The sequence below is a fragment of the Streptomyces sp. NPDC059452 genome, from assembly GCF_042750035.1.
GTDB lineage: Bacteria > Actinomycetota > Actinomycetes > Streptomycetales > Streptomycetaceae > Streptomyces.
The window spans coordinates 1-112,004 of the sequence record NZ_JBHYVE010000008.1 but is presented as its reverse complement, the minus strand read 5'-3'; the positions used below and the strand labels follow the sequence as shown (position 1 = coordinate 112,004).

The following is a 112,004-nucleotide window of genomic DNA, read 5'->3' as shown; positions in this document are numbered from 1 at the left end:
CCCGTACCGGCGGATGATCAGCGGATGACGAATCCGTCGTAACCGCCGCGCGGGGTGTCCCAGATCTCAGTGACTCCGTCCACGCGCCCGGGTGTGTCGTCGGAGCGCAGCCAATCCAGCAGACGGTGGCAATTGTCACGCGAACCCTCGGCCACCACCTGCACCCGGCCGTCGTCGAGATTGAGTGCAAAGCCCACGAGTCCGCCGATCTCCAAAGCGTTTGCCCTGGTGAACCAGCGGAAGCCTACTTGCTGTACTCGGCCGCGTACCCAGACGACCAGACGTGCTTCTTCGTTCATGCCCGAACGCTAACGGGCCAATTGCTCCAAGAGCACGGCGGCCCCTTTGGCCCATGGCGTACAGTCCCGTCGCAATAGCCTCACTCGATCGGGTGAGTAGTGGGACGAAGATCGACCGGTATTCGGGTGACGTCGCTGCGACGTCCGGAGCATCAGGAAGGCACAGCGCATGGGACGCCACCGACGATCCGCCGCAGGCCCCGCCGCTGAGGAACCCGCGGCCGGAGCGGCCTCGCGCCACCGGGGAACGCGCCGGAAGAAGAAGTCCGCGGTGCCCGTGCGCACCGGACTCCTCGGCGCCTCGGCCGCGATGGCGGTCGGCGCGGTCGCGGTCGCCTCGGGACTACTCCCCGGCGGCGACACCTACACCACGGGCGGCAACACCGCCGCCGACCAGGTGCGCTCCGGCGGCGCCCCGAACCTGCTGACGCAGCAGGGCGGCTCCACCACCGCCCCGGCCGACCGCTCCTCCACCCCCGCCAGCCGGGGCAGCGAGCGCCCCGAGGCCCCGTCGAAGACGCCCTCGAAGACCCCGTCCAAGACACCGTCGAAGTCGCCCTCCACCAGCGCGTCGAAGACCCCGTCGAAGTCGGCCTCGCCCTCGGCGACCCCTTCCAAGAAGCCGGTCGCCACGCCGTCCAAGGCATCGAAGACGCCCACCACGGCCCCGGAGAAGAGCGCCGCCCCGCCGAGCAAGGCCCCGGCGCCGCCGACGACCTCCGCGGCCCCGCCGCCCGCCAAGAAGCCCGCCCCCTCGCCCTCCGACGCCTCGGCCCGCGCCGAAGTGCTGGCCCTGGTGAACCAGGAGCGCGCGAAGGTCGGCTGCTCCCCGCTGACCACCAGCGCCCCGCTGACCTCGCTCGCCCAGAACTTCAGCGAAGACATGGCGGCCCGCGGCTTCTTCGACCACACCGACCCGGACGGCGACACCCCCTGGGACCGTGCCGCCCAGGCCGGTGTGCAGGGGCTCGCCGCGGAGAACATCGCCCGCGGCCAGGCCGACGCCCAGGCCGTGATGACCGCCTGGATGAACAGCGACGGCCACCGCGCGAACATTCTCAACTGCGACTACAAGACGATCGGCATCGGTGTCCACGAGGGCTCCGGCGGCCCCTGGTGGACCCAGAACTTCGGCTTCTGACGCGTTACGAGGAGACGCGCGGCGGGCGCTGGCAGCGCGGGCAGAAGTAGCTGGAGCGGTTCATCCAGGCCCGGCGGCGCATCGGCGTCCCGCAGCGGCGGCACGGCTCGCCCTCCCTGCCGTACGCGTCGAGCGAGCGGTCGAAGTAGCCGGACTCGCCGTTCACGTTGACGTACAGGCTGTCGAAGCTGGTGCCGCCCTGGGCGAGGGCCGCGTTCATCACGTCCCGGGCGTGGCCGAGCAGCTCGGCCGACTTGGGGCGGGTCAGGGTCGCGGTCGGCCGGTCGTAGTGCAGCCTGGACCGCCAGAGCGCCTCGTCCGCGTAGATGTTGCCGACGCCGCTGATCAGCGACTGGTCCAGCAGCGCGCGCTTGACCGTCGTACGGCGCAGGCGCAGGGCCGTGTGGAACGCGGCGTCGTCGAAGAGCGGGTCGAGCGGGTCCCGGGCGATGTGCGCGATGGTGTCGGGCAGGCCGTCGGGGGTGGTGTCGTGGAGCGAGAGCCCGCCGAAGGTGCGCTGGTCGACGAAGCGCAGCTCGGTGCCGAGGGCGTCGTCGAACCGCATCCGGATCCGCAGGTGCTTCTCGTCGGGCGCGTCCGTGGGCTGCACCAGCAGTTGCCCGCTCATACCGAGGTGGCCGAGGAGGGACGAGGCGGCCTCGTCGATCGGCACCCAGAGGTACTTGCCGCGCCGCATCGCCGTACCGAACCGGACCCCGCGCAGCCGGGCCGCGAAGTCGGGGCCGCCCGCGAGGTGGCGGCGGACCGAGCGCGGGTGCAGGACCTCGACCTCGGTGACCGTACGGCCGCTGACCCAGCGCTCAAGACCCCGGCGTACGACTTCGACCTCGGGCAGCTCGGGCACGGTGCACCACTCCAGACAAGACGACGGTAGTACGGGAGCGGCGCGGGCCCCAAGGCCGGACGCCGGCTCCCCGGGACGTACGGGAAACCCCGCGCGGGCTCCCCGGGACAGGAAGAACCCCCCGGTGCGCATGGCACCGAGGGGTTCCCGTGCTGCTTCAGGCCGGAGCGGCGTCCGTGTCGGGCGACGGGTCGGCAGGGGTGTCGGCGGCCCCTCCGTCGGCAGCGGACTTCTCCGCGGCCTGCCGTGCCTCCGCGGCGGCGCTGATCTCGCGCCAGGCGGACTCCGCCGCCTGCTGCTCCGCTTCCTTCTTGCTACGGCCGGTGCCGGTGCCGTACGAGACACCACCGACGCGAGCAGCAGCAGTGAAGGTCTTCTCGTGGTCCGGGCCGGTCTCCGTGACGAGGTACTCGGGGACTCCGAGGCTCTCGCTCGCGGTGAGCTCCTGGAGACTGGTCTTCCAGTCCAGGCCGGCGCCGAGGTTGGAGGACCTGTCGATCAGCGGGTCGAAGAGCCGGTGGACCAGCTCCGAGGCCGCGCCGAGGCCCTGGTCGAGATAGACCGCGCCGATCACTGCTTCCAGTGTGTCGGCGAGGATGGAAGCCTTGTCCCGGCCACCTGTGCCCTCTTCACCGCGGCCGAGCCGGATGAAGGAGCCGAGTTCGAGGCCACGGCCCACTTCCGCAAGCGCACGCGAGTTGACCACCGCGGCCCGCAACTTGGCCAGCTGGCCTTCGGGCAGGTCGGGGTGGGTGCGGTACAGCGTGTCCGTGACCACCAGGCCGAGCACCGAATCCCCGAGGAATTCGAGCCGCTCGTTGGTGGGCAGACCGCCGTTCTCGTATGCGTACGAACGATGGGTCAGCGCACGCACCAGAAGGGCGGACTCAAGGTGATACCCGAGCCGCCCTTCCAGAAGCGTGTGGGACGAGGCTGTGTTGACGTTGTCTGCCTGCTTCTTGGCGCTGGACAACTCAGACATCGGGCCTCTCACCAGCCGCTCAGACCTCGAGGACCTGGCGCTTGTTGTAGGTGCCGCAGCTCGGGCACGCAATGTGCTGGAGCTTCGGCTCCTGGCAACGCTCGCACGAAACCAGGGTGGGGACCGCAGCCTTCCACTGCGACCGGCGGTGGCGCGTGTTGCTGCGCGACATCTTCCGCTTCGGAACAGCCACGGCTACTTCTCCTGCTTCTCGTCGACGCCCGGTTCGGCGCCGCCCATGTTGTCCTTCTCGCCGTCCTGAACGGTCTCGGCGAGTCCTTGCAGTGCCGCCCAACGAATGTCGACGGCGTCGTGGTGGTGGCCCGGGTTCTCGTCCAGCCTGATTCCGCATTCGGAACACAGACCGGCACAGGTCTCCTTGCACACCGGCTGCATGGGCAGTGCGAGCACTACCGCGTCACGCAGCACTGACTCGAGGTCGAACAAGCCGTCCTCAAGGAAGAACCTGTCCTCGTCGTCCTCGGCGTCGTCGGCCGGGTCCGCCGCACTGCTGCGGCCCCGGTCATCGGCGTCAGGGTACGAGAACATCTCCTGGAAATCCGCGTCGACCTCTACGGTCAGCGGCTCCAGACACCTTACGCACTCCCCCTCGGCGCTCGCACGGGCGGTACCTGTGACAAGCACCCCTTCCATGACCGATTCGAGTCGGAGGTCCAGCTCCAGGGGTGCGCCTTCCGGCACACCGATGACGCCGTCGATACCGAGAACCGGTGAACCGGGTGCGTCCACCGTGCGGGAGAGCCGCTTCATGGCACCAGGACGCCGACCCAGCTCGCGCGTATCGAACACGAGAGGGTTGCGGTGGTCAAGGCTGCCGTTCAGGGCTTTTCCTGCTTTCGAATCATGGGGGTCGTGCGGCAAAGGAAGGGGTCGTCTACGGTCCGGAGTCAAATCGTCCCGATTCGCAGACGAAACGGGCAGCCGAGATCGCGGACCTATGTGCGACCGAGGATTCAGGATACTGGACGGACCGCCCAGCACCCAATCGGCCCAGGGCCTCCCCCGGACCCCTGCGGTCAGCGGCCCTCTTCGTAGCGGCGCAGCTGCTCCAGGTCGATCATGCTGGTGTCGAAGAGACTGGTCTCGTCCAGCGCGCCCTGGTTCTGCTGGGCGGGTACCTGGGGCTGCTGCTGCCAGCCGTAGTCGGGCTGGGCCTGCGGCTGCGGCGGGTACTGGTTCGGGTCGTAGGCGGGCTGCTGGTAGGCCGCGTACGGGTCGGGCACCTGCTGGTAGCCGTACGGGTCCTGACCGGCCTGTGTGCCCTGCTGGTGCCCCTGCTGTTCCTGGTAGCCGTACGACGCCTGCGCGTACTCGGCCTGCCCGTACTCCGCCTGCGCGTAGCTCGGCTCGGCCTGCGGCGGCCGGCCCGGGTACTCCGGCGGCTGCTCCTGGTAGAGCGGCTGCTGGGGGGCCTGCTGCGGCTCCGGGGTGGCGAGCTCGGCGAGTCCGGCCAGGTAGTCGGCGTCGCTGGTGTGGCCCTGGGCGCCCGCCGCGTCCTGGGCGGCCATGTGGGCGCCCAGATCGTCGGTGGCGACCCGGCCGTGCAGCTTCTGCCGGCCGCGGCCGACCGCCTCCAGGGTCTTGGCGAGCACCGCCTCGAAGGCGCCGAACTTGGCGTCCACATAGGCGTCGGCCCGCTGCTTCAGCGTCTCCGGGTCGGCGCTGCGCTCGGGGGCCTCGGCGAAGTCGGGGTCCTGGTAGCCCTGGTCGTCCAGGCCCTGGCCCCGGCCGAGCAGCTTCTCGCGGCCCCGGTCCACGGAGCCGATGGTCTTGGTGAGGACGACCTCGAAGTTGGCGAGCTTGCTGTCGACGTAGTCGTCGGCCTCGGCCCGGACCTCCTCGGCCTCGCGGCGGGCCTCGGAGAGGATCCGGTCGGCCTCGCTCTGCGACCGGCGGGCGATCTCGGTGTCGGAGATCAGGGTCCCGCGCTGGGCATGGGCGGACTGGATGATCCGCTCGGCCTCCTGCCGGGCCTCCTCGACGAGCTGCTCCCGGCCGCCGATCAGCTCCTCGGCGTGGGCGAGCGAGCCGGGCAGGGCCTCGCGCACCTCTTCGAGCATGGCGAGCAGCTCGGCGCGGTTGACCACGCACGAGGCCGACATGGGCATGGAGCGGGCGTTCCCGACCGCTTCGACGATCTCGTCGAGCTTCTTCTGCACGTCCACCGTGTGCTCGCCACTCTCTGCTGCTCTGTTGGAGACGGACGGGACGACTGTAAGGCCAGTCGGCGGCCGCCCGACACCTGGTGACGGTCCGTCAGGGATTCAGCGCTTGCCCAGGCGCTCTATGAGCGCCTCGTGGACCGTGGGCGGCAGCAGGTGGGAGACGTCGCCGCCCCAGGTCGCGACCTCCTTGACCAGCGAGGACGACAGGAAGCTGTACGTCGGATTGGTCGGTACGAAGAGCGTCTCGACGCCCGAGAGGCCGTTGTTCATCTGGGCCATCTGGAGCTCGTAGTCGAAGTCGCTGACGGCCCGCAGGCCCTTCACGATCGCCGGGATCTCCCGCTGTTTGCAGAAGTCGACCAGCAGGCCGTGGAAGGACTCCACCTCGACGTTGCCGAAGTCGGCGGTGACCTCGCGGATCAGCTCGATCCGCTCGTCGACGGTGAACAGCCCCTTCTTGGACTGGTTGATCATCACCGCCACGTGCACCACGTCGTACAGCTTCGAGGCTCGTCCGATGATGTCGAGATGTCCGTTGGTGATGGGGTCGAAAGACCCCGGACAGACGGCGCGGCGCACTGTGATTCCCTCGCTCTCCGGTCCGGTCATCGTGCGTCTTCGCACGTAGCGGCGGCGCGACCGTACCAAAGCGTTCCCTCGCCGTAGCGACGGGCCCGCAGTGGCTCGAATCCGGCGGGCCAGCCGAATTCTCCGCCCCGGGTGCTGCGTTCCACCGTGACGAGCGCATCGGCTGTGAGCCACCCCTGGGCACGGAGTGTGAGCAGGATCTCGCGAAGATCGTCGTCCGTGACGGCGTACGGCGGGTCCAGGAAGACGACGTCGTACGGGTCCGAGGGCGCCGGTCCTGTCACGATCTGCTCGGCTTTGCCCGTACGGACTTCGGCGCCGGGCAGGCCGAGGGTGCGGACGTTGTCCCGGACGGTGCGCACCGCCTTCTGGTCCGCCTCGACGAGCAGGGCGTGGACCGCGCCCCGGGAGAGCGCTTCGAGGCCGACGGCGCCGGATCCGGCGTACAGGTCGGCGACACGGATGCCTTCGAGGGTGCCGAGCAGCGCCTCCCAGGTGGAGAACAGGCCCTCCCGCGCACGGTCGGAGGTGGGGCGGGTGCCGGTGCCGGGCGGTACGGCCAGGCGGCGTCCGCCGGCCGATCCGGCGATCACGCGGGTCATGGGTGTCGGGTCCTCGGGGTCGGGGGCGTGTGCGGGGGCTCGCGGCGGGCGCGTGCCGTCGTCACGTCGACGGGTACGGGCTGTGCGTCCACGATATGGCGTGCGGCCCGGACCAGCAGGACGGCCCCGGGGTCACCCCTTGTCCAGATACTCCTCCCGGTCCTTGTCGAGCAGCGCGGCCAGGACCGTGCGCAGCTCCGGCAGGTGCTCCAGCTCCGGGTCGGCGGCGACGACGGCGACGGCCTCCTCGCGGGCGGCGGCGATCACCTCCTCGTCGTCGATGACGGTGAGCATCCGCAGCGAGGAGCGCACCCCGGACTGGGCCTGGCCCAGCACATCGCCCTCGCGGCGCTGCTCCAGGTCGATCCGGGAGAGCTCGAAGCCGTCCAGGGTGGCGGCGACGGCGGAGAGGCGGGCGCGGGCGGGGCTCGCCTCGTGGGCCTCGCTGACCAGCAGGCAGAGCCCGGGGGCCGAGCCACGGCCGACGCGGCCGCGGAGCTGGTGGAGCTGGGAGACGCCGAACCGGTCGGCGTCCATGATCACCATGGCGGTGGCGTTGGGGACGTTGACCCCGACCTCGATGACGGTGGTGGCGACCAGGACGTGGACGTCCCCGGCGGCGAACCGGCGCATCACGTCGTCCTTCTCGTCGGGGTGCATCCGCCCGTGCAGCACCTCGACGCCCAGCCCGGCCAGCGCGCCCCTGCGGAGCTCGTCCGCGATCTCCAGCACGGCGAGCGGCGGGCGCTTCTCGGGGTCCTCCTCGGCCGCCTTCTTCTTGGTCTTGCCCTTCTTCCCCTCGGCCTCCTCCGCGTCGTCACCGATGCGGGGGCAGACCACATACGCCTGGTGGCCGTTCTCCACCTCCTCTCGGACACGCTCCCAGGCGCGGGCGAGGAAGTGCGGCTTGTCCTTGGCGGGGACGACATGGCTGGCGATCGGGGAGCGGCCCGCCGGGAGCTGGTCCAGGACGGAGGTCTCCAGGTCGCCGAAGACGGTCATCGCGACCGTACGGGGAATGGGGGTGGCGGTCATGACGAGGAGGTGGGGCGGCTGCTTGCCCTTGGAACGGAGGGCGTCGCGCTGTTCGACGCCGAAGCGGTGCTGTTCGTCGACCACGACCAGGCCCAGGTCGTGGAACTGCACCTTGTCCTCGATCAGGGCGTGGGTGCCGATGACGATCCCGGCCTCCCCGGTGACCAGGTCGAGCAGGGCCTGCCGACGGGCCGCCATCCCCATGGAGCCGGTGAGCAGGACGACCTTGGTCCCCCGGTCCGAGCCGCCCAACATGCCACCCTCGGCCAGCTCCCCCATCATCTCGGTGATGGACCGGTGGTGCTGCTGGGCCAGGACCTCGGTGGGGGCGAGCATCGCGGCCTGGCCGCCCGCGTCGACGACGGCGAGCATGGCGCGCAGGGCCACCATCGTCTTGCCCGACCCCACCTCGCCCTGGAGGAGGCGATGCATCGGGTGTTCGGTGGCCAGGTCGTCGAAGATCTCCTTGCTGACCTTCTCCTGGCCCTCGGTGAGGGTGAACGGCAGCTTGGCGTCGAAGGCGTCCAGCAGGCCGTCGGCCACGGGGCGGCGGGCGACGGCGGGGAGCTGGGTGTCGGCGTACCGTCGGCGGGCCAGGGCGACCTGGAGGACGAACGCCTCGTCCCACTTGAGACGGGCCTTGGCGTCCTCCACGTCGGCCTTGGTCTGCGGGCGGTGCACCTTCAGCAGGGCCTCGGGCAGCGGGGTAAAGCCGCGCCCCTCGCGCAGGGAGGCGGGCAGCGGGTCCACCGCGTCCCGTGCGCTGGGCAGGACGGCGTCCACGGCCTTGGCGATCCGCCAGGAGTCGAGCTGCTTGCAGGCGGGGTAGATCGGCAGCAGCCGTCCGGCGAAGGCGTCCACGGCCTCGGTCGCCTCGTCGGCGTCGGAGGCGTCGAGCAGCTGGTACGTGGGGTGGGCAAGCTGCATCTTGCGGTTGAAGACGGAGACCTTGCCCGCGAACATCGCCTGCCGGCCCGGCAGCAGCTCCTTGTGGGGCTTGTGGACGCCGTGGCCGAAGAAGACCAGCTGGAGGCGGCCGCTGCCGTCGGTCAGGGTGACCTCAAGGCGCTTGCCCCGGCCGTTGTTGAACGTCAGGACGCGGGCGTCGGCGACCTGGGCGACGACCGTGACGTGCTCGTCCAGCGGGAGGTCGGCCAGCGCGGTCAGCTTGCCGCGCTCCTCGTACCGCCGCGGGTAGTGGTGCAGCAGATCACCGACCGTGTGCAGGTCGAGGTGTTCGGCCATCACCTTCGCGGTGGCTCCGCCGAGCAGCTTCTTGAGAGGTTCATCGAACGAGGACACGCGATCCATTGCACACCACGGCACTGACAACCGTCCGCCGGGCGCGGCTGTGGCTCGGTCGTGGTGCGGTTACTCGACGCCGATCAGCAGCGGTGCGCGCTGGTGTCCGCCCCGGTAGACGACCGTGTCCACGGCGAGATGGCCCTCGCGTACGTGCTCCTCCAGCGCGTCGGCCAGCGCGTCCGGGACGTCCTCGCCGAGGACGAGGGTGACCAGTTCACCGCCGGCCGCGAGCATCCGGTCCAGCACCGTGCGGGCGGTGCCCTGGACGTCGGCGCCGATCACGGCCACGTCCCCGTCGATCAGGCCGAGGATGTCCCCGGCCTGGCAGATGCCCGCCATGGTCCAGGACTGGTGCTCGGCGACGGCCAGTTCGGCGTAGCGGGTGGCACCGGCGGCGGCGGTCATGGCGACCACGTCCTCGTCGAAGCCCCGGTCCGGCTCGTGCACGGCGAGGGCGGCGATGCCCTGGACTGCGGCCCGGGTGGGGACGAGGGCGACCCTGACCCCCTCGGTCCTGGCCTGTTCGGCGGCGGCGGCCGCCGTGTGGCGCAGGGCCGCGTCGTTGGGCAGCAGCACCACCTCGCGGGCGTGGGCCCGGCGGATGGCGTCGACCAGTTCGCCGCTGGCGGGCGGTTCGCCGGGGCGGGCGATCACGGTGGTGGCGCCGGCCTCGGTGCAGAGCCCGGCCAGTCCGTCGCCGGGGACCACGACGACGACGGCGCGCTGGGCCGGTTCGGCCTGGACACGGACGTCGTGACCGCTCTCGGTGGCGAAGTGGGTGATCCGGATGCGGTACGGGCGTCCGGCCTCGACGCCCGCCTCCACGGCGGCCCCGGCGTCGTCGACGTGTACGTGGACGTGCCAGAGGCCGTCGCCGCCGACCACGACCAGGGAGTCGCCGAGGGCGTCGAGCCGGGTGCGCAGCCGGGCCACCTGCTCGTCGCGGGCCTCCAGGAGGTAGATCACCTCGAAGGCGGGCCCGCCGGTCCCGTCCTCGGGGCAGTCGAGCGGGCCGTCACCCACGGGAACCCCGTCGGGCACCCCCTCACCCACGGGAACACCCCCCACCGGCAGCCCCACCACCGACCCCCCGTCCACAGGAGCCGCCGCCTTCCCGGAACCGGTGCGAGGCCCCCGTACCGGAGCCTGCCCGGTCACCGCCTCCACCAGCGCGCCCAGGACCGCCACCAGCCCCCGTCCCCCGGCGTCCACGACCCCGGCCCGGCCGAGGACGGCGAGCTGCTCCGGGGTCCTCGCCAGGGCGGCGCGCGCGCCCTCGTACGCGGCGCGCACCACGGCGCCCAGCTCCGGCTCCCCGCCCTGCGCGGCTTCGGCGGCCGAGGTGGCGACGGTGAGCACGGTGCCCTCCACCGGGTGGGCGACGGCCTGCCGGGCGGCCGATGCGGCCCGGGTCAGGGCGAGGCGCAGACGGGCCGCGTCACCGCCGTCGGCCAGCACCCCGGCCATCCCGCGCAGCAGCTGGGCCAGGATCGTGCCGGAGTTCCCGCGCGCACCGATGAGGGCGCCGTGCGCCATGGCGCGTACGGCGTCGGCGGTGGCGGGCGTCGTGGTGCCGGTCTCATGGGCGGCGAACACCGCTTCGACGGCGGCCGCGGCGGACTCGACGGTCAGATAGAGGTTGGTGCCGGTGTCCCCGTCGGCGATGGGGTAGACGTTGATCGCGTCGATCTCCGCGCGCTCCCGGCCCAGGGCCTCCAGGGCCAGTGAGCACCAGGTGCGCACCGCGACGGCGTCCAGATCGTCGGGGAACTGCGGCACCGATGGTCCTCCTTGAAGCGGCCGTGGCAACGGGCTGCACCGCAGGTTAGCCCGGTTGCGGGGGTTCCGGTCGGGACAGGGGGCGGGAGGGCGGTGGGCCAACCCGTGGTAGTTTCGTATCTCCGAAGCAGGCGTTGTATGCTGCTTCGGTTGCCCGATGAGAGTCGGGCCATTCCTCCGGTACCGCCACTTCATTCAATGATTCCGGCGCGCCGGAATTCACTGTAAGTGCATCTGAAGTCTTTGGAGTGACCCGTGGCTGCCAACTGCGACGTCTGCGGCAAGGGGCCGGGCTTCGGCAACAGCATTTCGCACTCGCACCGCCGTACGTCCCGTCGCTGGAATCCCAACATCCAGCGCGTGCGTGCCGTGGTCGGTCGAACGCCGAAGCGGCTCAACGTCTGCACCTCGTGCATCAAGGCCGGCAAGGTCGCGCGCTGACGTATCCGTCGTAGCGCAGCCTTCCGGTTGCCCGAAAAGCCGGTCCACCTCGGTGGACCGGCTTTTTGCTGTGCTCATCCGGTCTGTGCTCAGCCGTTCTGTGCACATCCGGCTGTGATCACTCGGCCGAGCGGGTCCGCCAGCCGTGGTCGACCGGGCCGATGCCGCCGCCGAGGGCGAATCCGGCCCGGATGGCGCCGGTGACGTACGCCTTCGCGCCCGCCACCGCCGTGGGAACGTCCTGACCGAGCGCGAGCCCAGAGGCGACGGCGGAGGCGAGGGTGCAGCCGGTGCCGTGGGTGTGCCGGTTGTCGTACCGGGGGGCGCGCAGCCAGTGCTCCGCGCTCCCGTCGGTGAGCAGGTCCACCGCCTCACCGGGCAGGTGGCCGCCCTTGATCAGCGCCCAGCGCGGCCCGAACGCCAGGATCTCCTCGGCGGCCCGGCGCATTCCGTCCTCGTCGGTGACCTGTACGCCCGTGAGCTGGGCCACTTCGTCGAGGTTCGGGGTGGCCACGGTGGCGACGGGCAGCAGCTTCGTCCGTACGGAGTCGAGCGCCTCGGCGGCGAGCAGCGCGTCCCCGTGCTTGGAGACCCCGACCGGGTCGACGACGACGGGGGCGTCCGTCCCGGCGAGGAGTTCGGCAACGGTCTCCACCAGCGCGGCCGAGGCGAGCATCCCGGTCTTCACCGCCTGGACGCCGATGTCGTCGACGACGCTGCGGTACTGGGCGCGTACGGCGTCCACCGGGAGCTCCCAGGCGCCCTGGACGCCGAGGGAGTTCTGCGCGGTGACGGCGGTGAGCACGCTCATGCCGTGCACACCGAGGGCGAGCATGGTCTTCAGGTCGGCCTGGATCCCCGCACCGCCGCCGGAGTCGGATCCGGCGACGGTGAGCACGCGGGGCGGTACAGCGGTACGTATGGGCATGCGCAGCAATCTAGTACGCGCACGCGCGAGCTACGGGTTCACGCGTGAGCCCTGTGCTCCCCCGCAACGCCCTAGTAGGTGTCCTCGATCGCCCCGAAGTGGTCCCAGCCGCCCTTGCTGGTCCAGGGCGCCCCGTCCACGGTGACCTGGGGCAGCGCGGAGGGGTTGAGGACCTCGCCGATCACCTTCCAGCGGGCGGGGAGCTTCGCGTCCGGCGGGAAGGTGGCCACGATCGCGTGGTCCTCTCCCCCGGTCAGCACCCACTGGAGCGGGTCGACGCCGACGGCCTGGCCGATGTCGGACATCTGCGAGGGGATGTCGATGAGGCCGGAGCGCAGGTCGATGCGGACCTTGCTGGCCTCGGCGATGTGCCCGAGGTCCGCGACGAGCCCGTCGCTGACGTCGGTCATGGCGGTGGCGCCGAGTCCGGCGGCGGCGGGGCCCGCGTGGTACGGCGGTTCGGGGCGGCGGTGGGCCTCGACGAAGGCACGGGGCGAGCGGAAGCCCCGGGAGAGCACGGCGTATCCGGCGGCGGACCAGCCGAGCCAGCCGGTGACGGCGACGACATCGCCGGGGCGCGCGCCGGAGCGGGTGACCGGCTCGTGGTTGCGCAGGTCGCCGAGGGCGGTGATGGCGACGGTGATGGTGTCGCCGCCGACCACATCGCCGCCGACCACGGCCGCGCCCGCCACCTGGCACTCGTCGCGCAGCCCGTCCATCAGCTCGGCGGCCCAGGTGACCGGGAGGTCGGCGGGGACGACGAGGCCGAGGAGCAGGGCGGTGGGCACGGCCCCCATGGCGGCGATGTCGGCGAGGTTCTGGGCCGCGGCCTTGCGGCCGACGTCGTACGCCGTCGACCAGTCGCGGCGGAAGTGCCGCCCTTCCAGCAGGATGTCCGTACTGGCCACGACCCTGCGGTCGGGAGCGGCCACGACCGCGGCGTCGTCGCCGGGCCCCAGCCGTACCGCCGGAGTGGTGGTGAGCCGGGACGTGAGCTCTCTGATGAGCCCGAACTCCCCCAACTCGCCCACGGTTCCCTTCACCGAGTCTCACCTCTCATTTATCGCCCCGGACACCCGTCCGGGCCCCCGGTCGCGAGCCGTCACTGCTGTCGGTACCGTCAGGAGAGCTGTCGGCACCGGCGCTACCGTCGAGGGACACGTCAACTTCCGCACTCCGCACGCCACGCTGTGGACGTCACACGGCCCGTAGGTCTCCCCGTCGCCCTCGGCAACGCGATAACGTGGCGTCCCTTTCCCCCACATGATCCTCGTGGCCGCCCTGGAGGTTCCGTGGTACAGGCGTACATCCTCATTCAGACCGAGGTGGGCAAGGCGTCGATCGTCGCCGAGACCATCTCCAGGATTCCGGGAGTCATCCAGGCAGAGGACGTCACCGGTCCGTACGACGTGATCGTGCGGGCCCAGGCCGATACCGTCGACGCACTGGGCCGCATGGTGGTCGCCAAAGTGCAGCAGGTGGACGGCATCACCCGCACCCTGACCTGTCCGGTCGTCCACCTCTGACCCCCGTCCGGCGCCGCGCGTGCGACGCGCGGCCCTCGACCACGGTCTCCGCCCCGGCACCGTGGTCCTCCGCACGCTGACGGGGCGATCGTACTGCGCCGGGGCCGCCCCCGGCCCCCGGGACGGACTGCCCCTGCCACGGGAGGCCGGGGCGACCGTCGCCGCCCCGGCCGGCCGGACGCGTCAGCGCAGTCCGGTGGAGCGGGTCAACGCGGCCTGGATCAGCCGGTCCACCAGCTCCGGGTAGCTCACGCCGCTCTCCTGCCACATGCGCGGGTACATGGAGATCGGGGTGAAGCCCGGCAGGGTGTTGATCTCGTTGATGACGAAGGTGCCGTCCTCGGTGAGGAAGAAGTCGGCGCGCACCAGGCCCTCGCAGGAGGTGGCGTCGAAGGCGGCGACGGCGAGCCGCTGGACCTCGGCGGTCTGCTCCTCGGTGAGCGGCGCGGGCACCAGACCGGCCGCCGAGTCGATGTACTTGGCCTCGAAGTCGTAGAACTCGTGCGCGGTGACCGGCGGGATCTCGGCGGGCACGCTGGCGCGCGGTCCGTCCTCGAACTCCAGCACCCCGCACTCGATCTCGCGTCCGCGCAGCAGCGACTCCACGAGGAACTTGGGGTCGTGGCGGCGGGCCTCCTCGATCGCCGCGTCGAGTCCTTCGAGGCCGTCGACCTTGGTGATGCCCATGGAGGAGCCGCCGCGGGCGGGCTTGATGAACAGCGGCCAGCCGTGCTCACCGGCGAAGTCCACGATCCGCTCGCGTACGGCGGAGGGGTCGTGGTCCCACTCGCGGGGGCGGACGACCTCGTACGGTCCGACCGGCAGCCCGAAGGAGAGGAAGACGCGCTTCATGTACTCCTTGTCCTGGCCGACGGCCGAGGCGAGGACGCCCGCGCCGACGTAGGGGACACCGGAGAGTTCCAGCAGCCCCTGGAGGGTGCCGTCCTCCCCGTACGGGCCGTGCAGCACGGGGAAGACGACGTCGACCTCGCCGAGCGCCTTGGGCACCGAGCCGGGTTCGCTGTAGAGGACCTCGCGGCTGCCCGGGTCCACCGAGAGGACCACGCTGCCCTCGGTGGACTCGGCGAGCTGGGCCACGTCGGGGACCTTGCGGTCGGTGATGGCCATGCGTTCGGGCTCGCCGGCGGTGAGCGCCCAGCGGCCGTCCGTCGTGATGCCGATCGGCAGGACGTCGTACTTCGTCCGGTCGATGGCCTTCATGACGGCGCCGGCCGTGACGACCGAGATGCCGTGTTCGGAGCTGCGGCCGCCGAACACGACGGCCACACGCGGCTTACGGCGCTGCTGCTCAGGGCTCTCGGCGCGCTCAGGGCTCTGGGGGGGGTTCTCGCTGCTCATATCGCGATGAGCGTACCTGCTGGTAGAGGAGGAGTCAGCGCCGCTCGGCCTTGGCGCTCCGCGACATCAGCTCCTTCACCGCGACGACCGGGGACTTGCCCTCGTGGACGATCGAGACGACCGTCTCCGTGATGGGCATGTCGACACCGTGGCGGCGGGCCAGGTCCAGGACCGACTGGCAGGACTTGACGCCCTCGGCGGTCTGCTTGGTGACGGCGATCGTCTCCTGGAGCGTCATGCCCCGGCCGAGGTTGGTGCCGAAGGTGTGGTTGCGCGAGAGCGGCGAGGAGCAGGTGGCCACCAGGTCGCCCAGGCCCGCGAGTCCGGAGAACGTCAGCGGGTCGGCGCCCATGGCCACGCCCAGGCGGGTGGTCTCGGCCAGGCCCCGGGTGATGAGGGAGCCCTTGGTGTTGTCGCCGAGGCCCATGCCGTCCGCGATGCCGACGGCGAGGCCGATGACGTTCTTCACGGCGCCGCCGAGCTCGCAGCCGACCACGTCGGTGTTGGTGTAGGGGCGGAAGTACGCGGTGTGGCAGGCGGCCTGGAGGCGCTGGGCGACGGACTCGTCGGCGCAGGCGACGACGGCGGCGGCGGGGCGGCGCTCGGCGATCTCCTTGGCGAGGTTGGGTCCCGAGACGACGGCGATGCGGTCGGCGGAGACCTTGGTGACGTCCGCGATGACCTCGCTCATCAGCTCGGCGGTGCCCAGCTCGACGCCCTTCATCAGGGAGACCAGGACGGTGTCCGGCTCCAGGTGCGGGGCCCAGTCGGCGAGGTTGGCGCGCAGCGTCTGGGACGGCACGACCAGGAAGGCGAACTCGGCGCCGCGCAGCGCCTCGGCGGCGTCGGTGGTGGCGCGGATGGTGCCGGGGAGCTCGATGCCCGGCAGGTAGTCCGGGTTGGTGTGCGTGGTGTTGACGGCCTCGGCGACCTCGGCGCGGCGGCCCCAGAGGGTGACCTCGCAGCCCGCGTCGGCGAGGATCACGGCGAACGCCGTACCCCATGAGCCGGTTCCGAAGACGGCTGCTTTTACGGGGTGCGTCACGTGGATCCCTTTCCCTGCGCCCTGCGCCGTTGTTCAGCACGGGCTTTGCGGTGATCGTAGAGCTCGGCGGGGGCCTTCTCCCCGCGCAGGTCCTCCAGCTCGCGGGTGATCGCGGCCATGATGACCTCGGTCGCCTGGCGCAGCACGTCGGGCGTCGGCTCGACACCGTAGAAACGGCTGAGGTCGACCGGCGGTCCGGCCTGCACCTGGAGGGTCTTGCGGGGGAACAGCCGGAACTTGTTCTCCTTGGCGTACGGCGGCATCGCGAGGTTGGCGCCCCACTGGGCGACCGGGATGACCGGCACCTTGGTCATCAGCGCGACCCGGGCGGCGCCGGTCTTGCCGGCCATCGGCCACATGTCGGGGTCGCGGGTGAGGGTGCCCTCGGGGTAGAAGGCGACGCACTCGCCGCGCTCGATGGCGTCGACGGCGGCCCGGAAGGCGTCCAGGGCGTTGGTCGTCTCGCGGTAGACGGGGATCTGGCCGGTGCCGCGCAGCATCATCCCGACGAAGGGCGTGCGGAAGAGTCCGGCCTTCGCCAGGAGCCGGGGCACGCGTCCGGTGTTGTACTGGAAGTGGCCGTAGGAGAGCGGGTCCAGATAGGAGTTGTGGTTGACGGCGGTGATGAATCCGCCGTCGGCCGGAATGTGTTCCATCCCCCGCCAGTCGCGCTTGAACAGAACCACCAATGGCGGCTTGGCGATAACCGCCGCCAGGCGGTACCAGAAGCCGATTCTGCGGCGGGACACTCGGACACCTTCCTCTAAGGACCTCGTCGGACATTGACCTGCTGTCGGCTACTGACGGTCAAGTCTCGCCCCAGGCCCCTCCTCTGTCGAGAACACCGTACGCCTCACCTTCGCCCCCGGCCCTCCGGGTTGTCGTACCGGCAGGCGAGAATAAGTCCTCATGCGTACGGAGGGGGAGATCGCCACGAACACCGATCCGGCGGGGCCCTGGTCCCTGGTCGTTCCGCTCAAACCGCTCGCACGGGCCAAGAGCCGCCTGGGGCGGGCGGCGGGCGAGCTCGCCCGGCCGCGCCTCGCGCTGGCCTTCGCCCAGGACACGGTGGCGGCGGCGCTCTCCTGTGCCCGGGTGCGGGATGTGGTGGTCGTCACGGACGACGCGGTGGCCGGGGCGGCCCTTTCGGCGCTCGGCGCGCGGATCGTGGCGGACGCGCCGGCGGCCGGGCTCAACGCCGCGCTGTCGTACGGCGCCCGCTCGGTGCGGGCTCTCGCGTCCGGCGCCCCGGTGGCCGCGCTGAACGCGGATCTGCCGGCGCTGCGCCCCACGGAATTGGCTCGGGTGCTCGATTTTGCTTCCGCTTTTCCCCGCGCATTTCTCCGGGACGCGGCGGGAATCGGAACGACATTTCTGTCCTGCGCCGGGGGTACGGAATTGCGCCCGGCTTTCGGCGGACGGTCCGCCGCCCGGCATCTGGCTTCGGGTGCGGTGGAAATACCGCTGCCCGGTACCGACTCGGTGCGCCGGGACGTGGATACGGGCGAGGACCTCACCGTGGCCCTGGCCCTCGGAGTGGGGCCGCACACGGAGCGGCTCGCTCTCACGCTGGCTCTGGCCCCGGACCGATAGGCTGCCGCCCATGCAGGCGACCTCGTACACCTACGACCCCGAGACCCGTACCGGCAGTGTGCTGCTGGACGACGGCACCCCGGTGGAGTTCGACGCCCCGGCCTTCGACGCGGGCGGCCTGCTGCTGCTGCGGCCGGGGCAGCGGGTGCGGATCGAGGGCGAGGGCACGGGTGCCGCCCTGCGGATCACGCTGGTGACGCTGCAGACGTTCTAGACCGTACGGGCGTACGAGGAGGGCGTACGGGGGTGAAGCTGCCCCGGACAGCCCGCGGGCCGGGCTCCCCCTGAGGGGAGCCCGGCCCGGCGCGTGTGAGGAACGAGCGGGTGCCCGGTCTCACTTCTTGCGTGCGGTGGCCTTCTTGGCCGTGGTGGTGCGCGCGGTGGTCTTCTTCGCGGGCGCCTTCTTCGCCGTGGCCTTCTTGGCGGGCGCGGTCTTCTTGGCCGTCGCGGTGGCCTTCTTCGCCGTCGCGGTCGCCTTCTTCGCGGCCGGGGTGGCCTTCTTCGCCGTGGCGGTCGCCTTCTTGGCGGTGGCCTTCTTGGCGGTGGCGGTGGCCTTCTTCGCCGGTGCCACGGCCTTCTTGGCGGTGGTCTTCTTCGCCGTGGCCTTCTTGGCGGCCGACTTCTTGGCGGCGGCGGCCTTCACCGTCGTACGGGCGGCGGAAGATCCGCCCGAGAGGCTGCCCTTGGGGGCCTTCTTCACGGCCACGTCGTTCTTGGGGAGCTTCTTGGAGCCGCTCACCAGGTCCTTGAACCCCTGACCCGCGCGGAAGCGGGGCACCGAGGTCTTCTTGACCCGGACGCGCTCACCCGTCTGCGGGTTGCGGGCGTACCGGGCGGGGCGGTCGACCTTCTCGAACGAGCCGAAGCCGGTGACCGAGACACGGTCCCCGGCGACAACGGCACGGACGATCGCGTCGAGTACCGCGTCGACAGCGTCCGCGGCCTGCTGACGGCCGCCGACCTTGTCGGCAATCGCTTCTACGAGCTGCGCCTTGTTCACGTCTTCCCCTTCGGAGACATTGCCAGAACGAAAGTGTTCAAGCTTTTTCGCACGTTAGGCAGATATATACCGCAAATCAAACACGAAACGGGCTAATCACCCTAGTGCCGCAACGAAGTCGACCGATGCGCAGTTCCACGTGTCAGTCACCTTCGGGGAATCGGCCCTCATCGAGGTCCTTCATCAACCGGTCCAGACGCCTTGCCGCGTCCGGGAGATCGTGCTTCGCCGCGGCCGTGACGACCAGCAGCTTCCGGGACAGCGCCATCCGTACGCCCTCCGGGACTTGCAGTGCACGCACCTTCGCGTGCGCTTCCTTCAATCGGTCGGCGACTTGGCCATAGAGCTTGAGTTGGCTGTCGCGTTCCATGCACCGATTGTGCCATCTGGGGCGAGTTGTCGCCCGAGGGGGGCTCAACAAGCGACTGCGCCCCCTGCCCGGAGGCAGGGGGCGCAGTCATGGAAAAGCGCTGCTCAGGCGTCAATTGTACGCGGTTTGTGGGTCGGCCTGGCCGCCTCGTAAGCCGCGATGTCCGCTTCGTTCTGAAGGGTGAGGCTGATGTCGTCGAGGCCGTTGAGCAGCCGCCACCGGGCGTTCTCGTCCAGCTCGAAGCCGGCCGTGATGCCCTCGGCGCGGACCTGGCGGGCCTCCAGGTCGACGGTGATCTCGGCGGTCGGGTCGGCCTCGCTCAGCTCCCACAGCGCGTCGACGACCTGCTGCTCCAGAACCACGGTGAGCAGGCCGTTCTTCAGTGAGTTGCCCCGGAAGATGTCGGCGAAGCGGGCGGAGATGACGGCCTTGAAGCCGTAGTTCTGGAGCGCCCAGACGGCGTGCTCGCGGGAGGAGCCCGTACCGAAGTCGGGACCGGCGACCAGGACCGTGGCGCCCTGCCGCTCGGGGCGGTTGAGGACGAAGTCCGGGTCCTTGCGCCAGGCTTCGAAGAGGCCGTCCTCGAACCCGTCTCGGGTGACCTTCTTCAGCCAGTGGGCGGGGATGATCTGGTCGGTGTCGACGTTGCTGCGGCGCAGCGGGACGGCCCGGCCGGTGTGTGCGGTGAAGGCTTCCATGGCTATCGGACTCCGGCGGGGGTACGGGTGTCGGACAGGTCGGCGGGCGAGGCCAGATGGCCCAGTACGGCGGTGGCGGCGGCGACCTGGGGGGAGACCAGGTGGGTCCGGCCGCCCTTGCCCTGCCGGCCTTCGAAGTTGCGGTTGGAGGTGGAGGCGGAGCGCTCGCCGGGGGCCAGCTGGTCGGGGTTCATGCCGAGGCACATCGAGCAACCCGCGTGCCGCCATTCGGCGCCGGCCCCGGTGAAGACCTTGTCCAGGCCCTCCGAGACGGCCTGGAGGGCGACCCGGACCGAGCCGGGGACGACCAGCATCCGCACGCCGTCGGCGACTTTGCGGCCGTCCAGGATGGCGGCGGCGTTGCGCAGGTCCTCGATGCGGCCGTTGGTGCACGAACCCACGAAGACGGTGTCCACGCTGATCTCGCGCAGCGGCTGCCCGGCGGTCAACCCCATGTACTCCAGGGCCTTTTCGGCGGCGTTGCGCTCCGAGGCGTCCTCGTACGAAGCGGGGTCGGGGACGTTCGCGGAGAGCGGCGCGCCCTGGCCCGGGTTGGTGCCCCAGGTGACGAACGGGGCCAGCTCGGTGGCGTCGATGACGACCTCGGCGTCGAACACCGCGTCGTCGTCGGAGCGCAGGGTCTTCCAGTAGGCGACGGCGGCGTCCCACTCCTCGCCCTTGGGGGCGGCGTCGCGGCCCTCCAGATAGGCGAAGGTGGTCTCGTCGGGGGCAATCATGCCCGCGCGGGCACCGGCCTCGATCGACATGTTGCAGATGGTCATCCGGGCCTCCATCGAGAGCTTCTCGATGGCGGAACCGCGGTATTCGAGGATGTAGCCCTGGCCGCCGCCGGTGCCGATCCGGGTGATGATGGCCAGGATCAGGTCCTTGGCGGTGACGTCCTCGGGCAGTTCGCCGTCGATCGTGATGGCCATGGTCTTCGGGCGGGCCAGCGGCAGCGTCTGGGTGGCCAGGACGTGCTCCACCTGGCTGGTGCCGATGCCGAACGCCAGCGCGCCGAACGCTCCGTGCGTGGAGGTGTGGGAGTCGCCGCAGACCACGGTGGTGCCGGGCTGGGTCAGGCCCAGCTGGGGGCCGACCACGTGGACGACGCCCTGCTCGACGTCCCCGAGCGGGTGCAGCCGGACCCCGAACTCGGCGCAGTTCTTGCGCAGGGTCTCCAGCTGGGCGCGGGAGACCGGGTCGGCGATCGGCTTGTCGATGTCGAGGGTCGGGGTGTTGTGGTCCTCGGTGGCGATGGTGAGGTCGAGGCGTCGCACCGGACGTCCGGCCTGGCGCAGACCGTCGAAGGCCTGCGGGCTGGTCACCTCGTGGAGCAGGTGCAGATCGATGAAGAGAAGGTCGGGCTCGCCCTCAGCGCGCCGGACGATGTGGTCGTCCCAGACCTTCTCCGCGAGTGTCCTACCCATCGCTTTCCCTCCGGCCGGCATCTTCGCCGGCCCAACTAGAGATTCGGTGCGCCGCCGTCCGGATCCCCGTGCGGGGCGGTGGCTGCGGGCCGTTGTGTGGCCGCCTCTACAGGTTCGCAACTTCCGCTGAAAATTGAACTTGCGTTTCACAGAGTGAGACGGGAGTATCGTCGTATGGACAACTCTAGCGGCGTCGGCGTTCTCGACAAGGCAGCTCTGGTATTGAGCGCCCTGGAGTCCGGTCCGGCCACCCTCGCCGGGCTGGTCGCGGCGACCGGGCTCGCACGGCCCACGGCCCATCGACTGGCCGTGGCACTGGAACACCACCGGATGGTGGCGAGGGACATGCAGGGCCGTTTCATCCTCGGCCCCCGGCTGTCGGAACTGGCAGCCGCGGCGGGCGAGGACCGCCTGCTGGCCACGGCCGGACCGGTGCTCACCCACCTGCGCGACATCACCGGCGAGAGCGCGCAGCTCTACCGCCGGCAGGGCGACATGCGCATCTGCGTGGCGGCGGCGGAACGGCTGTCCGGACTCCGGGACACGGTGCCGGTCGGCTCCACGCTCACCATGAAGGCGGGCTCCTCCGCCCAGATCCTGATGGCCTGGGAGGAGCCGGAGCGCCTGCACCGGGGCCTCCAGGGGGCCAGGTTCACGGCGACGGCGCTCTCCGGCGTACGGCGGCGGGGCTGGGCCCAGTCGATCGGCGAGCGGGAGCCGGGCGTCGCCTCGGTCTCGGCCCCGGTGCGCGGCCCCTCGAACCGGGTGGTCGCGGCGGTCTCGGTCTCCGGGCCGATCGAGCGGCTGACCCGCCACCCGGGCCGGATGCACGCTCAGGCGGTCATCGACTCGGCCGCCCGCCTGAGCGAGGCCCTGCGCCGCACGGGCTGACGCCCGCCCCGCCCCACTCCCCCTTGTTCCCCTTCTTGTTCCCCTTGTTCCGGAAGGCCGCCCCAGCGCCGTGGCGGCCCTTTTCTTTCCCTGCCAACAGGGCTGTGACGTAAGCAACTTGGCCTGGGGTGCCCTGACCGGGGCAAGCGAAAAGGCCCTCCACCGAAGTGAAGGGCCTTCCCGTACCGCTCTGTTGTACCCCCGACCGGATTCGAACCGGCGCTACTGCCGTGAGAGGGCAGCGTGCTAGGCCGCTACACAACGGGGGCGTGGTTACTGCTGACTTGCGCTGGGCTACCAGGACTCGAACCTAGAATGACGGTACCAGAAACCGTAGTGTTGCCAATTACACCATAGCCCATGGTGAGACAAGTACCCCCGACCGGATTCGAACCGGCGCTACTGCCGTGAGAGGGCAGCGTGCTAGGCCGCTACACAACGGGGGCCCTAGCGATCCTGCATCAAGAACGTGGGTGCGACCCAGGTGTTCTCGCGGGAAGGATCTGTACCCCCGACCGGATTCGAACCGGCGCTACTGCCGTGAGAGGGCAGCGTGCTAGGCCGCTACACAACGGGGGCTTGTCCTGCTGGATACTGCTGGTCTTGCTGTACTGCGCTGGGCTACCAGGACTCGAACCTAGAATGACGGTACCAGAAACCGTAGTGTTGCCAATTACACCATAGCCCACTGAAATGCAACCCCTGGTGGGGGCTTCACTTCTGTCTGCGCTTCCCGGCCGGATCTTCCGTCCCGCTCGGGCGGCGCAGAAAGAACATTACCCGAAGGTGTCCGGCGCTCCAAAACGGGTATCGCCCGTCAGCAGGCCGGGGAGCTGGTCGAGCCCGGTGATCGTCACGAGGTCCGGCCTCCCGCCCCTGCCCCGCCGGTCGAGCCAGATGCCGGTCAGTCCGGCGGCGACGGCCCCGCTCGCGTCGATGTCCGGCTCGTCCCCCACGTACGCCACCTCGTGCGGCTCCAGGGCGAGCGCCTCGCAGGCCGCGTGGAAGGCGCCGGGCTCCGGCTTGGAGATGCCCAGCTCCACGGCGCAGACCATCGCCTCGAAGCGGTCCCGCACGCCGAGGGCGGTCAGCTTGCGGTGCTGGTTGTGGCTGCTGGAGTTGGAGAGGATCGCGTGGCGGTAGCCGGAGGCCAGCCGGTCCAGGACCGGCAGCACGTCCGGGAAGAGCTGCCAGGCGGCCTCGTAGTGGGTCAGATGGCCGGCGAACCAGTCGTCGGCCTCGTCGTCGGTCAGGGGCCGCCCGAGGAACTCCCGCACCCGGTCCCGGCGCTGGCCGAGGAAGTCCGTCTCCCCGGCGGCGACGCGTGCCCAGTGCACGGCGGTGATGGCCTTCCAGGCGGCGAGGGCCTCGTCGACCGACACGTACGCCTCGGGCAGTCCCACGCCCTCCAGGTGGAGCCGCATACCGGTGTGGTCGGCGCCCGCGTAGTCGAAGATCGTGTCGTCGATGTCCCAGAGCACGGCGCGGATCGGCATGTACGTCACCGTAGTCGCCCGTGCGGGGCCGTGCCGGGCCGTTGGCGGGGAAAAAGCCGGGAGGGCCGCGGCCGGGTCGGCCGCGGCCCTCCTCGGGGCGTGCTCGGTCGCTTACGCGGTCAGCCTGGCCAGCGCCGCGTCAACGCGGGCCAGGCTCTTCTCGCGGCCCAGGATCTCCAGGGACTCGAAGAGCGGCAGGCCGATCGTGCGGCCGGTCACGGCGACCCGGACCGGGGCCTGGGCCTTGCCGAGCTTGAGGCCGTGGGCCTCGCCGGCGGTGAGGACGGCGTTCTTCAGGGACTCCGCGTCGCTCCAGTCCGCCGCCTCCAGGTTGGCGCGGGCCGTGGTCAGGAGGGCGGCCGGGTCGCCCTTCATCGCCTTGGCCCAGGACGCCTCGTCCTCCACCGGCTCGTCCAGGAAGAGGAAGTCGACGTTGTCGGTGATGTCGGAGAGCACCGTCACGCGGGTCTGGGCGTACGGGGCGATCCGCGTCCACTTCTCCGCGTCGAAGGCCTCCGGGGCCCAGGGCGCGAAGGGGGCCTTCAGCCAGGGGCCGCAGGCCTCGGCGAACGCCTTCTCGTCGAGCATGCGGATGTGCTCGGCGTTGATGTGCTCGGCCTTCTTGAGGTCGAAGCGGGCCGGGTTGGCGTTGACGTCCTTGATGTCGAACGCGGCGATCAGCTCGTCCACCGAGAAGATGTCGCGGTCCTCGGCGATCGACCAGCCGAGCAGCGACAGGTAGTTCAGCAGCCCCTCGGGGAGGAAGCCGCGCTCCCGGTAGAGGTTGAGGGAGGCCTGCGGGTCGCGCTTGGAGAGCTTCTTGTTGCCCTCGCCCATGACGTACGGGAGGTGGCCGAAGGCGGGGGTCTCCTTGGCGATGCCCAGCTCGATGAGCGCCCGGTACAGGGCGATCTGGCGCGGGGTGGAGGAGAGCAGGTCCTCGCCGCGCAGGACGTGGGTGATCTCCATCAGCGCGTCGTCGACCGGGTTGACCAGCGTGTAGAGCGGGGCCCCGTTGGCGCGGACGATGCCGTAGTCCGGGACGTTCTCCGGCTGGACGGTGATCTCGCCGCGGACCAGGTCGGTGAAGGTGATGGCCTCGTCGGGCATCCGGAAGCGGACGATGGAGGTGCGGCCCTCGGCCTCGTACGCGGCCTTCTGCTCGGCGGTGAGGTCGCGGCAGTGGCCGTCGTAGCCGGACGGCTTCCCGGCGGCGCGGGCGGCGTCGCGGCGGGTGTCCAGCTCCTCGGTGGTGCAGTAGCAGGCGTACGCGTACCCGGCGGCGAGCAGCTTCTCGGCGACGTCCTTGTAGAGGTCCATGCGCTGCGACTGGCGGTAGGGCGCGTGCGGGCCGCCGATCTCGGGGCCCTCGTCCCAGTCCAGGCCCAGCCAGCGCATGGAGTCGAGGAGCTGCTGGTAGGACTCCTCGGAGTCGCGCGCGGCGTCGGTGTCCTCGATCCGGAAGACCAGGGTGCCCTGGTGGTGCCGGGCGAAGGCCCAGTTGAACAGGGCCGTGCGGACCAGGCCCACATGGGGGTTGCCGGTCGGGGAGGGACAGAAACGGACGCGAGGGGGTACCCCCTGGTCGAGCGGAGCCGAGAGCTTGGGGGAGGGTGCGTTAGCCACGCTTGATCACCTTGTTGGTGAGAGTGCCGATGCCTTCGATGGTGACGGCGACCTCGTCGCCGACGTGCAGGGGTCCGACCCCTGCGGGGGTGCCTGTGAGGATCACATCGCCCGGGAGCAGCGTCATGGCCTCCGTGATGTGGACGATCAGCTCCTCGATGGAGCGGACCATGTCGCTCGTGCGGCCGAGCTGCCGCTGCTCACCGTTGACCGTCGCCTGGATGGTGAGGTCGTGCGGGTCCACGTCGGTCTCCACCCAGGGGCCCAGCGGGCAGGAGGTGTCGAAGCCCTTGGCGCGGGCCCACTGCTTCTCGCGCTGCTGCACATCGCGGGCGGTGACGTCGTTGGCGCAGGTGTAGCCGAGGACGACGTCCTTGACGCGCTCGCGCGGGACCTCGCGGCACATGCGGCCGATGACCACGGCCAGCTCGGCCTCGTGGTGCAGCTCGCTGGAGAAGGAGGGGTACTCGATCGCGTCGCCGGAGCCGATCACCGAGGTGGTGGGCTTGAAGAAGGTGATCGGTGCGTCGGGGACCTCGTGGCCGAGCTCGGCGGCGTGCTCCGCGTAGTTGCGGCCGATGGCCACGACCTTGTTGGGGAGCACGGGGGGCAGCAGCCTGACCTTGTTCAGCGGGACCTTGGTGCCCGAGAGCTCGAAGTCGGCGTACGGAATGCCCTTGATGATGTCGAGGACGAGGTCACCGGATTCCACGGTGCCCTGCCCCTCGACGGCGCCGAAGGCGACATTGCCGTCGATGGAGAACCTGGCGATGCGCACGGGATGCTGTCGCCCCTCACTTGCTGGCTGGCTGAAGACTGACGCTCCAGGCTAACGCGGTGAGGGGGGACGGCCTCGCCCATTACCGGGCAGTGGCGACGGGCGCTTCCATGAGGATGGTGCGGCGCGGGTTGGCCGTCACGGTGGGCAGGTCGGCGGCGTGCTCCGGCAGGAAGGGCGTCTGCAGCGCCTGGGCGTCCTTGAGGTGCGCCAGCGTGGTGCGCCGGGGGTTGGCAATGTTGCGGAACACAGTCGTCGTCTTCATCTGCCGTCAGGACCCTGTCGGTCGGGGCGCCACCTCGGCGGCGCCTGGTTGTCGGATTCGCCATCCCTGTAAAGCGTCAGGCTAAACATCCGATTCCCCGCCGATCGCCGGATGAGGCGACGATCATCGTGTGAGTTTCCTCACGAAGTAATGGACAATTAGCCCATTCCGGGCGGCCGATCACGGTGCAGGAAACGGACATTGCACCACTGAATCCACCATTCCGCTCCTGATCATCGCGACTGGGACACCCCCCACCCCTAAGCGACTCCTCCCCATTAGTCCGGTTTACCCACGATCACTCTCCACTGCTTGTTACTCATTCATCACAACGTGTCACCCAGGTCACAGCCCGGTACATGGGCCTTGTTGGAGATCCTGCACTGTGCTGGAATTCCACGCACCGCCGCGGGTTTCAGACCGGCGCACCGGTGGCGCAACGTAGCGCCGGGCTGCGGCGGGAGGGGGAAGTACGCCGGTCACTCAACGACCACCATGGGGCGCGTCCAGCGCCCCACGACGCCGACACCGTTCTGCCTGTCCACAGGTGGAACGCCTGGTCCAGAGGTTGCGACGCTAGTGCAGGGACGTTTCAAGAGGGATGGCAGCGCTCCGGCGGAACAGGAGCCGCGCGGCGGGACCGACCGCGGTTCCTCGCCCCAGCACGCCCAGAACCCCGGGCCGGCCGCTGCCGGCGACAACAGCGACCGTACGCAGGGCCAAGGCTCCGCGCCGAGCGGCGGAGCCGAGCCGGGCACGTCTCCCGCCTCCCGCGGCCCGGTCGACACGGGCTCGCGAATAGCGCTCCGTAACTGGCGCATCAGTACGCGACTGGTCTCGCTCCTCGCCCTCCCCGTGGTCGTGGCGACCAGCCTGGGCGGTCTGCGGATCAACGAGTCCATGACCGACATGCAGCAGCTGGAACACATGCAGCTGCTGACCCAGATGACCAAGCAGGCGACCTCGCTCGCCCAGGCGCTCCAGGTCGAGCGCGACCAGTCCGCCGGTCCGCTCTCCAACGGCTCCAAGGCGACCGACTACAAGGTCTCCCAGCCCCGCGAGAAGACCGACCGGGCCAAGGACGCGTTCCTGGACGCGACCAACGACATCGGCGACTTCGAGGGCGACGACGCGCTGGAGAGCATCCACGCGAGCGTCGCCCAGATCGCCTCGCAGCTCGGCGACATCCGGTCGATCCGCAAGTCGGCGTACGAGAAGGACGCACCGTCCCTCAACACGATCGACCAGTACAGCCAGCTGATCACCTCGCTGCTCAGCCTGTCCCAGGACATGGCCCAGGCGACCAGCAACCCGGACATGATCAAGCGGACCCGAGCCCTGGCGGCGTTCTCCTCCGCCAAGGAGTACGCCTCGATCCAGCGGGCCATCATCGCGGCCGCACTGCCCGGTGGTTCGGTCAAGGAACCGCACCTCAACGAGAACGACAAGCAGTTCGGCTCCAACGCGCTCGACAAGGAGACCCGGGCCATCAGCTCGTTCAAGTCGATCTACGGATCGACCGGGGAGAGCGCGGTGGACCTGATGGCTCCGCTGGACAACGGGAACAACCCCGAGATCAACGCGGCGAACATGTACGCCAAGCACATCCTCGACACCCCGAACGGGATCGACGGGGCCCGGGTGCGTTCGTACATGGACTGGTACGACCAGAGCTCCACCAAGATCGACGCGATGAAGACGATCGAGACCACCCTCCTGAGCGACATGGAGGCCAAGGCCCGCGAGCTGCGCGAGGCCTCGCAGCGCGACGCGGTCATCAACGGTGCGGTCATCTTCCTGGTGCTCGGTGTCTCGCTCGTCGGCGCCTTCGTGGTGGCCCGCTCGATGATCCGCTCGCTGCGCCGCCTCCAGGACACCGCCACCCGGGTCGCCCAGGACCGGCTGCCCGAGCTCGTCAAGCAGCTCTCCGAGACCGACCCGCAGGACGTCGACACCTCCGTCGAGTCGGTCGGTGTGCACTCCCGGGACGAGATCGGCCAGGTGGCCGCGGCCTTCGACGACGTGCACCGCGAGGCCGTCCGCCTCGCCGCCGAGCAGGCGCTCCTCCGAGGGAACGTCAACGCGATGTTCACCAACCTCTCGCGCCGTTCGCAGGGCCTCATCCAGCGTCAGCTCTCGCTCATCTCCGAGCTGGAGTCGCGCGAGGCCGACCCGGACCAGCTCTCCTCGCTCTTCAAGCTCGACCACCTCGCGACCCGTATGCGCCGTAACGGTGAGAACCTCCTCGTCCTCGCGGGTGAGGAGCCGGGCCGCCGGTGGACCCGCCCCGTCCCGCTGGTCGACGTGCTCCGTGCCGCCGCCTCCGAGGTGGAGCAGTACGAGCGCATCGAACTCTCCGCGGTGCCCGCCACCGAGGTCGCGGGCCGGGTCGTCAACGACCTCGTGCACCTCCTCGCCGAGCTGCTGGAGAACGCCACGTCGTTCTCCTCGCCGCAGACGAAGGTCAAGGTCACCGGTCACGCCCTGCCCGACGGCCGCGTGCTGGTCGAGATCCACGACACCGGTATCGGCCTCTCCCCCGAGGACCTCGCGGCGATCAACGAGCGGCTCGCGCAGCCGCCCACCGTGGACGTCTCGGTCTCCCGCCGCATGGGTCTGTTCGTGGTCGGCCGGCTGTCGCTGCGTCACGGCATCCGCATCCAGCTGCGCCCCTCCGACTCCGGCGGCACGACCGCACTGGTCATGCTCCCCGTCGATGTCGCCCACGGCGGCAAGCAGCCCCCGTCCAAGCAGGGCCCCGGCCAGCAGCCCGGCGGCGCCCCCGGCGGCCTCCTCGCCGGAAACGGCAACGGCGGCGCGGCGGGCGGCCAGCGTCCCGGCATCGGCGGCGGTCCGGGCGGCCCCGGCTCCAAGAGCCTCGGCTCCGGCCCCGGCGCCCAGCGCGGCCAGGTCGGTGCGGGCTCCGGTCCGCGCGCCGCCCTCCCCGCCCGGGACAACGCCCCGGGCCGCCCGCAGGGCCAGCAGAACGGCCCCCAGGGCAACGCCCCCCAGGGCCAGGGCCAGCCGGGCAACGGCAACCCGAGCCAGGGCTTCCCGGGCCAGGAGCCGCAGCGCCAGAGCGGCAGCCTCTCCGGAGCCTTCGGCAACGGCGCCCGGCTCGGCGCCCGCGGCGGCCAGGGCGAGGCCCCCGGCCGTACGGAGCCGGGTCAGCCCAACCTGTTCGGTCACGGCGCGCCGGCCTCCCCGGGGCAGAACGGCCGTACGGGCCAGTTCACGCCGCCGAACCAGCAGGGCCGCCCCCAGCAGGGTCAGCAGAACCAGCAGGCCCCCGGTGCGCCGCAGCCCCAGCAGGCCCGGCACCAGCAGAACGGCCCCGGCGACCAGGGCGGCTTCCAGCAGCCCGGCGGCCCCGGCCGTCAGCTGCCGCCGACCGGCGGCCCCCGGGCCGAGCTGCCCGGCGGCTCCCCGCAGCAGCGCCCGCAGGCCGCCAACTGGGGCGCCGACGCCCCGCGCGGCCACGAGGAGCACGAAGCGACCGGCCAGTTCGCCCGGCCCACCGGCCAGGACCCGGCCTTCAGCACCCCCGAGGGCCAGCAGAACCAGCGGCCGTCGGGCGACCACCAGGACCCCGGCGCGACCTCCCAGTTCGCCCGTCCGGACTTCTCGGCACCGCAGGCCCCCCAGGGCCCGTACCAGCAGCAGGGCCAGGACCCGGCGAGCACCGCCCAGTTCGCGCGGCCCGACTTCAGCGCCCCGTACCAGCAGAACCAGGGCCAGGGGCTCCCCGCGCCGCGTCAGCGCGGCGGGGAGGAGAACGGCATCGGTGACCGGCGTCCGCCGGTCCCCCCGGCGGGTGAGGCTCCGCGCCGCCCCGCGCTGCCCCAGCAGCCGGAGGCCCTGCCGCCGGCCGGTCCCGGGGACGGCCGTACGCCGCTGTACGACACCCTGGAGACCAACTGGTTCCACGGTCCGGGCCAGGGCGGTCAGGCGGCCGCCGAGCCGCAGGCACCGGCCGCTCCGGAGCCCACCGGCGTGCCCGTTCCGCCCATGCCCCAGCGTGGTGCGGCCGACACGGCGGTCACCAGCTCCTGGCGTGCCTCGCCCAACGACGAGCTCGTACGTCAGGCCGAGCGGGTCAAGAAGCCGGCCGCCGGCGGGGTCACCACTTCCGGGCTGCCCCGCCGTGTTCCCCGCGCCAATTTGGTTCCGGGGACCGCTCAGCAGCAGAATCACCAGTCCGGACCTCAGGTTTCGCGTGCGCCCGATGACGTACGCGGTCGTCTGACCAATCTCCGCCGGGGCATCCAGCAGGGACGGCAGGCCAACAACGGCCCGTCGACCGGCAGTATCCATCTCGGCCCCACTCACCAGCAGGAGCGTTAGTTGAGCCCCATGAGTCAGGCCGCGCAGAATCTGAACTGGCTGATCACCAACTTCGTGGACAACACCCCAGGGGTGTCCCACACGGTGGTGGTCTCCGCGGATGGCCTGCTGCTGGCGATGTCCGAAGGTTTCCCGCGCGACCGCGCCGACCAGCTGGCGGCCGTCGCCTCCGGTCTGACGTCGCTGACCGCGGGTGCCTCCCGGATCTTCGAGGGCGGCGCCGTCAGCCAGACCGTTGTGGAGATGGAGCGCGGGTTCCTCTTCCTGATGTCCATCTCCGACGGTTCGTCCCTCGCCGTCCTCGCCCACCCGGACGCCGACATCGGTCTGGTCGGGTACGAAATGGCCCTCCTGGTCGACCGTGCGGGCACCGTCCTCACGCCCGACCTCCGCGCCGAGCTCCAGGGCAGTCTGCTCCACTAGGCGGCCATGCAGCGGATTCGCGACACAATCCCCCCAGGTAACGCCCACAACCCTCACCCGTCCGGCCGCCAGAGACCCCCCACCGGCCCCTTCAGACGGCAAGCCGAGACCCTGCTGTCACGCCCGGAGGATTCATGACCCCGCCACCCGCCTCACCCGATCCGTACGGCGCACTGCACCACGCGTCGTACGACGAGGGAGGCGACCAGCCGCTGGTTCGTCCTTACGCCATGACCGGCGGCCGGACCCGGCCGCGCTACCAGCTCGCGATAGAGGCACTGGTCAGCACCACCGCGGACCCGGCGCATCTGGGGACGCTGCTCCCCGAGCACCAGCGGATCTGCCACCTGTGCCGCGAGGTCAAGTCGGTGGCCGAGGTCTCCGCGCTGCTGTCGATGCCGCTCGGCGTCGCCCGCATCCTCGTGGCGGACCTGGCGGAAGCCGGCATGGTGGCCATCCACCAGCCGGGCAATGGAGAGGCCGGCGGCGCGCCGGATGTGACACTGCTCGAAAGGGTGCTCAGTGGACTTCGCAAGCTCTAGCGGCGGTACGGGCCGCGCCACCACCTCGGCCAAGATCGTGGTGGCGGGCGGCTTCGGCGTGGGCAAGACCACGTTCGTCGGGGCCGTTTCGGAGATCAACCCGCTGCGCACCGAAGCCGTGATGACGTCCGCGTCCGCGGGCATCGACGATCTGACCCACACCGGGGACAAGACCACCACGACGGTGGCCATGGACTTCGGCCGCATCACGCTCGACCAGGACCTGATCCTGTACCTCTTCGGCACACCCGGCCAGGACCGCTTCTGGTTCATGTGGGACGACCTGGTCCGCGGCGCCATCGGCGCCGTCGTCCTCGTCGACACCCGCCGCCTCGCCGACTGCTTCCCCGCCGTCGACTACTTCGAAAACAGCGGCCTCCCCTTCGTCATCGCCCTCAACGGCTTCGACGGACACCAGCCCTACACCCCCGACGAGGTACGCGAAGCGCTCCAGATCGGGCCCGACGCACCCATCATCACGACGGACGCCCGGCATCGTGCGGATGCCAAGAGCGGTCTGATCACCCTGGTCGAGCACGCTCTGATGGCACGACTGAAGTAGTCCCGACCAGTAGCCGTAAGTCGTTTTCGTCATACGGAAGTTGCTGTAGTCACGCGGGGGCGGCCTGTGTCGTTTGACACGATCCGCCCCCGTGTTCATAACGTTTCGACAGAGAATTGCCCCCGCGCCACCACCCGATGCATCCACCTGGTGCCGCTGCGCTCACCTGAGCCCCGCCTTTTGACGGGGCTCGCTCTTTATGCCCGTTTTATCTGAGGCGTGGACCACTCGGAATGATCGATTCCGAGTGTTTGGAACCGGGCCCGTCCCCGTGCTGCAATTCGACGAACTCCCGAGTAGTACGGCCCTGAACGAATAATCCGGCACAACGTAGGTGCCGACGCCGAGAGGTTGTTGGTCGAGTGAGGCGAAGCAACGAGGGCTCCGCGGCGCAGCCCGAGCGGGGCAACTTCACCCCGCCGTCGCACGCTGCGGCATCGCCTGCACAGGCGCCCGAACCGGAGCCGGCCCCGGGCGGCAGTGCCAGCCGGTTCGCCCCGCGCAACTGGCGGGTGGCCACCCGGCTGAACGCGATCCTCCTGGTTCCCGTCCTGGTCGGTCTGGTCATGGGCGGCTTCCAGGTGAAGGGCTCCATCGACACCTGGAGCGAGGCCCAGGAGGCCGAGAAGATCGCGCGCGTCGTGCGCGCCGCGTCGGACTACGGGCAGGCGCTCCTCAACGAGCGTGACCTCACCGCCCAGCCGCTGCTCTCCGGCGACCGGGACGCCGACATCGTCGAGGAGTCCCGGGCCACCACGGACGAGGCGCGCGCCGCCTTCGACACCGCGGTGAAGGACATGCCCGCCAAGCCGGGCCTGGAGCGCCGTCTCAAGCTCTTCAAGAGCGAGGAGCCCACGCTCCCCGAGCTCCGCAAGGCCGCTTACTCGCAGGCGCTGGACCCGGTGAAGACCGAAGAGGGCTACACCCAGGTCCAGCACTCGCTGATGCAGTTCGCCAACGAGCTCGGCCTCGGCACCGGCAACGTGACCAGCTACGGCCGTACCGTCTACGCGATCGAGCTGTCCAAGGCTGCAGAATCGCTTCAGCGCTCGATCGGCATGCACCTGCTGGTGCGCCCGAGCAAGAAGCCCGAGGTCTACAGCGAGCAGGTCAAGGCTTTCGGCTCGTACAACTACCTGGAGCAGATCGCCCTCGCCGAGTTCAACGCCGGTGGCACCCAGGCCGATGTGGACCGCCTCAAGCAGGTCATGAGCGGCAAGGCCGCCGAGGGCACCCGGAAGCTCAAGGCCGCCCGGGAGCAGGCCGAGGCCGCGGGCCAGGACTTCGTGGCGCCGCCGAGCATCGACGGTTCGGTCTTCGACGGCATGGTCCAGGAGATCGGCCAGGGGCAGACCCCCGAGGAGCTGGCAAAGAAGGGCATCACCCCCGAGACCTGGATGGCCGCCGCCACCGCGAAGTTCGAGGGGTACGCGACCGTCGAGAAGGATCTCGTCGACAAGGCCGTGAACGAGGCCGCGAAGATCTCCTCCGACGCCAAGTCCGACGCCATCGTCAACGGCCTGATCGTCGTCATCGCGCTGCTGGCCGCGTTCGTCCTGGCCGGGCTCATGGCCCGCCAGATGAGCCGCTCGATGCGTCAGCTCCGTACCGCCGCCTTCGGCATCGCCGAGCAACGGCTGCCCTCCCTCGTCGACCAGCTCTCGCGCACCGACCCGGGCCGGGTCGACACCCGGGTGCAGCCGATCCCGATCACCACCCAGGACGAGATCGGCGAGGTCGCCCGCGCCTTCGACCAGGTGCACCGCGAGGCCGTCCGGCTCGCCGCCGAGCAGGCCCTGCTCCGGGGCAACGTCAACGCGATCTTCACCAACCTCTCGCGCCGCAACCAGTCGCTCATCGAGGGCCAGCTGACCCTCATCACCGACCTGGAGAACAACGAGGCCGACCCGGACCAGCTGGAGAGCCTGTTCAAGCTGGACCACCTGGCCACCCGTATGCGGCGCAACGGCGAGAACCTTCTCGTCCTCTCCGGCGAGGACCCCGGCCGCCGCTGGGACCAGCCGGTGCCGCTGGTCGACGTGCTGCGCGCCGCCTCCTCCGAGGTGGAGTCGTACGAGCGCATCGAGCTCTCCGGCGTCCCCGACGCCGAGATCCACGGCCGGGCCGTCACCGACCTCGTGCACCTGCTGGCCGAGCTGCTGGAGAACGCCACCACGTTCTCCTCGCCCCAGACCAAGGTGCGGGTCACCGCGACCCGGCTGCCCGACGGCCGCGTCATGGTCGAGATCCACGACAAGGGCATCGGCCTCACCGCCGAGGACTTCGCCGACATCAACCACAAGCTGGCCAACCCGCCGACCGTGGACGCCGCGGTCTCCCAGCGCATGGGCCTGTTCGTGGTCGGCCGGCTCGCCGACCGGCACGGCATCCGGGTCCAGCTGCGCCCCTCGGGCGAGCAGGCCGGGACCACCTCGCTGGTCATGCTCCCGGACCCCATCACCCACGGTGGCGGTGGCGAATCCCAGGACGGGCCCGACGACTTCACCGTCTCCTCGATCATCCCCGAGCAGCAGAACGCCTTCGAACCGGCGCCGCAGCACGGCCAGATGCGTACGGCGGCGGAGCTCGGCTTCGACGACTCGCGCTACGAGGTCCCGGCGGACCCGAGCCAGCTGGACCCGGTCAACCGTTCGCTGATGCGCGAGGAGCGCAGGGCGGCCCTGGAGGCCCAGACCGGCCCCGGCGGCGCCCCGGAGCAGCAGGGCTACGGCCAGGACCCGTACGCGCCGCAGGAGCCGTACACCGGGCAGGACCAGTACGCCGGGCAGCAGCAGGGTTACGCACCGGAGTCCTACGGCCAGGACCCGTACGGCCAGGACACCGGCCAGCAGGCCCAGGCCCCGTACGCCGGCTCCTACGAGCAGCAGCAGTACGGCACCGAGGACGGCTACCCCCAGCAGCAGAACGGGGCGGAACCGCAGGCTCAGGGGAACTACGCGGAAGCGGCATATGCCGCTCCGGAGAACCCCCAGGACGCGTACGCCACCGAGGGGTACGCTGCCCCGGCGGACCGGTCCCACCAGGACGACTGGCCTGTTCAGAGCGGTTCGCAGAACACTTTCGAGCCGGTTCCGCAGCCGGAGCCGGAATCCGTTCCGAGCGCTCCCGCCCCGGCGCAGGAGCGCGTAGGCTTCGACCGTCCGGGAGCCACCACCCCGAACGTCGGCCACGAGCTGACCGAGGCCGGTCTTCCGCGCCGCGGTGGTGCGCAGCACTGGCAGCCGGGCGGCGGCGAACGGCCCGCTCCGGTTCCGCAGCGCCTGCCGCAGCGGGAACCGCGGCAGGCCCCGCAGACGGACGGGGACGGCACCGACGACTGGCGCTCGACGAACGACGAGCGCTGGGAGCGGGCCGAAAAGCTCCGTGAGCCGAAGGCGGGCGGAATCACCCCCTCCGGTCTCCCCCGGCGCGTGCCCAAGGCCAACCTGGTCGAGGGCACGGCGGAGCAGACCCAGCAGGGCGGCCCACAGGTCTCCCGCGCCCCCGAGGACGTCCGCGGCAGGTTGAGCAACCTGCGGCGGGGAGTCCTGAGGGGACGCAGCGCGGGGTCGGACACCAGTACCACCTACAACCAGGAGCGTTAGTGTGAGCCCGATGAGCCAGGCGGCGCAGAATCTCAACTGGTTGATCACCAACTTCGTGGACAACACCCCCGGGGTGTCGCACACGGTGGTGGTCTCCGCCGACGGACTCCTGCTGGCCATGTCCGAAGGATTCCCGCGCGACCGCGCCGACCAGCTGGCGGCCGTCGCCTCCGGTCTGACGTCGCTGACCGCGGGCGCCTCCCGGATCTTCGAGGGCGGGGCGGTGAACCAGACCGTTGTGGAGATGGAGAGGGGATTTCTCTTCATCATGTCCATCTCGGACGGGTCCTCCCTCGCCGTTCTCGCCCACCCGGACGCCGATATCGGTCTGGTCGGGTACGAAATGGCACTTCTGGTCGACCGCGCGGGCAGTGTCCTGACCCCGGATCTCCGCGCCGAACTTCAGGGAAGTCTTCTCAACTAGGAGAGAGACAGTGCGTTTCGCGCCACCGCGCCATAAGGTGCGGTGGCGCGGCCCCACTGGGATCGGCGACCGGCAGTCGGAGGAGGAAACGTGGCAGCACCCACAGGCGGACACCCATACGAGGGTGAGCAGAGGGTTCCGGGTGAGCACGGTGACAACCGTTTCGGCTTCCCCGCCGCATCCGGCGGTCAGGGCCCGGGGCACCCTTATCAGCCATACCAGCAGCCTCAGCAGCACCAGGGCGGCCATGGCGCGCAGGGGTCCGAGTGGCCCCCGCAGCAGCCTGGGTCGGCATGGCCCCAGCAACAGCAGCCGCAGCAGCCCCGGGCGCAGCAGCCGCAGCAGCGGCGGGCTCCCGAGCCCGCCAAGCCCGCCGCGCACAATCCGCTGGTCCGTCCGTACGCCATGACCGGCGGCCGGACCCGGCCGCGGTACCAGCTCGCCATCGAGGCGCTGGTCAGCACCACGGCCGATCCGTCCCGGCTGCAAGGGCAGTTGCCCGAGCACCAGCGGATCTGCCGGCTCTGCATCGAGATCAAGTCGGTCGCCGAGGTTTCGGCCCTTCTCTCGATCCCCCTCGGCGTTGCCCGAATCCTCGTCGCCGACCTGGCCGAGGCCGGACTCGTCGCTATCCATCAGCCCGGCGGCGACGAGGCCGCCGGCGGCCAGCCAGATGTGACACTGCTCGAAAGGGTGCTCAGTGGACTTCGCAAGCTCTAGCGGCGGAGCGGCCCGCTCCACTACCTCGGCGAAGATCGTGGTGGCAGGGGGCTTCGGCGTGGGTAAGACCACGTTTGTCGGTGCCGTTTCGGAGATCAACCCGCTGCGCACCGAAGCCGTGATGACGTCCGCGTCCGCGGGCATCGACGATCTGACCCACACCGGGGACAAGACCACCACGACGGTGGCCATGGACTTCGGCCGCATCACGCTCGACCAGGACCTGATCCTGTACCTCTTCGGCACACCCGGCCAGGACCGCTTCTGGTTCATGTGGGACGACCTGGTCCGCGGCGCCATCGGCGCCGTCGTCCTCGTCGACACCCGCCGCCTCGCCGACTGCTTCCCCGCCGTCGACTACTTCGAGAACAGCGGCCTCCCCTTCGTCATCGCCCTCAACGGCTTCGACGGACACCAGCCCTACACCCCCGACGAGGTGCGTGAGGCACTCCAGATCGGGCCGGACACCCCGATCCTGACGACGGACGCCCGCCACCGCGCCGACGCCAAGAGCGCGCTCATCACGCTGGTCGAGCACGCCCTGATGGCGCGCCTGCGCTAGCGGCTCCCCGCGTACGAGAAGGGCCCCGCACTCCTGAGGAGTGCGGGGCCCTTCTCGTACGGGCTGTGCGGGCGGGTCAGCCCTGCCAGCTGTGCGGGGCGCGGAAGCCCGGCGTGCGCTCCAGACGGCGCCAGCCGGCCGTGTCGCGGCCCCGGTGGGCGGGGGCGGGCGGCTGGGCGGCGGCACGGGCCATCAGGACGGCGGTGATGGCCGCCAGCTCCTCGGGGTCGGCGTGACCCTTCTCGACGCGCAGGACGGACTCGGCGGAAGTCAGGCTCATGGTGGGGTGTCTCCGTCTTCTCGGCAGGGTGTCGTGGACCGTGCGGCGGACCGTGCCGCTGCTCGGGTGCGACTACTGCGGGGGGTTGCCGTGCTTGCGGGACGGCAGGTCGGCGTGCTTGTTGCGGAGCATCGCGAGCGAGGCGATGAGCACCTCGCGGGTCTCGGTGGGGTCGATGACGTCGTCGACGAGGCCGCGCTCGGCCGCGTAGTACGGGTGCATCAGCTCGGCCTTGTACTCCTTGACCATGCGGGCGCGCATGGCCTCGGGGTCCTCGGCGTCCGCGATCTGTCGGCGGAAGATGACGTTGGCGGCACCCTCGGCGCCCATCACCGCGATCTCGTTGGTGGGCCAGGCGTAGGTGAGGTCGGCCCCGATGGACTGGCTGTCCATGACGATGTACGCGCCTCCGTAGGCCTTCCGCAGGATCAGCGAGATCCTGGGCACGGTGGCGTTGCAGTAGGCGTACAGCAGCTTGGCGCCGTGCCGGATGATCCCACCGTGCTCCTGGTCGACGCCGGGCAGGAAGCCGGGGACGTCCAGAAGGGTGATGATCGGGATGTTGAAGGCGTCACACATCTGGACGAACCGTGCGGCCTTCTCGGACGCCTCGATGTCCAGCACCCCGGCCAGCGCCTGCGGCTGGTTGGCGACGATGCCGACGACCTGACCGTCCAGGCGGGCCATCGCACAGATGATGTTGCGGGCCCAGCGCTCGTGGATCTCCAGGTAGTCGCCGTCGTCGACGAGCTCCTCGATCACCTGGTGCATGTCGTACGGGCGGTTGCCGTCGGCCGGGACCAGGTCGAGCAGGGCCTCGCTGCGCCGGTCGGCCGGGTCGTCGCTCTCGACGGTCGGCGGGTTCTCGCGGTTGTTGGAGGGCAGCATCCCGATGAGGTAGCGGACCTCGGCGATGCAGGTCTCCTCGTCGTCGTACGCGAAGTGCGCCACGCCGCTCGTCTCGGCGTGCACGTCCGCGCCGCCGAGGCCGTTCTGGGTGATCTCCTCGCCGGTGACCGCCTTCACGACGTCCGGTCCGGTGATGAACATCTGCGAGGTCTCGCGGACCATGAAGACGAAGTCGGTGAGCGCCGGGCTGTAGGCCGCGCCGCCCGCGCACGGGCCGAGCATCACGCTGATCTGCGGGATGACACCCGAGGCGCGCGTGTTGCGCTGGAAGATGCCGCCGTACCCGGCGAGGGCCGAGACGCCCTCCTGGATACGGGCTCCGGCGCCGTCGTTCAGCGACACCAGCGGGGCACCGGCCGAGATGGCCATGTCCATGATCTTGTGGATCTTCGTGGCGTGGGCCTCGCCCAGCGCCCCGCCGAAGATCCGGAAGTCGTGCGCGTAGACGAAGACCGTACGGCCCTCGACCGTGCCCCAGCCGGTGATGACACCGTCCGTGTAGGGCTTCTTGGCCTCCAGGCCGAACCCGGTCGCCCGGTGCCGGCGGAGCTGCTCGACCTCCTTGAACGAGCCCGGGTCGAGCAGCAGCTCGATGCGCTCGCGCGCGGTCAGCTTGCCCTTGGCGTGCTGCGCCTCGGTGGCGCGCTCGCTGGGGCCGCGCCGGGCCTGCTCGCGCAGGGCCAGGAGTTCGGCCACCCGGCCACGCGTGTCGCTCGGCTCACCCTGGGTTTCGTCCACAACGGTCATGCATCGACCCTACGAACCCCGACCCAGAAATCGTGCCGTCGACTCCGTACAGTCTCCTGCCCGGTTTCGTGGTGGGTGTGAACAGAACCGCCCCCACGGGCAGCCGATCCACCAGCCGAATGCCGCCCCGCGCTGTGAGAACCCTACAAAGACGCGGTGTGCCGTGGGACACAGGGCACTGAGGGGGCCCGCAGGCCCCCTCAGTATGGAGCAGCACCGTTCCCCTGATGTGCACCGCGCCGCGACCGCTGTTCGCCCGGTGTTCAACCCCCGCAGTGGAAGCGGGCGTTGCCCCAGTCGGCGTGGTCGTTGCCGTTGCCGTCACCGCCGTCGTCGACGACGAGTTCGACGTACCGCGCTCCGGTGACGTCGGCGGTGAGCTTCCAGGCCGGATCGGCGGCCCCCAGCACCGGCGAGGTCACCTTCCCCGCCCCGTCGGCGGTGACGGAGAACCGCACGCTGCCGCGCGTGGTCTGGACGTCGTCGACCCCGACCTCGGCGGTGAAGGAGGTGCACCGCCCGCCCAGGTGGTAGCGGATCATCGCCGGGGCGTGGGTGCCGAGCCCCTTGGCGTACACGACCCCGCCGATCGTCAACGGGCTGCCGTCGCCCGTCCCGGTCTCCCCGTTCGACTGGTCGCGCTCCACGGGCCCCCAGCCGTTCCGGGAGTCCGTCCAGTCCAGGTCGCCGGCCCAGGTGTCCTCGGTGGGCGGGGGCGGCAGGGTCCGTACGGAGGCCCGTGCGCCGAGCGTGCGCGGGGCGCCTCCCACGGCGTACGTGGCCTCCGCGCCGAGCTGGTACGTGGCGTACGGGGCGTCGACCGGCGGGGTGACCCGCCAGCTGCCGGTGACCTTGGCACCGGGCGCGACGGAGTCGAAGGCGACGGCCCCCGCGGGCTCGGCCTTCCACCCCTCCGGCACGGTCAGCGCCAGCTCGACCCCGGTCGCGGCGCTCGCCTCGTCGTTGCCGAAGACCGCCTTCACGGTGTTCGGAGCGCCCGGCTCCAGGGTCCCGGCGTCGGCGGCCACCGTGAGCGTCCCGCAGGAGGCTTCCTCCCCGGCGGGGGCGGGCCCGAGGTCGGTCACGGTGAAGGAGTCGAGCACGAAGTCCGCCCCCTGGGGCGCTCCGGCCCGCTTCCGCAGCCCGGTCCAGGTGTCGCCGCATCCGGCGGTGAGGGTCTGGCTGAAGTGGCCGGTGGTGCGCTGCTGCCCGATGGGGGTGGCCCGGGTCTCGGTGGAGACGGCCCTGCCTCCCGCGACCCGGTCGTAGCCGTCGACCCAGGTGTAGGCGCCCGCGTGGCTGGACTGGTAGTCGAAGGCGACCTCGTAGCGGTGGCCGTCCTTCATCGGGACGGTCCAGGGGGCGGTGCGGTAGACGAGCCCGGTGTTCTCCTCGTGGGACTTCAGGGACTCCTTCCCCCCGAGCACGTCGTCGGTCGGCTTCCCGTTCCAGCCGGACTGGGTGTACGGGGCGTTCAGCTGGGAGATGTGGGTGCGGGGGTCGGTGGAGCCGCCCGCGTCGCCCTTGAGGAAGGGCCCCCAGCCCTGGTCGACCGCCTCGAAGTCCTCGTACACCACCGTCCCGGGCCGGGTGGCGGGGGCGTTCTCCACGATCCGTACGTCATCGGCCCGGACGGTCGCCCCGGAGCCCGCCGCCGCCTCGATGCGCAGGGTGGTGCGGCCGTTCGCCGGGGCGGTGAAGTTCACCTTGGCGCGCTGGAAGTGGGTGCCGTGCCAGTCGGAGGCGGCGACGAAGTCCTCGGCCGTGGACCGCTCGACGGCGACGGACTTGCCGCCCGCGCTCAGCACCGTACGACGGGACTGGCCGGGTTCCACTTCGATGAGGGCGGAGGCGGTGTAGCGCCTGCCGGGCTTGAGGCCGGTGACGGGCTGGAAGAGCGCGGCCGTGGCGGAGCCGGAGAGGGCGGCGCTGTTGCGGCCCTGCTCGTCGGTGTGGCGGGCGGTGGTCCCGGTCTTCGTCCAGCCGGTGAGGTTACGGTCGTTGAAGCCGGGGTCCTTGAGGGGCGTGCCCTGGCCCCAGTCGGGGTCGGCTGCCCGGGGCGCCTGGCCCGGGTGGAGGACGTACGGCTGTCCGGCGGTGGCGGTGAGCGTGATCTTCCCGCTGGAGGCGGGGCGTACGGTGGCGACCTTCTCGCGCCCGTTGTCGGTCAGTTCGTAGACGGTGTACGGGCCCTTCCCCGGCACCTCCCAGGTGCTGGTGCCCCCGATCTCGCTGTAGTGGTAGAGCTTCTTCCCGCCGTCCCACGGCAGCAGGTAGTCCGTCCCGCTGAGCACCTTGCGGCCCTGCTGGTAGAAGGTCCGCTTCCCGTCCTCGACCGTGCCGCGCACGCCCCCGGTGAAGGTGATGTCGTTGCCGTCCCAGCGGGTGATCCGCTGCTGCTGGAGGTACTTGGCGGGGAGGTTCTTCTGCCAGACGGCGGCGGTGAAGGCGGTCCAGTCGGTCTCGCCGGTCCACCCCTCGAACTCTTCCAGGACGCTCTGACCGAGGACGGGATGGTTGTTCCAGATGTCCTTCTCACCGTTGCGGATGAACCGGATGATCTGCGAGTTGAGGCCCTTGTTGGTGGCCCCTCCGTAGTTCAGGTCGTTGGCCCAGTGCGACCAGAGCGAGGCGCGCTCGAACTTGTCGGACCACTCGGTGCCGACGGTCCAGCCCTGCTTCTGGACGGACTGGATCGTCTTGTCGGCGATCCAGCCGTGCGTGTAGTAGACGTCGATGTAGAGGAAGGCGAGGTTGCGGTCGGTCTCGTTGCGGAGCTGCTGGAAGCGCTGGGCGAGGTCGCCGCTGTTGAGGTCGCGGCGCTGGTCCATGTAGTAGCTCTGGTTGAGCCAGTTCCAGCCGGGCTTCGTCCTGTCGACGAGCTGCTCGCTGAAGGCGTTGGCCTCCGGGTAGGACTCGGTGGCGTTGACGTGGACGCCGAAGGTGGCACCCCACTTCCTGCCCTGCTTGAGAAGGGTGTTGAGGTCCTTCAGCCCGCCGGCCCGCTTGTTGTAGTTGCCGCCGTAGTCGGGGTGGGCGGAGTCGTGACCCTCGGAGCCGTACCCCTTGAGGACGGCGAGCTGGCCGAGGCCGTCGGTGGCCCGCGAGATCCGCTTGACGTCGTCGAGGGTGCGCAGGAAGGGGTGGGTGGCCTGGCTGGCGAAGTTGAACGGGATGTGGGTGATGACCCGGTTCGCGGTCTCCTCGCTGCCGGGGGCGGTGATGCCGATGGAGCGGAAGGCGATGGCCCCGTCCTGCCAGTCGACGGCCTTGTCGCCGTTGGCGTCGGGGGTGACGACGACCTTGGCCCAGGGCAGGTTCTCGCCGCTCTCCGGCTTCGGGGCACCCTCGCCCCGGTAGGTCCACTGGCCCGAGTCGACGCCGACCCGGACGCTTCCGTCGGCCTCGGTGCGGGCCTGGTGCCAGAAGCGGGCGTCGTCGCCGCCGGTTCGGCCGGAGGGCTTGTCGTAGGAGGAGTTGGACTCGACGGCGGCGGCGAGCGAGTCGGTGTTGAGGAGGGCGTAGGTGGCGCCGAGGGGCGCGGGGTCGGGCTTGGTGGCCCCCGTAACCTTCGTGAAGACGTCGGCGGTACGGGTGGAGTCCGGGTCCAGCGTCGTGAACGCGGTGGCGGCGCCGGGTTCGGTGGAGCCGACGGAGATCAGGTCGTGCCCGGGGATGTCGATGGTCCCCACCCGGAACGCGGCGGTGTCGCGGACGGCGGTCACCCTGAAGGTGGTGGTCCGGCCGGAGACGGTGAGCGAGGCGTCGATCTCGACGCCGGGGAGGCCGGTGAAGGCGAGGGTGTAGCGGGCGGAGGAACCGTTCACCTTGGGCGCGGCCTTGAGCTTCACCGGGTGGGCGGTGCCGTTGAGGGTGACGGCGGTGACCGGCCGCGTACTGCCGAGGAGCCGCTTGCCACTGGCCCGGTCGGTGTACGAGAGGACGCGCGGGAAGTCGTCGGCCACGGCGACGGTGAGGTGGGCGGAGCCGATGGTGGCGGAGCCGCCGGCCCCGGGGGCTGCCTCGGCGGCCGGTGCGGCGGAGGGCGGATCGGCGGCTGCGGCGGGGAGGGCCGTCCCCACGAGCGCCAGGACGGCGGCTGAAGCGACGGCGACCGGGCCGGCGGAGGGGAATCTTGGCGACATGGCCCCTGAGTAGCCCCCGTGTCAGGACACCGTCAACGAATACCGGGGCCGGGGGCTGCCTCCGTCCAACAACCGTGGTCGGTTAGTCCAAGTGGGCCGGGGACAGCTTCCAGAGGCCGCCCGTTCACCTCTTGGCCGAAGCCACCCCCGTACGACCGGATCCACCCCCGTACGACCGGATCCACCCCCGTACGACCGGATCCACCTCCGTACGACCGGAGCCACCCCCGTACGGTCACGGTTCGCACCCGCTCGGTTCCGGCAAGTACCGCTTCCGGGCGTCGAGTTGTGAAGACTCCGCATTTTTGAGAGCGCTCTCAGCCACAAGTGTTGACGCTTGCCCCGGCCCTGGCGAGAGTGGTGCGCACCCGCAGACACCCCCACTGTCCGGCCCCTCCCCCACCCCACCCCCACGACCCGTCTGCGGCCCCCACACACTCGGGAGTTCCCTCGTGATTTCGCGCAGAATGTTCCTGACCGGCGCCGTCGCCACGGCCACCGCCCTGACGTACCCCGCCTGGGGCACCGCCCTCAGCCCGCGCGCCTCGGCAGCGCCCGCGACCTGTGAACTGGCCCTGGAGAACAAGTCGTTGCCGGGCACGGTGCACGCGTACGTCACCGGCCACGAGCTGGGCACCGACCGCTGGGTGCTGCTCCGGCCGAACGGTGAGGTCTACCGCCCCGAATCCCCCGGCGCCCCGCAGACCCCGCTCCCGGTGGACTGCGCGATCCCGCTCAACAGCGCGGGCGCGGCCCCGGTGGTGCTGACGCTGCCGCAGATGTACGGGGCGCGGGTCTACTTCGTCCGCGACGACAAGCTGGACTTCTTCCTCAACCCCGGCCCCTCCCTGGTGGAGCCCGCCTTCGCGACGCCCACGGACCCGAACTACGGGCGGACCTGGGCGTTCGCCGAGTTCACCTTCAACACCGAGCAGCTGTACTCCAACATCAGTTACGTGGACCTGATCACCGCGCTCCCGATCGGCATCACACTGGAGGGCGACGGCACCCATGTCGTGGCCCCGCACCCCGAGGACGCGGCGGAGCGGATCGCGGCGGACCTCACCGCGCAGGCCGCCGCCGACGGGCAGCCCTGGGACCGGCTGATCACCCGGGGCGACGACGGCAACGTCCTTCGGGTCGTCTCGCCGCAGAACATCATGGCCCCGTACTTCGACCGGCCCGCCGAGATGCCGTTCCGGGGTCTGTTCGAGGCGCAGATCGACGAGGTGTGGGGGAAGTACCGCTCCGAGGACCTGCGCATCGACCTCCAGGGCGGCCGGGGCACGCTGGCGGGGCGGGTGAGCGGGGACGTCCTCACCTTCGAGGGCGGCCCCACCTTCACCAAGCCGGAGACGAAGGACATCTTCACCTGCAACCACGGGCCGTTCACCAACAACCCGGGCGACTCCGACGACAAGAAGGCGATCCTGGCCCGGCTGGCGGCGGGCTTCAACCGGTCGATCATGCTGAGCCACCCGAGCCAGCCGAACGGCACGACGGTGGCGGACTACTACCGGACCCCGGTGACCAACCACTGGTCCCGCGTGGTCCACGCCAACAGCCCGATCGGCTACGCGTTCCCGTACGACGACGTCCGCCCGGACGGCGAGCCCGATGTCTCGGGCGCGGCACACGACGGGAACCCGCGGCGCTTCACGGTGAGCGTGGGGGCCTGACGTCAGCACGGAGAGTGCCCCTGTCGGCTGTGGCCGGCAGGGGCACTCCCCATCGGGGGCTGCTCCAGATCGAGGGCCGGGAGGCCATGGACCCGGGCACCGCGTGCCAGATGTTGAAACTTGAACAAGATAGGGCTACAGTCAATCTCGTTGAAGCTTAAACAACATCCGCAGCGCATCCCGAGGAGGAGCCATGGCTCTGTTCACCCGCAAGTCGTCCGCCGCCCCGACCACCGTCGCCGAGGCCCCCTCGGTGGACCCGGCCCTGGCCGCCCTGACCGGCGCGTACACCATCGACCCGGCCCACAGCAGCATCGGCTTCACGGTGCGGCACGCCATGGTCACCAATGTGCGCGGCTCCTTCGGCGAGCACGAGGGCACCCTGACCCTGGACGGCACCGACCCGGCGAACTCCTCCGCCGCCATCGATGTGAAGATCGGCAGCATCGACACCGGCATCGCCGACCGCGACGGCCACCTGGTCAGCGGCGACTTCTTCGACGCCGAGCAGTTCCCCCTGATGACGTTCCGCTCGACGCGGGCCGAGCAGCTGGGCGGCGACGCGTACCGGATCACCGGCGACCTGACCATCAAGGACGTCACGCGCCCGCTCTCCATCGACCTGGAGTTCAACGGCTCCGCCACCGACGTCTACGGCAACGAGCGCGTCGGCTTCGAGGGCAGCGCGGACATCCTGCGCTCCGACTGGGGCCTGACCTGGAACGCGGCGCTGGAGACCGGCGGGGTCATGGTCAGCGACAAGGTCAAGCTGACCTTCGACATCTCCGCGATCAAGGCCGCGGCACCGCAGGAGTGACACGGACGACAGCGCGCCCCGCACCCGTGAGATCCGGGTACGGGGCGCGCTGTCGTATGTGCCGTACGGGTGTTACTTCTTGACCTTCTCCGCGAAGAGCGGGACGACCTTCTCCAGGGCGTACGAGACGGAGAGTACGGAGTCCGTGGCGAACGCCTGCGCGATGTCCTGGTCCTCGAAGATCAGGGCGTTGCCGGCCTTGACCGACGGGACCGCCTTGTAGAGCGGGTCGTTGCTGATGTCCGTGGCGGGGATGCCGATCGGGGTCATCACCGTGAGGTCGGCGTCCAGGAGTTCGAGGTTCTCCTTGGAGATGGAGACGGAGAAGCCCCCGTCGGCCTTGGCCTCGACGGCCGGACTGTTCGTGAAGCCGAGGCGCTCGACGAAGTCGACCCGGCCGGTGCCGCCGACGTACGCGCCGTACCCCTCGGAGGTGCGCGAGCCGAGCACGATGGTGGCGTCCTTGAACTCGGGGTGCGCCTTCGCGGCGGCCTCGAACTTCTTCTCGGTCTCCGCGATCAGCTCCTTGCCCTTCTCGGGCACGCCCATCGCGGCGGCGATCATCGTGGTCTGCTGCTCCCACGAGATCCTGTACTGGTCGCCGTCCTTGGGCACGCCGACGGTCGGGGCGATCTTCTTCAGGGTGTCGTAGCGGGTCTGGTCGCCGCTGGACTTGGTGTCCAGGATCAGGTCCGGCTGGAGGGAGGCGATCTTCTCGAACTCCGGCTCCATCGTGCCGATCAGCTCGGGGGCCTTGTCGTACATGCCCTTGGCCCAGGGGCCGACGCCCTCGCCACCGAACGGCAGCCAGTCGCTCGCGCCGACCGGCTGGCCGCCGAGCGCGAGCACGGTCTCGGCGTCGCCCCAGCCGAGCGCGACGATGCGCTTGGGCTGCTTGTCGACGGTGACCTCGCCGAACTTCGTCGCGACCTTGGCAGGGAAGGCGCCCGCGGAGGCGCCGTCGGAGGCGGAGGGGGAGGCAGAAGCGGAGGAGTCGTCGTCCGACGCACCGCAGGCGGAGACGCCGACGAGGAGGGCGGCGACGGCACCGGCCATCAGGACGGGGGTGCGGCGGGGGCGCCGGGAAGCGGAAGCGTTCATACCCATGAGGTTAGCCTCACCTAATGACAACGGTGCCATCGGGTTGACCCGTCCGGTTCCCCGCCGTTCTGGTGCCGTTCTGTACGTTTTACTCGGCTTTACTCCGTACGTCTTACTCGGCTTTACGCGGCCGGGTTCTTCACATGGTGGCGTCCCAGCGGCACCACCATCGGGGTGGCCGACGCCGGGTCCTCGATCACCGAGCAGCGCATCCCGAAGACCTCGCCGACCAGCGCCTCCGTCACGATGTCGACGGGCCGCCCCTCCGCCAGGATCCGCCCGTCCTTCATGGCGATCATGTGGTCCGCGTACCGGCAGGCCAGGTTCAGATCGTGCAGGACGGCCACCATCGTGACGCTGCGCTCCCGGTTGAGGTCGGTGAGCAGGTCCAGGACGTCGAGCTGGTGGCTGGCATCCAGGTACGTCGTCGGCTCGTCCAGCAGCAGGATGTCCGTCCGCTGTGCCAGCGCCATCGCGATCCACACCCGCTGCCGCTGACCGCCCGAGAGCTCGTCCACCGGCCGGTCGGCCAGCTCCAGGACATCGGTGGAGAGCAGCGCCTGCGCGACCGCCTCGTCGTCCTCGGAGCTCCAGCGGCGGAACCAGCCCTGGTGCGGGTAGCGGCCGCGGCCGACCAGGTCGGAGACGGTGATGCCCTCCGGGGCGGTGGGGCTCTGCGGGAGGATGCCCAGGACCGAGGCGACCTCCTTGGTCGGCATCTCCTGGATGGACCGGCCGTTCAGGAGCACTGCCCCGGCGGAGGGCGCGAGCAGCCGGGCCATCGACCGCAGCAGGGTCGACTTGCCGCAGGCGTTGGGCCCGACGATGACGGTGATCCGTCCGGGCGGGACGGTCACGCTGAGGTCGCGGACGATCTCCCGCTCGCCGTAGCCGAGCCGGACGTCCCGGGCTTCAAGAGTGTGATCGGCCACGACCGGGCCACGCCTTTCGCTGTCGTCCTGCGTCTCGTCGTTCATGTTGTTCTTGTTGCTCTTGTTGTTCTCGTCGTTCTTCTCGCTCTTCTCGCTCTTCTCGTACGCCGTCATCTCATCCCCTCATCCCCTCATCCCCCACTGCCCACGCGGTTGGCGCGGGCCAGGAGCAGGAGCAGGTACGGGGCGCCGATGATGCTGGTGACCACGCCCACCGGCAGCTGGACGGAGGGCAGCATGTGCTGGGCCGCGAAGTCGGCGACCAGGACCAGCAGGGCCCCGGTCAGGGCCGCCTGGGGCAGCGCCGCACCCCGGCCCGGGACCAGTCGGCGGGCGATCGGCGCAGCGACGAAGGCCACGAACCCGACGGGCCCGGCCGCCGCCGTGGCGACCCCCGCGAGGGCCGTGGCGCACCCGAGCAGGGCGAGCCGGCTCGGCTCCACCCGCGTACCGAGTCCGGCGGCGGCGTCGTCCCCGAGCTGGAGCGGGCGCAGGGCGTGCGCGGCGAGGGCGGTGAGCGGGACGAGCAGGGCGAACGCCCCGAGCATCGGCCAGAACTGGCCCCAGGAGCGGCCGTTGAGGCTGCCGGCCAGCCAGCGCAGGGCCTCCTGTGCGTCGGCGACGTTGGAGCGGGCCATCACGTACCAGACGACGCTGGAGAGCCCCATGCCGACGCCGATCCCGACGAGGACGAGCCGCTGCCCGGCGACGCCTTGCCGCCACGCGAGCAGGTAGATGGCGATTCCGGCGGCCATCGATCCGGCCAGGGCACTCGCGGAGAGGGCGAGCCCGCTGACCTGGAAGAGGAGTGCGGCGGTGACGGCGACGGCGCTGGCTCCGGCGCTGATGCCGATCAGGTCGGGGCTGGCCAGGGGGTTGCGCAGCACGGTCTGGAAGACGCCTCCGGAGAGGCCGAACGCGGCACCGACGAGGACGGCGAGGAGGGCGCGGGGCAGCCGGAGCTCCAGGACGACGAACTGCGAGCCGCCGTCGCCGCCTCCGAGGAGGGTGTCGACGACCTTCCCGATCGGCATGACCATGTCGCCGACGCTGAGCGAGAGGCCGAACACCGCGACCGCGGCGACGAGGAGGACGGCCGCGACGGTGACGGACCGCCGGCGCCCCCGTCCCCGTACGGCGGAAACCTGCCGTACAGCGGCGGCGAGCCGGTCCTTCTCCGTGTCCGTGTCCACAGCCGTGACGGGTCCCGGGCTCACAGTTCCACCAGCTTCCTGCGCCGGACCAGCCAGATGAAGGGGATGCAGCCGATCGCGGCGGTGATCACACCGACCTGCACCTCGCCGGGCGGGGCGATCACCCGGCCGACGATGTCGGCGACGAGCAGCATGATCGGGGCGAGGACCATGCTGTACGGGAGCACCCAGCGGTAGTCGGGCCCGGTGATGAGGCGGGCGGCGTGCGGTACGGCGAGGCCGACGAAGCCGATGGGCCCGGCGACGACGGTGGCGGCGCCGCAGAGCACCACCACGGCGAGGGCCGAGATCATCCGGGCCCTCCCGACCCGCTGGCCGAGGCCCCGCGCGAGGTCGTCGCCGAGGGAGAGGGCGTTGAGCTGCGGCCCGAGCGAGAGGGCGAATACGGCCCCGACGAGGATGAACGGGGAGACCTGCCAGAGCACCTCGGAGCTGCGGGCGGTCAGCGCCCCGAGCTGCCAGAACCGGAACTGGTCGTAGCTCTCCCGGTCCTGGAGCAGGATCGCGCTGGTGATCGAGGTGAGGACGGCGGCGGTCGCGGCCCCGGCGAGGGCCAGCTTCACGGGCGTCGCCCCCTCCCGCCCGAGCGAGCCGACCCCGTAGACGAGGAGGGCGGCGAGCAGGGCGCCCAGGAAGCCGAACCAGATGAACTGGGTGGCGACGGTGAAGCCGAGCAGCGTGATCGAGCAGACGACGGCCACGGACGCGCCCGCGTTGATGCCGAGGAGCTGGGGGTCGGCGAGGGGGTTACGGGCGACGCCCTGCATGACGGTCCCCGCGAGCCCGAGCGCCGCCCCGGCGAGCAGCCCGGCGACGGTACGCGGGATACGGACCTCCTGGATGACGAGCTGGCCCTTGACGGTGAGGTCGGGGTCGAAGACACCGGGCAGCACATCGCGGAACGGCACGTCCCCGGAGCCGATGGCGAGGCTCGCGACGACGGCGAGCACGAGCACCCCGAGGGCCGCCACGAGCCCGAGGGCGAGGACGGGCCTGCTGCGCCTGGGCTGCGCCTTCTTCTTCTCGCTCGCGGTCCCCCGCGCGCCCAGGACGGTGGAGCCGCTCACGGCCCTGCCACCGGGGCGGCGGCGGCCGGAATGCGGTTGTGCACTGTTGTCTCACCCTTGCTCATCGGCTGCTCATCGGCGTGTTCGGGCAGGGACGCCCCTGTCCACGGCGTTCGGACAGGGCACCCCTTGCCATCCACGCAGGGGTCGGGCAGGCCCGGAACGTAGCCGTCCGCAACCGGTCCACCCCGGCCGGGGAACACAAGGGGGCCCAAAGTAAGGTCACCCTAACAGCGCCCGCCCGACCGCGCGCCGCCGCACCCCCACGAGCCACGGAGCCCTTCCCTTGTCGTACGCCGCCGATTCCCTGTCGTACGCCGTCGGCACCGCCGCCCCCACCTCCGGCCCGCTGGCCGGGGCCGTGCCCCTGGGCTCGGCGGACGAGCTGCGCGAGATTCTGGGCACCCCGCACCCCATCGTCATCGACAAGGTCCACGACCGGCTCACCGACGACGATCTGGCCCTGCTGGCCCGCTCCCCGTTCTGCGCGCTCTCCACCTCCGACGCGTCCGGCACCTGCGACGTCACCCCGCGCGGCGACGGCCCCGGCTTCACCCACGTCCTGGACCCCGGCACCCTCGCGCTCCCCGACCGCCCGGGCAACCGCCGCGCGGACAGCTTCCACAACATCCTGTCCAACCCGCACGTGGGCCTCCTCTACCTGATACCCGGCGCGATGGACGTCCTGCGCGTCAACGGCCGCGCCCGCATCCTCACGGACGCCCCGTTCTTCGACGCGATGACGGTGAAGGGCCGGCGCCCGAAACTCGCTCTGCTCGTCGAGATCGACGAGATCTTCCGCCACTGCCCGAACGCGCTGCGCCGGTCGGGGGTGTGGGCTCCGGAGACGTGGGCGGGGGCGTAGCCGATACGCGGTGACCTCGGAGGAGTCCGCTCGACTCCCCTCGGAACTTATTCCGTTTCACGCGCTGCGACTGATTCACCGACGTACCCTGTAGACGCAAGAGGCGTTCCCCGGAGCTGACTTCCGGGGAACGCCTCTTGTATTCATGGCGTCAACCGTGACACCGTCACCGACTTCTCAACAGTTGTTTATGCCATCGAAGCGGCGCGGCTGGATGGCGACCTTGGAGGTGGCGCGATCGCCCGGGTTGAGCGTATGACAGGGGCCGTCCGCGCCGAATGCCCAGACGATCTTCACGCGCACGCGGTAGCTGCAGTCGTTACGGGCGTGGCCGGTCTGCGTGATCGTGCCCTTGGTGACCCAGCCGGCGACGCAGGTGGGCGCCGTACCAGTGGCGCCGACAGTAGCGGCGGCCGCCGGGGCGGCGCCGACGGTGGCCGTGAGAGCCGCCGCGGAGAGCATTACCGCCGCCGTGCGTCTGAGGGTGGTTGAGGTACGCAAAAGAATTCCCCTTTTGCGTGGGAACCAACAAATCGCTCCGCCGGAGATCTGGTCGGGCCATCTCCCGGGAGCGCGGTCGATTGGAAGCTTCACCCAAGGTCGATTGACATTCAAGAGCCTTTCTTTACAGGCGAGTTGAAGTCATGGCCGAATCATGAGGGAGTCCGGGAAAAGGAGGGATATCTTCCATTCACCCCTGATCTCATCCAGCCAGGATGTTTGCTTCTCGCGGACACCCTCCCCACCCGGATTCCGGCCCGATAAGGCTCCCCGCCTGGCGCGAAGCGACCGGGCCACCTCCGGGTCAAATGTGACCAGGGTCACTCCGCACCCATGAACCGAAAGCGTCGGCCGTTACGACGAAGGGGTGTGATGAGAGAGCCGCACGACGCGGATACCGAAGCGGACCTCGCGGCGGCTGTCGCCGAGGGGGACCGTGACGCCTTCAGGCTGCTCTACCGTCACTACGCCCCTTGGCTGACCGCCCGACTGCGCCACCGCTGCGCGGACGACTCCCTGCTCGACGACATCGTGCAGGAGACGTTTCTCGACCTGTGGCGCACCTGTGCCGCCGGGCGGCAGCAGCAGGTCGCGGATATGAGCGGCTGGTTGTGGCGCATCGCCTCCCGGCGGCTCGCGGACCAGGCTCGCGCGAGTGGTGCCCGCTCGCGGCTCCAGCAGGCGCTGCGACGGCTGCGTACACCCGTCGAACCGTCGGCCGAGGAGAGGGCGCTTGCCGACGGCAGGCACGGTGATCTGGCGGATGCGCTGGCCCGGCTCCCCGTGGATCTCCGGCACGTCATGCAGGCGACGGTGGTCGACGGCCTGACCGTTCGGCAGGCCGCGAATGTCCTCGGAGTGCCGCCCGGCACAGTGAAGACGCGCGCCATGCGCGCCCGCACGTTACTGAAGCAGGAACTCGAGGGGCCCGCGGTCGCGGCCCGGCCGGAGAGGAGGGAAAGGTGACGCAGCGGAGATCGCCGCAGGAGAGTACCGACCACCCCGCACCTGACCACCACACACCTGACGCGCTGCTGCGCGGCTATGCGCGCGGAGAGACGGCGCCACACGCCCTGCACGCCGTCGAGTCGCACCTCGACCACTGTCCGCTCTGCCGCTCCCGGCTGTCCGCCCACACCGACCCGCAGATCCTGGACGACGGCTGGGAGCGCCTCGACGTGGCGATCGACGCGCCCGTACCCGGCAGGGGGGAGCGGCTGTTGCTCCGGTTCGGGATGCCGGACCATGTGGCGCGGCTGGTCGCGGCGACTCCGGCACTGCGTGCGTCCTGGGTGAGTGCCGCCGCCCTCACGTTGCTGCTTGCCGCGCTGCTCTCGCGCCTCGCCGAGTCGGCCGCGACGCCGGTGCTCTTCCTCGGTCTCGCACCGCTGCTGCCCGTGGCCGGAGTGGCCGTCTCCTACGGCCGACGCTGGGATCCCGCGCACGAGATGGGCCTGGTGGCGCCCATGCGGGCCTTCCGGCTCGTACTGCTGCGCACCGTGGTCGTCCTCGGCACCTGCATCGCCCTGACGGGCGCTGCCAGCCTGACCCTGCCCGGGGTCGGGCTCACCGCCTTCGGGTGGCTGCTGCCCGGCTGTGCGCTCACCGCCGTGAGCCTCGCGCTGGCGACATGTATGGACTCCACGACGGCGGCCGGGGTGGCCGGGGCCTGCTGGCTCGCGGTCCTCGTCGCCACCCACCACTCGCACGCCGTCTTCAGCGCGACGGGACAGACCGCCTCGGCCGCGGTGCTCGCCGTGGCCTCGGCGGTCGTGCTGCTCTCCCGTACCGCATTCGACCGGCCCGCCTACCGACAGAGGACTGCCCGATGACCGACCACTCCGTCGAGGTGAGCGAACTGAGCGTGCGCTACCGGCGCTCCGTGGCCCTCGACTCCGTGTCCCTCTCGCTGCAGACGGGCGTCACCGGCCTGCTCGGACCCAACGGCGCGGGCAAGACCACCCTGCTGCGGGCCCTGGCCACCGCGCTCGTCCCCGACGCCGGGGAGATCCGGGTGCTCGGCCGGGATCCCCGCGACCCCGGCCGGCGGACGGAGATCAGGCGGCGCCTCGGGTTCCTGCCGCAGGACCCGGGATTCCATCCGAACTTCACCGCCTTCGATTTCGTGGACTACGTCGCGATCCTCAAGGAGATGACGCACCGAGGGCGCAGGCACGACGAGGTGCGCCGGGTGCTCGACGCCGTGGGCCTCAGTGAGCACCGCGGCAAGCGCATCCGGATGCTGTCGGGCGGTATGAAGCAGCGCGTGGCGCTCGCCGCGGCCCTCGCGGGCGAGCCCGAACTGCTCATCCTCGACGAGCCGACTGTCGGCCTCGATCCCGAACAGCGTCTGCGTTTCCGCGAGTTGATCGCCGATATCGGAGAGGGCCGGACCGTCCTGCTCTCCACGCACCAGACCGAGGACGTCGCCGCCCTGTGCCGTCGCGTCGTCGTACTCGACCACGGCGTCGTCAAGTTCGACGGCGATCCGGTCGGCCTGAGCGCGGTCGCCCAGGGCCGGGTGTGGAGCAGCGCCGAGCGCGACCCGCAGGCGCTGGCCGGATGGCGTACGGGCAATGGGACGTTCCGCAACATCGGCAGTCCGCCGCCGGGGGCCTCGACCGTGGACCCCGCGCTGGAGGACGGCTATCTGCTGCTCCTCGACGACACCGGGCGGCGGGCCGGCCAGGGGGCCGCGGCATGAGCGGCACGATGACCCAGGCCCCGGCGGATACCGGAAGCCGCACCTCCGCCACCGCGGGCGCCGCGACGCGCACGCTCGCCCGCGCCGAAGCCGTACGGCTGCTGCGGCACCCCGCGGTGCTCGCCGCGTTCGCGCTGTACCTGGTGCAGTGGGCGTACGCCGGGTACTCCGGCGACGACCGCTATCCGGTGCTGCACGACGAGGACCGCTACACCCAGCTGTCGCTGCTGCTGATCGCGGCGGGAACCCTGCTCGCGGCCAACCTCGCCGCGCTCCGCTCGTACCGGCACGGCACGGATGCGATGTTCGACCTCCTGGTGCTCCCGCCCTGGCGGCGCACCTGGGCCCAGTTGCTCGCCCTGTTGCCGGTGGCCGCGCTGTCGGCGGTCCTGGCCGGGGCCCGCATCGGCTACGCGGCCGCTCAGGACGCGGCGGTCGGCACCCCCTCCGTGGTGGAGCTCGCCACCGGCCCGCTCGTGGTGCTCCTGGCGGGCGCGATCGGTGTCTTCATGGCCCGCGTCGTCCGGTCCGTGGTCGCCGCGCCGCTCACCCTGGCCGCGCTCGGGATCGTGACGGTGGCGGGCGCACTGCAGCCCACATCGGGCATCCGGTGGTGGGGTCTGGTCGGTATCGAGGACGAGACCGTGCCACCCCTGCCCACCGCTCTCCTCCACCGTCCGGCGAGCTGGCATCTGCTCTATCTGGCCGCCTTGCTGATCCTGGTGGCCGCGGTGACGGTGCTCCGCGCGGGCGGTCGCTCAACCGCGTTCAGGGCGACGGCCGGTGTCGCCCTTCTGGCAGTGCTCGGCACGGGTTTCACGCAGCAGCGCGGCCTGCCGGACGAGGTGCGCGAGGCACGTACGGCCGCCGAGAACGCCCCCTCGTCGCAGCAGGTGTGCGTCGAGCGCGACGACATCGGCTACTGCGCCTTCCCCGAGTTCAGGGACCGGTCCCGGCAGTGGGCCGAGGTGACCTCAGGAGTGCTGCGCCGGGTGCCGCAGGCCGCGCGGGAGGAGCGGTACGTGGTTCGCCAGCATGTCTTCCTGAGCACGGTCGACACCGGTGTCGTACCTCCGCTGCCGGTGGCACGGTGGGAAGCCGACGACCGTGCGGCCGGGACGCCGGGCGCCGTGCCCGTCGGCACCGACTGGGGCACGCACAGCGATCTCGCGGGCGACCACATGCTCGGCTTCGCCGGGAGCTTCGCGCACCGCGTGGTGACCGGCGAGGCCCCCGCCGATGCCCACAGCCAGGCGGTCTGCCACGCCCGCGGGGCGATCACGCTGTGGCTCGCCGTCCAGGCGACCGACGGGACCCGGGCGGCCTACGACTCGCTGGCCGCGCGGTCCTTCGGCGGTCTCTCGCTCAACGCCTTCGACGCCGTCACCGGCCTCAGTATCAGCGCGCGGGAGCAGGACCTCGTACGGACCCTGCTGACGCGGCCCGACGCCGACGTCGGCGCCCAGGTGAAGCAGTCGTGGACAGAACTCACCGCCCCGGACACCACGACCGACGAGGCGGCCGCCATCCTGGGCGTCCCGGCCCCGCCGCCCGCGCGCGAGGGCGAGGAGGGCCGGTGCGGGTGAACGCCTCCACGGGTGCGGTATTACGCACCCTTCTCCTGCCCGACCTGCGGGCCGCCCGCACCCTTCCACTGCTCGGCGCGGGCGTGGTGTCGGTGGCCGGTACGGCCTGCCCCGCACTGTTCTCCGCACACGTCCAACCGGACGCGGCCGCCGTGCTGTTGCGGATCGCCACCGTGCTGACCGCCATCGGCCTCGCCTGCCTCCTCGACGACCCCGCGGCGCGGACGACCGTCGTGGTGCCTGTCTCCCGAGGGCTGCGCAGCGGACTGCGGATGGCTGCGGGCCTGCTGGTCTTCGGACTCTTCTGGGGCGCCTCGGCGGGCCTCGTCCGGCTGAGGGTGGCGGCCGAGGCACGGCAGGTGTTCCCCGTCGGCGGGCTCGCGGTGGAAGCCGTGACGCTGGCCGTCGGCACACTGGCCCTCGCCCTTTTCGGTATGCGGCGCTCGGCGCTGGGGGCGGGCAGCCTGGTGGCCGCGCCCGCGCTGACGCTCTTCGTCGTGGCGGCGCTGTTCCTGCCGGCCGGACTGGAGCTGTTCCCCGTACCGGGTGATCCGGACTGGAGCGGTGCCACGCTGCGGTGGGCGGTGCTCCTGGTCCTGGCCCTGGCCGGATGCGCGGCACAGTTGCGCGACGAGCCGCGTGCGAAGCGCGCCCCCGCCCCCGTACCCCCTGGGAGGGCAGTCCGCTAGCGACCGGGCCGCCTTCCCCGCAGGCAGCGGGGAAGGCGGCCTGTTCACGCGCACTCGGGGCTGGGCCCTCGCCCGTACGGGTCCGTCCGTCTCAGGCCTTGCGCTGCATCGACGAGCGGGCCGGGTTGCCCTGCTCGCCCGCCTTCGGGTCCTTCTCGCCCGCCTTCGCGCGGACGCCCTCCTCGATGCGCTTGCCGAGGGTGCCGTCGACGTTCGACCAGTACGTGAACGCCCGCTGGAGCACCGGCTCGGTCACCCCGTTCAGGAGGTGGCCGACCACGTTGTCCACCAGCCGGTCGCGGGCCGCGTCGTCCAGGACCTCGCGGACCATCGTGCCCGCCTGCCCCCAGTCGTCGTCCTCCGCGTGGTCGACGTAGGCCGCCCGGGTGATGTCACCGTCGGCGTACCAGCTCGGCGGGGTGCCGTAGCGCTCCGTGTCGGCCTCCGGGCCGCCCTTGGAGTTCGGGGCGTAGACCGGGTCGGCCGTCTTCCGGTACGCCATCGCCCCGTCCTTGGAGTACGTGTGCACCGGGGCGACGGGGGCGTTGACCGGCAGCTGCTGGTAGTTGCCGCCGATACGGTGGCGGTGCGCGTCCGCGTAACTGAACAGGCGCGCCAGCAGCATGCGGTCCGGGCTCGGGCCGATGCCGGGGACGAAGTTGTTCGGCTGGAAGGCCGCCTGCTCGATCTCGGCGTGGTTGTCCGTGGGGTTGCGGTCCAGCGTCATCCGGCCGACCTCGATCAGCGGGTAGTCGCCGTGCGGCCACACCTTGGTCAGGTCGAAGGGGTTGAACCGGTAGTCCTTCGCGTCCTCGTACGGCATGATCTGGACCTTCAGCGTCCAGCTCGGGTAGTCCCCGTCGCGGATGTGCTCGAACAGATCACGCGTGTGGTAATCCGTGTCCGCGGAGGCCATCTGGTCGGCCTCGTCCTGGGTGAACGTCTCGACGCCCTGGTCGGTCTTGAAGTGGTACTTCACCCAGAACCGCTCGCCCTGCGCGTTGATCCACATGTACGTGTGCGAGGTGTAGCCGTTCATGTGGCGCCAGGTGCGCGGGATGCCCCGGTCGCCCATCAGCCAGGTGACCTGGTGGGCCGACTCCGGCGAGAGCGTCCAGAAGTCCCACTGCATGTCGTGGTCGCGGAGGTTGTTGTCCGCCCGGCGTTTCTGGGACCGGATGAAGTGCTGGAACTTCATCGGGTCCTTCACGAAGAACACGGGGGTGTTGTTGCCCACCATGTCGTAGTTGCCCTCGCTGGTGTAGAACTTCACCGCGAAGCCGCGCGGGTCCCGCCAGGTGTCGGGGCTGCCCCGCTCCCCGGCGACGGTCGAGAACCTGATGACCAGGTCGGTCGTGGTGCCGGGCTGGAAGAGCGCGGCCTTCGTGTACGCGGAGACGTCCGCGGTCACCTCGAACTTCCCGAAGGCCCCGCTGCCCTTGGCGTGCGGCTGACGCTCGGGGATGCGTTCGCGGTTGAACTGGGCCATCTGCTCGATCAGATAGGAATCCTGGAGCAGGATCGGCCCGCCCGGGCCGACGGTGAGCGAATGCTCGTCGCTCTCCACCGGGGCGCCGGAGTCGGAGGTGGTCGGCTTGCGCGAGGTGTCGGTCATGTCGTCGTTTCCTCTTGTTTGTCTTCCGCAGACGTGTCGGCGTTGGCTCCTGGTACGGCTGCCCCGCAGACCCTCTGCCAATGTAGGCAAACGCGGACGAATCGACCCGTTGAGGAATCGGCCCACCGTTCCCGGACGGCTGGGAGCACCGCCGTCCGGGAAACACCTCGGCCACCGCCCGCACGGCAGGGATCAGCGGGACCGCTGCCCCGTGACCACGCGGTAGACGAGCAGGACGATCACCGAACCGGCGATGGCGGCGATCCACGTCGACAGGCTGAAAAATCCGTCGATCGAGTCGACGCCGAAGATCACCTTGCCCAGCCAGCCGCCGAGCAGCCCGCCCACGATGCCGATCACGATCGTCACGAGGCAGCCCCCCGGGTCCTTGCCCGGAGTGAGCGCCTTGGCGATGAGACCCGCGAACAGGCCGATGAGGATCCAGGCGATGATGCCCACGAGACTCTCCCTTGACGTTGCCGACGTACCGGCCACCCGTGTGGCGCCCGGCACCCTCCACATATCCCCGGAGCGGCGGATCACACATGGCCCCGGTCCCGACCGTCACTCACCGGCGGCGTCATTTCGTCGGCAGCGCCATTCGTCGGCACGCGTTACGCCGGACGGGGCCGGGCCGGGGCAGGGGCAGGGGCCGGACGAGAGCGGGCCCGCCCGCCTGCCCGGTGACCCGCACCCCCGAGCCCCGTACCACCGAGATCCGCACCGCCGATTCCCGTACGGCCGATTCCCGTACGGCCGATTCCCGTACGGCCGATTCCCGTACGGCCATCGGAGGCGGTACGGGAATCGTGTTCCGGCTGACCCCGACCCCCGAGGAGCCCACGGGCCTGTACATATGCAGCCTCACGGCGGTCGGCCGTGACGCCGGGGGGAACCTGGTGGCCCTGACCAACGCGCACTGTTTCATCGACGACCAGGGCCGGAAGCCGGTCGAGGAGAAGGTCTACCGCGACCAGTCCCCGCCGGGTACGGCCTTCGCCCCGGCCCCGATCCCGATCCCGATCCCGGACAGCCAGCCCGACCTGAGCACGGGCGTCATCGGTGAGGTGACGTACGTCAGCACCCCGAACGACCTCCTCAACTCGGGCCCCAAGGGCCTGGACTACGCTGTCATCAAGCTGGACGAGAGCCGGGCCCTGCCCACCGGCCATCCAGCAGAGCAACCGGCGCCATTTCTGGATCATGTGATGAGCCGTCCGGCGCAACGCCCGGCCGCATCCGCGCGTCTTTCCCGACGTGATGGATTTCCTCGAACCTTCCGACCCATCCGGCCCCGGCGACGAAGAAGAGACCGTGCGGCCCGGCCCGTGGTGGCGTCACACCCTGTGGGTGGTCGGCGTCGCCGCCCTCGGGGTCGGCCTGGGCTGGGCCGGATCGCTGTTCCGCCTCGGCCCCGACGACTACGGGCTGCTCGCCGCCGCCCCGGGTTCACCCTGGCCCTACCTGGGCGCCTGGGCCGTGACCGGTCTGGCGGCGGCGGCCGTCCTGCGGGCCGCGGCGGCCAGGGTGCCGGTCTACCTGCCGGGCATGATCACCGTCATCCTCACCCTCGTGGGCACCCGGCTCTCCCTGGGCTGGCGCCCGGAGGCGCCGGTGCTCGCCGCCATGGCGGTGGGCGCCCTGGTGGCGGCGGCCGTCTGGGCGGCAATCGCCTTGCGCGAGAAGGGCGATGCACGAGCAGGGGCAGGAAGCACCGGGACCGCCTGAGGCGCACGGCATCGCACGGCGGGGTGGAACCACCTGAACCGAACCGGACCGGAACCGAACCGGAACCGGAACCAGTACCCCCACCCCCAAGATCACCCCCAAGATCACCGTGTGCAGAATGGCCTTTATGCCGATATCGAACACGCCGCGCACGACCACGGTCGATGACGCTCCGGACATCAGCCGCATCCTGGCCCTCGCCTTCGACGACGACCCGATGATGCGCTGGTTCTTCCCCGACCAGGCCTCCCGCGAGGCGGCGCTGGTCCGCTACTTCACCACGATCTTCACCCGGCAGTACGTCCACCACGGCGTCTGCGAGCGCACCGACGCGGCGGTCTCCTTCTGGGTGGCGCCGGAGGCGCAGGCCAAGGCCGTTCCCGACGCGGAGACCATCCAGGAGCTGCGGAACATCCTGGGCGACCGGGCCGGACTGTTCCGGGACGCCGTGGAGACGGCCGCCCGCCACACACCCCAAGAACCGCACTGGTCCCTGTCGTTGATCGGCGCCGACCCCGCCGCCCAGGGCCAGGGCCACGGTTCCCGCCTGCTCCGCTCGGGCCTCGCCAAGGCCGACGCGGCGGGGCAGCCCGTCTACCTGGAGTCCTCCAAGGCCTCCAACCTCCCCGTCTACGAACACTTCGGCTTCACCGTGCGCGAGGAGCTCCAACTCCCGGGCGACGGCGGGCCGAAGCTGTGGGGCATGTGGCGCGAGCCGCGCGTCTGAGACCGGTGTACGGGTATGGGTACGGGCACGCCTTCCCCGTACCCATACCCGTACGCGAAGCCAACCCACCCCGCCCCGGCCTCAGTCCAGCGTCTGGGTCAACTCGCTCCGGGCCGAGGTGTGCACGACCCGGCCGCGCGCCCCGTTGACGATCGGCAGGTACGGCGGAACGTGCCCGCACTCCACGTCGGCGATGATGGGCACGCCCAGGGAGCCGAGCGCGTCGAGCACGGCCTCGTGCTGGGTGAGCGAGTCGGTGCCGGGGGCCGAGGTGCGGCCGACGAGGATCGCGTTCGCCGTGTCGAAGAAACCAGCCAGCCGCATCCCGTGCAGGTTCCGGCAGATGGAGAAGGCATCGTCGCCACCCGCTTCGACATAGACGAGGAGCCCTTGCGGGGACTCGGCCCGGGCAAAGGCGGAGGCGTCGAGGAAGGCCGTCCCCGCGAGGTTGCAGAGCATCTCGATACAACCGCCGATCAGACGCCCCTCGGCCTCCACATCCCCGTTCCCGTTCCCGTTCCCGTCCAGCCGGGTCCATCTGCCGGGCGTGTCGAGCGTGAACTCGCGTACGTCGGGGTAGGTGCGGTAGTCGTCCCGGCCCGTGGCCCGGTGGCGGCCGGGCGGTGTCTGCGTGAAGCGGTGCCCCGCGGGTGCGGCGACGATGTCGAGCCATGACAGCAGCCCCTCGGGCACCCGGTAGGGCGTGTCCATCAGGTTGTTGCCGTGCACGGTGGCCGTTCCCGTGAGGAGGGTGTACGGCGTCATGACGGTCGACAGGTCGGAGAACCCGACCAGCCAGGTCGGCTCGGCCTCCCGCAGGCGGTCCCAGTCGAGCAGGGGCAGCAGGTCGATCGCCGTCTCCCCGCCCCACGGCGGCACCACGGCCCTGATGCCGGGGTCCGTCAGCATCGCCGTCAGCTCGGCCGCGCGGTCGGCCGCCGGGGCGCTGACATGGCCGTCGCCGCTCATGCAGCGGCCGACCACCACCTCGTACCCCTGGGCCTCCACCTCGCGGATCGCCGCATCGAGGCGCCCCTGAAGCTCTTTCGGGACCCCGCTCGACGGAGAAGTGACGCCGACACGGTCACCGGGGCGCAGAGGACGCGGGTATCGCACTGACATGCGCCGGAGTCTGGCAGGCCGAGGGTTCCCCGGCACATACTTTTCCTGGACCTTCGGCACTCCCAGACAGGAATCAGCCATTCCCGAATCCGGAAATCGCCCTACAGGAACGGTGCGCCCACCGGGAAACTCTGACCTACAAGCGCACATGACGCACAGCCGCGCAGGGCCCAGCAGACCGGTCAGCTCGCGATCAGGGGGATCATGCCTACTCCAAGGCACCGACGGATCATCGCCGCAGTCTCCGCCGGAGCCGCGATCTCAGCGGCGGCGGTGGTGCTCGCACTCATCTACCTGCCGCGGCAAGGCGGACTCTCTCCGGTCCCGGTCATGCCGACGGTGAACGCCCCCATCACCCACACCGCCGAGACCGCCGAACTCGCCCAGCTCGCCGAGAACTACCTCCAGCAGCGGGCCGACATGCTGACGACCGCCCGTCCGACCGTGGAAGCGGCGAGCGGGCGCCTCCGGACCACCCCGGCCATGGCGACCCATGCCCGAAGCGAGCTCGCCGCGCTCGCGAAGAAGGGCCTGCGGTACGAGGACCTAGACATCGGCTACACAAAGGCGCGGGTCGACATCGAGGTCACCTCCGTGGACGTCACCGACCGGACGGCCACGCTCCGGCTCACGGATCACACCCGCCTGTACTTCGCGCTCACCCCGCAGGAGATCGAGGACGGTTCGCCGGAGTGCGAGGAGTCGTCGCTCCCCCGCACCATGACCTTCGCCCGGGGAGCCGACGGCGCGTGGCTGCTGTCGTCCGACAAGGTCGATGAGGCAGGCGGACTGCCCGCGACGACCGAGGTGGACGAGGCGGGGTTCGACCCGGCCGCCTGAGTGCCCCGCCGCCTCAATGCCCAGTCGCCTGAGCACCTTGCCGCCCGAGTACATTCCACCCCCCGCCCTGAGTACGACAGCGCCTCCTCCGCCGGGCCGCTCCCGTGCGAGAGTTCACCCCACGGAGCCCACGGAACCCACGGAACCCATGAAGCCGGGGGGGGCTCCGGTGACGGGTATGTGCGTGTGCGCGTGTGTGCGATGGGGTGGGACGAATCATGGATCTGTTCGATGCGGGGCTGGGCGGGCGGGACGAGCCCGAGGCCGAGAGCGGGGGCGGCTGCTCCTGGGTCACCGTGGTGATCCTCGGGATCTTCCTCTTGCTGGCAGTGCTGATCCATACGTTCTTCGGGTGGGCGCAGGACCTCTTCTCGGCCGTGTTCTCGTAGCGGCCACCCGCCGGATTCCGACGCAGGACGCCCGTCCTCAGCCGCGCCGCCGAGCCTCCACCGCGTTACGAGTGTCCTCCGCGATCAGATCGCCGTTGATCGCACCCGCCGCCATGAGGCCTGCGGCGGCGGCGCCGATGACCTGTTCGGTGAGGCGGGTGACGTTGCCCGCCGCCCAGACACCGGGGACCTCCGTCGCGCCGACCGGGTCGGTGGGCACGTACGTACCGATCACCTCACCGCCCATCTCCTGCGGCACCGGCACCAGCCCCAGGGATTCGAGGACGGCCGAACGCGCGGTGAACCGGGCCTGGACCACCAGGGCCTCGCACCCGATCACCCGGCCGCCGCCCACCAGACGTACGCCGGTGAGACGGTCGTCCGTGACCTCCAGGCCCGCCACCTCGCCGTCCACCACCGCCACCCCGCGCGCGGCGAGCTGCTCGTACTCCTCGTCCGTCGGCTCCGGGCCCGTGTGGCGGAAGAGGGTGACGTCGTCGCTCCACTGCCGCCACATCAGCGCCTGATGTACGGCGAGGGGGCCGACGGACAGCACCCCGATCGGGCGGTCCGCCACCTCGCGGCCGTGGCAGTACGGGCAGTGCAGCACCTCGCGCCCCCAGCGCTCGGCCAGCCCCGGTACGGGCGGCAGCTCGTCCACGAGCCCCGTCGTCACCAGGAGCCTGCGCGCCTCGACCGCGCCCCCGTCCTCCGTCACCACCCGGAAGCCCTGCCGCCCCTCCCCCGGCAGCCGCTCGGCCGAGGCCACCCGGCCCCGTACGATCTCGCCGCCGTACCCGGTCACCTCACCCCGGCCGATCGCCAGCAGCTCCCCCGGCGGGGTCGACTCGCGGCCCAGGTAGTTGTGCACGTGCGACGCGGGGGCGTTACGGGGCTCCCCCGCGTCGATCACCAACACCGAACGCCGGGCCCGCGCCAGGGTCAGCGCCCCGCTCAGCCCAGCCACCCCACCGCCCACGATCACCACGTCGTACCGCTGATGCTGCTGCTTCATGTCGTTCACGTCCGTCCTGCTCGTCATGCGGACCATCTCCGGTCAGTGATGGAGATGGTGCGCGCGGGACAGCCGGAACGACAACTATGTTTGCCGAAGCGGCAAGAATACTCACTCGATCGCGAACTCGCACCACACGACCTTGCCGGGGTTCCGCTCCATCACCCCCCACTTGTCCGCCAGCGCCTCGACCAGCAGCAGCCCCCTGCCTCCCTCGTCCTCAGCACTCGGGTGCGTGGGCGACTGGCAGACCTCCCCGTCGCCACTGTCGTGCAGCTCGACCCGGAGGATGCTCTCCAGGCGCTCCAGGTAGATGTGCACCCGGAAGCCACGCCCCGGGGGGACGCCGTGGCGGAGGGCATTGGTCGCGAGTTCGGTTACGCAGAGCAATACGTCGTCGGCGCGCTTCTCGCATTCCCATTCGATCAACGTCTTGCGGGCGAACTTGCGTACGACCGGGATCGACCTGCGCTCGCGGCAGTAGAAAGCCTGCCGGAAGTAGGGGAGTTGAGTTGTCTCGTTCATGCTTCCAAGCTCACACAACGTCACTACGCTTCAGCAGAGTGGAAGGTCGTACATCTCATCTGTACGACCTTTGACAGGCCACCAGTGGTGGGAAAGTGGGGATAGCAGTCTCATGCAACCAGGGAAGAAGAACCGGCGAGTCAGCTCGTGGCATGTGATCGGGGCGCAGCTCGCCCACTTCAGGAAGAGGGCAGGACTGACACAACCAGCTCTGGCCGAGCGGTTCGGAGTCGGTGAGGACACCATCGCCTCCATCGAGCAGGGGCGCCGGGCGCTCAAGCTGGACTTCGCCATCGAGCTGGACGAACTTCTGGGCACCAAGGGGGCGTTAGAAGTGGCGGTGAGGAAGGTACCGAAGGAGGAGCGCTACAAGGCCTTCGCTGAGGACTTCGTGGAGTACGAGCAGGAGGCGGTGAGCCTGTTCTCGTACCAGTCACAGCTCATCCCAGGGCAGCTTCAGACCGAGGCATACGCACGGCTCGTCTTCTCCTGCCACTATCCGCCTCTCGACGCGGACGAAATCGAGAATCGGTTGGCCATCCGACTCGGCAGGCAGAAGCTGTTGGAGCGCAAACCCCGACCGATCCTCCACTTCATCCTGGAGGAGAGCATTCTGCACTCCAAGTTGGGCAACCCCGAGGTGATGCGGGAACAGCTCCTCCACTTGCGGCGCTGCATGGATCTGCCGTTCGTCAGCATCCAGATCATGCCTCAACGGACGCCCAAGCACGCCAGTCTCGCAGGGCCGCTCGTTCTCCTGGAGACACAGGACCACGACCAACTCGCCTACGTCGAGATGCACCTGCGATCCGAGCTGTACGACGATCCGGCCTACGTCAGCGCCCTCATGCAGAAATATGGGATGCTGCGGACGCAGGCGCTCACCGTCGAGGAAAGCGCCCGGCTACTGGACGCATTGCTTGACGCACTGCTTGGAGAGACATGTCCCGCGCAGCACACTCGACCCCCCGTCCCACCGCCCTCCACTGGTTCAAGTCGAGCCACAGCAGTGACCAGGGCGGCGACTGCCTCGAAGTCGCCTACGCCTGGCACAAGTCCAGCTACAGCAGCGACCAGGGCGGCGCCTGCGTCGAAGTCGCCGCCCACCCCTCCGCCGTCCACATCCGCGACTCCAAGGTGACCGACGGCCCCATCCTCACCGTCGTGCCCGCTGCCTGGGGCGCCTTCGTGCACAGCACCACCACCGACGCCACCGCCCTCTGAGCCGTACGAACCCGCCCCGCCCTCCGGCCAGTCGGCCGAGAGCGGGGCAGTTCCCGTCTCGTCCGTCGGCGTGTGTCAGGGGAAGCCCGACCGAACAATCGTGATCTTGCCCGGTCGAGATGATCGACCTGCGCCGATGGCGCCTCATTCAAGGTGTCCGGTGCATTGCACGCTGAGCGGGGGCCTTACCGTACGCTCCGGGCATGTATGAGCCCAACGCATCCGCACCGTCGGCCTCTGGCGGGCAGTGACGTGCTGCCCTACGTCTACCGGGTCACCAAGTACGACCCCGCCGACCGCGACCAGCACGGCCACTACGCGGGCTCCGAGCCCGCGACCAGCGACCACGGACCAGTCGAAGCCGCCTACCTGCGAGCCGCCGCAGCCTTCGCCGATGACACCGGCGTCGACAAGCTGGCCATCCGCGAGCCGCAGCTCGGCGGCTTCGTCCACTTCGGCCTGGAACCACCGATCGACGGCTACGTCCTGGCCGACCTGTTCCCGGCCGGCCAGGACGGGTTCCACGACGGTGCGCTGGTGCCGATCGGCGTCGGCCTGGAACTCGTCCGGGCCATGCTCCGCGACAACGGTGCCTGGTGTCGGCTGGAGGCGGAGGGAACGTTCACGCTGCACGTCGGCTGGGACCAGTACCTCTACATCGGCAGCAACCTGCCCTGTGAAACCGCGCTGACCCGCACTCGCGCGCTCGGCCTGTTCCCGGAACGCCTGAGCGCCTCGCCGTACGACTTCGCGCCCGACGACCCCTCGTACGTGCAGCGACCGGCCGACGATGACTTCTGGGCCCGCCTGCGCTGGACCGTCAGTGCCCACCGCGCCGTGTTCCTGGAGGAAGTCTTCGCCGCGAACGCCTCCCGGTGGCACCGACTGACCCGCGACTCCATCGAGACCGTGCGCTCCCAGTTGGCCCCACGCTCCCGGTTGGCGGTCTGGCCGGACCTGCTCACCGACGTGGACACGGCCATGGCCGCTCTGCCCGACGAAGGCCTGGTGGAGGTCGTCCGGGAGGGCAAGGACGGACAGATCACGAGCACGGTCGTGGACGAGACCCAGTTCGAGACAGTGACCTCCCGGCTCGCCGGGGCGCGTGCTGCCGGCGTCGTATCCATGTATGCCGGTGAGGATCTCCCGCTGTTCACCGCGGTGCTGCCCGACAGCGACGGCGTTCTACGCGCGCGCTGGCAGACCGAGCCGACGCCCAGCGACCGGGACTGGGCCTTCCTGAAGACCCTGCGGCGCGGCCAGGTCGTCACCGGCACGGTGAAGACCATCGCAAACTTCGGCGTCACCTTCGTGGACATCGGCGGCTTCACCGCGATGATCAACATTCCGGAGCTGTCCTGGCGGCGCATCGACCACCCGGCCGACGTCGTCAGCGTCGGCCAGGAGATCACCGCCGAAGTCCTCGACGTCGACATGGTGGGGGAGCGTGTGCCGCTGTCGCTGAAGGCAATGCGGCCGGATCCGATGCTGGATCTCGCTCGGCAGGTCGGTCAGATCGTCACCGGCCCCGTCACGAGACTCGTACCGTTCGGCGCCTTCGTCCGTATCGAGGACTCCGAGGACGGTTTCGAGGGGCTGGTCCACAACACCGAACTGGCCGACGGGCTCGTGGAAAGGCCCGAAGACGTCGTTCAGCTCGGTGAGGCACTCGCTGTCAAGATCCTCGAAGTCGACCCCACCCGGCGCCGGATCGCACTGTCGCACAAGCAGGCGCTCGCCGTCGCCCCGGAGAGACACCGTCACCTCTGACGAGGAATGAGGATCGTCAACGTGCCGAGCGCCTTCTGGGGGGCCGCTCGGCCGTCACGACCGGTTGCGGGGAGCGGCCGTCGACGAGCTTGGAGAGCGAGCGGAGGAACGGCCGGCGCTCCGCCTCCGGCAATCTGCCGAGCACCGTTTCGTAGAGTTCGTTCAGCACGGGCTCGGCAGCCGCGATCAATGTGCGGCCCTCGTCGGTCACGTCGACCACACGGGCCCTGCGGTCCTTCTCCGACGGCTTGCGCGTCGCAAGGCCGCTCCGCTCCAGTGCGTCGATCGTGTGGACCATCGTGGACTTGTCGAGGCAGGCGAGCTCCGCGAGCTCGCCTTGGGTCTTCCCGCTGCCGTCGGCACACATCAGCACGCTCACCACACGCAGCGATGTGCCCATCTCTTCCAGCCGCCTGGCTGCTTCGAGTTCGATGTCCCGGCTGAGCAGCTGCAACTGCACCACCAGGCCGCTAGCCGTTTGTGCGCTCATTCCGCCAGCGTATCTAGCCAGTGGATTACGAAACTGTCCACGAGTGTCATCCCCAGGCTCGGCCCGAGAGCGCGAAAGCGTGAGGGCAGGAGAGCAGGAGAGCAGGAGAGCGCCAGGGCCGCATCTGCCGATCGCCGGATACGGCAGACACGACAGATACGGCAGACACGGCCCGATGAACTCCTAGTAGCGCACCCACAGCTCGTACACGCCGGGCCTGGCCGCGTACGGGTTACAGATGAAGAGAGGGCTCCAGATGTGGGCGGCGGCGCCCGCCGCCCCGGCGGCCTGGCACTCCGCCTGCGAGGCGTAGTGGCCGCGGATCGTGTAGCCCGGGCCCACGGCGGAGGCGGTGGAGGCCGCGCCGAGGACCATCGCGGCCGCCGCCGCCGCGGTGACCGCGAGCGTGGTGATGCGTCTGCGCATGTCGGTAACTCCGTTTCCAGTCAACGCACATGACTGAACGTCAATGAATGGGTAGAGCCGAACCGATCGGCGCGCGCCGCCGAGAGAAAGCTAGCGAGCGGAGGAGCACCCACGCAATAGGTCTGGACCAATAAGCCACCGCATATGCCCCCTGGCCGTAAACGTGCGTCCTGCCCCCCTATGCGCCCGGCCGAGGGTCCGACCGCTCCACCGGGATCCAGAGTTCCGCCTGCGCCTCCGATCCGTCCCCGGACAGGTTCACCCGCAGGATCTCCGGGCCGGGCCTGGACGCGTACGGGTTCGAGGGGAACCACTGGGTGAAGACATCTCGCCAGAGGTACTGGAGCGTCTGCGGGAACGGGCCCGAGCTTTCGAAGACCGCCCAGGAACCGGCCGGTACGGTGAGGGAGTCCAGGCCCCCATCCGGAAGATCCTTACGAGCCGTCACCACCCCGTGGTAGTAGTCCAGCTCGGTTCCCTCCGCCCTGCTCGGGTCGAGCTGGTCGCTCACCCCGACCAGCCCGGCCGGCTCCTGGTCGGAGAGGGCCGCGATGCGGTCCAGCTCCTCCCGCCCGATACCCCGGATGAACTCCGCGATGGCCTGATTCGGCCCCTCATGGATCAGAGGTACGCGCGCCTTCCTCCCCACCACACGGAACTCCTCCTTCTCCACCAGCCTGTAGCGCATGGCACTGCTCCCTTCGACGACGAGCCGGAAGGTCAGGCGTTGCTGGGACCGCAGAACCGCGCCGCTCCGCCGCGCCTCGCCGGGTCCGATGCCGTGCACCGCCCGGAAGGCGCGGGCGAACCCCTCCCCCGTGTCGTAGCCGTACCGCACCGCCACATCGAGCAGCGTCCGGTCGCTCGCGAGCACCTCGGCGCCCGCGAGCGTCATACGGCGACGGCGGATGTACTCGGCCAGCGGTACGCCCGCCAGCGCGGAGAACATCCGGCGGAAGTGGTACTCCGAGGTCATCGCGGTGCGCGCCAGCTCTGCGGTCTCGATGCGCTCACCGAGGTGCGACTCGATGTACTCCATGGCCTCGTTCAGTCGTTCCAGCAACCCTGTCCCGCCTTTCCTTTTCCCGTTGCACGTTAGGAAAGGACCAGCCTGCCGGACCCGACCGTTCATGCCCGGATCGGTCGGGCCGACCAAGGAATGAAGTCGAAGGGCTATGCGGCGGGCTTGCTCATCACCTCCACCAGGGTCGAGAAGCTGTCCTCCCCGTGCCCCGCCTCCATCCCCCGCCGGAACAGGTCCGCGACGGCCGCCGGGAGGGCGGTGTCGACGCCCGCGTCGGCGTTCGTCCGCACGACGTGCTCGACGCTCGCCCGCCCCATGGCCAGGCGGTCGACGTCACCGGCATGCACTCCGGCGTCGATGCGTTCGGCGTAGAAGGCGGAGAGCTGGGCGAGGGTGTCCGCCGTCTCGCGGGCGTCCGGGAGGATGTCCGCCGCCGTCAGTCCGTTCGCACGGGCGAGGGCGACGGCCTGCCAGTAGCTGAGCATGGAGGTCCAGAACATGCTGACGCCGATCTGGTAGAGGAGCGCGGCAAGGCCCGGGTCCTCACCCCGGTGGTCGGCCCGGCCCGTCAGCACTTCGAGCAGCGCACGGTACTGGTCGAACGTCTCGCGCGGGCCGCTGTAGTACGTCGACGAATCGGGCTCCCCCACCCCTGCGGGCGGCGCGTTGACCCCGCCCGTGAGCTGCACGGCACCGCGCTCGGCCGCCCAGCGGGCCCCGGCACGGGCCTCCTCGGGCGTGGCGGAGGTGAGGTTGACCAGGACCCGGCCGGCCAGGTCCGCTGCGGGGACGGGGCCCAGGACGTCGTACACCGCCACGTAATCCGTGAGGCTGAGGATGACCGCCTCGTTCGCGGCGACGGCCGCCGCCGGGCTCGGCGCGAGGACCGCGCCCCGGGCCACCAGCTCGTCCGCGCGGGAGGCGGTGCGGTTCCACACGGTGACCGCGTATCCCCGGTCGAGCAGGGCCGCGACCATCGCCCGACCCATGGGGCCGAGTCCGATGACGGTGACCGACTTCTGTGCGTTGTTCATAGCGTTCCTCCCACGTTCATGGCGTTCCTCCCACCGCTAAAACGAACGCTCTATTTAGCGCTCGCCGGAAAGCTAGCACAGCTCTAGAACGAACGCTCTACTTAGTGCCCGCTACAGTGGCGGCATGCAGACCAGCCAGGCCGGACAGACCGGCACCCGGGACCGGATCGTCATGGCGGCCGCGCGGCTCCTCCAGCGGCAGGGCTACGTCGGCACCGGCATCAAGCAGATCGCCACGGAGTCGCAGGCCACGCTCGGCTCGATCTACCACTTCTTCCCGGGCGGCAAGGAAGCCGTCGCCGTCGCCGCGATCCGGTACAGCGGCGAGGAGTTCGCGGCGCTCCTGCGGGAAGCGCTGGACAGCGAGGCCGATCCGGCAGCGGCCGTGCTCTCCTGCACCCGCCAACTGGCCGACGGGCTCAGGGAATCGGGCTGGGTCGACGGCTGCCCGGTCACGGCGGCGGCCCTGGAGACGCTCGGGACTGACTCGGAGATCCAGCAAGTGTGCGCCGACACGCTGAACGGCTGGGAGCGCCTGGTGTACGACAAGTTGCTGGGTTCCGGGTTCCGGGCCCAGGACGCCCGGGAGCTGGCGACCACCGTCATCAGCGCCATCGAGGGCGCCGAGGTCACCGCCCAGGTCAACCGGAACGAGGAACCCCTCCTCGCGGCGGGCCGACAGCTCGCCCGCCTCGTACGCTCGTACGAGGCCGACGGCCCCGGGGTCGCAGGCCAGTAGGCCGCCATCGCCCCACAGCCGCGCACGCGAAAGCGGCGGCCCGCCGATGGTTCTCGGTGGGCCGCCGCTCGGGGCTGAAGGGTTCAGCTCGTCCGGAGGTCGGAGACGGTGGAGGTCACCGCGCCTGCGGTGGAGGTGGTCGCCCCCGCCGCGCCTTCGACCAGCGGGGCGAGCTCACTGACGGTGTCCAGCGCGCCCAGGCTGATGGGCGGCTCGGCCGCGTGGGCCGTGTCCCCGCCGCCGGGGGGCGGGGAGATCGCGGCGATGACCGCTCCGGTGGCGAGAGTGACGACGGCGAGAACGCTTCGCTTCTTCATGCCGGGTTCAACGGCTCAGCCCCCGGAAAGGGCACGCCCTGAATTTCCGGGCCGACCACCCGCGGGCGTCACCCGGGCCGACCACCCGTGAGGGTCACCCGGGATGGCCACCCGTGGGGGTCACCGCGCCGTCCGACGCTCGTCCCGCCCCCTACCCTGTGCGCACGGTGACCGGCCGACGGCCGTGGGGCTCTCAGAACCCGCCCCCGTCGAACCCGCCGAACCCTCCGCCGTCCCCGAACCCTCCGCCGTCCCCGCCCCCGCCGAAGCCGGAGGAGTCGAAGTCCGAGCCGGAGAAGTCGCCGCCGCCCCACTCGCCTCCGCCGCCGAAGTCACCGCCGCCGTACTCGGAGGCGTACGCCGGAGTGGCGAGCATCGAGCCGAGCATGGTGCCCATCAGGAGGGCGGGGAGGAGGCCTCCGGCGAAGTAGCCACCGGCCCAGGGGCCGTAGGCCGGGCCCGCCTCCCAGTACGGGCGGCGGTTGCCGTCGCCCACGTCGACCATGCGGCTCATGGGGTCCTCGCCCCGGCTCAGGCGTACCTCGTCCGCGCCGCAGACCGGGACCTCGCGGGGCGCGCCGCCGGAAGGGGTCCAGCGGACGTCGGTGACCGAGGGGCCGTGGCGCGGGTCGAAGAAGCAGGGCGGGCGGCGGGCCGGGATCGCCGCCCCCGTGCGGCGGGCCTCCAGGACCGCGAGGGAGTAGCGGCCGTCCTCCAGGGACTGGGTGACCCCGCGCACGTCCGAGGGGTGCTCGGCCTTCTCCATCCTGGTCTTGGCGCTCTCGTAGGAGTCGAGGGCGCGTTCGTAGTCGCCGCGCATGGTGTCGTCGGCGCCCGGTTCGGCGGGGTGGAAGTCCAGGCGTTCCAGCGTTTCGCCGTACGCGGTGATGTCCTCGTCCACGACGACCCGGAGCTTGTCGAGGGCGATGCGCTCCTCTTCCTCCTTGCGGCGCTTGTTGCGGCGGGAGATCGCGTACGCGCCCGCGCCGCCCGCCGCCACCAGGGCGCCGAGCGTGATCAGGCCGGAGAGGGGCGCGCCGGGGTCGTCGGCCGCGCCTCCGCCGCCGGACCAGGAGGCGGGGGCGGTGCCCCGGGCCTGTTCGACGGCCCGGTCGACAAAGGCGTTGAGCTGGGCCGAGGCGTCGGTGGCGGTGGCGGGGTTCTTGACGGATGCGGTCAGGTTCTCGACCGCGCGCGTAGGCATGACCTGCGGGTCCGCGCCCGCGTTGAAGCCGTCGCCGAGGCGTACGGCGTAGACGCCGGTGATGCCGGTGTCGTTGCGCAGCGTACGGAGGAGGCCTTCCTCGGGGAAGGCCTCGGTGTCGGGCAGCACGGCGACGAAGACCGGCTTGTCCGCGTTCTGGATCGTGGCTTCCAGGGCCTTCTCGTCAGCCACGGAGAGCTGATCGCGGGCGGCCGGGTCCACATAGACCGGGTCCTCGCGCAGGGCCTGGGCGGCGTCGTTGATGGTCGCCGGGGCGGCGGCCGACGCAGGGGAGGTCAGGGCGAGAGCAGCCGCTGCGATGATGAGCAGCAGGCCCGCCAACAGCGTGGGGATGAGCCTTTTCCTCATACTTAACGCTACTCCAGGCGGGCGACAAACGCCGTCGCCCGCCTGGAGGACCGTAGGGCTACGCGGCTCTGTACGCCGTACGCAGCTTGGCCACCGCGCCCGTCAGATCACCCTTGAGCAGCAGGTGGTCCGCCTCCGCGAAGGGCTGGGAGACCTTCTGGGTGAACTTTCCGTCGATCTTCTGCTGGACCAGCAGCCGCGCCTCGTCCACGATCGCCTTGCCCGCCGGGGTCTTCCCCAGCTTCGCCTTCTCCGCGACCTGCGCGGCGACGGCGAGAGCGGCCAGGGTCAGTTCGCCGCCCGCCGGGGGCTTCTTCAGAGTGGTCAGGCCCCAGCCGTACGGGAACTGCGGGTCGTACGTCGTGTCCCCCACGTTGATCGGGAGCTGCGCCTCCGACTTCGGCCAGGTCACGGGGAGCTGGCCGGTGAAGGGGCGCTTGCCGTAGAGGACGTCGGCCACGCCGTCGCCCTCGGAGCCCGGCAGCCAGGAGGCCACCAGCGCGTTGATCCTGCCGAGCTGGTCGCCGATGAGCTGCGGGCGGCCCGAGACGATGAGGACCGCGCACTTCATGGCCGCGCAGACCGTGTCCACGGCGGCCTGGTCGGCGGCCGTCAGCTCCAGGTCGTGGCCGTTGCCGACGTCCCCGATGCCTTCGGCGTACGGGGTCTCGCCGACGACCACCACGCCCACGTCGTACCCGTCCGTGGCGGCGGAGGCATCGCGCGAGTAGGTGATGGAGTCGGAGTTCTTCGCCGCCTTCTTCATCCCCTCCAGGATCGTCGTGCCGGGCGTGATCTTGCCGGAGGAGCCCTGCCAGCTGATCGTCCAGCCACCGGCCTGGTTGCCGATGTCGTCGGCGTTGGACCCGGCCACGTACACCTTCTGCGAAGGCTTGAGGGGCAGGACCGCACCCTCGTTCTTCAGCAGGACCTGCGACTTCGCGACCGCCTCCCGGGCCACCGCCCGGTGCTCGGCCGAGCCGACCTTCCCCAGGTGGGTGGTGTCCGCGTACGGCTTCTCGAAGAGGCCGAGGCGGAACTTCTGCGTGAGGATCCGGGAGACCGCGTCGTCGATCCGGGCCTGGCTGATCCGGCCCGCCGTGACCTCGTCCTTCAGCGTCTTGGTGAACTCCTGGTACGCCGTCGGGACCATGATCATGTCGAGTCCGGCATTGACCGACGTACGGACGTCGCTCGGGTAGTCGCCGGGGATCTGGTCGATGGCCTGCCAGTCGCTGATGACGAAGCCCTCGAAGCCCATCCGGTCCTTGAGCACGCCGTTGATCATCTCGGCATGGGCGTGCATCTTCACCGGGCCCTTGCCGTCACCGATGATGTCGAGCGAGGAGTACGAGGGCATGATCGTGCCGACGCCCCGCTTGACCGACTCCGTGAACGGGGAGAGGTGTACGGCCTCCAGCTCCTCGCGGGTGACCTTGGTGATGCCCTGGTCGATCGTGTACGAGCCGGTGGTGGCGGAGCCGTACTCGGTGCCGCCGTCCCCGACGAAGTGCTTCGCGCTGCCGAGCACCTTGTCGTTGCGGTGCAGGTCCTTGCCGGAGGGGCTGCCCTGCATGCCCTGGATGACCGTCTCCATGGCCTCGACCAGCGCCGGGTCCTCGCCGAACGCCTCGTAGGAACGGCCCCAGCGCTCGTCGCGCGTGACGCAGACGCAGGGCGCGAAGTCCCACGGGATGCCGGTGGAGCGCACCTCCTTCGCGGTGATCGCGCCCGTCTTCTCCGCACTCTTCGGGTCGCGGCCCGCGCCGATGCCGATGTTGTGCGGCATGATCGTGGCGCCGACCACGTTGTTGTGGCCGTGCACCGCGTCCACGCCGTAGATCAGCGGGATCTGGAACCGGGTGGCCTGGGCGCGCAGTTGGTAGGCGTCGACCATCTTGGCCCAGGCGGCCGCCGTGTTGGGGGTGGGGACCGAGCCGCCGCCGGAGAGCAGCGAGCCGAGGTCGTACGCGGCGATGTCGCCGGGGGTGCGCAGGGCGTTGCGTTCGGCCTGGGTCATCTGACCGGCCTTCTCGGTGAGGGACATCCGGCCCAGCAGGTCCGCGACCCGCTGCTTCACGGGCAACTTGGCGTTCTGGTACGGGAGTCCATGGGCGTCGATGACGACCTGCGGGTGCTCCGCCGGGGCCTTGGCGCCGGTGATGGTCAGCTCCAGGGGGATCGTCTTCGCCTCAGAGGCCTTGGACGCCTTCGCCGTACGGACGGTCACCTTGTGCGTGGCGCCGGACGCGGTGCCCGCGGGGAAGGTGTGGCTGCCGGTGACCGGCGTGTAGTCCTTGCCCGCGACCGCCGTGCCGCCCTGGGTGGCGTACGAGATGGTGATCGGCTCCTCCGTGGGGACGGAGCCGGTCGTGGCTACGGAGAGCGTGATGGCGGCGCTGTTGCCGTTCTCCACGGGGTGCACGGCCGCGTTCGTCACCACGCTCGCGGTCAGCGCCGGGTCGGCCTTGCCGTATAGCTCGACGGCGTCCAGGGCGAAGGTGCCGGGGGCGCCGGTCGGCAGGGTGAGGGCGTATCCCCACATCTCGTTGAGGCCGAGGATCTGGTCGATGCCGCCGACGGGCTGGTAGTCGGCCCGGTAGACGAAGTCCGCGAACGGGATCTCGACGAGCTGCCAGCCCTCCCAGTCGTCGGTGAAGGAGGTCGTCCACAGCTCGGAGGCGCCGCCGTTCGCACCGCCGTCCTTGATCTCGAAGTGGACGCGCTTGCCCGAACCGGGCGGCAGGGGCGCGGTGTTCTGGCCGTACCACCAGAAGCGGATGCCCTTGTGCGCGGTCCAGTCCTGCGGCGGGGTGTCCACGGCGAACTCGTGGCTGAACCCGCCGTACGCGCTTATGTCGTAGGAGCCTTCGAGGACTTGCTCGCCCTCGGGTGCGTCCGCGCGCTCGGCGAGCTTCAACTGCGGGTGGTCGGTGGCGTTGCCGCCCCAGGTGAAGATGGCGTCGGCGGGCGGGTTGTTACCGAGGGGCACCTCGCCCTCGAAACGGTCGATGAGGACGGGGGCCGGGTCCTCGGCGGCCGCAACGCTGGGCGCGGCTCCGACGAGGAGGGTGGCCAGGACGGCGACGGCGGCGAGGGCGGCCGTGGCGGGTCTGCTTCTGCCCTTGCGAGGGCGGAGGTTCGGAGTACGAGGCATGTTCTGGGAGCGCTCTCTTTTCGGGGGCGGGTGGGTCACGGGAAGGGGTCTGTGGGGTGGTTACCGCTGTTCGGCCCGGGTGAGCCGGGGTGATACCGCTGTTCGGCCCGGGTGAGCCAGGGTGTTACCGCTGTTCGTTCCGGGTGAGCTGAGGTGTTACCGCTGTTCGGCCCGGGTGAGCCGGATCGTGTCGCGGTACCACTTGGCACTGTCCTTGAGGGTGCGGGCCTGGGTGGCGTAGTCGACGCGGACGATGCCGAACCGCTTGTCGTAGCCGTAGGACCACTCGAAGTTGTCCAGCAACGACCAGGCGAAGTAGCCCCGGACGTCTGCCCCTTGGGCGCGGGCAGCCACGACGGCGTCGATGTGGTCGGCGAGGTAGGCGGTGCGGTCGGCATCGGGGACGGAGCCGTCGGCGGCCACGGTGTCGTCGAAGGCCGCGCCGTTCTCGGTGATGACGGTCGAGATCCCGTAGTCACGCTCCAACCGGACCAGCAGGTGGGTGAGTTCGGTGGGGGTGATCTCCCAGTCCATGGCCGTACGCGGCAGATCCCGCTCGACCATACGGACCACGGGCAGCCCTTCGGCGTCCCTCGTGGACCCGCCCTCGGTGACCCCGGAGAACCGCATGCCCCGGTAGAAGTTGACGCCGAGGACGTCGAGCGGGGTGGAGATGGCCGCCAAGTCTCCTTCCTGGAGCGGGAGTTCCACACCCTGGGCGGCCAAGTCCGCTACGACGTCCTCCGGGTAGCGGCCGTGGACGATCGGGTCCAGGTAGAGGCGGGTGCCCATCCCGTCGGCGCGGCGGCACGCCTCCCGGTCCGCCTCGCTCGGGGTGTCGGGGGTGGCGGTGCCCAGGTTGAGGGTGATGCCGAGCTCCAGCGGGTTGCTCCCCGCCGCCTCCCGCACCGCCTGCGCTGCCAGTCCGTGGCCCAGGAGCAGGTGGTGCACGGCGTGCAGGGAGGCGCCGAAGTCCTTGCGGCCGGGGGCGTGGACGCCGTACGCGTAACCGAGCATCGCCGAGCACCAGGGTTCGTTGAGCGTCGTCCAGTGCTCGACCCGGTCGCCGAGGGCCTCGTACGCGAGGGAGGCGTACTCCGCGAAGCGCAGCGCGGTCTCCCGTACGGGCCAGCCGCCCGCGTCCTCCAGCTCCTGCGGCAGGTCCCAGTGGTAGAGGGTGATCCAGGGGGTGACACCCCGCCCCCGGAGCTCGTCGACCAGCCGCTTGTAGAAGTCCAGCCCTTTCGCATTGGCCGGGCCCCGGCCGCCCGGCTGGATGCGGGGCCAGGCGAGCGAGAAGCGGTACGTGTCGACGCCGAGGCCCGCGATCAGCTCCACGTCCTGGGGCATCCGGTGGTAGTGGTCGCAGGCGGTGTCCCCGTGCTCGCCGCCCTCGACGGCGCCGGGCATCCGGCAGAAGGTGTCCCAGATGGAGGGGGTGCGGCCGTCCTCGGTGGCCGCGCCCTCGATCTGGTACGCGGAGGTGGCGACGCCCCAGCGGAAGTCGGCCGGGAGCCCGCGTACGGCGGTGGGGCGGAGGATTCGCTGCGGGGTGGTGGCGAGGTTCATCCGGTCTCCGTGGGTAGGGGCGGGGCAGCCCGGTCGGGTGTGGTCCGGTCGGGGCGGCCGGGTCAGGCGTGCAGGTGGCAGGCGACCGTCCGGCGGCCGGGGTCGGTGGGCGGCCCCTGTGGGGTGGCCGGGGGTGCCAGCGGCGGGACCCGTACGTCGCACGGCTCGAACGCCTTGCCGCAGCGCGGGTGGAACGCGCAGCCGGTGGGCATCGCGGAGAGGTGCGGGGGCGAGCCGGGGATGCCGGTCAGTTCGCGGCGGGGGCCGTGGAGCGCGGGGAAGGAATGGAGCAGCCCGTCACTGTAGGGGTGGCGGGGGTCGCGGTAGATCTCCGCCGCACCCGCCTCCTCCACGATGCGGCCCCCGTACATGATCGCGATCCGGTCCGAGAATTCGATCAGGAGCGAGATGTCGTGGGTGATGAACACGACGGAGAAGTTGAGCTGTTCCCTCAACTGGACCAGCCGTCGCAGGATCTGTCGCTGCATCACGACGTCGAGCGCGGTCGTCGGCTCGTCCATGATGACGATCTCGGGTTCCAGGGCGAGCGCCATGGCGATCATCACGCGCTGGCGCATCCCGCCGGAGAGCTGGTGCGGGTAGGCGGCCAGCCGGTCGGCGGAGATGCCGACGAGGCTGAGCAACTCCTGCGCCCGGTCCGTCCGTTGGGCCTTCTTCAGGTCCGGGCGGTGGGCTTTCAGTACGTCGGTGAGCTGGCTGTGGACCGTGTGCACCGGGTTCAGGGAGTTCATCGCCCCCTGGAAGACGATGGACAGCTCCTGCCAGCGGAAGGCACGCAACTGCTCCGGGGAGAGGGAGAGGATGTCGAGCCGGTCGCCGCCCGGCCGGTGGTAGTGGACGTCTCCCCCGGTGATCACCCCGGGCGGGGCGAGCAGCCGGGTCACGGCGTAGGCGAGGGTGGACTTCCCGGAGCCCGACTCCCCTGCCAGGCCCAGGACTTCGCCCCGGTGGAGGGTGAGGTCGATGTCCCGCAGGGCGTGCACGGCCCGCTCGTCGGTGCCGTAGTCGACGTTCAGTCCGCTGATGGTGAGGACCGGCTCGGCGCTCATGGGCGCGGCTCCTTGCTGCTGCTCTGCTTGCGGTGGTCGGCGCTCAGCGGCTTGCGGGCCACGGGGGTGAAGCCGACGCGCATCCGCACCTTCCGGGAGGAGCCGGTGGCGGTGCGCAGGCGCGGGTTGACGAACTCGTCGATGCCGAAGTTGATGAGGGCGAGCGCGGTGCCCAGCAGGGCGATGCAGAGGCCGGCCGGGACGAACCACCACCAGGCGCCCTGGGCGAGGGCCTGGTTGGACTGGGCCCAGAAGAGGACCGTGCCCCAGTTCCAGTGCGAGATGTCGGCCACGCCGATGAAAGCGAGGGTGATCTCGGTGAGGACGGCGAAGATGACCGTGCCGACGAAGCCGGAGGCGATCACGGCGGTGAGGTTCGGCATGATCTCGAAGAGGATGATCCGCCAGGTCGGCTCCCCGGTGGCGCGGGCCGCCTCCACGTAGTCGCGGCGGCGCAGCGACAGCGTCTGGGCGCGCAGGATGCGCGAGCCCCAGGCCCAGGAGGTCAGGGCGATGGCGAAGGCGATGAGCAGGTCGCCGGTGTCGGGGACGAAGCTCGCGACGATGATGATCAGCGGGAGTCCGGGCAGCACCAGGAAGATGTTGGCGAGCGCGGAGAGGATCTCGTCGGCCGCCCCGCCGAGGAAACCGGCGCTCACTCCGATGAGGACCGAGAGCACGGTGGCGATGAGCGCCGCGACGAACCCGACGACGAGGACGCCCCGGGTGCCCACCAGGATCTGGGAGAGGACGTCCTGCCCGGTGTGGGTGGTGCCGAACCAGTGTGCCCCGGAGGGGGGTTGGAGAAGCTGGTCGCTCATGGCATCGGGGTCGTACGGGGCGATCCACGGGCCGATGACGGCCAGCAGGACGAAGACGGCGAGCATGAGCAGGCCGGTACGGGTCTTGCCGCCGCGCAGGAACCGGAGCCGGGCCCGGCGGGTGGGCGCCTCGGGTGCGGGCGCGCCGTCCAGGACGGCGGTGTCGGTGGCGGTGATGGACATGGGACCTACGCCTCCTTCCGGGTGCGGGGGTCGAGGGCGGCGTAGACCAGGTCGGCCAGGAGGTTCGCGGCGAGGACGGAGAGCGTGATGATCAGGAAGACGCCCTGCATCAGCGGGTAGTCCTTGGCGCCGACCGCCTGGAGCAGCTGGAAGCCGATGCCCGGGTAGGTGAAGACCATCTCGACCAGCAGCGTGCCGCCGACGATGAAGCCCAGGGAGAGGGCGAAGCCGGAGATGTTGGGGAGGACCGCGTTGCGGGCCGCGTAGCCGAACATGACGCGCCGCTCGGAGAGCCCCTTGGCCTGCGCCACCATCACGTAGTCCTCGGAGGAGACGGTGACCATCATGTTCCGCATCCCGAGGATCCACCCGGCCACGGCGCTGAGCACGATCGTCACGCCGGGGAGGACCGCGTGGTAGAGCGCGCTGGAGATGAACGGCCAGTCGAGGGCCGGGACGAGCCCGTTGTCGTACCCGCCGGAGTTCGGGAAGAGCGACCACTTCTCGGCGAACAGGGCGATGGCGATGAGGCCGAGCCAGAAGTAGGGGATGGAGGAGATGAACGTGGTGACGGGCAGCAGTCCGTCCAGCCACGAGCCGCGCTTCCAGCCGCTGTAGACGCCGATACCGGTACCGAGGACGAAGCTGATCAGGGTGGTGACGCCGACCAGGGCGAGCGTCCAGGGCAGGGACTGGGTGATCACCTCGCTGACCGGGGTCGGGAAGAAGGTGAAGGAGAGGCCCAGGTCCCCGTCGAGGAGGTGGGACCAGTAGTCGGTGTACTGCTGCCAGAGCGACTGCTGCTTGTCCAGGCCGAAGAGGGCCTTGAGGGAGTCGATGGCCTTGGTGTCCAGCTGGCCCTGGTAGCGGCTGAGCAGGGCCTGGACGGGGTCGCCGGGCATCAGGCGCGGGATGAGGAAGTTGATGGTGATGGCGGCCCAGGCGGTGACGGTGTAGAAGGCGATGCGCTGGAGGAGGTACTTCACCGGGAGACCTCCTTGGCCGACGCGGCCTCGGTGGCGCCCGCGTCCCCGTTCCCGTACGACCGCACGCCCGCGCCCTCGCCCTCGTACAGCCAGCAGGCCGCCCACTGGCCGTCCGCGAGGTCGAAGCGGGGCGGCAGTTCGGTGCGGCAGCGCTCCATGGCCTTCGGGCAGCGGGGGTGGAAGCGGCAGCCGGGCGGCGGGGCGATGAGGGAGGGCGGCTCGCCGCTGCCGGTCTCCTCCTGGTCGGCCGCTGCGGCCACCCGGTCCGGGTCGGGCGCGGAGGCGATGAGGAGCTGGGTGTAGGGGTGGGCGGGGTGCTGGGTGACGGTCTCGCTGTCGCCGCCCTCGACGATCCTCCCCGCGTACATGACCAGGGTGGTGTCGGCGAAGTAGCGGGCGGAGGCGATGTCGTGGGTGATGTAGAGGACGGCCAGGTGCAGGCGCTCCTTGAGGTCACGGAGCAGGTTGAGGACGCCGAGGCGGATCGACACGTCGAGCATGGAGACGGGTTCGTCGGCGAGCAGGACCTGCGGGTCGGCGCCGAGCGCGCGGGCGATGGCGACGCGCTGGCGCTGCCCGCCGGAGAGCTCGTGCGGGAACTTGTCCAGGTACTGGTGGGGCGGGGTGAGCTGGACCCGGTTCAGCAGGTCGGTCAGGGCCCGCTCCAGCTCCTCCTTCCCGCTGCCCGCCCGGCCGTGGATCTTCAGGGCGCGGGTCAGGTGGTAGCGCACGGTGTGGACCGGGTTCAGCGAGGCGAACGGGTCCTGGAAGATCAGCTGGACCCGGCGTACGTAACGGCGGAAGGACCGGCCACGTCCGGCCACGACGGGCTCGCCGCCGAGCCGTATCTCGCCCGAGGTGAGCGGGTGGAGCTGGGCGAGCAGGCGGGCGACGGTGGACTTGCCCGAGCCGGACTCCCCCACCAGGGCCGTGACCGTGCCGCGCCGCAGCCGGAGCGAGACGTCGTCGACGGCGTGGACGCTGCGGCGCTCCCGGGCGAACAGGTCGCGGGCGGTGCGCCGCAGGGGAAAGTGTTTGGTGACTCCGCGTGCTTCGAGCACCACGTCGGTGCCGGTGGGCCCGGCGCCCGCGGCGGCGTCGGCTCCGGCCCGTACGTTCTCGGACTGGTCGGTGGTCATGGCCGGTTCTTCCCCGTGCTTACTTGGCGGGCGTGAGGTTCAGCACGATCTCCAGCGCGCTGGGCTGGGTGTGCTGCGGCGGGGCGTACGGGTTGGCCTCGGTGGGCCAGCCGATCCAGTTCTTCGTGGAGTACTCGGCGCCGATGGGGGCGGCGGCCGTCGGGATCATGGGCGCCTGCTCCACGAAGATCTTCTGGAGGGTGTTGAGGGCCTTGCTCCGGGTCTTCTGGTCCTTGGCGTTGGCGTACTCCTTCAGGGCGGTGGTCGCCTCGTCGCTCTTGAAGCGGCCGAAGTTGCCCTGCTGGGAGCTCTTGCCGATGGGCTGGAGGAGCGCGCCGTCCATGATGTTCTGGTACATGTCGTAGGGCGTGGCGCCGCTGTTGGTCCAGCGCAGGGTGGCGTCGAAGTTGCCGTTGGCCACGTCCACGCCCCAGGCCTCGGCGGTCTGGGTCTTGACCTTGGCCTCGATGCCGAGCTGCTTGACGTTGTCCTTGATGATGGCGAGACCGGTGATGTAGTCGTTCCAGCCGGCCGGGTCGGTGAAGGTGAGCGTCACCGGCTTGCCGGACGGGTCCTTGAGCACCCCGCCGCTGAGCTTGAACCCGGCCTCGTCGAGGAGCTTCTTGGCCCCGGCGACATCGGGCTTGGTGGTGACGCCCTGGTACTCGGGGGCGAGGAAGGGCTCACCGGCGGGGAGCGGGATGCCGGTGGGGCTGGTGATCTCCGGGTAGAGCGTGGCCTGCGCCTGGATGTGGATGGCCTTGCGGTCGACGACCATCGCCATCGCCCGGCGCAGCGCCGGGTTGTCGAAGGGCTTGCGGGCGGTGTTGAACCAGAGGCCGTGGACACCGAGGCCGGAGGGGAACCACAGCTTGTGGTTCTTGGGGTCCTTGTCGATGAAGAGCTGCTTGTGGTTCGGCATGAAGACGAAGGACCACTCGACCTTGCCGGTGGCCAGCGCGGTGGTGGCGGCGCTGTTGTCGTTGTACGCGGTGTAGCGCAGCTCCTTGACCTTGGTCCGGCCGTTCCAGTAGGTCGGCGTGGCGGTCAGGGTGGTGGTCTGCGGGGTGAACGTCTTGAGCTGGTACGGGCCGGAGCCGACCGGCGTCCGGTTGGGCCAGGTCTCCGGGTTCTTGACCTTCTCCCAGATGTGCTTGGGCACGATGAACATCTGGATGATCTTGTTCTGGTTGACGAACTGGGACTCCTCGAAGGTCAGGACGACCTTTCCGTCCTCGACCGCGACCCCGTCGAAGGGGATGCCGTCCCAGTTGAGCGCCGGGTGCTTCTTCAGGAGGTTGAAGGTGAACTCCACGTCGGCCGCCGTCAGGGGCTTGCCGTCGGCCCACTTCGCCCGCTCGTCGAGGGTGAAGGTGACCTTGGTGAAGTTGGCCTCCCACTCCCAGTCGGTGGCGAGCCAGGGGTCCGCCTTGTCGGTGGGCTTGATCATGTTCGTCATGGCCAGCGGCTCGTAGATCATGTACCGGTAGCCGAGGGTGGCGCCCGCCGAGGTGTTGAGGAACGGGTTGCTGTTGTTGGTCTGCGGCCCGTCCGGCTTGCCGAGGGTCAGTACGCCGGTGGCTCCCCCGCCACCGCCCTTGTTGGCACCGGAGTTGGCGTTCGAGCAGCCGGCGGCGAGGGCGATGACGACGGTGGCTGCGGCGACCGCTCTGAGCGTGGTGCGACGGCGTACGGACATGGCGACTCCAGGAAGGGGCTGCCACCGGGTCACGGAGATCCGGCGGAGGGTGGAAGGGGCGAGCGGGGCGCGGCCGGGGGCGGCCGGGTCCGTCACGGCGCCGAGTGGCGCACGACCAGTTCGGTGGGCAGCACGGCCGGGCCGTCGGGTACGGGCGTGCCGCCGAGGTGGGAGAGCAGCATCCGGGCCGCCGTCTCACCCATGCGGCGGGTGGGCTGGCGCACGGTGGTGAGGGGCGGTTCGGTGTGTTCGGCCATCGGGATGTCGTCGAAGCCGACGACCGCGACATCGTCCGGGACCCGGCGTCCGGCGGAGCGCAGGGCCCGCAGGGCGCCTGCCGCGCTGATGTCGTTGTGCGCGAAGACGGAGTCGAACGCGACGCCCCGGGCGAGGAGTTCCGCCATGGCGAGGCGGCCGCCCAGCTCGGTGAAGTCCCCCTCGGCGACGAGGGCGTCCGGGAGGACCGAGCGGAATCCGCCCAGCCGGTCCCGTACGCAGCCGAAGTGCGGGGGGCCGGTGAGGACGACGGGCCGGGAGCGTCCGGCGGCGAGCAGGTGGCGGGCCGCCGACGCTCCTCCCTCGTGGTTGGTGGTCACGACGGAGGGGAACGCGGGGTGGTGGCCGCGGTCGTCGATGAGGACGATCGGCAGGCCGTCGCGGTGCAGGGCGGTGAGGTGGCCGAGGGTGTTCTCCGGTTCCACGACGACGAGCCCGTCGAAGGCGCGCGCCGACACCTGGCTGGTGAAGCGCTGGACGGATTCGGCGCCCCGGTTGCAGGTGAAGAGCAGCAGCCCGTAGTCGGCGGCCTCGACGGTGTCGACGACCCCCTGGAGCAGTTCGCCCATCCACGGCCAGGTCAGCGAGGGGACCAGCATGCCGACCGTACGGCTGGAGCCGCGAGCCAGGCCCACGGCTCCGGAGCTGGGCACATAGCCGAGTTGTGCGATCACTTCACGAACGCGGGCGGCGGTGGTGCCGTCCACCTCGCCCTTGGTGTTGATGACCCGCGACACGGTCGTCTTGCTGACGCCGGCCTCACGGGCGACATCGGCGATGGTGACACGCATCTGGGCCTCCGTTGGACCAGGAAAGGGGCAGGCTGGAGCAGAGCTGGGGCAGGACTGGGGCAGGCAGCGGGGCACGGCGGTGGGCATGCCGGGAGACGTGTCCGGTACCGGTTCCGGAACCGGTACCGGCGTTGCGGCAGGAGTTAACCCCGCCGACACAGGGCCGTCAATACTTCACGCCGAGATTGGTCCGGCCCCATCTGCCGACCGGGCAGGGCGCGTTGTGCGTTCACCTCTTGAACATGTCGGGAACATACGAGAGCCGCCACCCCCGGATCGGGGCGGCGGCTCTCGTACGGTCCCGTACGGTCCGGACCGGTCGGGCTACTCCGTGGGCTCCACGCCCGCCCTCAGCAGGCCGTAGGTGTACGCGTCCTCCAGCGCCTGCCAGGACGCGGCGATGACGTTCTCGGCGACCCCCACGGTCGCCCAGTCGGCCGTGCCGTCGCCCGTGGTGATCAGCACCCGGGTGGTGGACTCGGTGCCCGTACGGCCCTCCAGGATGCGGACCTTGTAGTCGACCAGCTCCAGCTTGGCGAGCTGCGGGTAGATCCGCTCCAGGGCGACGCGCAGGGCCCGGTCCAGGGCGTTGACCGGGCCGTTGCCCTCGGCGGTGGCGACGATGCGCTCGCCCTTGGCCCAGAGCTTCACGGTGGCCTCGTTGGCGTGGACGCCGTCGGGGCGGTCCTCGACGATCGCCCGCCAGGACTCCGTACGGAAGTAGCGCCGGGCCCTGCCCTCCACCTCGCCGCGCAGCAGGAGTTCGAAGGAGGCGTCGGCGGCCTCGTAGGTGTAGCCCTGGAGTTCGCGCTCCTTGACCCGCTCCACGACCCGGCCGACCAGGGCGCGGTCGTCGCCGAGGTCGATGCCGAGCTCCTTGCCCTTCAGCTCGATGGAGGCGCGGCCCGCCATGTCGGAGACCAGCATCCGCATGGTGTTGCCGACCAGCTCCGGGTCGATGTGCTGGTACAGGTCCGGGTCGACCTTGATCGCGGAGGCGTGCAGCCCGGCCTTGTGGGCGAAGGCCGAGACACCCACGTACGGCTGGTGGGTGGAAGGGGTGAGGTTGACGACCTCGGCGATGGCGTGCGAGATCCGGGTCATCTCGGCGAGGGCGCCCTCGGGCAGCACCTTCATGCCGTATTTCAGCTCCAGGGCGGCGACCACCGGGAAGAGGTTGGCGTTGCCGACCCGCTCGCCGTAGCCGTTGGCCGTGCACTGGACGTGGGTGGCGCCGGCGTCCACGGCGGCCAGGGTGTTGGCGACCGCACAGCCGGTGTCGTCCTGGGCGTGGATGCCGAGCCGGGCCCCGGTGTCCGCGATGACCGTGGCGACGACGGCCTGGACCTGGGCGGGGAGCATGCCGCCGTTGGTGTCGCAGAGGATGACGACCTCGGCGCCCGCCTCGTACGCGGTACGGACCACGGACTTGGCGTACGCGGCGTTGGCCCGGTAGCCGTCGAAGAAGTGCTCGCAGTCCACGAACACCCTGCGGCCCTGTTCGCGCAGGTGGGAGACGGTGTCGCGGACCATCTCCAGGTTCTCCTCCAGGGTGGTGCGCAGGGCCAGCTCCACATGGCGGTCATGGGACTTGGCGACCAGCGTGATCACCGGGGCGCCGGATTTCAGGAGCGCTTTCACCTGGGGGTCGTCGGCCGCGCTGCCACCGGCCCGGCGGGTCGCGCCGAACGCCACGAGCTGGGCGTTCTCGAACGTGATCTCCTGCTGGGCGCGGGCGAAGAACTCGGTGTCACGGGGATTGGCACCCGGCCAGCCGCCCTCGATGTACCCGACACCGAAGGTGTCCAGGTGCCGGGCGATGGTCAGCTTGTCGGCGACCGTCAGGTTGATGCCCTCACGCTGAGCACCGTCGCGCAGTGTGGTGTCGAAGACATGGAAACTGTCGTCGGTGGCGTTGGCCTTGGTGGTCATGCTGATCTGACTCCTGTCGGATGAGTGGATCCGGACGGTCTGGGGCTGCTCGGGGAACCCGGAACAGCCCCCAGCTCCACTTGCCCCCATCATCTCGCGCGCTCCGCCCCGGCCCGGGGTGCGGGCCGGAAAACGAAAAAACCCCTCGCGGGTGCGAGAGGTCTGCGCGCGGGTCTGGGGCACGGTGGCCGCGCCGTACATGGTGGTACGGAACGGTCACTGCGGACCGGCGCGCCTGCTGCCAATAATCATGACGAACGAGGACACGGCAGAAGTCTCGCACAGTGACGCGTCCGTGACGGGGGTGTCTCAGGATGCGGTCGTGAGATCGGTCGCACCGCTCAGTCCGCCGTAGGCCTCAGCGTCTCGTCCAGGAACTCCGCCGCCTGCACGAGGACCCGTTCCCGGCCCGTCCCCGGGATCCCCACCGTCACATGGACGCTGAACCCGTCCAGCAGCGCCCGCAGCCGGGTCGCGAACCGGTCGGCGTCCACCGCCCGGAACTCCCCGCGCGAGACCCCCTCGGCGAGCAGCGCCACCAGGTCCCGGTGCCAGGCCCCCTCGATGGCGGCCTGCCGGGCCCTGGCCTCGTCGTCCGCGTTCTGGGAGCGCCCCCAGACCTCCAGCCAGAGCGTCCAGTGGGGGTCACGGTGACCGGCGGGCAGGTAGAGCCCGATGTACGCCTCCAGCCGCTCGCGGGCGGTCCCCGGCTCGGCGAGGAGGGCGCGGCGCTCGGCCCCGAGGCGGTTCTCGCTCCACTCCAGGGTCTGGAGCAGCAGCTCGTCCTTGGTGCGGAAGTAGTAGAGCAGGTGCCCGCTGCTCATCCCGACCTCGCGCCCGAGCCCCGCCATGGTCAGCCCGTCGAGCCCGCGCGCGGCGATGGTGGCCATGGCGGCGGCGAGGACGTCCTCACGGGGCGGGGCGGCGTGGTGGGTGCGGCGGGGGGCTGTCATGGGTTCGGCTCGGACCTTCGGCTGCTCTCGGGGTCAGATCTTCGGCTGCTGCTGGGTGATGCAGTGGATGCCTCCACCGCCGGCAAAGATCGTACGGGCGTCGACGAGGGTCACCGTACGGTCCGGGAAGAGGCCCTGGAAGATCGCGGCGGCCTCCTCGTCGCGCGGGTCGTCGAAGGCGCAGAGGACCACGCCGTCGTTGCAGAGGTAGTGGTTGATGTAGGAGTAGTCGACCCACTCGCCGTCCTCGTCCCGCAGCACGGTGGGAGCGGGCACCTCGACGACCTCCAGCGGGCGGCCCCGGGCGTCGGTGGCGGCGCGCAGGACGGCCAGCAGCTCCCGGGTGACCTCGTGGTCGGGGTGGGCCGGGTCCGGCTGGACGTGGGCGACGACGGTGCCCGGGCGCACGAAGGCGGCGACGATGTCGACATGGCCGAGCGTGCCGTACGTCCCGTAGTCGCCGGTCAGCCCACGCGGCAGCCAGATGGCCTTCTCCGTACCCAGGCGGGCGTGGATCTCCGCCTCGACCTGCTCCTTGCTCCAGCCGGGGTTGCGCTCCTTGCCGAGCTGGACGGTCTCGGTGAGCAGGACGGTGCCTTCGCCGTCGACGTGGATCGCGCCGCCCTCGTTGACGAGCGGGGAGCTGTGGGCGGGGGTGCCGGTCAGCTCGGCGACGGCCCGCGCGATGTGCTGGTCGCGCTCCCAGCGGGCCCAGCCCTGGGCGCCCCAGCCGTTGAACGTCCAGTCGACGGCGGCGAGCGTGCGGCCGTCGGTGACGAAGGTGGGCCCGATGTCCCGCATCCAGGCGTCGTCCAGCGGCCGTACGACCAGCTCGACGTCCGGCCCGAGCAGGGCGGCGGCGCCCTCCTCCTGGCCCGGCCCGACGACCATCGTGACCGGCTCGAAGCGGCGTACGGCCCGGGCGACGGCGGCCCAGGCGCGGCGGGCCCCGTCCAGCTCGGCGTCGGAGGCGAAGGTGGGGTTGGGGCCGGGCCAGGCCATCCAGGTGCGCTCGTGGGGGGCCCACTCGGGGGGCATACGGAAGGAGGCGGGGGTGGGGGTGGCTGCCATGGGGGGGCTCCTGGTCGCGGTTATTAGAGTGTCACTCTAACTGCATTTCACAGCTTTACGGAAGTTTCTTGCGGCAGATTTAGAGCGGCGCTCTACTTCTCGGGTACGGAAAAGGCCGCACCGGCTGAGGAGCCGGTGCGGCCTGGTCCAGGGGCCGGGAGCCTCCTAGCCGAGCGGGTGCATCCAGCCGTGGGTGTCCTCGGCGGTGCCGCGCTGGATGTCGAGCAGGCGCTCGCGCAGCTTCATGGTGACCTCGCCGGGCGTGCCGTCGCCCTGGGTCCACTCGCCGCTCGCGGTCTTCACCGTGCCGACGGGGGTGATGACGGCGGCGGTGCCGCAGGCGAAGACCTCGGTCAGGGTGCCCTTCGCGGTGTCGTCGCGCCACTGGTCGATGGAGATACGGCCCTCCTCGGAGCCGTAACCGAGGTCACGGGCGACCTTGAGGAGGGAGTCGCGGGTGACCCCGGCGAGGAGGGAGCCGGTGAGGGAGGGCGTGATGATCTTCTTGGTGCCGTCCTCCTGGGCGTACACGAAGTAGAGGTTCATCCCGCCGAGCTCCTCGACCCACTTGTGCTCGACGGCGTCGAGGTAGGCGACCTGGGCACAGCCGTGTTCGGCGGCCTCGGCCTGGGCGAGGAGGGAGGCCGCGTAGTTGCCGCCGGTCTTGGCGTCGCCCATGCCGCCGGGGACGGCGCGGACGCGGTTCTCGGAGAGCCAGATGGAGACGGGCTTCACGCCACCGGGGAAGTAGGCGCCTGCGGGCGAGGCGATGACCAGGAAGAGGTACTCATTGGCCGGCTTCACGCCGAGGCCGACCTCGGTGGCGATCATGAACGGGCGCAGGTACAGCGACTCCTCGCCGCCGTGCGCCGGGACCCACGCCTTGTCCTGCTGCACCAGCGCGTCGCACGCCGCGATGAACGTCTCGACGGGCAGCTCGGGCATGGCGAGCCGGGCGGCCGAGCGCTGGAAGCGGCGGGCGTTGGCGTCGGGGCGGAACGAGGCGACCGAGCCGTCGGGCTGGCGGTAGGCCTTGAGCCCCTCGAAGATCTCCTGCGCGTAGTGCAGGGTCATGTTGGCCGGGTCCAGGGACAGCGGGCCGTAGGGGACCAGCTCGGCGTCGTGCCAGCCGCGGCCCTCGGTCCAGCGGATCGTCACCATGTGATCGGTGAAGTGCCGGCCGAATCCGGGGTTGGCCAGAATCGCCTCGCGCTCCGCGTCGGACAGCGGGTTCGAGGAGGGCTTGAGCTCGATCGTGGGCGTCGTCATGAGTGCGTGTCCTTCACCGGTCTTGTGTGTGATGGACCGCGCCCACACCCGTTCTCGCCCGACGCTTTTCGGCCAGGTCGTAGGACGTCCGAGCTTTACCGCGAGCCACGGCCCCGCGTTCGATTATCGCTTGCGGGGGGCCAGGCACGAAATGGTGGGAATGCGGTCCGGGGGTCGATGGTGGCACCCGGAGGCCGCACAGGAGAAGCCGCCGGGCGCTGATGCGACCCGGCGGCTTCGAAGTGGAGTCGTCGGGTCAGCTCGCTACGCGTACCGCGAGGGCGTCGCCGATCTGGTCGGTCGTGCGCGTGGCGGCGGCTCCGTCGCGCTCCGCGAGGTCGGCGGAGACGGCGTCCTCGATGCGCACGGCCTCGGCCTCGTAACCGAGGTGGCGCAGCAGGAGGGCGACGGAGAGGACCGTGGCGGTCGGGTCGGCCTTGCCCTGCCCCGCGATGTCGGGGGCGGAGCCGTGGACCGGCTCGAACATCGACGGGAACGCGCCCGTCGGGTTGATGTTGCCGGAGGCGGCCAGGCCGATACCGCCGGTCACGGCGGCGGCGAGGTCGGTGAGGATGTCGCCGAAGAGGTTGTCGGTGACGATGACGTCGAAGCGCTCCGGCTGGGTGACGAAGAAGATCGTCGCGGCGTCGACGTGCAGGTAGTCGGTGGTGACCTGCGGGTATTCGGCGGCGACCCGGTCAAAGGTGTTCTTCCACAGGTGGCCGGCGTAGACGAGGACGTTGTTCTTGTGGACCAGCGTCAGCTTCTTGCGGGGCCGGGCGGCCGCGCGCTCGAAGGCGTCCCGGACCACGCGCTCGACGCCGTACGCCGTGTTGACGCTGACCTCGGTGGCGACCTCGGCGGGCGTACCGGTGCGCAGGGAGCCGCCGTTGCCGGTGTACGGGCCCTCGGTGCCCTCACGGACGACGACGAAGTCGATGTCGGGGCGGCCGGCGAGCGGGGTCGCGGTGTTCGGGAAGAGCTTGGAGGGGCGCAGGTTGATGAAGTGGTCGAAGGCGAAACGCAGCTTCAGCAGCAGCCCGCGCTCCAGGACGCCGGACGGCACGGACGGATCGCCGATCGCGCCGAGGAGGATGGCGTCGTGGTTCTTGAGCGCCTCCAGCTCCGCGTCCGGGAGGGTCTCCCCGGTGCGGTGCCAGCGCTGGGCGCCGAGGTCGTACTGCTTGGTCTCCAGCTTCACATCCTGCGGGAGCACAGCGTTGAGGACCTTGAGGCCCTGGGCCACGACTTCCTGGCCGATTCCGTCACCGGGGATCACTGCGAGATCGATGCTGCGAGACATGCGGGAAAGCCTAACGGTGCGTCCCACCCCATGACACCCGACGTCCACGATGCGGACAGCGGGTGGCGGACAGCGGACAGCGGGCACGGGCGTTCGGGGTGGGGCGAGAGGGTTACGGGGTGGGGGCGGGCGGCTCAGCGGCCGCGCGGGCCGCTCAGTGGCTGCGCGGGCCGCTCAGTGGCGCGGCGGGCGGGCTGTCCAGCGGCGCGGCGGCCCAGTAGGCCGCTCAGTGGCCGGTCGAGCCGCCGTTGTCCCGGCGGTCGAGGGCGCGCTGGAGCGCGGCGGCGGCGTTCCGGCGCTCGGCCTCGGCCTGGTGGGAGCTGTGACGGACGCGGCGGGTGGTGGTGTTGGCCATGATGGATCGACTCCTTGAGATCGCATGGATGCCGGGGGGGCGGGCCGCACATCGCAGGGCGGCGCCGGGGCCTGGCCGGGATCGGATTTCGAGGTGCCGGAAGGAGCGGGGAGCGTACGCCGCAGGGGTTACCTGCTTCAGGGCGTGCGCCCGCAACCGCCACAGTCGCTCGATCGAGCGAGTTCGTTCGGCTCCTACAAAGCTAGGACAGCCGAGCCACTCTGTCTCTACAGTTAGTCGGACTTCCTACTATCTGAGACGGCCACTCCCCCGCGCTCCGCCCGGAGTTCCCGGATCAGCGCCCGTACGGCGAGGGATCGCGCCTGCTCAGGGGTGGTGACATAGCCGATCGAGCGAGTGGGCCGGTCGGGTCCGAGAGCAGTGATCTCGATTCCGTCAGGTGCTCCGAACAGGGACAGACCGGGCATGATCGCCATACCGAGACCACGGGACACCATCGAGAGCACCGCTCCGTCGTCCTCGGCCTCCACCGTCGCCCGGGGGATCCACGCCTGGGCCGCCCACCAGTCACGTGTGTACGAGGTGCAGTTCTCGGCCCAGTCGACCAGCGGCAGCGTCCGGGGCGCGGGGTGTCCGGCCGGGTGCACAAGGGAGTACTCCTCCTCCAGCAGTACGCCGCCGATCAGCCCGGGCTCCACCGGCGCGCTGGTCCCGACCGTCGCGACGGCCAGATCGGCCCGCCCGTCCAGCACCTCACCGGCCGTGCCCCGCCCCACCTCACGCACCATCCGCACCACCGGCTCGACCCCCGGGTGGCGGGCCGTGAGGCGTTCCAGCGCGGGCGGCAGCAGATACAGGGCGGCGCTGCGGAACGCGGCGATCCGCAGCGGCCCGCTCACGGTGTCCGCCCCGGCGGGGCCCGCGGCGATGCCCCGGGCCTCGGCGCCCATCACATCGAGCAGCCGCAGGATGCGCCGGGCGTGCCCGGCGACCACGTCGCCGGCCGGGGTGGGCGTGGCGCCCCGGCGGCCGCGCTCGAAGAGCACGGCGCCGATCCGGCGCTCGCTGGTCCGGACGGAGTGGGAGACGGCGGACTGCGTCATGCCGAGGGCGCGGGCGGCGGCGGAGAACCCGCGCGCGTCGGCGACGGCCGCGATGACGCGGAGCTCGTGCGGGGCGAGGTCGGTCATCGCGCCTCAGAGAAGCCGGACCCGGTCGAGCTGGGCCCAGGAAAGCCGGGCCCAGGCAAACCGGACCCCGGAAAGTCGGGCCCATGAAAGCTGTTCATGGAAACGATTCTTCCATCGACACCACCCTCTCCCTCCCCCGCCCCTTTCCCTCCTACCGTCGACGTCATGACGACACAGCGCACCACCGGTACCGCCCGCACCTCCCGCACCATCCACCTCGCCGCCCGCCCGCACGGCTTCCCCACCGCGGACCTCTTCTCCGTCCACGAGGCACCTGTCCCCGAGCCCGCCCCCGGCACGGCGGTGGTGGAGAACCTCTACCTCTCCGTGGACCCGTACCACCGCGAGGAGATGGACGGCGGCTGGGAGCTGGGCGTCCCGCTGGAGGGGCGGGCGCTGGGCCGGGTGACGGCCTCCCGTGCCCCCGGGTTCACGGAGGGGGACCTCGTCCTGCACCGCCGGGGGTGGCGGACCCATGCGGTGGTGGCGCCGGGCGAGGCGGGGGTGCGGAAGGTGCCCACGTACGACGGGGTCCCGCTCACCGCGTACATGTCGATCCTCGGCGGCACCGGGCTCACCGCCTATGTGGCGCTCACCCGGACGCTGGAGTTCCGGGCCGGTCAGGATCTCTTCGTCTCGGCGGCGGCGGGCGGGGTCGGTACGGCGGTGGGGCGCATCGCCCGGCTGCTCGGCGCCGGGCGGATCATCGGCAGCGCGGGGACGCCCGCGAAGGTGGGCCGGCTGACCGGGGAGCTCGGCTTCGACGCGGCGTTCGACTACCACGACGGCCCGGTCGGGGAGTTGCTGGCGAAGGCGGCACCGGACGGGATCGACGCCTACGTGGACAACGTCGGCGGGGACCACCTGGAGGGCGCGATCTCCGTACTCCGCGAGCACGGGCGGATCGCCTGGGTCGGCGCCATCTCCCAGTACCACTCCGCGCACGAGCCGCCCGCCGCCCCGCGCAACCTGTTCGACATCGTGGAGAAGAGCCTGCGGCTGGAAGGGGTGATGGTGCGTAACTTCTACGACGTGGCAGCGGAGTTGGAGGACTTCCTGGTGCCGCATCTGCGGAGCGGGCTGGTCGTGCCCGATGTCACGGTGGTGGACGGCTTCGAGCGGACGGTGGACGGGTTCCTCGGGATGCTACGGGGCGAGAACACCGGCAAGATGCTGATCCGGGTCGCCGACTGAGGCCCAGGGGCGGGTCGTTGACCACGCCCCGGAGCAAGTCGACCATGCCTCACAGCAGGTCGCCGTCGCGCCAGTCGAAGACGAGCGGGTCGGTGGCGGCGGGCAGTACGTGCCCGGCGGCCGGGCGGACGTAGGTGCTGCCCTCCTCCTCCGGCAGCGGGACGGTCCCGTGCGGGCCGAGGGCGGCGAGGCTCCCCGGCCACACCTGCCAGCCGCGCGCCCCGTAGAGCGCCGCGCCCGCGTCGGAGGCGGACAGGGCGCCGAACTCGTAGGCCCCGTCGACGACCCGTTCCAGCGCGCCCATCACCCGGTGGCCGAGCCCCTGACGGCGGCGGCCGGGGCGGACGGCGACGGCTTCGACGTATCCGGCGCGCAGCGAGCGGCCCTCGTGGAGCACCCGGCGCTGGACGATGGAGCCGTGGGCGATCAGCAGCCCCCCGGTGTCGCGGACGAGGGCGTGGACGCCGCCCAGGGAGTGCTCCCAGTCGTCGTCGCCGAAGTCGCCCTCGAAGGCGGAGTCCAGCAGGGCGCGGATCTCGTCCCGTACAGCCGCGGTCAGCTCATAGGTGTGGGCGGCGTGCACCGCGGGGAGCTCGGTCATCCCCCCAGTTTCCCAGGCACCCGCTCCCACCAGGCACGCAGGGGCGATTCGGGCGGGGCGGCCGCTGCCCGGGACGGAACGCCCCGGGCAGCGGCCGGACGCGCAGGTGACGGAGCCGGACGCGTACGGCGTACGGAACCGGTACTGGCTCAGTACACCGAGACGCCGTACGCGGAGAGCGCCTCCACCACCGGCTGGTGGATGGCCGAGCCCGCGGTGCCGGAGCAGCCGGAGCTGCCGGAGTGGATGCCGAGGGCGACCGTCCCGGCGAAGTGGGCGCCGCCGCTGTCGCCGCCGGCCGAGCAGGCGGTGGTACGGACCATGCCGTAGACGGGCCCGTCGCTGTAGTTGACGGTGACGTTGACGGCGGTGACCGTGCCGGAGGTCACCTTGGTGGTGGAGCCGCTCTTGCGGATCGCCTGGCCGACGACGGCGTTGGCGGCGGAGGTGATGTCCTGGGTGGAGCCGTTGTAGAGGTCGACGGTTCCGGCGGGCGAGGAGCCGTCGGTGTAGCGGACGATGCCGTAGTCGTTGGTCGGGAAGCTGGTGCCCTCCCGGACGCCGATGACCGGACCGCCGGAACTGGCCGACCAGTTGGCGGAGATGTTGGTGCAGTGCCCGGCGGTCACGAAGTAACGGGCCCCGCCCTTGGTGACGTTGAAGGCGGCCGAGCAGCGGCTGCCGCCGCCGTAGATGGCCCCGCCGCCCAGCACCTCACGGTCGAAGACACCGGGGACGCGGCTGATGCTCACCGCCCCGCCGAGCCGCTTCGCGACGGCTTCGAGGCGGGCCATGTCCCGTGCGGAGACGGAGGAGTCGGCCTCCACCGCGACCCGGTTGGTGCGCGGGTCGATGCCCCAGGAGGTGCCGGTGATCTTCGCCTCGGCCTCCAGGGTCTCCATCGCGGCGTCGAGCTGGGCGGCGCTGCGGGCCACCCGGCGCACGGTGGCCCCGGTGGCGCGGGCCTGCTCCTCGGCCCGGTCGGTGGTGACGGTGACGACCAGGTTGCCGGTCGCGCGGTCGAGGTAGGTGCCCGCGGTGTCGGCGCCGAGCTTGCGTTCGACGGCGGCGTCCAGCGCGTACGCGGACGCCGAGGGGATCGCCGAGGGGGCAGCAGCGGCGGAGTGGACTTCGGCGGAGGTGGTGGGGGCGGTGGCGGTGGCGGTGGCGGGGGTTGCGCCGAGGCCGAGCGCTCCGGCGACGAGCAGCAGGGAAAGGCCCAGGCGCGCACGGGAGTTGCGTCTCATGGGGGGAACTCCTTCTCGGGTGACGTGTGGGGACGTACCGAGAAGGAATTTGACATGGACATTACCTTCATGACAAGACCGCGCGTCCCGGGGCCGTCGGCGGCCCGCCGCGAACCCCGGTCACCGGACACTGACCGGGACCGGCCCCCGTACTGACCGACGCCCCGCTTCCCCCGGCCGCCCCCGCCCCGCACACTGCGCCCATGTCCGACACGACACCCGCACCGCAGCAATGGTCGCCCACCCATGGCGACCCGTACCGCCCCACGCCCTACCGCCCCGAGCGGATCGCCCCCGAGGAGTCCCTCGCCCGAGCCGCCCGGCTGCGGCAACGGATGGACGAGCGCAGGACCGTCCGCGCGTTCTCCCCCGATCCGGTCCCCGAGCAGGTGCTGCGCGACGCCGTCGCGTGCGCGGCCACCGCCCCCTCCGGCGCCCACCAGCAGCCGTGGACCTTCGTGCTGGTCAGGGACCCCGAGGTGCGCCGCAGGATCCGGGAGGCCGCCGAGCACGAGGAGAAGCTGAGCTACGACGGGCGGCTCGGCGAGGAGTGGCTGGCCGCCCTGCGCCCGCTGGGCACCGACGCGGTCAAGGCCCATATGACGGACGCGCCCGGCCTGATCGTGGTGTTCCAGCAGCGCTACTGGCTGGGCGAGGACGGCACCAAGCGCAAGCACTACTACGTCGACGAGTCGGTCGGCATCGCGGTGGGGATGCTCCTCAGCGCCCTGCACCTGTCCGGGCTCGCCGCGCTGATCCACACCCCGAGCCCGATGCGCTTCCTCGGTGAGGTGCTGAACCGGCCGGAGAACGAGAAGGCGTTCGCGGTCATCCCCGTGGGCTACCCGTCCGACGACTGCGAGGTCCCCGGCCTCGTACGCAAGTCGCTCGACCAGGTACTGGTGGAGATCTGAGGAGCCTCCTCACGAAGGGGCACACATGGAAACCGCCCCCCGGCCGGTAGGGGGACCGGTCGGGGGGCGGTGCTCAGGAGGGGCCTCCGCTGGGAGGACCCGGGCCCGGGGCGTCGTGCTGCGGCGCCCCGGGGAAGGGCGTCAGCCCTGGTGGGGGTAGGTGTACTCGGTCGGCGCGACCAGCGTCTCCTTGATGGCCCGGGTGAGGGTCCAGCGCTGGAGGTTCTGCGGGGCGCCCGCCTTGTCGTTGGTGCCGGAAGCACGGCCGCCGCCGAAGGGCTGCTGGCCAACGACGGCGCCGGTCGACTTGTCGTTGATGTAGAAGTTGCCCGCGGCGTAGCGGAGCTTCTCCATCGTGTACGCGGCGGCCGCGCGGTCGCCCGCGATGACCGAGCCGGTCAGCGCGTAGTCGGAGACCGACTCCATCTGCTCCAGCATGGCGTCGTAGTCCGCGTCCTCGTAGACGTGGATCGCGAGGATCGGGCCGAAGTACTCGGTCGTGAAGACCTCGTTCTCCGGGTCGGAGCAGACGATGACGGTCGGGCGGACGAAGTAGCCCACCGAGTCGTCGTACGTACCGCCCGCGACGATCGTGCACGCCGGGTCGGACTTGGCGCGGTCGATCGCGGCCTTGTTCTTGGCGAACGAGCGCTCGTCGATGACGGCCCCGATGAAGTTCGTCAGGTCGGTGACGTCACCCATCTTGATGGAGTCGACCTCGGCCGCGAACTCCTCCTGGAAACCGGAGTTCCAGATGGAGGCGGGGACGTACGCGCGCGAGGACGCCGAACACTTCTGGCCCTGGAACTCGAAGGAGCCGCGGGTCAGCGCGGTCTTGAGCACGGCGCGGTCGGCGCTGGGGTGCGCGACGACGAAGTCCTTGCCACCGGTCTCGCCGACGAGCCGCGGGTAGGTGCGGTAGTTGGCGATGTTGTTGCCGACCGTCTTCCACAGGTGCTGGAAGGTGGGGGTGGAGCCGGTGAAGTGGATACCGGCCAGGTCGCGGTGGTTCAGCGCCACCTCGGAGACGGCGATGCCGTCACCGGTGACCAGGTTGATGACGCCCTTGGGCAGACCGGCCTCCTCCAGGAGCTGCATGAGCAGCACGGCGGCGTGGGTCTGGGTCGGGGACGGCTTCCACACCACGACGTTGCCCATCAGGGCGGGGGCGGTGGGGAGGTTGCCCGCGATGGCCGTGAAGTTGAACGGCGTGATCGCGTAGACGAAGCCCTCCAGCGGGCGGTGGTCCATCCGGTTCCACACGCCCGGGGAGTTGGCCGGGGGCTGCTCGGCGAGGATCTGCCGCGCGTAGTGCACGTTGAAGCGCCAGAAGTCGACGAGCTCGCAGGGGGTGTCGATCTCGGCCTGCTGGGCGGTCTTGGACTGGCCGAGCATGGTGGAGGCGGCCAGCGTCTCGCGCCACGGGCCCGACAGCAGCTCGGCGGCGCGCAGGATGATCGCGGCACGGTCGTCGAAGGACATCGCGCGCCAGGCCGGAGCGGCGGCGAGGGCCGCGTCGATGGCGTCCTGGGCGTCCTGCTCGGTGGCTCCGGCGAAGGTGCCGATGACGGACTGGTGGTTGTGCGGCTGTACGACGTTCACACGCTCGCCGCCGCCCATCCGCTTCTCGCCGCCGATGGTCATCGGCAGGTCGATCGGGTTGTCGGCGAGCTCCTTGAGCTTCACCTCCAGACGGGCGCGCTCCGGGGAGCCCGGGGCGTAGGAGTGAACCGGCTCGTTGACCGGCGCGGGGACCTGGGTGACGGCGTCCATGGGTGCCTTGTCTCCTTGGTGTCGGCGGTGGATGTGGGTCGGCCCGGAGGCCGGTCCGGCTGGTGGGCTCAGCCCTTGGTGAGGATCGAGCGGCCGAAGAACAGCAGGTTGGCCGGCTTCTCCGCGAGGCGGCGCATGAAATATCCGTACCAGTCGGTGCCGTACGCCGTGTAGACGCGCATCCGGTGGCCCTCGGCCGCGAGCCGGACGTGCTCGTCGCTGCGGATGCCGTACAGCATCTGGAACTCGTACTCATCCAGTTTGCGCCCGGCCTGGCGGCCCAGCTCCTGGGCGATGGCGATGAGACGGGGATCGTGCGAGCCGATCATCGGGTAGCCCGCGCCCTCCATCAGGATGCGGGTGATGCGGACGTACGCCTTGTCGATCTCGGCCTTGTCCTGGTACGCGACGGAGGCGGGCTCCTTGTAGGCGCCCTTCACGATGCGTACGCGGCTGCCGGCGTCGGCCAGGCGGCGGGCGTCGTCCTCGGTGCGGAAGAGGTAGGACTGGATGACGCAGCCGGTCTGCGGGAAGTCCTTCCGCAGCTCCTCGTGGATGGCGAACATCGAGTCGAGGGTGGTGTGGTCCTCGGCGTCCAGGGTGACCGTGGTGCCGATGGCGGCCGCCGCCTCGACGACCGGGCGCACATTGGCGAGGGCGAGCTCGTGGCCGCCCTCCAGCGATTGCCCGAACATCGACAGCTTGACGGACATCTCGGCGCGCGGGCCCAGGTCGAGGGTCTTGAGCCGCTCGATGAGCTCCAGATAGGCGTCGCGGGCGGCCTCGGCCTGGGCGGGGGTGGTGATGTCCTCGCCGACGACGTCGAGCGTGACCTCCAGGCCCTTGTCGGCGGCGTCCTCGACGATCGGGACGACCTGGTCGACGGTCTCCCCGGCGATGAAGCGGTCGACGACCTGCTTGGTGCCGGGCGCGGCCGAGACGAACCGGCGCATCTTGTCGCTGCGCGATGCGGCGAGAATCACGGGACCCAGCACGGGGCACCTCCACGAATGTACGGACGAGGGGCCGTAACGGCAGGTACATGAACGTATGCGAACGGACATGAACAGACCGGTACGGCACGGATAACCACCGTGAAATCTAGGTACCGCTCCGATCCTGTGCCATCGACACCTGTCACGCATCCGTGGCCGCCATCTCAGACATCTGTATGAAAAAGCTCGGGGCGGAGTGCGAGAATGGCGGGGTGACAGGCGATTACCAGGAACTGGTCGACGAGATCTCCGCTCTCCTCGGCGCCCCCGCCACCCTGGAGAACCGCGATTTCGGCCTGGTCGCCTTCGGGGCCCACGACAGCGACGACGACAGCGCGATGGACCCGGTCCGCACCCGCTCGATCCTGACCCGCCGCTCCACCCCCGCCGTCCGCGCCTGGTTCGAGGGGTTCGGCATCACCCGGGCGACCGGCCCGGTCCGCATCCCCGCCGCCCCGGAGGCCGGGGTCTTCCGGGACCGCGTCTGCCTTCCGGTACGCCATCGGGGTGTCGTCCTCGGTTACGTCTGGCTCCTCGACACCGACCCCGGGCCGACCGACGAGCAGCTGACCGCCGCGATGGAGGTCGCCGCCCGGATCGGGGCCCTGCTGGCCGACGAGGCCCGGGCGGGGGCCGACCTCTCACGGGAGTTCGGCGCGGTGCTCACGGCCGGTCCGGGGCGGCAGCACGACGCGGCGGTGGCGGCGCTGCGGGAGGCCCTGGGCCAGGACGCGGAGGGGCTGCACACGGTGGTGTGCGTGACGCCGTGGACGGCCGACGACACCCCGTCGGTACGGGGCGTGGCCTCGGCGGCGGCGCTGGCTACGGTCGCGGGGGCGGGGGGCGTCGGCCCCTTGTCGCTGGCCGCGCTGATCCGGCTGCGGTCGGCGGACCGCCTGGACCCGGCGACGAGCGCCGCCGACCGGCTGCGTACGACGGCGGGCCCGGGGGCCGCCGGAGGGATCGCGGCACCCCGGCGGGGCCTGGACGAGCTGACGGCCTCCTGGCGGGAGGCGGTGGCGGCCGCCCGCGCGGCCCACGCCGAGACCCGCTTCGGCCCGGTCGCCCGCTGGTCGGCCATCGGCCCGTACCGCCTGCTGACCGCCCTCCCCCGCACCGGCACGGACCCCGCGGTCGCCACCCTCCTGACCCCGCTCCACAAGGAGCTGGCCCACACGGCGGAGATCTTCCTGGACTGCGCGGGCCAGGCCAGCCGGACGGCGGCCGAGCTGGGCGTCCACCGTCAGACGCTCTACTACCGCCTCTCCCGGATCGAGCAGATCACCGGCCTCGACCTCAACGACGGCGAGGACCGGCTGCTGCTGCACATGGCGGTGAAGCGGGCACGGCTGTAGGCACATGGCGGTGAAGCGGGCGTGGCTGTAGGCGGCCACCGCTTCCGTTCGCCGGTAGGTCCGGCTTCCTACTTCCCTTCCCCCCGCAGCCCCGCGTCCCACACCCAGGCCGCGATCCCCACACGGTTGCGCACCTCCAACTTCCCCTGGATGCGGGCGAGGTGGGTCTTCACCGTGCCGGGCGAGATGAAGAGCTCCGCCCCGATGTCGGCGTTGGTCATCCCGTCGGCGACCAGCTCGGCGATCTCCCGTTCACGCGGTGTCAGCCGCCCGGCGCTGCCGGGGGCCGCGCGCCGGGGCCCGGTGACACCGCGCAGCAGCCGCGTGGTGAGCTGCGGGCTGATCAGCGAGTCGCCGTTCACGGCGGCCCGCACCGCCTCGACCAGCAGCGCGGCACCCGACCGCTTCAGCAGGAAGCCGTAGGCGCCGGAGCGGAGCGCCGTATGCACGTACTCGTCCAGGTCGAAGGTGGTGACCACCACCACCCGGACCGACGGGACCTCCCGGGCCAGTTCCCTGGTGAGCTCCAGCCCGTCCATGGTGGGCATGTGGATGTCGGCGAGCAGGACGTCCGGCCGTTCCGCACGGGCCACCTCCAGCGCCTCGCGCCCGTCCGCCGCCTCGCCCACGACTTCCATGTCCGGCTGCCCGCCGAGAATCCAGCGGAACCCGTCCCGCACGCTTCGGTGGTCGTCCGCGATCACAATCCGGGTCGCCATGACATGATCCTCGCACGCTGTAGCATCGATCTGCGTGTGGAATCAACTATCCCTTTTCGCCCGGCCAGTTGGCGCTGCGGCACTGGCGGTCGCGGTCCTGTCGGCCGCGGTCGCGGTCGCGCGGGGCGGGGGAATCCACCCCCTCGTCCTGGTCTCGACGGTGGTCGCGGTGCTGGCGGCCGTGGTGCACACGGTGTGGCTGCCCGCGACAGGGCTGAAGCGGGTGGTCGCCACCGCCCCCGTGGTGTGCCTGGTCTCGCTCGGGGCGACCGCCCTCTACCAAGGGCCCGCCGACAACGCCACGGCCCTGTGGATCCTGCTGGAGACGTTCGCCCTTCTGGTGGTCGTCGTCCCGGCCGTCCGGCACCCGGGGCCCGTCGTCGCCACGGTGGTCGCGCTGGTCATGGCGGCGACGGTGACGGTGCTGCCGCTGCGGATCGCGCTGACCATCGAGCCGCCCGCCGGGCCCCGCGAGACCGTGCTGCTCTGTGTGGTCTGGGGCGCGGCGGCGGCCGTCGCCGTGGGCGCTTCCTGCTATCTGCGGTCCCTGGACAGCCACCGCCGGATCGCCGTGGCGGCCGAGCGCCGGGCCGGGCGGCTCGCCGTCGCCCGCGATCTCCATGACTTCGCGGCCCATGACGTGACCGGGGTGATGGTGCTCTCCCAGGCCGCGCAGACGCTCGCCCGGTCGTCGCCGGAACGGGCGCTGGCCCTGCTGCCGCAGATCGAGGCGGCCGGGGTGAACGCGCTGGAGGCCATGGACCGGACGATCCGGATCCTGAGCGACCTGGACGGCGACGAGAAGCGCCCACGGTCCGCCGGGGCACGGGGGCCCGGGACCGCTCCGGACGAGGAGCGCGAAGGCCGCGAGGAGCGCGAGGGCCGCGAGGGCCATGAGGCCCGTGAGGCCCATGAGGAGCACGGGCGCGTCCTCACCCTGGACGAAGTCCCCACCCTCATCGAGCGGTTCAACCGGACGGGAACCATTCCCACCCGGCTGCACCTGGCACCGGGCACCCTGGACGCGGCGCCGGACGCCGTCGGCCCGGTCGGGTACCGCGTGGTGCTGGAGGCGCTCACCAACATCCGGCGGCACGCCGCGTCCGCCTCCGAGGTGACCGTCACGGTCGCCCGCCGCCCCCGGCCTGGCGGCAGCGGCAGCGGCGCCGAGGTGCTGCGGGTCCGCGTCGTGGACGACGGTGACGGCGGCGCGGCCGGTGGCGAGGACGCCCCGGCGGCCGTCGTGAAAGCCGGGCGGAAGGGCGGTGGCACCGGGCTCGCGGCCCTGGAGCGGCGGGTCCGTGCGCTGGGCGGAAGGCTGACGGCCGAACCCGCCGAGCCCTCCGGCTGGCAGGTGACCGCGGACTTCCCCCTGGCCGCCGGGCCAGGCAGCAGGACGGCGGGTTCGGGAACGCCCAAGCCCAGGTAGCCCTTTCGGCCGACCTCGGTGGCCCCCACCCGCGCTCTCCGCTGTCTCCCGATCGGCAGATACCCCTCCCCGCCGGAGCCGGACAGCATGGTCGGCATGCAGCCACTCACTCGATGGAGCACCGGTGCGGCGGCCCTGGCGGCCGCGCTCGCGCTCAGCTCCTGCGGCTCGATCGGCGACCTCGGCGTCAAGCCCCGCAACGACAGCCGGACCTTCGGCCTCAAGGGCAGCAGCCTGACCGTGGAGTCCGGCAGCGATCTGCGCCTGGAGACGGCCGACGGCCCGGACCTCACCGTCGACCGCAACCTCACCGGCCAGGCCGCCGAAGACGGCAACGCCTCCTGGAAGCTGAAGGGAAACACCCTCGAACTCACCGCCAAGTGCAGCGGGCTCGTCCTCAACTGCGGCAGCGAGTACACCGTGAAGGTGCCCTCGGGGGTGGCCGTCACCGTGGTCACCACAGGTGCCGATGTGGTGGCCAGAGGGCTCGCCGACGCACTGACGGCCACCACCGGAACCGGGGCGATCCGGGTCGAGCGGAGCTCGGGCACCCTGCGGCTCAGCTCCGGCACCGGACGGATCGTCGTACGGGACTCCAGCTCCGCACACGTCGAGGTGCGCAGCGACAACGCCGACCACACCCTCGCGTTCCGCAAAGCTCCCAGCCGGGTTGCATCCCGTACGGGCATCGGTGACATCAGGCTCACCCTCCCCCGTGACACCACCCGTTACCGGATCGACGGCAGAGCCCAGGACCACGACACGTACCGGGTCGGGGTCCCCCACACCCCCGGGGCCTCCAACCGAATCACCGTGGAGAGCCCCCGTGGACGCGTCCTGGTGACACGGCAGAACTGATATCTCCGGGCCCACCCCGCAGACCGGCCCGGTTCTCACGGAAAACGGAAAGCTGAACACGTATGGATCTGCAGATCACCGAGCTGACCAAGGTCCACCCCGGCGGCACACGGGCCATCGACTCCTTCTCCCTGGACCTGGGACCCGGAGTGCTCGGACTGCTCGGCCCCAACGGCGCCGGGAAATCCACCCTGATGCGAGTGCTCGCCACAGTCACCAGACCCACGTCCGGCCACGTGCGCTGGCAGGGCGTCGACATCGGGGAGCACCCGGGTCAGCTGCGCCGGACCCTCGGCTACCTGCCCCAGGAGTTCGATGGGTATCCGCAGCTGACCGCCAAGGAGTTCCTCGGTTACCTGGCGTCGGCGAAGGGGCTGGACCGCAGGTCCACCCGGGGCCGGATCGCCGAGCTGCTGGAGCTGGTCAACCTCACCGACGCGGCCGGGCGGCGGCTCGGATCGATGTCCGGCGGTATGCGCCGCCGGGTCGGCATCGCCCAGGCGCTGCTGAACGACCCCGGGCTGATCATCGTCGACGAGCCGACCGTGGGCCTGGACCCGGAGGAGCGCATGCGGTTCCGCGGCCTCCTCTCCGGACTCGCCGCCGACCGCGTGGTCATCCTCTCCACCCACATCGTCTCCGACGTGGCCGCCACCGCCGACCGCATCGCGATCATGGCGCGGGGGCGCCTGCTCCGTCACGGCACACCCGAGGAGCTGCTGCGCCCGGCCGAGGGCTCGGTCTGGGAGGTCACCCTGCCCTCGCAGGAACTGGCCGCCCTGCGAACGCAGTTCGTCATCAGCTCCACCACCCGCACTCCCCTGGGGGTACGGGTCCGGCTGCTGGCGGACCGTCAGCCGCTGCCCGGGGCCGAGCCCGTCCCGCCCGAGCTGGACGACGCGTACCTCCTGACGACGTCCTCGCTGCCGGACGCCCGCCCCCAGGCGGTGGGGCGGTGACGGGCGGCCCGGTCACGGCGGTGGCCCTCGCCGCCTTCCGGGAGAGGCGCCGCCGCCCCGCGTATCTCGTGGTCCTGCTCGGCACCCTGGCGCTGGGCCTGCTGGCGGCGCCGGTCGGTGACTCCGACTTCCGGATCTTCCAGATCAGCGGCTACCGCGGCCTCTACACCAGCGGCTACGTCGGTACGGTCACCGCGCTCGGCGGCGCCGTCTGGCTGGCCCTCGCCGGATTCAGCATCACCCGCGGCACCGTCCTCAAGGACGAGCGCACCGGGGTCGGCCAGATCCTGGCCGCGACCCCGCTGGGCCGGATCCCGTACCTCCTCGGCACATTCCTCAGCAACCTGCTCGTGCTCGGTTCGATGCTGCTGGCGCTGGCGCTGACCGCCCTGGGAACGCAACTGCTCAAGGGAGAGTCGTACGGAGTCGACCTGGTGCGCCTGTTCGTCCCCTTCGTCCTGATCACCCTCCCGCTGCTGGCCGTGGTCGCGGCCTGCGCGGTCCTCTTCGACACCGTCCCGGGGCTGCGCGGCGGCATCGGCGCCCTGGTGTGGTTCGTGGTGTGGCTGGTCGGCATGATGGCGGCCCAGTCCTCCGGCGGCTACGACCTCCTGGGCATGGACCGCATCGGCGACTCCATGCGTACGGCGATCGTGGCGGGCGGCGGGCCGGCCGCCTCGGTGCACTTCGGGGTGGGACTCACCGCTGCCGACGGGGAGCTCGCCACCTTCGACTGGGCCGGGCTCGGACCGGGCGACGCGGACGGCGGCCTGCTGCTCAACTCCATACTACTGACTGGCACTTCGGTGCTGATCGCCACGGTCGCCGCACTGTGGTTCCGCCGCTTCGACCCCACGACGCCGGTGAACCGGACGGGGGCGCCGGTCGCGGGTGCGTCCGGAGCATTCGTCCGGGACGCGACCTCCGCACGAGGCACAGCCTTCGTACGGGGCACAGCCTTCGTACGGAACGCGGCCACCGCACCGGGGTCGGCCGGGCAGTCGGAGCCGGAGGCGAGGCGCAGCGCCTCCTTCGATCTGGACCCGGCGCGGATGACACCGGTCCGGTTCGGGGCCTCGCCCCTCGGAACCTTCTTCGGAGCCTTCTCCAGTGAAGTGCGGGTGCTGCTGAAGGGGGTGCACCCGTGGTGGTGGGCCGGTACGGCGGCGCTCCTGGTCACCGCCGCGCTGGTGGACGTCGACAGCCTGGTCGTGCCCGTGCTGGCGCTGGCGGTCCTCTGGCCGGTGCTGATCTGGTCCCGGCTGGGCCACCGCGCGGAGGCCGGGACGGTGGACGACCTCCTCGCCGCCTGCCCGGGTGCCGGGCGGCGGCTGCTGGCCGGTCTGTCCGCAGGCATCGCGTTCGGGTTGCTGACGGCCTCCGTCCCGATCCTGCGGCTGGCGGTCTCCGGTGACGTGACAGCGGCGGCGGCCGGGCTCGGCGGTGTGCTGTTCGTCCCCGCGCTGGCGCTGGCGTGCGGCTCTCTCAGCCGAGGCCCCCGGCTCTTCCAGGCCGGGTATCCGCTCCTGTGGTACGCGATGTTCAACGGGGTCCCCGCGCTGGACTTCCTCGGCAGCGCACCGGGCGAGGGCCCGGCCGTACCGGCGGTCATGGGTGCGGCACTGTTCCTGGCACTCGTCGGCCTCGCCGCCGACACAGTGCGCAGGGCCCGCCGCTGAACGCCCCGCGCGCCTTCGCCCGCTGTCGGCGGTGACCGGCCGCGACGCCCTCCCCGGCGGTCCGGGTCAGGACTTCCGCGTCGGAAGTGCGCGCCGTGCCAGGAGTGCGTAGCACCCGGCGGCGACGGCGATCCCGACCGGGAGCGAGAGGTCGACGCCTCCGAGGGCGGCGGCGACCGGTCCGGTGTACACCGTGTCGACGCACAGGGCCGAGGCAGTGACGCCCGCGGTGAGGGCGAGGGCCCCGGCCGGGTTGACGCCGGCGGTGTACCAGAACGGGCTGCCCCGGCTCTCGTCCGTGAGGGCCGGGCCGTCGTAGCGGTTGCGGCGGAGCAGGATGTCGGTGGCGTAGACGGCCATGCTGGGGCCGAGCAGGACGACGGTGAGCTGGAGCACGTTGCTGACGGTGCCCAGGAGGTCGGAGACGAGCAGCGCGTACAGGGTGAGGGAGACCGCCGCCGCCCCGTCCACGAGCACGCTGTACGAGCGCCGGATGCGCAGGCCCACGGCCTGGAGGGCGAGGCCCGCGCTGTAGGCGGTCAGCGCGTTGATGGCGATCGTGCCGAGGACCAGGGCCAGCAGGAAGACGGGGACGAACCAGGCCGGGAGGAGTCCTTCCAGTCCGGCCTGCGGGTCGCTCATGTCCACGGCGGTGGCGGCGAGCGCGCCGAGCGAGCAGACGACGACGCTGGGCAGGAAGCCGCCCAGGGCGGTCCAGCCGACGATCGCCCTCTTCGGTGTCGTACGGGGCAGGTAGCGGGAGAAGTCGGCGCTGGTGGTGTACGACAACGGGCCCGCCGCGACCAGCGCGAGCCCGGCCGCGAGGGTCGCCCACAGGGCGGTGCCGTGCAGCGGCTCGGCGGGGCGGTAGGAGAGGTCGGCGCGCCCGAGGACGCTGACGGCGACGACGGCGAAGGCCAGGGCGAGCGCCAGGGTGATGGGGAGGTACAGCTTCACGATCGCCGCATGGCCGTAGACGCTGATGGCCAGGGTGAGCGCGGCGATCACCATCACGACGGCGACCGTGGCGCCGTCGCCCGCCGCGATGCCCGCCCGTTCGGCCAGCGCGGTGGCGGCGCTCGCGGCGGCGGCCAGGTTGAGGGCGAAGTAGCAGACGGAGATCGCCCAGCCGACGACCGCGTTGTTGACCCGGTTGCCGCGGATGCCGTAGATCGCCCGGGTGATGACCTCGCTCGGGGTGCCCGAGGCCGGTCCGGAGATCGCGAGCACTCCGGTGAGCAGCCAGAACAGGTTGCCGGCCACGATCACCGCGAGCGCCTGAGCCAGGGTCAGGCCCATCAGGACGAGGACCCCTCCGGCCAGCAGGCTGAGGTAGTTGACGTTGGCCGCCGCCCATACGGAGAACAGCTCGCGCGGCCGGCCCCGGCGCTCGGCTTCGGGGATGTGGTCGATGCCGTGGGCCTCGATGCGCGGCGCCGTGCGGTCCGGCGCCGGGGACGCCTCCGCCGGGGCGCACGCGGTGTCGTGCCGTCCGGGAAGCGGGTCGGGAATCGTGGACGCCATGGGCCCTCCGGGTGCTGGTCGTACCCACCTGCTTGCTTATTGGTCGCACACTCAATAACGTTCACGGCATGTCGTCAAGAGTTCAGCGCCCCCGCATCCGGAAAAGTCCGGCCGCCCGACGTGCGGAAATCGTCGACGCGGCGGCGGCCGTCGCCCTGGCCGAGGGGCTGGAGTGCATCACCCTGCGGCGGATCGGCGAGGAGCTGGGGGTCCGGCCGGGACTGATCAGCCACTACTTCCCGTCGGCCGAGGAGCTGGTGGCCGAGGCGTTCGGCAGCGCCGCGAGCGGCGAGCTGGACACGCTGCTGCCGGAGGAGTCCCCCGGGGCCACCCCGACGGAGCGCCTCGCACGGTTCCTGGCCCAAACAACGGGGGAGCCGTACGACGCCATCAGCCGGCTCTGGATCAACGCCCGCCACCTCAGCCGCTACCGGCCCGTCCTGCGCGACCGGGTGACCGAGCAGGAGGCCGCCTGGCGGGGGCGCCTGGAGGGGGTGATCCGGGAGGGCGTCGAACGCGACGAATTCCGCACCTCCGAACCATCCCTGACGACCATTCAGATCCTGGTGGTGCTCGACGGGCTCGGTGCCCACGCCAATACCGGGACGGGCGAGCACCCCACTGCCGTCGTCCGCATGGCTGTTGCCACGGCAGAACGCGAACTGGGCCTTACGGAAGGCGCCTTGAGCGACTGACCGCCGACCTCCCCCCAACCGCCCTCTCGAAGAACGCCCTTGGAGTCTCCGTGCACCACCCCTCCCTCGTCCTGCTCTCCGCCCGTCTGCTCGACCCGGTCACGGGCCGCCTCCTGCCGGAGACCGCGCTGGCCGCCTCCGGAGGGCGGATCGCGGCGCTCGGCGACGACCGCGAGATCCGCGCGCTGGCCGGTGCGCCGACCACCGTGATCGACCTGAAGGGCGCGGTGGTGACCCCGGGCCTGACCGACGGGCACCTCCACCCGGTCACGGGCGCCGAGCTGACCCATGGGCTGGACCTGTCCGGCTGCAGGGACCTGGAAGCGGTACGGGAGGCGCTGGCGGGCGAAGTGCGGCGGCTGGCCCCCGGCGGCTGGCTGCATGCCTGGGGGCTCGACCCGAACGTGTTCGGCGACCGGCCGGTGGAGTCCGCCGCCCTCTCCCCCGTACTCGACGGCGTACCGGCCCTGCTCCTGCTCTTCGACGCGCACTCCATGCTGGCCAGTGCGCGCGCCCTGGAGCTCGCGGGCGTCGACGGGCCGCGCACCTTCGACCAGGCGGCCGAGGTCGTCTGCGACGCCGGGGGGCGGCCCACCGGGCTGCTGCTGGAGGACGCCGCCTGCGCACTCGTCGAGCGGGCCGCGCCCCGGCCCACCCGCGCGGAGAGCCGGGACCGGCTCGCGGCGGCCCTGCGCTCCATGGCCGCCGCCGGACTCACCGGCGGGCACGTCATGGACGCCAACGGGGACAGCCCCGCCCTCTACACCGAGCTGGACGCGGCCGGTGAACTGCCGCTGCGGCTGCGGGTCGCGCCCTGGTGCCGGCCCGGTGCGGACGCCGATGCCGTACGGGAGCTGATCGAGGGACAGGGGCGCGGCGGGGCGCTGTGGCGGACGGCGGGCGTCAAGCTCTTCATGGACGGCACGATCGACAACGGCACCGCCTGGCTGGAGCGCCCCGACTGCCACGGCGAGTCCACGCACGCCTTCTGGCCGGACCCGCAGGCGTACACCCGCGTCATCGGCGAACTCCACCGGGCCGGGGTCCCCACCGCGACGCACGCGATCGGGGACGCGGCCGTGCGGCACGCCCTGGACTCGGTGGCGGCGGCGGTGACCGCCGATGGCCCTTCCGTACGCCACCGGATCGAGCACATCGAGACGGTGCCCGACGACACCCTGGCCCGGTTCGCGGAGCTGGGCGTCATCGCCTCCATGCAGCCCACCCACTGCTGCGACTTCACCCGGGCCGACCACACCGACAACTGGTCCCGGCGGCTCGGCGAGGAGCGCGCGTCGCGGGCCTGGCGGTGCCGCGACCTGTGGGACGCGGGGGCGAAGGTCGTCATCGGCTCCGACTGGCCTATCGCCCCGTTCCCTCCGCTGGGCGTCATGGCCGGCGCCCGCCACCGCCGCCCATCGCGCGACCTGACCCAGCCCCCGCACGGCCCGGAGCAGGCACTCACCGCCCTCGAAGCCCTCCGGGCCATGACCGTCAACGCGGCCTGGGCGGCGGGCGAGGAACGGGAGGCCGGGCGGCTCGCCGTCGGCTGCCGGGCCGACCTCACGGTCCTCGCCGACAACCCGCTCACCACGGCCGCCACCGACCTGCCGGACCTGCCGGTGCTGCTCACGGCGGTCGACGGCCGCCCGACCCACCGCGACGCGAGCGTGTGAGGCCGCTATCCGCGCCGCCGATGGAACAGCCGGTTGAGCTTGACGAAGGCGAGCGCACCGAGGAAGCCGACGACGTTCAGGACGACGAACGCCGCGATGATGGACCAGAATTGATTCATGAGGTGCCCCTGCCGTTGACGGTCCGACTCCGAGTGGCTCACCTACTTCGTACAGCGCACACCCGGTCGGCGAACAGAGCCGGAAAGGTTCGTTGAGCCAGATCTGAGGTACGGCAAGGGCAACGAAATTCCGCTACTCCCGGGGCACCGCCCGGTCGCTGACCGGAACGGCCGGCACCGGCGGTGCGTCGCCGTCGCTCCGGCGGGGACCCCAGCGGTGGTCCAACTCCTCGGCCCGGAAGGTCACAGGAGTGCCCGGTCCATCGGGCGGGGCAGCGGGGCCAGGGCCCCCGCCTCGCGCAGGCGCTCGTACGCGCGGACCACCGCCGCACTGTCGCCGGGGGCCGCGATGCTCAACAGCTCGCCGCCGCCCGGGAGTTCCTGGCGGACCGCCTCCAGATCCTCCGGTACGAGGGCGGCGCGGGCCGGGGAGAGGTAGCCGGTGCGGCCCACGACCGGGTCGCCGGCCGAGAACCCGGCCTCGTCCTCCAGCGCGTCCAGCACGTCGTCGTCGCTCACATCACCGAAGTCCGGCTCCCACACCCGGGCGAGGAGGGTGAGGATGTCCTCCTCGGGGACGGGGGCGTTGTCCGGCGCGTACAGGATGACGGCGAGCGACTGGAGCAGGAACTCCGGCGCTCCCCCGGCCACCCCGCTGACCTCCGCCTCCCAGCCGGGCGTCCCCGTGCCGACGAGCCGCAGGCCGGTGCCCGTCAGGTCCGACCAGTCGGCGGCACTCCGGGCGGTGCGCACCGCGCCGAGCAGCGCCTCCCCGTCCGCCGTGATGGCGGTCGCGGGGCCGTCCGCGTGGACCTGGCTCCAGGCGTCCGCCGCCTCCGGGACCAGGGCGGCGAGCCCCTGGAGGGTCTGCCGCCACCGCTCGGCCAGGGCCTCGGCCGACTCCGGGCGAGGGCCCCAGAAGCCCCGCACTACACGTCGCATACCGCTCTCTCCTCCGTCGCCCGACCGCTCCGGGTCACCCCACGCGTGCAGGCTACTCGGCTACTCGTCGAAGGCCCCGGGCTTCCTCGTGCTGTCGCCGGGTTTCGCCGGGCTGTGCACCACCGTGACCGGCAGCCCCTCGTCCCGGAACGCCCTGCGGGCCGCCTCACCGCCTCCGGGTCGGAGAAGTGCCGCTCCACGGGCTTGCCGCCCGCTACGGGTAGGCCACCGACAGCAGACATACGCGATCCGCCCCCGGCCCCTGGCTGACCTGACAACCGGTCACCCCAGGGTCGGGGCGTCTCACCGTCGTGGGTCCCAGGGCCCAACCCGCGTCCCAGAAAGGTGAGTTGGTCCGCATACGCGAACCGGCTGCCGGGCGCCCCGGTGAAGGGG

General features: G+C 71.0%; 104 protein-coding genes, 5 tRNA genes and 1 pseudogene. 40 read left to right on the top strand and 70 right to left on the bottom strand.

Annotated features, from left to right (window positions below; all coding sequences use genetic code 11):
- Positions 1–17 precede the first annotated feature (17 nt).
- On the bottom strand, positions 18–299 hold the full coding sequence (locus tag ACFW9Z_RS13760) for an acylphosphatase (RefSeq protein WP_384639128.1): 282 nt from the start codon (positions 297–299) through the stop codon (positions 18–20).
- A 169-nt stretch (positions 300–468) separates the two neighbouring features.
- Here ACFW9Z_RS13760 and ACFW9Z_RS13755 point away from each other — a divergent pair, with 169 nt between their 5' ends.
- On the top strand, positions 469–1,440 hold the full coding sequence (locus tag ACFW9Z_RS13755; protein ID WP_384639125.1) for a CAP domain-containing protein: 972 nt from the start codon (positions 469–471) through the stop codon (positions 1,438–1,440).
- Positions 1,441–1,444: 4 nt separating this feature from the next.
- Here ACFW9Z_RS13755 and mutM read toward each other — a convergent pair whose 3' ends face one another.
- From mutM to ACFW9Z_RS13710, 9 genes are all read right to left on the bottom strand, one after another.
- Positions 1,445–2,305 carry a bifunctional DNA-formamidopyrimidine glycosylase/DNA-(apurinic or apyrimidinic site) lyase gene (gene mutM, locus ACFW9Z_RS13750; protein ID WP_384639122.1) on the bottom strand — a complete coding sequence of 287 codons (861 nt, stop codon included), beginning with the start codon at positions 2,303–2,305 and terminating at the stop codon, positions 1,445–1,447.
- A gap of 157 nt (positions 2,306–2,462) precedes the next feature.
- On the bottom strand, positions 2,463–3,287 hold the full coding sequence (gene rnc / locus ACFW9Z_RS13745; RefSeq protein WP_093694880.1) for a ribonuclease III: 825 nt from the start codon (positions 3,285–3,287) through the stop codon (positions 2,463–2,465).
- A gap of 19 nt (positions 3,288–3,306) precedes the next feature.
- Positions 3,307–3,480: a 50S ribosomal protein L32 gene (rpmF, locus tag ACFW9Z_RS13740; RefSeq protein ID WP_003965982.1), complete on the bottom strand. Its 174-nt coding sequence runs from the start codon at positions 3,478–3,480 to the stop codon at positions 3,307–3,309.
- Positions 3,481–3,482: 2 nt separating this feature from the next.
- Positions 3,483–4,097 carry a YceD family protein gene (locus ACFW9Z_RS13735; RefSeq protein WP_384639451.1) on the bottom strand — a complete coding sequence of 205 codons (615 nt, stop codon included), beginning with the start codon at positions 4,095–4,097 and terminating at the stop codon, positions 3,483–3,485.
- A 227-nt stretch (positions 4,098–4,324) separates the two neighbouring features.
- Positions 4,325–5,473 carry an ATP synthase F0 subunit B gene (locus tag ACFW9Z_RS13730; RefSeq protein WP_384639118.1) on the bottom strand — a complete coding sequence of 383 codons (1,149 nt, stop codon included), beginning with the start codon at positions 5,471–5,473 and terminating at the stop codon, positions 4,325–4,327.
- 99 nt (positions 5,474–5,572) lie between these two features.
- A complete protein-coding gene (gene coaD, locus ACFW9Z_RS13725; protein WP_384639448.1) occupies positions 5,573–6,052 on the bottom strand; it encodes a pantetheine-phosphate adenylyltransferase in 480 nt (159 codons plus the stop codon).
- Positions 6,053–6,078: 26 nt separating this feature from the next.
- Entirely contained in the window at positions 6,079–6,663 is a 585-nt protein-coding gene (rsmD, locus tag ACFW9Z_RS13720; RefSeq protein ID WP_384639116.1) for a 16S rRNA (guanine(966)-N(2))-methyltransferase RsmD, read from the bottom strand.
- Between the two features lie 132 nt (positions 6,664–6,795).
- Positions 6,796–9,009 carry an ATP-dependent DNA helicase RecG gene (gene recG, locus ACFW9Z_RS13715; RefSeq protein WP_384639113.1) on the bottom strand — a complete coding sequence of 738 codons (2,214 nt, stop codon included), beginning with the start codon at positions 9,007–9,009 and terminating at the stop codon, positions 6,796–6,798.
- Between the two features lie 60 nt (positions 9,010–9,069).
- Positions 9,070–10,782 (bottom strand): DAK2 domain-containing protein, encoded by a 1,713-nt coding sequence (locus tag ACFW9Z_RS13710; RefSeq protein ID WP_384639110.1) that lies wholly within the window; start codon positions 10,780–10,782, stop codon positions 9,070–9,072.
- Between the two features lie 255 nt (positions 10,783–11,037).
- On the opposite strand from ACFW9Z_RS13710, the gene rpmB reads away from it, so the two are divergent.
- Positions 11,038–11,223: a 50S ribosomal protein L28 gene (rpmB, locus tag ACFW9Z_RS13705; RefSeq protein ID WP_019762972.1), complete on the top strand. Its 186-nt coding sequence runs from the start codon at positions 11,038–11,040 to the stop codon at positions 11,221–11,223.
- A 118-nt stretch (positions 11,224–11,341) separates the two neighbouring features.
- On the opposite strand, the gene thiD is transcribed toward rpmB, so the two are convergent.
- Together thiD and ACFW9Z_RS13695 are read right to left on the bottom strand one after the other, a co-directional pair.
- A complete protein-coding gene (thiD, locus tag ACFW9Z_RS13700; protein ID WP_384639107.1) occupies positions 11,342–12,151 on the bottom strand; it encodes a bifunctional hydroxymethylpyrimidine kinase/phosphomethylpyrimidine kinase in 810 nt (269 codons plus the stop codon).
- Between the two features lie 71 nt (positions 12,152–12,222).
- Complete coding sequence (locus ACFW9Z_RS13695) at positions 12,223–13,194, bottom strand: thiamine-phosphate kinase (RefSeq protein WP_031124451.1); 972 nt, start codon at positions 13,192–13,194, stop codon at positions 12,223–12,225.
- Positions 13,195–13,443: 249 nt separating this feature from the next.
- On the opposite strand from ACFW9Z_RS13695, the gene ACFW9Z_RS13690 reads away from it, so the two are divergent.
- Positions 13,444–13,677: an Lrp/AsnC ligand binding domain-containing protein gene (locus tag ACFW9Z_RS13690; protein ID WP_311599110.1), complete on the top strand. Its 234-nt coding sequence runs from the start codon at positions 13,444–13,446 to the stop codon at positions 13,675–13,677.
- Between the two features lie 183 nt (positions 13,678–13,860).
- Here the strand turns inward: ACFW9Z_RS13690 and ACFW9Z_RS13685 are convergent, their stop codons facing one another.
- From ACFW9Z_RS13685 to ACFW9Z_RS13675, 3 genes are read right to left on the bottom strand one after another with little or no spacing between them, the layout of a single operon-like run.
- Positions 13,861–15,036, bottom strand: a complete 1,176-nt coding sequence (locus ACFW9Z_RS13685) for a D-alanine--D-alanine ligase family protein (RefSeq protein ID WP_384639103.1) — start codon at positions 15,034–15,036, stop codon at positions 13,861–13,863.
- 34 nt (positions 15,037–15,070) lie between these two features.
- On the bottom strand, positions 15,071–16,081 hold the full coding sequence (locus tag ACFW9Z_RS13680; RefSeq protein ID WP_384639100.1) for an NAD(P)H-dependent glycerol-3-phosphate dehydrogenase: 1,011 nt from the start codon (positions 16,079–16,081) through the stop codon (positions 15,071–15,073).
- A complete protein-coding gene (locus ACFW9Z_RS13675; protein ID WP_384639098.1) occupies positions 16,078–16,830 on the bottom strand; it encodes a lysophospholipid acyltransferase family protein in 753 nt (250 codons plus the stop codon). Before ACFW9Z_RS13675 ends, ACFW9Z_RS13680 begins: the two co-directional genes overlap by 4 nt.
- Before the next feature lie 160 nt (positions 16,831–16,990).
- Here ACFW9Z_RS13675 and cofC point away from each other — a divergent pair, with 160 nt between their 5' ends.
- Positions 16,991–17,674 (top strand): 2-phospho-L-lactate guanylyltransferase, encoded by a 684-nt coding sequence (gene cofC, locus ACFW9Z_RS13670; protein WP_384639095.1) that lies wholly within the window; start codon positions 16,991–16,993, stop codon positions 17,672–17,674.
- Between the two features lie 10 nt (positions 17,675–17,684).
- Positions 17,685–17,888 (top strand): hypothetical protein, encoded by a 204-nt coding sequence (locus ACFW9Z_RS13665; protein ID WP_031124448.1) that lies wholly within the window; start codon positions 17,685–17,687, stop codon positions 17,886–17,888.
- 120 nt (positions 17,889–18,008) lie between these two features.
- Here the strand turns inward: ACFW9Z_RS13665 and ACFW9Z_RS13660 are convergent, their stop codons facing one another.
- The 4 genes from ACFW9Z_RS13660 to leuC all read right to left on the bottom strand — a co-directional run bounded on the left by ACFW9Z_RS13660 (position 18,009) and on the right by leuC (position 21,172).
- Entirely contained in the window at positions 18,009–18,674 is a 666-nt protein-coding gene (locus tag ACFW9Z_RS13660) for an HU family DNA-binding protein (protein WP_093694851.1), read from the bottom strand.
- Positions 18,675–18,816: 142 nt separating this feature from the next.
- Positions 18,817–19,044, bottom strand: a complete 228-nt coding sequence (locus tag ACFW9Z_RS13655; RefSeq protein WP_030569672.1) for a hypothetical protein — start codon at positions 19,042–19,044, stop codon at positions 18,817–18,819.
- Positions 19,045–19,148: 104 nt separating this feature from the next.
- Positions 19,149–19,742 (bottom strand): 3-isopropylmalate dehydratase small subunit, encoded by a 594-nt coding sequence (gene leuD, locus ACFW9Z_RS13650; protein WP_384639091.1) that lies wholly within the window; start codon positions 19,740–19,742, stop codon positions 19,149–19,151.
- A 2-nt stretch (positions 19,743–19,744) separates the two neighbouring features.
- Positions 19,745–21,172, bottom strand: coding sequence for a 3-isopropylmalate dehydratase large subunit (leuC, locus tag ACFW9Z_RS13645; RefSeq protein WP_384639088.1), 1,428 nt, complete (start codon positions 21,170–21,172; stop codon positions 19,745–19,747).
- Positions 21,173–21,346: 174 nt separating this feature from the next.
- Between leuC and ndgR the strand changes: the two genes are divergently transcribed.
- Positions 21,347–22,063, top strand: a complete 717-nt coding sequence (ndgR, locus tag ACFW9Z_RS13640) for an IclR family transcriptional regulator NdgR (protein ID WP_003966003.1) — start codon at positions 21,347–21,349, stop codon at positions 22,061–22,063.
- A gap of 196 nt (positions 22,064–22,259) precedes the next feature.
- Here the strand turns inward: ndgR and ACFW9Z_RS13635 are convergent.
- The 9 genes from ACFW9Z_RS13635 to ACFW9Z_RS13595 form a co-directional block, all read right to left on the bottom strand.
- A tRNA-Glu gene (locus ACFW9Z_RS13635) sits at positions 22,260–22,332 on the bottom strand.
- A 20-nt stretch (positions 22,333–22,352) separates the two neighbouring features.
- A tRNA-Gln gene (locus ACFW9Z_RS13630) sits at positions 22,353–22,424 on the bottom strand.
- A 12-nt stretch (positions 22,425–22,436) separates the two neighbouring features.
- Positions 22,437–22,509, bottom strand: a tRNA-Glu gene (locus tag ACFW9Z_RS13625).
- A gap of 60 nt (positions 22,510–22,569) precedes the next feature.
- Positions 22,570–22,642 (bottom strand) — tRNA-Glu (locus ACFW9Z_RS13620).
- A 37-nt stretch (positions 22,643–22,679) separates the two neighbouring features.
- Positions 22,680–22,751 (bottom strand) — tRNA-Gln (locus ACFW9Z_RS13615).
- A gap of 88 nt (positions 22,752–22,839) precedes the next feature.
- Positions 22,840–23,559, bottom strand: a complete 720-nt coding sequence (locus ACFW9Z_RS13610) for an HAD family hydrolase (RefSeq protein WP_384639084.1) — start codon at positions 23,557–23,559, stop codon at positions 22,840–22,842.
- Positions 23,560–23,670: 111 nt separating this feature from the next.
- Entirely contained in the window at positions 23,671–25,185 is a 1,515-nt protein-coding gene (gltX, locus tag ACFW9Z_RS13605; RefSeq protein WP_384639081.1) for a glutamate--tRNA ligase, read from the bottom strand.
- Positions 25,178–25,963 (bottom strand): fumarylacetoacetate hydrolase family protein, encoded by a 786-nt coding sequence (locus ACFW9Z_RS13600; RefSeq protein ID WP_384639078.1) that lies wholly within the window; start codon positions 25,961–25,963, stop codon positions 25,178–25,180. The genes gltX and ACFW9Z_RS13600 overlap by 8 nt, the downstream gene beginning before the upstream one ends.
- A gap of 82 nt (positions 25,964–26,045) precedes the next feature.
- A complete protein-coding gene (locus ACFW9Z_RS13595) occupies positions 26,046–26,228 on the bottom strand; it encodes a hypothetical protein (RefSeq protein WP_384639075.1) in 183 nt (60 codons plus the stop codon).
- Between the two features lie 579 nt (positions 26,229–26,807).
- Here ACFW9Z_RS13595 and ACFW9Z_RS13590 point away from each other — a divergent pair.
- The 8 genes from ACFW9Z_RS13590 to ACFW9Z_RS13555 all read left to right on the top strand — a co-directional run bounded on the left by ACFW9Z_RS13590 (position 26,808) and on the right by ACFW9Z_RS13555 (position 37,410).
- Positions 26,808–30,572 (top strand): nitrate- and nitrite sensing domain-containing protein, encoded by a 3,765-nt coding sequence (locus ACFW9Z_RS13590; RefSeq protein WP_384639073.1) that lies wholly within the window; start codon positions 26,808–26,810, stop codon positions 30,570–30,572.
- A gap of 9 nt (positions 30,573–30,581) precedes the next feature.
- A complete protein-coding gene (locus ACFW9Z_RS13585) occupies positions 30,582–30,995 on the top strand; it encodes a roadblock/LC7 domain-containing protein (protein ID WP_006127850.1) in 414 nt (137 codons plus the stop codon).
- Between the two features lie 134 nt (positions 30,996–31,129).
- A complete protein-coding gene (locus ACFW9Z_RS13580) occupies positions 31,130–31,537 on the top strand; it encodes a DUF742 domain-containing protein (protein ID WP_015611637.1) in 408 nt (135 codons plus the stop codon).
- Positions 31,518–32,099 (top strand): ATP/GTP-binding protein, encoded by a 582-nt coding sequence (locus tag ACFW9Z_RS13575; protein WP_003966011.1) that lies wholly within the window; start codon positions 31,518–31,520, stop codon positions 32,097–32,099. Before ACFW9Z_RS13580 ends, ACFW9Z_RS13575 begins: the two co-directional genes overlap by 20 nt.
- A gap of 362 nt (positions 32,100–32,461) precedes the next feature.
- Positions 32,462–35,704: a nitrate- and nitrite sensing domain-containing protein gene (locus ACFW9Z_RS13570; RefSeq protein WP_384639068.1), complete on the top strand. Its 3,243-nt coding sequence runs from the start codon at positions 32,462–32,464 to the stop codon at positions 35,702–35,704.
- Positions 35,705–35,714: 10 nt separating this feature from the next.
- Positions 35,715–36,128 (top strand): roadblock/LC7 domain-containing protein, encoded by a 414-nt coding sequence (locus ACFW9Z_RS13565; protein WP_006127847.1) that lies wholly within the window; start codon positions 35,715–35,717, stop codon positions 36,126–36,128.
- 90 nt (positions 36,129–36,218) lie between these two features.
- Complete coding sequence (locus ACFW9Z_RS13560; protein ID WP_384639065.1) at positions 36,219–36,848, top strand: DUF742 domain-containing protein; 630 nt, start codon at positions 36,219–36,221, stop codon at positions 36,846–36,848.
- Positions 36,829–37,410, top strand: coding sequence for an ATP/GTP-binding protein (locus ACFW9Z_RS13555; protein WP_014048542.1), 582 nt, complete (start codon positions 36,829–36,831; stop codon positions 37,408–37,410). Before ACFW9Z_RS13560 ends, ACFW9Z_RS13555 begins: the two co-directional genes overlap by 20 nt.
- A 76-nt stretch (positions 37,411–37,486) precedes the next feature.
- Here the strand turns inward: ACFW9Z_RS13555 and ACFW9Z_RS13550 are convergent, their stop codons facing one another.
- From ACFW9Z_RS13550 to ACFW9Z_RS13540, 3 genes are all read right to left on the bottom strand, one after another.
- Positions 37,487–37,690: an acyl-CoA carboxylase subunit epsilon gene (locus ACFW9Z_RS13550; RefSeq protein WP_366706598.1), complete on the bottom strand. Its 204-nt coding sequence runs from the start codon at positions 37,688–37,690 to the stop codon at positions 37,487–37,489.
- A gap of 72 nt (positions 37,691–37,762) precedes the next feature.
- The gene (locus ACFW9Z_RS13545; protein WP_384639061.1) at positions 37,763–39,346 is read right to left on the bottom strand and encodes an acyl-CoA carboxylase subunit beta; all 1,584 of its coding nucleotides are present in this window, start codon (positions 39,344–39,346) and stop codon (positions 37,763–37,765) included.
- A gap of 263 nt (positions 39,347–39,609) precedes the next feature.
- Complete coding sequence (locus tag ACFW9Z_RS13540) at positions 39,610–43,491, bottom strand: endo-alpha-N-acetylgalactosaminidase family protein (protein ID WP_384639058.1); 3,882 nt, start codon at positions 43,489–43,491, stop codon at positions 39,610–39,612.
- Between the two features lie 467 nt (positions 43,492–43,958).
- On the opposite strand from ACFW9Z_RS13540, the gene ACFW9Z_RS13535 reads away from it, so the two are divergent.
- A complete protein-coding gene (locus ACFW9Z_RS13535; protein ID WP_384639445.1) occupies positions 43,959–45,170 on the top strand; it encodes a glycoside hydrolase family 64 protein in 1,212 nt (403 codons plus the stop codon).
- Between the two features lie 193 nt (positions 45,171–45,363).
- The gene (locus ACFW9Z_RS13530) at positions 45,364–45,987 is read left to right on the top strand and encodes a YceI family protein (protein ID WP_384639055.1); all 624 of its coding nucleotides are present in this window, start codon (positions 45,364–45,366) and stop codon (positions 45,985–45,987) included.
- 72 nt (positions 45,988–46,059) lie between these two features.
- On the opposite strand, the gene ACFW9Z_RS13525 is transcribed toward ACFW9Z_RS13530, so the two are convergent.
- The 4 genes from ACFW9Z_RS13525 to ACFW9Z_RS13510 form a co-directional block, all read right to left on the bottom strand.
- Entirely contained in the window at positions 46,060–47,088 is a 1,029-nt protein-coding gene (locus ACFW9Z_RS13525) for an iron-siderophore ABC transporter substrate-binding protein (protein WP_384639052.1), read from the bottom strand.
- A 122-nt stretch (positions 47,089–47,210) separates the two neighbouring features.
- The gene (locus ACFW9Z_RS13520; protein ID WP_384639442.1) at positions 47,211–48,065 is read right to left on the bottom strand and encodes an ABC transporter ATP-binding protein; all 855 of its coding nucleotides are present in this window, start codon (positions 48,063–48,065) and stop codon (positions 47,211–47,213) included.
- An 86-nt stretch (positions 48,066–48,151) separates the two neighbouring features.
- Positions 48,152–49,213, bottom strand: coding sequence for a FecCD family ABC transporter permease (locus tag ACFW9Z_RS13515; RefSeq protein WP_384639049.1), 1,062 nt, complete (start codon positions 49,211–49,213; stop codon positions 48,152–48,154).
- A 20-nt stretch (positions 49,214–49,233) separates the two neighbouring features.
- Positions 49,234–50,301 carry a FecCD family ABC transporter permease gene (locus ACFW9Z_RS13510; protein WP_384639046.1) on the bottom strand — a complete coding sequence of 356 codons (1,068 nt, stop codon included), beginning with the start codon at positions 50,299–50,301 and terminating at the stop codon, positions 49,234–49,236.
- 307 nt (positions 50,302–50,608) lie between these two features.
- Here ACFW9Z_RS13510 and ACFW9Z_RS13505 point away from each other — a divergent pair, with 307 nt between their 5' ends.
- Positions 50,609–51,166: an MSMEG_1061 family FMN-dependent PPOX-type flavoprotein gene (locus ACFW9Z_RS13505; protein ID WP_384639439.1), complete on the top strand. Its 558-nt coding sequence runs from the start codon at positions 50,609–50,611 to the stop codon at positions 51,164–51,166.
- A 177-nt stretch (positions 51,167–51,343) separates the two neighbouring features.
- Here ACFW9Z_RS13505 and ACFW9Z_RS13500 read toward each other — a convergent pair whose 3' ends face one another.
- Positions 51,344–51,667 carry a hypothetical protein gene (locus ACFW9Z_RS13500; RefSeq protein WP_384639043.1) on the bottom strand — a complete coding sequence of 108 codons (324 nt, stop codon included), beginning with the start codon at positions 51,665–51,667 and terminating at the stop codon, positions 51,344–51,346.
- A 372-nt stretch (positions 51,668–52,039) separates the two neighbouring features.
- Here ACFW9Z_RS13500 and ACFW9Z_RS13495 point away from each other — a divergent pair, with 372 nt between their 5' ends.
- Genes ACFW9Z_RS13495 through ACFW9Z_RS13475 form a run of 5 tightly spaced genes read left to right on the top strand, consistent with a single transcriptional unit; the run spans position 52,040 to position 56,646 of the window.
- Positions 52,040–52,633 carry an RNA polymerase sigma factor gene (locus ACFW9Z_RS13495; RefSeq protein WP_384639040.1) on the top strand — a complete coding sequence of 198 codons (594 nt, stop codon included), beginning with the start codon at positions 52,040–52,042 and terminating at the stop codon, positions 52,631–52,633.
- Positions 52,630–53,499 (top strand): zf-HC2 domain-containing protein, encoded by an 870-nt coding sequence (locus tag ACFW9Z_RS13490; protein ID WP_384639037.1) that lies wholly within the window; start codon positions 52,630–52,632, stop codon positions 53,497–53,499. The genes ACFW9Z_RS13495 and ACFW9Z_RS13490 overlap by 4 nt, the downstream gene beginning before the upstream one ends.
- Positions 53,496–54,371: an ABC transporter ATP-binding protein gene (locus ACFW9Z_RS13485; protein ID WP_384639034.1), complete on the top strand. Its 876-nt coding sequence runs from the start codon at positions 53,496–53,498 to the stop codon at positions 54,369–54,371. Before ACFW9Z_RS13490 ends, ACFW9Z_RS13485 begins: the two co-directional genes overlap by 4 nt.
- Entirely contained in the window at positions 54,368–55,957 is a 1,590-nt protein-coding gene (locus ACFW9Z_RS13480; RefSeq protein ID WP_384639031.1) for an ABC transporter permease, read from the top strand. The genes ACFW9Z_RS13485 and ACFW9Z_RS13480 overlap by 4 nt, the downstream gene beginning before the upstream one ends.
- A complete protein-coding gene (locus ACFW9Z_RS13475; protein WP_384639028.1) occupies positions 55,954–56,646 on the top strand; it encodes an ABC transporter in 693 nt (230 codons plus the stop codon). Before ACFW9Z_RS13480 ends, ACFW9Z_RS13475 begins: the two co-directional genes overlap by 4 nt.
- 91 nt (positions 56,647–56,737) lie before the next feature.
- Here ACFW9Z_RS13475 and ACFW9Z_RS13470 read toward each other — a convergent pair whose 3' ends face one another.
- The 3 genes from ACFW9Z_RS13470 to ACFW9Z_RS13460 form a co-directional block, all read right to left on the bottom strand.
- Positions 56,738–58,261: a catalase gene (locus ACFW9Z_RS13470; protein ID WP_384639025.1), complete on the bottom strand. Its 1,524-nt coding sequence runs from the start codon at positions 58,259–58,261 to the stop codon at positions 56,738–56,740.
- Positions 58,262–58,453: 192 nt separating this feature from the next.
- Positions 58,454–58,720: a GlsB/YeaQ/YmgE family stress response membrane protein gene (locus ACFW9Z_RS13465; protein ID WP_384639022.1), complete on the bottom strand. Its 267-nt coding sequence runs from the start codon at positions 58,718–58,720 to the stop codon at positions 58,454–58,456.
- A 121-nt stretch (positions 58,721–58,841) separates the two neighbouring features.
- Positions 58,842–59,117: a hypothetical protein gene (locus ACFW9Z_RS13460; protein WP_384639019.1), complete on the bottom strand. Its 276-nt coding sequence runs from the start codon at positions 59,115–59,117 to the stop codon at positions 58,842–58,844.
- Positions 59,118–59,521: 404 nt separating this feature from the next.
- On the opposite strand from ACFW9Z_RS13460, the gene ACFW9Z_RS13455 reads away from it, so the two are divergent.
- The gene (locus ACFW9Z_RS13455; RefSeq protein ID WP_384639016.1) at positions 59,522–59,989 is read left to right on the top strand and encodes a hypothetical protein; all 468 of its coding nucleotides are present in this window, start codon (positions 59,522–59,524) and stop codon (positions 59,987–59,989) included.
- Positions 59,990–60,116: 127 nt separating this feature from the next.
- Positions 60,117–60,716 carry a GNAT family N-acetyltransferase gene (locus tag ACFW9Z_RS13450; protein WP_384639013.1) on the top strand — a complete coding sequence of 200 codons (600 nt, stop codon included), beginning with the start codon at positions 60,117–60,119 and terminating at the stop codon, positions 60,714–60,716.
- 81 nt (positions 60,717–60,797) lie between these two features.
- Here the strand turns inward: ACFW9Z_RS13450 and ACFW9Z_RS13445 are convergent, their stop codons facing one another.
- The gene (locus ACFW9Z_RS13445; protein ID WP_384639010.1) at positions 60,798–61,838 is read right to left on the bottom strand and encodes a S66 peptidase family protein; all 1,041 of its coding nucleotides are present in this window, start codon (positions 61,836–61,838) and stop codon (positions 60,798–60,800) included.
- 330 nt (positions 61,839–62,168) lie between these two features.
- Here ACFW9Z_RS13445 and ACFW9Z_RS13440 point away from each other — a divergent pair, with 330 nt between their 5' ends.
- Positions 62,169–62,678: a hypothetical protein gene (locus ACFW9Z_RS13440; protein WP_384639007.1), complete on the top strand. Its 510-nt coding sequence runs from the start codon at positions 62,169–62,171 to the stop codon at positions 62,676–62,678.
- Positions 62,679–62,896: 218 nt separating this feature from the next.
- Positions 62,897–63,067, top strand: coding sequence for a hypothetical protein (locus ACFW9Z_RS13435; protein ID WP_384639004.1), 171 nt, complete (start codon positions 62,897–62,899; stop codon positions 63,065–63,067).
- A gap of 37 nt (positions 63,068–63,104) precedes the next feature.
- Here ACFW9Z_RS13435 and ACFW9Z_RS13430 read toward each other — a convergent pair whose 3' ends face one another.
- Positions 63,105–64,109 carry an NAD(P)/FAD-dependent oxidoreductase gene (locus tag ACFW9Z_RS13430; RefSeq protein ID WP_384639001.1) on the bottom strand — a complete coding sequence of 335 codons (1,005 nt, stop codon included), beginning with the start codon at positions 64,107–64,109 and terminating at the stop codon, positions 63,105–63,107.
- Positions 64,110–64,193: 84 nt separating this feature from the next.
- Positions 64,194–64,607, bottom strand: a complete 414-nt coding sequence (locus ACFW9Z_RS13425) for an ATP-binding protein (protein WP_384638998.1) — start codon at positions 64,605–64,607, stop codon at positions 64,194–64,196.
- On the opposite strand from ACFW9Z_RS13425, the pseudogene ACFW9Z_RS13420 reads away from it, so the two are divergent.
- The 3 genes and pseudogenes from ACFW9Z_RS13420 to ACFW9Z_RS13410 form a co-directional block, all read left to right on the top strand.
- Positions 64,606–65,460, top strand: a pseudogene (locus ACFW9Z_RS13420) (helix-turn-helix domain-containing protein); the annotation flags it as partial. The gene ACFW9Z_RS13425 and the pseudogene ACFW9Z_RS13420 overlap by 2 nt on opposite strands.
- Before the next feature lie 89 nt (positions 65,461–65,549).
- Positions 65,550–65,831: a DUF397 domain-containing protein gene (locus ACFW9Z_RS13415; protein WP_384638996.1), complete on the top strand. Its 282-nt coding sequence runs from the start codon at positions 65,550–65,552 to the stop codon at positions 65,829–65,831.
- A gap of 207 nt (positions 65,832–66,038) precedes the next feature.
- Positions 66,039–67,601, top strand: coding sequence for a S1 RNA-binding domain-containing protein (locus ACFW9Z_RS13410; protein WP_384638993.1), 1,563 nt, complete (start codon positions 66,039–66,041; stop codon positions 67,599–67,601).
- Positions 67,602–67,617: 16 nt separating this feature from the next.
- Here the strand turns inward: ACFW9Z_RS13410 and ACFW9Z_RS13405 are convergent, their stop codons facing one another.
- The 4 genes from ACFW9Z_RS13405 to ACFW9Z_RS13390 all read right to left on the bottom strand — a co-directional run bounded on the left by ACFW9Z_RS13405 (position 67,618) and on the right by ACFW9Z_RS13390 (position 70,575).
- The gene (locus tag ACFW9Z_RS13405) at positions 67,618–68,091 is read right to left on the bottom strand and encodes a MarR family winged helix-turn-helix transcriptional regulator (protein ID WP_384638991.1); all 474 of its coding nucleotides are present in this window, start codon (positions 68,089–68,091) and stop codon (positions 67,618–67,620) included.
- 183 nt (positions 68,092–68,274) lie between these two features.
- Positions 68,275–68,517, bottom strand: coding sequence for a hypothetical protein (locus ACFW9Z_RS13400; protein WP_384638988.1), 243 nt, complete (start codon positions 68,515–68,517; stop codon positions 68,275–68,277).
- Between the two features lie 178 nt (positions 68,518–68,695).
- Positions 68,696–69,580 (bottom strand): GyrI-like domain-containing protein, encoded by an 885-nt coding sequence (locus tag ACFW9Z_RS13395; RefSeq protein WP_384638985.1) that lies wholly within the window; start codon positions 69,578–69,580, stop codon positions 68,696–68,698.
- Between the two features lie 110 nt (positions 69,581–69,690).
- On the bottom strand, positions 69,691–70,575 hold the full coding sequence (locus ACFW9Z_RS13390) for an NAD(P)-dependent oxidoreductase (RefSeq protein WP_384638982.1): 885 nt from the start codon (positions 70,573–70,575) through the stop codon (positions 69,691–69,693).
- Positions 70,576–70,699: 124 nt separating this feature from the next.
- Between ACFW9Z_RS13390 and ACFW9Z_RS13385 the strand changes: the two genes are divergently transcribed.
- A complete protein-coding gene (locus tag ACFW9Z_RS13385; RefSeq protein WP_384638979.1) occupies positions 70,700–71,314 on the top strand; it encodes a TetR/AcrR family transcriptional regulator in 615 nt (204 codons plus the stop codon).
- A gap of 83 nt (positions 71,315–71,397) precedes the next feature.
- Here the strand turns inward: ACFW9Z_RS13385 and ACFW9Z_RS13380 are convergent, their stop codons facing one another.
- The 15 genes from ACFW9Z_RS13380 to ACFW9Z_RS13310 all read right to left on the bottom strand — a co-directional run bounded on the left by ACFW9Z_RS13380 (position 71,398) and on the right by ACFW9Z_RS13310 (position 91,423).
- A complete protein-coding gene (locus ACFW9Z_RS13380; protein ID WP_384638976.1) occupies positions 71,398–71,631 on the bottom strand; it encodes a hypothetical protein in 234 nt (77 codons plus the stop codon).
- Between the two features lie 193 nt (positions 71,632–71,824).
- Positions 71,825–73,204: a hypothetical protein gene (locus tag ACFW9Z_RS13375; protein WP_384638973.1), complete on the bottom strand. Its 1,380-nt coding sequence runs from the start codon at positions 73,202–73,204 to the stop codon at positions 71,825–71,827.
- A gap of 58 nt (positions 73,205–73,262) precedes the next feature.
- Positions 73,263–76,361, bottom strand: coding sequence for a glycoside hydrolase family 3 N-terminal domain-containing protein (locus ACFW9Z_RS13370; RefSeq protein WP_384638970.1), 3,099 nt, complete (start codon positions 76,359–76,361; stop codon positions 73,263–73,265).
- A gap of 156 nt (positions 76,362–76,517) precedes the next feature.
- Entirely contained in the window at positions 76,518–77,930 is a 1,413-nt protein-coding gene (locus ACFW9Z_RS13365; RefSeq protein ID WP_384638967.1) for a GH1 family beta-glucosidase, read from the bottom strand.
- Between the two features lie 62 nt (positions 77,931–77,992).
- Positions 77,993–79,000: an ABC transporter ATP-binding protein gene (locus ACFW9Z_RS13360; protein ID WP_384638964.1), complete on the bottom strand. Its 1,008-nt coding sequence runs from the start codon at positions 78,998–79,000 to the stop codon at positions 77,993–77,995.
- Positions 78,997–80,004, bottom strand: coding sequence for an ABC transporter permease (locus tag ACFW9Z_RS13355; RefSeq protein WP_384638961.1), 1,008 nt, complete (start codon positions 80,002–80,004; stop codon positions 78,997–78,999). Before ACFW9Z_RS13355 ends, ACFW9Z_RS13360 begins: the two co-directional genes overlap by 4 nt.
- A 5-nt stretch (positions 80,005–80,009) precedes the next feature.
- Positions 80,010–80,990, bottom strand: coding sequence for an ABC transporter permease (locus tag ACFW9Z_RS13350; RefSeq protein ID WP_384638958.1), 981 nt, complete (start codon positions 80,988–80,990; stop codon positions 80,010–80,012).
- Positions 80,987–82,129: an ABC transporter ATP-binding protein gene (locus tag ACFW9Z_RS13345; protein WP_384638955.1), complete on the bottom strand. Its 1,143-nt coding sequence runs from the start codon at positions 82,127–82,129 to the stop codon at positions 80,987–80,989. The genes ACFW9Z_RS13350 and ACFW9Z_RS13345 overlap by 4 nt, the downstream gene beginning before the upstream one ends.
- A 19-nt stretch (positions 82,130–82,148) precedes the next feature.
- A complete protein-coding gene (locus ACFW9Z_RS13340; protein ID WP_384639436.1) occupies positions 82,149–83,828 on the bottom strand; it encodes an ABC transporter substrate-binding protein in 1,680 nt (559 codons plus the stop codon).
- Positions 83,829–83,920: 92 nt separating this feature from the next.
- Positions 83,921–84,895, bottom strand: coding sequence for a LacI family DNA-binding transcriptional regulator (locus ACFW9Z_RS13335; RefSeq protein ID WP_384638952.1), 975 nt, complete (start codon positions 84,893–84,895; stop codon positions 83,921–83,923).
- 324 nt (positions 84,896–85,219) lie between these two features.
- Positions 85,220–86,827, bottom strand: a complete 1,608-nt coding sequence (gene cimA, locus ACFW9Z_RS13330; protein WP_384638949.1) for a citramalate synthase — start codon at positions 86,825–86,827, stop codon at positions 85,220–85,222.
- A gap of 341 nt (positions 86,828–87,168) precedes the next feature.
- Positions 87,169–87,780, bottom strand: a complete 612-nt coding sequence (locus ACFW9Z_RS13325; RefSeq protein WP_384638946.1) for a TetR/AcrR family transcriptional regulator — start codon at positions 87,778–87,780, stop codon at positions 87,169–87,171.
- Positions 87,781–87,813: 33 nt separating this feature from the next.
- Positions 87,814–88,851 (bottom strand): agmatine/peptidylarginine deiminase, encoded by a 1,038-nt coding sequence (locus tag ACFW9Z_RS13320; RefSeq protein WP_384638943.1) that lies wholly within the window; start codon positions 88,849–88,851, stop codon positions 87,814–87,816.
- Between the two features lie 165 nt (positions 88,852–89,016).
- Positions 89,017–90,120, bottom strand: coding sequence for a branched-chain amino acid aminotransferase (locus ACFW9Z_RS13315; protein ID WP_384638940.1), 1,104 nt, complete (start codon positions 90,118–90,120; stop codon positions 89,017–89,019).
- 256 nt (positions 90,121–90,376) lie between these two features.
- Positions 90,377–91,423, bottom strand: coding sequence for a 3-isopropylmalate dehydrogenase (locus ACFW9Z_RS13310; RefSeq protein WP_384638937.1), 1,047 nt, complete (start codon positions 91,421–91,423; stop codon positions 90,377–90,379).
- Between the two features lie 62 nt (positions 91,424–91,485).
- Here ACFW9Z_RS13310 and ACFW9Z_RS13305 point away from each other — a divergent pair, with 62 nt between their 5' ends.
- A complete protein-coding gene (locus tag ACFW9Z_RS13305; RefSeq protein ID WP_384638934.1) occupies positions 91,486–91,644 on the top strand; it encodes a hypothetical protein in 159 nt (52 codons plus the stop codon).
- Between the two features lie 5 nt (positions 91,645–91,649).
- Here the strand turns inward: ACFW9Z_RS13305 and ACFW9Z_RS13300 are convergent, their stop codons facing one another.
- Both ACFW9Z_RS13300 and ACFW9Z_RS13295 read right to left on the bottom strand, forming a co-directional pair.
- Positions 91,650–91,778, bottom strand: a complete 129-nt coding sequence (locus ACFW9Z_RS13300) for a hypothetical protein (protein WP_384638931.1) — start codon at positions 91,776–91,778, stop codon at positions 91,650–91,652.
- A gap of 233 nt (positions 91,779–92,011) precedes the next feature.
- Entirely contained in the window at positions 92,012–92,929 is a 918-nt protein-coding gene (locus ACFW9Z_RS13295; protein ID WP_384638928.1) for a LysR family transcriptional regulator, read from the bottom strand.
- A 165-nt stretch (positions 92,930–93,094) separates the two neighbouring features.
- Here ACFW9Z_RS13295 and ACFW9Z_RS13290 point away from each other — a divergent pair, with 165 nt between their 5' ends.
- Complete coding sequence (locus tag ACFW9Z_RS13290; RefSeq protein WP_384638925.1) at positions 93,095–94,123, top strand: NADP-dependent oxidoreductase; 1,029 nt, start codon at positions 93,095–93,097, stop codon at positions 94,121–94,123.
- 49 nt (positions 94,124–94,172) lie between these two features.
- On the opposite strand, the gene ACFW9Z_RS13285 is transcribed toward ACFW9Z_RS13290, so the two are convergent.
- Both ACFW9Z_RS13285 and ACFW9Z_RS13280 read right to left on the bottom strand, forming a co-directional pair.
- On the bottom strand, positions 94,173–94,724 hold the full coding sequence (locus ACFW9Z_RS13285) for a GNAT family N-acetyltransferase (RefSeq protein ID WP_384638922.1): 552 nt from the start codon (positions 94,722–94,724) through the stop codon (positions 94,173–94,175).
- A gap of 149 nt (positions 94,725–94,873) precedes the next feature.
- Positions 94,874–95,971: a S1 family peptidase gene (locus ACFW9Z_RS13280; RefSeq protein WP_384638919.1), complete on the bottom strand. Its 1,098-nt coding sequence runs from the start codon at positions 95,969–95,971 to the stop codon at positions 94,874–94,876.
- A 203-nt stretch (positions 95,972–96,174) separates the two neighbouring features.
- Between ACFW9Z_RS13280 and ACFW9Z_RS13275 the strand changes: the two genes are divergently transcribed.
- The gene (locus ACFW9Z_RS13275) at positions 96,175–96,885 is read left to right on the top strand and encodes a nitroreductase family protein (RefSeq protein WP_384638917.1); all 711 of its coding nucleotides are present in this window, start codon (positions 96,175–96,177) and stop codon (positions 96,883–96,885) included.
- Positions 96,886–97,026: 141 nt separating this feature from the next.
- Here ACFW9Z_RS13275 and pruA read toward each other — a convergent pair whose 3' ends face one another.
- The gene (gene pruA / locus ACFW9Z_RS13270) at positions 97,027–98,658 is read right to left on the bottom strand and encodes an L-glutamate gamma-semialdehyde dehydrogenase (protein WP_384638914.1); all 1,632 of its coding nucleotides are present in this window, start codon (positions 98,656–98,658) and stop codon (positions 97,027–97,029) included.
- A 68-nt stretch (positions 98,659–98,726) separates the two neighbouring features.
- Positions 98,727–99,653, bottom strand: coding sequence for a proline dehydrogenase family protein (locus ACFW9Z_RS13265; protein ID WP_384638911.1), 927 nt, complete (start codon positions 99,651–99,653; stop codon positions 98,727–98,729).
- Between the two features lie 212 nt (positions 99,654–99,865).
- Here ACFW9Z_RS13265 and ACFW9Z_RS13260 point away from each other — a divergent pair, with 212 nt between their 5' ends.
- Positions 99,866–101,008, top strand: a complete 1,143-nt coding sequence (locus ACFW9Z_RS13260; protein ID WP_384638908.1) for a PucR family transcriptional regulator — start codon at positions 99,866–99,868, stop codon at positions 101,006–101,008.
- Between the two features lie 68 nt (positions 101,009–101,076).
- Here ACFW9Z_RS13260 and ACFW9Z_RS13255 read toward each other — a convergent pair whose 3' ends face one another.
- A complete protein-coding gene (locus ACFW9Z_RS13255) occupies positions 101,077–101,727 on the bottom strand; it encodes a response regulator (RefSeq protein WP_384638905.1) in 651 nt (216 codons plus the stop codon).
- A 34-nt stretch (positions 101,728–101,761) separates the two neighbouring features.
- Here ACFW9Z_RS13255 and ACFW9Z_RS13250 point away from each other — a divergent pair, with 34 nt between their 5' ends.
- The 4 genes from ACFW9Z_RS13250 (at position 101,762) to ACFW9Z_RS13235 (ending at position 106,652) form a co-directional block, all read left to right on the top strand.
- Positions 101,762–103,156 carry a sensor histidine kinase gene (locus ACFW9Z_RS13250; RefSeq protein ID WP_384638902.1) on the top strand — a complete coding sequence of 465 codons (1,395 nt, stop codon included), beginning with the start codon at positions 101,762–101,764 and terminating at the stop codon, positions 103,154–103,156.
- 96 nt (positions 103,157–103,252) lie between these two features.
- On the top strand, positions 103,253–104,014 hold the full coding sequence (locus ACFW9Z_RS13245; protein WP_384638899.1) for a hypothetical protein: 762 nt from the start codon (positions 103,253–103,255) through the stop codon (positions 104,012–104,014).
- A 62-nt stretch (positions 104,015–104,076) separates the two neighbouring features.
- Positions 104,077–104,973: an ABC transporter ATP-binding protein gene (locus ACFW9Z_RS13240; protein WP_384638896.1), complete on the top strand. Its 897-nt coding sequence runs from the start codon at positions 104,077–104,079 to the stop codon at positions 104,971–104,973.
- On the top strand, positions 104,970–106,652 hold the full coding sequence (locus ACFW9Z_RS13235) for a hypothetical protein (protein WP_384638893.1): 1,683 nt from the start codon (positions 104,970–104,972) through the stop codon (positions 106,650–106,652). The genes ACFW9Z_RS13240 and ACFW9Z_RS13235 overlap by 4 nt, the downstream gene beginning before the upstream one ends.
- Positions 106,653–106,718: 66 nt before the next feature.
- Here the strand turns inward: ACFW9Z_RS13235 and ACFW9Z_RS13230 are convergent, their stop codons facing one another.
- The gene (locus ACFW9Z_RS13230) at positions 106,719–108,176 is read right to left on the bottom strand and encodes a purine-cytosine permease family protein (protein ID WP_384638890.1); all 1,458 of its coding nucleotides are present in this window, start codon (positions 108,174–108,176) and stop codon (positions 106,719–106,721) included.
- 68 nt (positions 108,177–108,244) lie between these two features.
- Between ACFW9Z_RS13230 and ACFW9Z_RS13225 the strand changes: the two genes are divergently transcribed.
- Together ACFW9Z_RS13225 and ACFW9Z_RS13220 are read left to right on the top strand one after the other, a co-directional pair.
- Positions 108,245–108,871, top strand: a complete 627-nt coding sequence (locus tag ACFW9Z_RS13225) for a TetR/AcrR family transcriptional regulator (protein WP_384638888.1) — start codon at positions 108,245–108,247, stop codon at positions 108,869–108,871.
- 50 nt (positions 108,872–108,921) lie between these two features.
- On the top strand, positions 108,922–110,547 hold the full coding sequence (locus ACFW9Z_RS13220) for an amidohydrolase (protein ID WP_384638885.1): 1,626 nt from the start codon (positions 108,922–108,924) through the stop codon (positions 110,545–110,547).
- A gap of 362 nt (positions 110,548–110,909) precedes the next feature.
- Here the strand turns inward: ACFW9Z_RS13220 and ACFW9Z_RS13215 are convergent, their stop codons facing one another.
- Complete coding sequence (locus ACFW9Z_RS13215) at positions 110,910–111,608, bottom strand: hypothetical protein (protein WP_384638882.1); 699 nt, start codon at positions 111,606–111,608, stop codon at positions 110,910–110,912.
- Positions 111,609–112,004: the final 396 nt, after the last annotated feature.

Bases quoted from the DNA above. Each gene is read 5' to 3' on its own strand.
- ACFW9Z_RS13760 (WP_384639128.1), bottom strand. From the start codon at position 299: ATGAACGAAGAAGCACGTCTGGTCGTCTGGGTACGCGGCCGAGTACAG.
- ACFW9Z_RS13755 (WP_384639125.1), top strand. From the start codon at position 469: ATGGGACGCCACCGACGATCCGCCGCAGGCCCCGCCGCTGAGGAACCC.
- rnc (WP_093694880.1), bottom strand. From the start codon at position 3,287: ATGTCTGAGTTGTCCAGCGCCAAGAAGCAGGCAGACAACGTCAACACA.
- rsmD (WP_384639116.1), bottom strand. From the start codon at position 6,663: ATGACCCGCGTGATCGCCGGATCGGCCGGCGGACGCCGCCTGGCCGTA.
- recG (WP_384639113.1), bottom strand. From the start codon at position 9,009: ATGGATCGCGTGTCCTCGTTCGATGAACCTCTCAAGAAGCTGCTCGGC.
- thiD (WP_384639107.1), bottom strand. From the start codon at position 12,151: ATGCCCATACGTACCGCTGTACCGCCCCGCGTGCTCACCGTCGCCGGA.
- ACFW9Z_RS13685 (WP_384639103.1), bottom strand. From the start codon at position 15,036: ATGAGCAGCGAGAACCCCCCCCAGAGCCCTGAGCGCGCCGAGAGCCCT.
- cofC (WP_384639095.1), top strand. From the start codon at position 16,991: ATGCGTACGGAGGGGGAGATCGCCACGAACACCGATCCGGCGGGGCCC.
- ACFW9Z_RS13665 (WP_031124448.1), top strand. From the start codon at position 17,685: ATGCAGGCGACCTCGTACACCTACGACCCCGAGACCCGTACCGGCAGT.
- ACFW9Z_RS13655 (WP_030569672.1), bottom strand. From the start codon at position 19,044: ATGGAACGCGACAGCCAACTCAAGCTCTATGGCCAAGTCGCCGACCGA.
- leuD (WP_384639091.1), bottom strand. From the start codon at position 19,742: ATGGAAGCCTTCACCGCACACACCGGCCGGGCCGTCCCGCTGCGCCGC.
- leuC (WP_384639088.1), bottom strand. From the start codon at position 21,172: ATGGGTAGGACACTCGCGGAGAAGGTCTGGGACGACCACATCGTCCGG.
- ndgR (WP_003966003.1), top strand. From the start codon at position 21,347: ATGGACAACTCTAGCGGCGTCGGCGTTCTCGACAAGGCAGCTCTGGTA.
- ACFW9Z_RS13610 (WP_384639084.1), bottom strand. From the start codon at position 23,559: ATGCCGATCCGCGCCGTGCTCTGGGACATCGACGACACGATCTTCGAC.
- ACFW9Z_RS13595 (WP_384639075.1), bottom strand. From the start codon at position 26,228: ATGAAGACGACGACTGTGTTCCGCAACATTGCCAACCCCCGGCGCACC.
- ACFW9Z_RS13585 (WP_006127850.1), top strand. From the start codon at position 30,582: ATGAGTCAGGCCGCGCAGAATCTGAACTGGCTGATCACCAACTTCGTG.
- ACFW9Z_RS13580 (WP_015611637.1), top strand. From the start codon at position 31,130: ATGACCCCGCCACCCGCCTCACCCGATCCGTACGGCGCACTGCACCAC.
- ACFW9Z_RS13565 (WP_006127847.1), top strand. From the start codon at position 35,715: ATGAGCCAGGCGGCGCAGAATCTCAACTGGTTGATCACCAACTTCGTG.
- ACFW9Z_RS13550 (WP_366706598.1), bottom strand. From the start codon at position 37,690: ATGAGCCTGACTTCCGCCGAGTCCGTCCTGCGCGTCGAGAAGGGTCAC.
- ACFW9Z_RS13545 (WP_384639061.1), bottom strand. From the start codon at position 39,346: ATGACCGTTGTGGACGAAACCCAGGGTGAGCCGAGCGACACGCGTGGC.
- ACFW9Z_RS13540 (WP_384639058.1), bottom strand. From the start codon at position 43,491: ATGTCGCCAAGATTCCCCTCCGCCGGCCCGGTCGCCGTCGCTTCAGCC.
- ACFW9Z_RS13535 (WP_384639445.1), top strand. From the start codon at position 43,959: ATGTTCCTGACCGGCGCCGTCGCCACGGCCACCGCCCTGACGTACCCC.
- ACFW9Z_RS13530 (WP_384639055.1), top strand. From the start codon at position 45,364: ATGGCTCTGTTCACCCGCAAGTCGTCCGCCGCCCCGACCACCGTCGCC.
- ACFW9Z_RS13525 (WP_384639052.1), bottom strand. From the start codon at position 47,088: ATGAACGCTTCCGCTTCCCGGCGCCCCCGCCGCACCCCCGTCCTGATG.
- ACFW9Z_RS13520 (WP_384639442.1), bottom strand. From the start codon at position 48,065: ATGAACGACGAGACGCAGGACGACAGCGAAAGGCGTGGCCCGGTCGTG.
- ACFW9Z_RS13495 (WP_384639040.1), top strand. From the start codon at position 52,040: ATGAGAGAGCCGCACGACGCGGATACCGAAGCGGACCTCGCGGCGGCT.
- ACFW9Z_RS13485 (WP_384639034.1), top strand. From the start codon at position 53,496: ATGACCGACCACTCCGTCGAGGTGAGCGAACTGAGCGTGCGCTACCGG.
- ACFW9Z_RS13480 (WP_384639031.1), top strand. From the start codon at position 54,368: ATGAGCGGCACGATGACCCAGGCCCCGGCGGATACCGGAAGCCGCACC.
- ACFW9Z_RS13470 (WP_384639025.1), bottom strand. From the start codon at position 58,261: ATGACCGACACCTCGCGCAAGCCGACCACCTCCGACTCCGGCGCCCCG.
- ACFW9Z_RS13460 (WP_384639019.1), bottom strand. From the start codon at position 59,117: ATGTACAGGCCCGTGGGCTCCTCGGGGGTCGGGGTCAGCCGGAACACG.
- ACFW9Z_RS13455 (WP_384639016.1), top strand. From the start codon at position 59,522: ATGGATTTCCTCGAACCTTCCGACCCATCCGGCCCCGGCGACGAAGAA.
- ACFW9Z_RS13450 (WP_384639013.1), top strand. From the start codon at position 60,117: ATGCCGATATCGAACACGCCGCGCACGACCACGGTCGATGACGCTCCG.
- ACFW9Z_RS13445 (WP_384639010.1), bottom strand. From the start codon at position 61,838: ATGTCAGTGCGATACCCGCGTCCTCTGCGCCCCGGTGACCGTGTCGGC.
- ACFW9Z_RS13440 (WP_384639007.1), top strand. From the start codon at position 62,169: ATGCCGACGGTGAACGCCCCCATCACCCACACCGCCGAGACCGCCGAA.
- ACFW9Z_RS13435 (WP_384639004.1), top strand. From the start codon at position 62,897: ATGGATCTGTTCGATGCGGGGCTGGGCGGGCGGGACGAGCCCGAGGCC.
- ACFW9Z_RS13430 (WP_384639001.1), bottom strand. From the start codon at position 64,109: ATGACGAGCAGGACGGACGTGAACGACATGAAGCAGCAGCATCAGCGG.
- ACFW9Z_RS13425 (WP_384638998.1), bottom strand. From the start codon at position 64,607: ATGAACGAGACAACTCAACTCCCCTACTTCCGGCAGGCTTTCTACTGC.
- ACFW9Z_RS13415 (WP_384638996.1), top strand. From the start codon at position 65,550: ATGTCCCGCGCAGCACACTCGACCCCCCGTCCCACCGCCCTCCACTGG.
- ACFW9Z_RS13410 (WP_384638993.1), top strand. From the start codon at position 66,039: ATGAGCCCAACGCATCCGCACCGTCGGCCTCTGGCGGGCAGTGACGTG.
- ACFW9Z_RS13405 (WP_384638991.1), bottom strand. From the start codon at position 68,091: ATGAGCGCACAAACGGCTAGCGGCCTGGTGGTGCAGTTGCAGCTGCTC.
- ACFW9Z_RS13400 (WP_384638988.1), bottom strand. From the start codon at position 68,517: ATGCGCAGACGCATCACCACGCTCGCGGTCACCGCGGCGGCGGCGGCC.
- ACFW9Z_RS13390 (WP_384638982.1), bottom strand. From the start codon at position 70,575: ATGAACAACGCACAGAAGTCGGTCACCGTCATCGGACTCGGCCCCATG.
- ACFW9Z_RS13385 (WP_384638979.1), top strand. From the start codon at position 70,700: ATGCAGACCAGCCAGGCCGGACAGACCGGCACCCGGGACCGGATCGTC.
- ACFW9Z_RS13380 (WP_384638976.1), bottom strand. From the start codon at position 71,631: ATGAAGAAGCGAAGCGTTCTCGCCGTCGTCACTCTCGCCACCGGAGCG.
- ACFW9Z_RS13375 (WP_384638973.1), bottom strand. From the start codon at position 73,204: ATGAGGAAAAGGCTCATCCCCACGCTGTTGGCGGGCCTGCTGCTCATC.
- ACFW9Z_RS13370 (WP_384638970.1), bottom strand. From the start codon at position 76,361: ATGCCTCGTACTCCGAACCTCCGCCCTCGCAAGGGCAGAAGCAGACCC.
- ACFW9Z_RS13365 (WP_384638967.1), bottom strand. From the start codon at position 77,930: ATGAACCTCGCCACCACCCCGCAGCGAATCCTCCGCCCCACCGCCGTA.
- ACFW9Z_RS13360 (WP_384638964.1), bottom strand. From the start codon at position 79,000: ATGAGCGCCGAGCCGGTCCTCACCATCAGCGGACTGAACGTCGACTAC.
- ACFW9Z_RS13355 (WP_384638961.1), bottom strand. From the start codon at position 80,004: ATGTCCATCACCGCCACCGACACCGCCGTCCTGGACGGCGCGCCCGCA.
- ACFW9Z_RS13345 (WP_384638955.1), bottom strand. From the start codon at position 82,129: ATGACCACCGACCAGTCCGAGAACGTACGGGCCGGAGCCGACGCCGCC.
- ACFW9Z_RS13340 (WP_384639436.1), bottom strand. From the start codon at position 83,828: ATGTCCGTACGCCGTCGCACCACGCTCAGAGCGGTCGCCGCAGCCACC.
- ACFW9Z_RS13335 (WP_384638952.1), bottom strand. From the start codon at position 84,895: ATGCGTGTCACCATCGCCGATGTCGCCCGTGAGGCCGGCGTCAGCAAG.
- cimA (WP_384638949.1), bottom strand. From the start codon at position 86,827: ATGACCACCAAGGCCAACGCCACCGACGACAGTTTCCATGTCTTCGAC.
- ACFW9Z_RS13325 (WP_384638946.1), bottom strand. From the start codon at position 87,780: ATGACAGCCCCCCGCCGCACCCACCACGCCGCCCCGCCCCGTGAGGAC.
- ACFW9Z_RS13320 (WP_384638943.1), bottom strand. From the start codon at position 88,851: ATGGCAGCCACCCCCACCCCCGCCTCCTTCCGTATGCCCCCCGAGTGG.
- ACFW9Z_RS13315 (WP_384638940.1), bottom strand. From the start codon at position 90,120: ATGACGACGCCCACGATCGAGCTCAAGCCCTCCTCGAACCCGCTGTCC.
- ACFW9Z_RS13310 (WP_384638937.1), bottom strand. From the start codon at position 91,423: ATGTCTCGCAGCATCGATCTCGCAGTGATCCCCGGTGACGGAATCGGC.
- ACFW9Z_RS13300 (WP_384638931.1), bottom strand. From the start codon at position 91,778: ATGGCCAACACCACCACCCGCCGCGTCCGTCACAGCTCCCACCAGGCC.
- ACFW9Z_RS13295 (WP_384638928.1), bottom strand. From the start codon at position 92,929: ATGACCGACCTCGCCCCGCACGAGCTCCGCGTCATCGCGGCCGTCGCC.
- ACFW9Z_RS13290 (WP_384638925.1), top strand. From the start codon at position 93,095: ATGACGACACAGCGCACCACCGGTACCGCCCGCACCTCCCGCACCATC.
- ACFW9Z_RS13285 (WP_384638922.1), bottom strand. From the start codon at position 94,724: ATGACCGAGCTCCCCGCGGTGCACGCCGCCCACACCTATGAGCTGACC.
- ACFW9Z_RS13280 (WP_384638919.1), bottom strand. From the start codon at position 95,971: ATGAGACGCAACTCCCGTGCGCGCCTGGGCCTTTCCCTGCTGCTCGTC.
- ACFW9Z_RS13275 (WP_384638917.1), top strand. From the start codon at position 96,175: ATGTCCGACACGACACCCGCACCGCAGCAATGGTCGCCCACCCATGGC.
- pruA (WP_384638914.1), bottom strand. From the start codon at position 98,658: ATGGACGCCGTCACCCAGGTCCCCGCGCCGGTCAACGAGCCGGTTCAC.
- ACFW9Z_RS13255 (WP_384638905.1), bottom strand. From the start codon at position 101,727: ATGGCGACCCGGATTGTGATCGCGGACGACCACCGAAGCGTGCGGGAC.
- ACFW9Z_RS13245 (WP_384638899.1), top strand. From the start codon at position 103,253: ATGCAGCCACTCACTCGATGGAGCACCGGTGCGGCGGCCCTGGCGGCC.
- ACFW9Z_RS13240 (WP_384638896.1), top strand. From the start codon at position 104,077: ATGGATCTGCAGATCACCGAGCTGACCAAGGTCCACCCCGGCGGCACA.
- ACFW9Z_RS13230 (WP_384638890.1), bottom strand. From the start codon at position 108,176: ATGGCGTCCACGATTCCCGACCCGCTTCCCGGACGGCACGACACCGCG.
- ACFW9Z_RS13225 (WP_384638888.1), top strand. From the start codon at position 108,245: ATGTCGTCAAGAGTTCAGCGCCCCCGCATCCGGAAAAGTCCGGCCGCC.
- ACFW9Z_RS13215 (WP_384638882.1), bottom strand. From the start codon at position 111,608: ATGCGACGTGTAGTGCGGGGCTTCTGGGGCCCTCGCCCGGAGTCGGCC.